The 115343-nt window shown below is 42.6% G+C and carries 102 protein-coding genes, 1 other RNA gene, 1 riboswitch and 2 other annotated features (2 of these 106 running past the window's edge); of the genes, 86 read left to right on the top strand and 17 right to left on the bottom strand.

Annotation, left to right across the window (positions count from 1 at the left end):
• The 14 genes from T487_RS0102765 to T487_RS0102695 all read left to right on the top strand — a co-directional run.
• Window positions 1-127, top strand: partial view of a hypothetical protein gene (locus T487_RS0102765; RefSeq protein ID WP_031573749.1) — the 3' portion only. 848 nt of this gene lie to the left of the window's left edge; the window shows 127 of its 975 coding nt (coding positions 849-975); the start codon falls outside the window, past its left edge; its stop codon occupies window positions 125-127.
• Between the two features lie 863 nt (window positions 128-990).
• Window positions 991-1812: a Cof-type HAD-IIB family hydrolase gene (locus tag T487_RS0102755; RefSeq protein ID WP_031573744.1), complete on the top strand. Its 822-nt coding sequence runs from the start codon at window positions 991-993 to the stop codon at window positions 1810-1812.
• Between the two features lie 13 nt (window positions 1813-1825).
• Window positions 1826-3721: a DUF2207 domain-containing protein gene (locus T487_RS0102750; protein ID WP_031573742.1), complete on the top strand. Its 1896-nt coding sequence runs from the start codon at window positions 1826-1828 to the stop codon at window positions 3719-3721.
• Window positions 3722-3766: 45 nt separating this feature from the next.
• The gene (locus T487_RS0102745; RefSeq protein WP_031573740.1) at window positions 3767-4330 is read left to right on the top strand and encodes a LemA family protein; all 564 of its coding nucleotides are present in this window, start codon (window positions 3767-3769) and stop codon (window positions 4328-4330) included.
• Window positions 4331-4616: 286 nt separating this feature from the next.
• On the top strand, window positions 4617-6056 hold the full coding sequence (gene nagE / locus T487_RS0102740) for an N-acetylglucosamine-specific PTS transporter subunit IIBC (protein ID WP_031573737.1): 1440 nt from the start codon (window positions 4617-4619) through the stop codon (window positions 6054-6056).
• A gap of 289 nt (window positions 6057-6345) precedes the next feature.
• Window positions 6346-7041, top strand: a complete 696-nt coding sequence (locus T487_RS0102735) for a FadR/GntR family transcriptional regulator (protein ID WP_031573734.1) — start codon at window positions 6346-6348, stop codon at window positions 7039-7041.
• A complete protein-coding gene (locus tag T487_RS0102730; protein ID WP_031573732.1) occupies window positions 7038-8417 on the top strand; it encodes an acyclic terpene utilization AtuA family protein in 1380 nt (459 codons plus the stop codon). Before T487_RS0102735 ends, T487_RS0102730 begins: the two co-directional genes overlap by 4 nt.
• Window positions 8401-8742 (top strand): DUF4387 domain-containing protein, encoded by a 342-nt coding sequence (locus T487_RS0102725; RefSeq protein ID WP_031573729.1) that lies wholly within the window; start codon window positions 8401-8403, stop codon window positions 8740-8742. The genes T487_RS0102730 and T487_RS0102725 overlap by 17 nt, the downstream gene beginning before the upstream one ends.
• Window positions 8723-9640: an ABC transporter permease subunit gene (locus tag T487_RS0102720; protein WP_031573726.1), complete on the top strand. Its 918-nt coding sequence runs from the start codon at window positions 8723-8725 to the stop codon at window positions 9638-9640. The genes T487_RS0102725 and T487_RS0102720 overlap by 20 nt, the downstream gene beginning before the upstream one ends.
• 1 nt (window position 9641) lies before the next feature.
• Window positions 9642-10532, top strand: a complete 891-nt coding sequence (locus T487_RS0102715) for a carbohydrate ABC transporter permease (protein ID WP_031573725.1) — start codon at window positions 9642-9644, stop codon at window positions 10530-10532.
• 23 nt (window positions 10533-10555) lie between these two features.
• A complete protein-coding gene (locus T487_RS0102710) occupies window positions 10556-12058 on the top strand; it encodes an extracellular solute-binding protein (RefSeq protein ID WP_031573723.1) in 1503 nt (500 codons plus the stop codon).
• Between the two features lie 62 nt (window positions 12059-12120).
• Window positions 12121-14220 (top strand): ADP-ribosylglycohydrolase family protein, encoded by a 2100-nt coding sequence (locus T487_RS0102705; RefSeq protein WP_031573722.1) that lies wholly within the window; start codon window positions 12121-12123, stop codon window positions 14218-14220.
• Window positions 14220-14993: an alpha/beta hydrolase gene (locus T487_RS0102700; protein ID WP_031573720.1), complete on the top strand. Its 774-nt coding sequence runs from the start codon at window positions 14220-14222 to the stop codon at window positions 14991-14993. The genes T487_RS0102705 and T487_RS0102700 overlap by 1 nt, the downstream gene beginning before the upstream one ends.
• Complete coding sequence (locus T487_RS0102695; protein WP_031573718.1) at window positions 14990-15976, top strand: ADP-ribosylglycohydrolase family protein; 987 nt, start codon at window positions 14990-14992, stop codon at window positions 15974-15976. The genes T487_RS0102700 and T487_RS0102695 overlap by 4 nt, the downstream gene beginning before the upstream one ends.
• A gap of 208 nt (window positions 15977-16184) precedes the next feature.
• Here T487_RS0102695 and T487_RS0102690 read toward each other — a convergent pair whose 3' ends face one another.
• Together T487_RS0102690 and T487_RS0102685 are read right to left on the bottom strand one after the other, a co-directional pair.
• Complete coding sequence (locus T487_RS0102690; RefSeq protein WP_031573716.1) at window positions 16185-16865, bottom strand: PucR family transcriptional regulator; 681 nt, start codon at window positions 16863-16865, stop codon at window positions 16185-16187.
• 17 nt (window positions 16866-16882) lie between these two features.
• A complete protein-coding gene (locus T487_RS0102685) occupies window positions 16883-17992 on the bottom strand; it encodes an ABC transporter ATP-binding protein (protein ID WP_031573713.1) in 1110 nt (369 codons plus the stop codon).
• Window positions 17993-18166: 174 nt separating this feature from the next.
• Between T487_RS0102685 and T487_RS0102680 the strand changes: the two genes are divergently transcribed.
• Both T487_RS0102680 and nagE (T487_RS0102675) read left to right on the top strand, forming a co-directional pair.
• Window positions 18167-19000 (top strand): PRD domain-containing protein, encoded by an 834-nt coding sequence (locus T487_RS0102680; RefSeq protein ID WP_031573711.1) that lies wholly within the window; start codon window positions 18167-18169, stop codon window positions 18998-19000.
• The gene (gene nagE / locus T487_RS0102675; protein WP_341349272.1) at window positions 18997-20460 is read left to right on the top strand and encodes an N-acetylglucosamine-specific PTS transporter subunit IIBC; all 1464 of its coding nucleotides are present in this window, start codon (window positions 18997-18999) and stop codon (window positions 20458-20460) included. Before T487_RS0102680 ends, nagE (T487_RS0102675) begins: the two co-directional genes overlap by 4 nt.
• A gap of 65 nt (window positions 20461-20525) precedes the next feature.
• Here the strand turns inward: nagE (T487_RS0102675) and T487_RS0102670 are convergent, their stop codons facing one another.
• The 3 genes from T487_RS0102670 to T487_RS0102660 form a co-directional block, all read right to left on the bottom strand.
• Complete coding sequence (locus tag T487_RS0102670) at window positions 20526-20921, bottom strand: GNAT family N-acetyltransferase (RefSeq protein WP_031573705.1); 396 nt, start codon at window positions 20919-20921, stop codon at window positions 20526-20528.
• 17 nt (window positions 20922-20938) lie between these two features.
• Complete coding sequence (gene trpS / locus T487_RS0102665; protein ID WP_031573702.1) at window positions 20939-21952, bottom strand: tryptophan--tRNA ligase; 1014 nt, start codon at window positions 21950-21952, stop codon at window positions 20939-20941.
• Window positions 21953-22094: 142 nt separating this feature from the next.
• On the bottom strand, window positions 22095-22256 hold the full coding sequence (locus T487_RS0102660; protein WP_031573700.1) for a zinc-ribbon domain-containing protein: 162 nt from the start codon (window positions 22254-22256) through the stop codon (window positions 22095-22097).
• A 353-nt stretch (window positions 22257-22609) separates the two neighbouring features.
• Between T487_RS0102660 and T487_RS0102655 the strand changes: the two genes are divergently transcribed.
• The 16 genes from T487_RS0102655 to T487_RS0102580 all read left to right on the top strand — a co-directional run bounded on the left by T487_RS0102655 (window position 22610) and on the right by T487_RS0102580 (window position 37340).
• Window positions 22610-23026 carry a hypothetical protein gene (locus T487_RS0102655; protein ID WP_031573697.1) on the top strand — a complete coding sequence of 139 codons (417 nt, stop codon included), beginning with the start codon at window positions 22610-22612 and terminating at the stop codon, window positions 23024-23026.
• A gap of 250 nt (window positions 23027-23276) precedes the next feature.
• Window positions 23277-23720 carry an NAD(P)-dependent oxidoreductase gene (locus T487_RS0102650; RefSeq protein ID WP_051651449.1) on the top strand — a complete coding sequence of 148 codons (444 nt, stop codon included), beginning with the start codon at window positions 23277-23279 and terminating at the stop codon, window positions 23718-23720.
• Between the two features lie 344 nt (window positions 23721-24064).
• Window positions 24065-25285 carry a tyrosine--tRNA ligase gene (tyrS, locus tag T487_RS0102645; RefSeq protein WP_031573693.1) on the top strand — a complete coding sequence of 407 codons (1221 nt, stop codon included), beginning with the start codon at window positions 24065-24067 and terminating at the stop codon, window positions 25283-25285.
• Window positions 25285-25974, top strand: a complete 690-nt coding sequence (locus T487_RS0102640) for a metallophosphoesterase (protein ID WP_031573690.1) — start codon at window positions 25285-25287, stop codon at window positions 25972-25974. Before tyrS ends, T487_RS0102640 begins: the two co-directional genes overlap by 1 nt.
• 58 nt (window positions 25975-26032) lie before the next feature.
• On the top strand, window positions 26033-28030 hold the full coding sequence (gene tkt, locus T487_RS0102635; RefSeq protein ID WP_031573688.1) for a transketolase: 1998 nt from the start codon (window positions 26033-26035) through the stop codon (window positions 28028-28030).
• A 106-nt stretch (window positions 28031-28136) separates the two neighbouring features.
• On the top strand, window positions 28137-28910 hold the full coding sequence (locus tag T487_RS0102630) for an SDR family NAD(P)-dependent oxidoreductase (protein ID WP_031573685.1): 774 nt from the start codon (window positions 28137-28139) through the stop codon (window positions 28908-28910).
• Window positions 28911-28996: 86 nt separating this feature from the next.
• Window positions 28997-29785 (top strand): GTP pyrophosphokinase, encoded by a 789-nt coding sequence (locus T487_RS0102625; RefSeq protein ID WP_031573682.1) that lies wholly within the window; start codon window positions 28997-28999, stop codon window positions 29783-29785.
• Window positions 29786-30259: 474 nt separating this feature from the next.
• Window positions 30260-30811 carry an RNA polymerase sigma factor gene (locus T487_RS0102620; protein WP_031573679.1) on the top strand — a complete coding sequence of 184 codons (552 nt, stop codon included), beginning with the start codon at window positions 30260-30262 and terminating at the stop codon, window positions 30809-30811.
• The gene (locus T487_RS0102615; RefSeq protein WP_036909038.1) at window positions 30801-31529 is read left to right on the top strand and encodes a DUF4367 domain-containing protein; all 729 of its coding nucleotides are present in this window, start codon (window positions 30801-30803) and stop codon (window positions 31527-31529) included. Before T487_RS0102620 ends, T487_RS0102615 begins: the two co-directional genes overlap by 11 nt.
• Window positions 31530-31627: 98 nt before the next feature.
• Window positions 31628-32062 carry a hypothetical protein gene (locus T487_RS0102610; RefSeq protein WP_031573674.1) on the top strand — a complete coding sequence of 145 codons (435 nt, stop codon included), beginning with the start codon at window positions 31628-31630 and terminating at the stop codon, window positions 32060-32062.
• Between the two features lie 32 nt (window positions 32063-32094).
• A complete protein-coding gene (locus T487_RS0102605) occupies window positions 32095-32808 on the top strand; it encodes a DUF4367 domain-containing protein (RefSeq protein WP_031573672.1) in 714 nt (237 codons plus the stop codon).
• A 78-nt stretch (window positions 32809-32886) separates the two neighbouring features.
• Complete coding sequence (locus T487_RS0102600; RefSeq protein ID WP_031573668.1) at window positions 32887-33345, top strand: hypothetical protein; 459 nt, start codon at window positions 32887-32889, stop codon at window positions 33343-33345.
• Between the two features lie 115 nt (window positions 33346-33460).
• On the top strand, window positions 33461-33967 hold the full coding sequence (locus T487_RS0102595) for a hypothetical protein (protein ID WP_031573665.1): 507 nt from the start codon (window positions 33461-33463) through the stop codon (window positions 33965-33967).
• A gap of 224 nt (window positions 33968-34191) precedes the next feature.
• Window positions 34192-34905 carry a DUF4116 domain-containing protein gene (locus T487_RS15280; RefSeq protein WP_051651448.1) on the top strand — a complete coding sequence of 238 codons (714 nt, stop codon included), beginning with the start codon at window positions 34192-34194 and terminating at the stop codon, window positions 34903-34905.
• 13 nt (window positions 34906-34918) lie between these two features.
• Complete coding sequence (locus T487_RS0102585) at window positions 34919-35995, top strand: ATP-binding protein (protein ID WP_031573663.1); 1077 nt, start codon at window positions 34919-34921, stop codon at window positions 35993-35995.
• Window positions 35982-37340: a vWA domain-containing protein gene (locus T487_RS0102580; RefSeq protein ID WP_162178210.1), complete on the top strand. Its 1359-nt coding sequence runs from the start codon at window positions 35982-35984 to the stop codon at window positions 37338-37340. The genes T487_RS0102585 and T487_RS0102580 overlap by 14 nt, the downstream gene beginning before the upstream one ends.
• Window positions 37341-37439: 99 nt before the next feature.
• Here the strand turns inward: T487_RS0102580 and T487_RS0102575 are convergent, their stop codons facing one another.
• Complete coding sequence (locus tag T487_RS0102575) at window positions 37440-37781, bottom strand: HesB-like protein (RefSeq protein ID WP_031573658.1); 342 nt, start codon at window positions 37779-37781, stop codon at window positions 37440-37442.
• Window positions 37782-37807: 26 nt separating this feature from the next.
• Window positions 37808-38137, bottom strand: a complete 330-nt coding sequence (locus T487_RS0102570; RefSeq protein WP_242848001.1) for a HesB-like protein — start codon at window positions 38135-38137, stop codon at window positions 37808-37810.
• A gap of 512 nt (window positions 38138-38649) precedes the next feature.
• Between T487_RS0102570 and T487_RS0102560 the strand changes: the two genes are divergently transcribed.
• From T487_RS0102560 to T487_RS0102550, 3 genes are all read left to right on the top strand, one after another.
• A complete protein-coding gene (locus tag T487_RS0102560; protein WP_031573653.1) occupies window positions 38650-39084 on the top strand; it encodes a hypothetical protein in 435 nt (144 codons plus the stop codon).
• A gap of 128 nt (window positions 39085-39212) precedes the next feature.
• A complete protein-coding gene (locus tag T487_RS0102555; protein WP_031573650.1) occupies window positions 39213-39734 on the top strand; it encodes a type 1 glutamine amidotransferase domain-containing protein in 522 nt (173 codons plus the stop codon).
• Window positions 39735-40024: 290 nt separating this feature from the next.
• Window positions 40025-42292, top strand: coding sequence for a putative bifunctional diguanylate cyclase/phosphodiesterase (locus T487_RS0102550; protein WP_031573647.1), 2268 nt, complete (start codon window positions 40025-40027; stop codon window positions 42290-42292).
• Window positions 42293-42374: 82 nt separating this feature from the next.
• Here T487_RS0102550 and leuS read toward each other — a convergent pair whose 3' ends face one another.
• Together leuS and T487_RS0102540 are read right to left on the bottom strand one after the other, a co-directional pair.
• Entirely contained in the window at window positions 42375-44810 is a 2436-nt protein-coding gene (leuS, locus tag T487_RS0102545; protein ID WP_031573644.1) for a leucine--tRNA ligase, read from the bottom strand.
• A 40-nt stretch (window positions 44811-44850) separates the two neighbouring features.
• Window positions 44851-45045, bottom strand: a binding site (T-box leader).
• Between the two features lie 155 nt (window positions 45046-45200).
• Complete coding sequence (locus tag T487_RS0102540) at window positions 45201-45761, bottom strand: class IV adenylate cyclase (protein WP_031573641.1); 561 nt, start codon at window positions 45759-45761, stop codon at window positions 45201-45203.
• A gap of 358 nt (window positions 45762-46119) precedes the next feature.
• Here T487_RS0102540 and T487_RS0102530 point away from each other — a divergent pair, with 358 nt between their 5' ends.
• Window positions 46120-46314 carry a hypothetical protein gene (locus T487_RS0102530; protein ID WP_031573638.1) on the top strand — a complete coding sequence of 65 codons (195 nt, stop codon included), beginning with the start codon at window positions 46120-46122 and terminating at the stop codon, window positions 46312-46314.
• A gap of 371 nt (window positions 46315-46685) precedes the next feature.
• Here the strand turns inward: T487_RS0102530 and fba are convergent, their stop codons facing one another.
• Window positions 46686-47612: a class II fructose-1,6-bisphosphate aldolase gene (gene fba, locus T487_RS0102525; protein WP_031573635.1), complete on the bottom strand. Its 927-nt coding sequence runs from the start codon at window positions 47610-47612 to the stop codon at window positions 46686-46688.
• Between the two features lie 292 nt (window positions 47613-47904).
• Between fba and T487_RS0102520 the strand changes: the two genes are divergently transcribed.
• From T487_RS0102520 to sdaAA, 3 genes are read left to right on the top strand one after another with little or no spacing between them, the layout of a single operon-like run.
• Window positions 47905-49515 carry a nucleoside kinase gene (locus T487_RS0102520; protein WP_074542581.1) on the top strand — a complete coding sequence of 537 codons (1611 nt, stop codon included), beginning with the start codon at window positions 47905-47907 and terminating at the stop codon, window positions 49513-49515.
• 47 nt (window positions 49516-49562) lie between these two features.
• Window positions 49563-50279, top strand: a complete 717-nt coding sequence (gene sdaAB, locus T487_RS0102515) for an L-serine ammonia-lyase, iron-sulfur-dependent subunit beta (RefSeq protein WP_242848000.1) — start codon at window positions 49563-49565, stop codon at window positions 50277-50279.
• A 20-nt stretch (window positions 50280-50299) separates the two neighbouring features.
• Window positions 50300-51247 carry an L-serine ammonia-lyase, iron-sulfur-dependent, subunit alpha gene (gene sdaAA, locus T487_RS0102510; protein WP_074542580.1) on the top strand — a complete coding sequence of 316 codons (948 nt, stop codon included), beginning with the start codon at window positions 50300-50302 and terminating at the stop codon, window positions 51245-51247.
• Between the two features lie 186 nt (window positions 51248-51433).
• On the opposite strand, the gene T487_RS0102505 is transcribed toward sdaAA, so the two are convergent.
• The 3 genes from T487_RS0102505 to pssA all read right to left on the bottom strand — a co-directional run bounded on the left by T487_RS0102505 (window position 51434) and on the right by pssA (window position 54846).
• Window positions 51434-53881: a DsrE/DsrF/DrsH-like family protein gene (locus T487_RS0102505; RefSeq protein WP_031573626.1), complete on the bottom strand. Its 2448-nt coding sequence runs from the start codon at window positions 53879-53881 to the stop codon at window positions 51434-51436.
• A complete protein-coding gene (locus tag T487_RS0102500) occupies window positions 53882-54172 on the bottom strand; it encodes an ArsR/SmtB family transcription factor (RefSeq protein WP_031573624.1) in 291 nt (96 codons plus the stop codon).
• Between the two features lie 161 nt (window positions 54173-54333).
• Window positions 54334-54846 carry a CDP-diacylglycerol--serine O-phosphatidyltransferase gene (pssA, locus tag T487_RS0102495; protein ID WP_031573621.1) on the bottom strand — a complete coding sequence of 171 codons (513 nt, stop codon included), beginning with the start codon at window positions 54844-54846 and terminating at the stop codon, window positions 54334-54336.
• A gap of 341 nt (window positions 54847-55187) precedes the next feature.
• On the opposite strand from pssA, the gene T487_RS0102485 reads away from it, so the two are divergent.
• From T487_RS0102485 to T487_RS0102450, 8 genes are all read left to right on the top strand, one after another.
• Window positions 55188-56081, top strand: a complete 894-nt coding sequence (locus T487_RS0102485; RefSeq protein WP_031573616.1) for a YegS/Rv2252/BmrU family lipid kinase — start codon at window positions 55188-55190, stop codon at window positions 56079-56081.
• Window positions 56082-56246: 165 nt separating this feature from the next.
• On the top strand, window positions 56247-57161 hold the full coding sequence (gene cysK / locus T487_RS0102480; protein WP_031573612.1) for a cysteine synthase A: 915 nt from the start codon (window positions 56247-56249) through the stop codon (window positions 57159-57161).
• 21 nt (window positions 57162-57182) lie between these two features.
• Entirely contained in the window at window positions 57183-57740 is a 558-nt protein-coding gene (epsC, locus tag T487_RS0102475) for a serine O-acetyltransferase EpsC (protein WP_051651446.1), read from the top strand.
• A 102-nt stretch (window positions 57741-57842) separates the two neighbouring features.
• Complete coding sequence (gene queG / locus T487_RS0102470; RefSeq protein ID WP_031573607.1) at window positions 57843-58844, top strand: tRNA epoxyqueuosine(34) reductase QueG; 1002 nt, start codon at window positions 57843-57845, stop codon at window positions 58842-58844.
• A gap of 41 nt (window positions 58845-58885) precedes the next feature.
• Window positions 58886-59578, top strand: coding sequence for a lysophospholipid acyltransferase family protein (locus T487_RS0102465; RefSeq protein WP_242848015.1), 693 nt, complete (start codon window positions 58886-58888; stop codon window positions 59576-59578).
• Window positions 59579-59590: 12 nt separating this feature from the next.
• A complete protein-coding gene (nth, locus tag T487_RS0102460; RefSeq protein WP_031573603.1) occupies window positions 59591-60244 on the top strand; it encodes an endonuclease III in 654 nt (217 codons plus the stop codon).
• Between the two features lie 27 nt (window positions 60245-60271).
• Window positions 60272-62620, top strand: coding sequence for a sensor histidine kinase (locus T487_RS15705; protein ID WP_051651444.1), 2349 nt, complete (start codon window positions 60272-60274; stop codon window positions 62618-62620).
• 125 nt (window positions 62621-62745) lie between these two features.
• Entirely contained in the window at window positions 62746-63654 is a 909-nt protein-coding gene (locus T487_RS0102450; RefSeq protein ID WP_031573597.1) for a D-alanine--D-alanine ligase, read from the top strand.
• Window positions 63655-63701: 47 nt separating this feature from the next.
• Here the strand turns inward: T487_RS0102450 and T487_RS0102445 are convergent, their stop codons facing one another.
• A complete protein-coding gene (locus T487_RS0102445; protein WP_031573595.1) occupies window positions 63702-64727 on the bottom strand; it encodes a M42 family metallopeptidase in 1026 nt (341 codons plus the stop codon).
• A gap of 246 nt (window positions 64728-64973) precedes the next feature.
• On the opposite strand from T487_RS0102445, the gene T487_RS0102440 reads away from it, so the two are divergent.
• The 24 genes from T487_RS0102440 to T487_RS0102320 all read left to right on the top strand — a co-directional run bounded on the left by T487_RS0102440 (window position 64974) and on the right by T487_RS0102320 (window position 92514).
• On the top strand, window positions 64974-66485 hold the full coding sequence (locus tag T487_RS0102440; protein ID WP_031573593.1) for a VanW family protein: 1512 nt from the start codon (window positions 64974-64976) through the stop codon (window positions 66483-66485).
• 174 nt (window positions 66486-66659) lie between these two features.
• Complete coding sequence (locus tag T487_RS0102435) at window positions 66660-67592, top strand: AAA family ATPase (protein ID WP_031573590.1); 933 nt, start codon at window positions 66660-66662, stop codon at window positions 67590-67592.
• A gap of 2 nt (window positions 67593-67594) precedes the next feature.
• Window positions 67595-68698: a DUF58 domain-containing protein gene (locus T487_RS0102430; RefSeq protein ID WP_031573587.1), complete on the top strand. Its 1104-nt coding sequence runs from the start codon at window positions 67595-67597 to the stop codon at window positions 68696-68698.
• Window positions 68699-68700: 2 nt separating this feature from the next.
• On the top strand, window positions 68701-70881 hold the full coding sequence (locus T487_RS0102425) for a transglutaminase-like domain-containing protein (RefSeq protein WP_031573585.1): 2181 nt from the start codon (window positions 68701-68703) through the stop codon (window positions 70879-70881).
• 39 nt (window positions 70882-70920) lie between these two features.
• Window positions 70921-71754, top strand: a complete 834-nt coding sequence (locus tag T487_RS0102420; protein ID WP_031573583.1) for a Cof-type HAD-IIB family hydrolase — start codon at window positions 70921-70923, stop codon at window positions 71752-71754.
• Window positions 71755-71758: 4 nt separating this feature from the next.
• Complete coding sequence (locus tag T487_RS0102415; protein WP_031573580.1) at window positions 71759-72223, top strand: tRNA (cytidine(34)-2'-O)-methyltransferase; 465 nt, start codon at window positions 71759-71761, stop codon at window positions 72221-72223.
• 245 nt (window positions 72224-72468) lie between these two features.
• Complete coding sequence (locus T487_RS0102410) at window positions 72469-73623, top strand: BMP family lipoprotein (RefSeq protein WP_031573577.1); 1155 nt, start codon at window positions 72469-72471, stop codon at window positions 73621-73623.
• A gap of 122 nt (window positions 73624-73745) precedes the next feature.
• Window positions 73746-75293 carry an ABC transporter ATP-binding protein gene (locus T487_RS0102405; RefSeq protein ID WP_031573575.1) on the top strand — a complete coding sequence of 516 codons (1548 nt, stop codon included), beginning with the start codon at window positions 73746-73748 and terminating at the stop codon, window positions 75291-75293.
• Entirely contained in the window at window positions 75283-76461 is a 1179-nt protein-coding gene (locus tag T487_RS0102400) for an ABC transporter permease (protein ID WP_031573572.1), read from the top strand. The genes T487_RS0102405 and T487_RS0102400 overlap by 11 nt, the downstream gene beginning before the upstream one ends.
• Complete coding sequence (locus T487_RS0102395; RefSeq protein WP_031573569.1) at window positions 76461-77426, top strand: ABC transporter permease; 966 nt, start codon at window positions 76461-76463, stop codon at window positions 77424-77426. Before T487_RS0102400 ends, T487_RS0102395 begins: the two co-directional genes overlap by 1 nt.
• A 96-nt stretch (window positions 77427-77522) precedes the next feature.
• Window positions 77523-77771, top strand: a binding site (T-box leader).
• A gap of 120 nt (window positions 77772-77891) precedes the next feature.
• A complete protein-coding gene (locus T487_RS0102390; RefSeq protein WP_031573566.1) occupies window positions 77892-78410 on the top strand; it encodes a tryptophan transporter in 519 nt (172 codons plus the stop codon).
• 114 nt (window positions 78411-78524) lie between these two features.
• Window positions 78525-79361, top strand: coding sequence for a DegV family protein (locus tag T487_RS0102385; protein ID WP_031573563.1), 837 nt, complete (start codon window positions 78525-78527; stop codon window positions 79359-79361).
• 175 nt (window positions 79362-79536) lie between these two features.
• Entirely contained in the window at window positions 79537-80463 is a 927-nt protein-coding gene (gene trxB / locus T487_RS0102380; protein WP_031573561.1) for a thioredoxin-disulfide reductase, read from the top strand.
• Between the two features lie 343 nt (window positions 80464-80806).
• Window positions 80807-81733 (top strand): aspartate carbamoyltransferase, encoded by a 927-nt coding sequence (gene pyrB / locus T487_RS0102370; protein WP_031573558.1) that lies wholly within the window; start codon window positions 80807-80809, stop codon window positions 81731-81733.
• On the top strand, window positions 81730-82152 hold the full coding sequence (locus T487_RS0102365; protein ID WP_031573555.1) for an aspartate carbamoyltransferase regulatory subunit: 423 nt from the start codon (window positions 81730-81732) through the stop codon (window positions 82150-82152). The genes pyrB and T487_RS0102365 overlap by 4 nt, the downstream gene beginning before the upstream one ends.
• 10 nt (window positions 82153-82162) lie before the next feature.
• A complete protein-coding gene (locus tag T487_RS0102360; protein ID WP_051651443.1) occupies window positions 82163-83314 on the top strand; it encodes a dihydroorotase in 1152 nt (383 codons plus the stop codon).
• Window positions 83301-84155: an orotidine-5'-phosphate decarboxylase gene (gene pyrF, locus T487_RS0102355; protein WP_031573548.1), complete on the top strand. Its 855-nt coding sequence runs from the start codon at window positions 83301-83303 to the stop codon at window positions 84153-84155. Before T487_RS0102360 ends, pyrF begins: the two co-directional genes overlap by 14 nt.
• A complete protein-coding gene (locus tag T487_RS0102350; RefSeq protein WP_031573547.1) occupies window positions 84146-84856 on the top strand; it encodes a dihydroorotate dehydrogenase electron transfer subunit in 711 nt (236 codons plus the stop codon). Before pyrF ends, T487_RS0102350 begins: the two co-directional genes overlap by 10 nt.
• Complete coding sequence (locus T487_RS0102345; RefSeq protein ID WP_031573545.1) at window positions 84849-85751, top strand: dihydroorotate dehydrogenase; 903 nt, start codon at window positions 84849-84851, stop codon at window positions 85749-85751. The genes T487_RS0102350 and T487_RS0102345 overlap by 8 nt, the downstream gene beginning before the upstream one ends.
• 23 nt (window positions 85752-85774) lie before the next feature.
• Window positions 85775-86347, top strand: coding sequence for an orotate phosphoribosyltransferase (gene pyrE, locus T487_RS0102340; protein WP_031573542.1), 573 nt, complete (start codon window positions 85775-85777; stop codon window positions 86345-86347).
• Window positions 86348-86355: 8 nt separating this feature from the next.
• The gene (locus T487_RS0102335; RefSeq protein ID WP_031573540.1) at window positions 86356-87411 is read left to right on the top strand and encodes a carbamoyl phosphate synthase small subunit; all 1056 of its coding nucleotides are present in this window, start codon (window positions 86356-86358) and stop codon (window positions 87409-87411) included.
• 1 nt (window position 87412) lies between these two features.
• On the top strand, window positions 87413-90613 hold the full coding sequence (carB, locus tag T487_RS0102330; protein ID WP_031573538.1) for a carbamoyl-phosphate synthase large subunit: 3201 nt from the start codon (window positions 87413-87415) through the stop codon (window positions 90611-90613).
• Window positions 90614-90813: 200 nt separating this feature from the next.
• Window positions 90814-91464, top strand: a complete 651-nt coding sequence (locus T487_RS0102325; RefSeq protein WP_051651442.1) for an NAD(P)-dependent oxidoreductase — start codon at window positions 90814-90816, stop codon at window positions 91462-91464.
• A gap of 162 nt (window positions 91465-91626) precedes the next feature.
• A complete protein-coding gene (locus tag T487_RS0102320) occupies window positions 91627-92514 on the top strand; it encodes a hypothetical protein (protein ID WP_031573531.1) in 888 nt (295 codons plus the stop codon).
• A 61-nt stretch (window positions 92515-92575) separates the two neighbouring features.
• Here the strand turns inward: T487_RS0102320 and zwf are convergent, their stop codons facing one another.
• Complete coding sequence (gene zwf, locus T487_RS0102315; RefSeq protein WP_051651441.1) at window positions 92576-94051, bottom strand: glucose-6-phosphate dehydrogenase; 1476 nt, start codon at window positions 94049-94051, stop codon at window positions 92576-92578.
• Between the two features lie 362 nt (window positions 94052-94413).
• On the opposite strand from zwf, the gene T487_RS0102310 reads away from it, so the two are divergent.
• The 10 genes from T487_RS0102310 (at window position 94414) to rnr (ending at window position 107344) form a co-directional block, all read left to right on the top strand.
• Window positions 94414-95454, top strand: a complete 1041-nt coding sequence (locus T487_RS0102310) for a sugar-binding transcriptional regulator (RefSeq protein WP_031573529.1) — start codon at window positions 94414-94416, stop codon at window positions 95452-95454.
• A gap of 33 nt (window positions 95455-95487) precedes the next feature.
• Window positions 95488-96507, top strand: a complete 1020-nt coding sequence (gap, locus tag T487_RS0102305; RefSeq protein ID WP_031573528.1) for a type I glyceraldehyde-3-phosphate dehydrogenase — start codon at window positions 95488-95490, stop codon at window positions 96505-96507.
• Window positions 96508-96592: 85 nt separating this feature from the next.
• Window positions 96593-97786, top strand: coding sequence for a phosphoglycerate kinase (locus T487_RS0102300; RefSeq protein WP_031573526.1), 1194 nt, complete (start codon window positions 96593-96595; stop codon window positions 97784-97786).
• A 13-nt stretch (window positions 97787-97799) separates the two neighbouring features.
• Window positions 97800-98546 carry a triose-phosphate isomerase gene (tpiA, locus tag T487_RS0102295; protein ID WP_031573524.1) on the top strand — a complete coding sequence of 249 codons (747 nt, stop codon included), beginning with the start codon at window positions 97800-97802 and terminating at the stop codon, window positions 98544-98546.
• Window positions 98547-98633: 87 nt separating this feature from the next.
• Window positions 98634-100166 carry a 2,3-bisphosphoglycerate-independent phosphoglycerate mutase gene (gpmI, locus tag T487_RS0102290; RefSeq protein ID WP_031573522.1) on the top strand — a complete coding sequence of 511 codons (1533 nt, stop codon included), beginning with the start codon at window positions 98634-98636 and terminating at the stop codon, window positions 100164-100166.
• 40 nt (window positions 100167-100206) lie between these two features.
• Window positions 100207-101502, top strand: a complete 1296-nt coding sequence (gene eno / locus T487_RS0102285) for a phosphopyruvate hydratase (protein WP_031573520.1) — start codon at window positions 100207-100209, stop codon at window positions 101500-101502.
• Window positions 101503-101688: 186 nt separating this feature from the next.
• Complete coding sequence (secG, locus tag T487_RS0102275; protein WP_031573518.1) at window positions 101689-101919, top strand: preprotein translocase subunit SecG; 231 nt, start codon at window positions 101689-101691, stop codon at window positions 101917-101919.
• A gap of 49 nt (window positions 101920-101968) precedes the next feature.
• On the top strand, window positions 101969-102946 hold the full coding sequence (locus T487_RS0102270; RefSeq protein ID WP_051651440.1) for an alpha/beta hydrolase: 978 nt from the start codon (window positions 101969-101971) through the stop codon (window positions 102944-102946).
• Between the two features lie 50 nt (window positions 102947-102996).
• On the top strand, window positions 102997-105018 hold the full coding sequence (locus tag T487_RS0102265) for a sodium-translocating pyrophosphatase (protein ID WP_031573514.1): 2022 nt from the start codon (window positions 102997-102999) through the stop codon (window positions 105016-105018).
• Window positions 105019-105226: 208 nt separating this feature from the next.
• Window positions 105227-107344, top strand: a complete 2118-nt coding sequence (gene rnr / locus T487_RS0102260; protein WP_031573512.1) for a ribonuclease R — start codon at window positions 105227-105229, stop codon at window positions 107342-107344.
• A 37-nt stretch (window positions 107345-107381) separates the two neighbouring features.
• On the opposite strand, the gene T487_RS0102255 is transcribed toward rnr, so the two are convergent.
• Window positions 107382-108026, bottom strand: coding sequence for a GDSL-type esterase/lipase family protein (locus tag T487_RS0102255; protein ID WP_031573508.1), 645 nt, complete (start codon window positions 108024-108026; stop codon window positions 107382-107384).
• 278 nt (window positions 108027-108304) lie between these two features.
• Window positions 108305-108655, bottom strand: a transfer-messenger RNA (tmRNA) gene (ssrA, locus tag T487_RS16150).
• 206 nt (window positions 108656-108861) lie between these two features.
• Between ssrA and T487_RS0102250 the strand changes: the two genes are divergently transcribed.
• From T487_RS0102250 to rsxC, 5 genes are all read left to right on the top strand, one after another.
• Entirely contained in the window at window positions 108862-109095 is a 234-nt protein-coding gene (locus T487_RS0102250; RefSeq protein WP_031573505.1) for a hypothetical protein, read from the top strand.
• Between the two features lie 380 nt (window positions 109096-109475).
• The gene (locus T487_RS0102245) at window positions 109476-110780 is read left to right on the top strand and encodes a DEAD/DEAH box helicase (protein ID WP_031573502.1); all 1305 of its coding nucleotides are present in this window, start codon (window positions 109476-109478) and stop codon (window positions 110778-110780) included.
• Between the two features lie 190 nt (window positions 110781-110970).
• A riboswitch (adenosylcobalamin-variant (AdoCbl-variant) riboswitch) is annotated at window positions 110971-111039 on the top strand.
• A gap of 248 nt (window positions 111040-111287) precedes the next feature.
• Window positions 111288-113567: an anaerobic ribonucleoside triphosphate reductase gene (locus T487_RS0102235; RefSeq protein WP_051651439.1), complete on the top strand. Its 2280-nt coding sequence runs from the start codon at window positions 111288-111290 to the stop codon at window positions 113565-113567.
• Complete coding sequence (locus tag T487_RS0102230) at window positions 113560-114108, top strand: 4Fe-4S single cluster domain-containing protein (protein WP_051651438.1); 549 nt, start codon at window positions 113560-113562, stop codon at window positions 114106-114108. Before T487_RS0102235 ends, T487_RS0102230 begins: the two co-directional genes overlap by 8 nt.
• A gap of 179 nt (window positions 114109-114287) precedes the next feature.
• Window positions 114288-115343, top strand: the 5' portion of a protein-coding gene (gene rsxC, locus T487_RS0102225) for an electron transport complex subunit RsxC (RefSeq protein WP_036909037.1). The gene runs 282 nt beyond the window's last position; the window shows 1056 of its 1338 coding nt (coding positions 1-1056); the start codon lies at window positions 114288-114290; its stop codon lies beyond the right edge, outside the window.

The raw sequence follows: 115343 nt of genomic DNA, 5'->3' as shown, positions 1-115343 counted from the left end.
AATTTTTGAGAGAAAACTGCTCGAATATGTGACTGTTGAAATTGACTCGGAAGAATACCAGGAGAGTGAGGATTTTTCATATGAAGAGGAATATGAATATACAGAAAAAATCCAAACCGAGATTTAGTCTTAAACTAAAAGAAACATTTGAAACATGTATAGATTTTTATAAGCTAAAACCATTATATAGAATTTTGATTTACATAGGAATTCCTATAATGATAGCTTTAATTGGAATATTGACCGATTGGTTGTTTCCTTTAAGGGTGGAAATCTCATTATTTAGCTTTATGAATGATTATCTAAATATTTCCTTGACCATAGTGACGTTATTTGTAACTTTCAGTATGGGTTATTTGAGCTTTATAGTAGGAGGGAATAATGAAAGTTTAAATGATTTAAAGAATACAATCAGTGCTAAGTATTCATTCAATGGACGCCAAATCAATCTATACAAGATAATATATATAGATATAAGTTACGCTATTTTCACGGAGATAATCATGATAGGGATATTACTAATGATGAAATTCATGGTATTGGTTTTGCCCAATATATACATAAAGATTCTGTTATATCTGACTATTTTTTTGTTTGGTCACATAATATTATTACTTTTTAGAAACGTAAAAAATATCTATTATGTTTTCTTTTCAACAAAATAATAATGAAATCAGAAAAGCCGGTAACCCCGGCTTCAGACTGTCGACAAAGCGACCATTTTCCGTACGGAAAGGGTCGCTTTGTCGACAGTCTGAGCTCACCTTACGGTGAGCTTTTAATTTTGTCTAAGATTTTGTCAAAACTTTTCTTCAAACTATCACAAATAAGTAATTTCAAGAGGTAGGTAGAACCGTTGAAATTACTATAAAGTTCAAAACCCTACAAAAATGGATTGACTTAAAATATTAATGGAAATTTAATGATAAGTATAACGTATTTATATATATTGTGGGGTATAATGAATACAATTAGCAGTGGAGGGACAGAATGATCAGATTAATAGCCATAGACATGGACGGAACCTTGCTTTCCAAAGAGCATACCGTCAGTGAAATCAACCAGAAGGCCATAGCACTGGCCAAAGAAAAGGGAATCAAAGTAGTACTTTGCAGCGGAAGAACCATTGAGAATCTTCTCCGTTTCACCAAAGAGCTCAATCTTCATGGAGAAGAGGACTATGTGGTGGGCTATAATGGAGCAGGAGCAGTGAAATCTGCCAGCGGAGACTTTATTTATGAAAACTGTCTAACAGGAAAAGAGACCAAAGCCATCACAAAAATCTGTGATGAGCTTGGAGCCAACTATACGGTGCACACGTTCAGGAGAGCATTTACACCCAGAGACAATGTGCATTCCAGAAGAGAAACAGATCTTAATGGAGTAGAGCTCTTCATCGAGAATCCGGAAGGACTTTCAGATGAAGAAGTGGTGACAAAGGTTCTGGTTCTCGATGATCCAGAGATTCTGGACGGATATGCGCCAAGACTTTATGAAGCGTTGGGCGAAGAGTTCCATGTGGTGCAGACCATGCCCATTTATCTGGAGATCATGCGAAAGCATGTGAACAAATATGTAGGCATCATGGCGGTAGCCAAGGAGCTGGGCATCCAAAGGGAAGAGATCCTGGCCATTGGAGATGCCATGAATGATTATGAAATCATAAAAGAAGCAGGCATCGGTGTTGCCATGGGCAATGCGGAGGATAAGGTGAAAGAAGCTGCTGATTTTGTGACAAAAGATCATGAGGAGCATGGGGTAGCTTATGCACTCAATCATTTTCTACAGCTGGGGATGAACGATTTTAAGTAAAGGTGGTGAAGCCATGAAAAAATTAAGAGTACTGTCTCTGTTTCTTCTGATGATGCTGGTTGTTCTTATTCCATGGAAAGATGCATCCGCTTCCAGCAGGTATTACGAAGTGTCCAGATTCAACCTGACAGTGGATATACAGGAAAATGGAGATGCCAGGGTGCTGGAAGAAATCACATACAATTTTGATGGAGAGTTCAATGGAGTCTTTCGAAACATCGACTATTCAAGGACCGATGGACTGTCTGATCTTACGGTAGGCGTTTTAGAAAGTGGAAGTGTCCGAAGTTTTACAGAAGCATATTCTGGAGACGCCAATACCTATGAGATGGAGGACACAGGAAGTTTCAGGAATCTTAAAATATATGAGAAGTCCAGAAATGAAGAAAAGACCGTTGTTATCGGGTACACCCTGCAGAATGTGGCAGAGAAATACAATGACATTTCGATCTTCAATCGTAAAATTATAGATTCAGGATGGGATATTCCCCTGAATAATATCACCATTACCATCACCATTCCGGAAGGGGCGCAAAAGGAAGACCTGAGAGTTTTTGCTCATGGGCCTTTGACAGGTTCCAGTGAAATTGTCGATGGCAGGACCTTCTACTTTACGGTGCCATCCGTAAACGGCAGATTTGTGGAAACACTGGCCATCTTCCCAAGAGACCTGATTCCAGCTTCTACCAATACCTTTGACAGAAATGAGCTGGAGAATATTCTGGAAAATGAGCAGCGCCTTGCAGATGAAGCGAACAAAGAAAGAGAAGATGCCATCAAAGAACTGGAAAGAGAAGCAAAACAAAGAGAAAGAGAAAAAGCGTCCAGACCTATTTTTGGGGCAGGAATTCTGGCTGGTCTTGGTTCCATTTTCTTCATGTTCAGAAAGTATGGCAAAGAGCTGAAACCCACTTTTGAAGGGGATTACTATAGAGAACTGCCAGAGGACTACTCTCCAGCAGTGATGACTTACCTTCTCACAAAGGGGCAGTCCAAAGATGTGGATATCATGGCTACGATTCTGGATCTTGCCAGAAAGAAAGTCATAAAGCTTCGTCCTGTGGCCATTGAGAAAGGAAAGATCTTCAAGAAAGAAGAAGAATCCTTTGAAATGACCTGGATGGACAAAACAAAGCTGGATACGCTTTTGCCTCATGAAAAATTCCTGGCCACCTGGTTTATTGATGAGATCGGGAATGGAAATGGACTGGTTCTGGAAGATCTGGAGAAGATTCTGAAGAGCAATAAAGCAGCGCTCCAGTTCCAGAAGGACTACACCTACTTCAAACATAAGGTCAAAGAGGTGGGAGAAAAACAGAAATTCTTCCAAGGCAACGAACTGCCCGGATCGAAGATATTTGTCATCATTGGACTTGCGTTGATCCTTTCAGGTATCGCTGGATTGTTCACACTAGGAAGCATCATTGCCATTGGTTTGGCCGCGATAGGAATGTTTCTGCTGTTTGGACTTCTGGGCATGCGATTTGTCAGAAAGTATTCACAGAAGGGCATGGATCATAAAGCCATGTGGCTGGCATTCAAGCAGTTTCTCCAGCATTTTTCCAATATGAAGGAGGCTGAAATTCCATCTCTTGTTATTTGGGAACACTATCTGGTGTATGCCACATCCCTTGGGGTAGCAGATGAAGTCATTGATCAGCTTCCCAAGGTCTTCTCGGAGCAGGAGCTTACAAATCCGGACCTTACCTATATGGGAGGATACAGAAGCTTCAGTAATTTCTATATCATGAATCAAGCATTCTCCAATACCATGACCCGTGTGAATTCTGCAGTGAGTACAGCTCAGATTGCTGCATCCCAGAAGTCATCGGGATCCGGCTTTGGCGGAGGATTCTCCGGCGGAAGCTCAGGTGGAGGCGGAGGCGGTGGAGGCGGTGGCGCCTTCTAACAGTTGCTTTAACAAATAAAACTGTAAAAAGAAAGGAAGATGTATATGAAAACAGGAACCATTATTCTACTTGTAGTCATTGGTCTTATTGTACTTCTGGCACTCTATGGCGTCTCTGTATATAACAGTCTTGTTGTCCTGAAGAACCGCGTGAAGAATGCATGGGCACAGATCGAAGTTCAGCTCAAGAATAGAGCAGACCTCATTCCAAACCTTGTGGAGACCGTTAAGGGCTACGCTTCCCATGAAAAGGAAGTATTTGAGAATGTCACCAAAGCAAGAAGCCAGGTGCTCAATGCCAAAGGTGTGGAAGCCACAGCGAAAGCGGATGCTGAGCTGTCTTCCGCAATATCAAGACTTCTTGTTACCGTAGAAGCCTATCCTCAGCTGAAGGCAGATCAGAACTTCCTCTCCCTTCAGAGCGAACTGAAAGATGCGGAAGAGAAAATCCGTTATGCACGACAGTTCTATAATGACACCACCATGAAGTACAACACTGCCATCCAGGTATTCCCAAAGAATATCTTTGCCGGCATGTTCAACTTCAGAGAAGAGCCTCTCTTCGAAGCTTCAGAAGCAGACAGAGCAGTGCCTACAGTGAAGTTCTAAGTGAAAAGGTCTTCCAGAAGAACACTCTTTTGGAGGACCTTTCTTTCGCTTGTTTACTTTTTGTTTACGATTTCTCTTTGATAAGTTGTTGACAGATTTTTTTTTATCGGCTAAGATGAAATCAAATACATGGATTGTTACTGGTAAGCAGGCAAGACCGAGATACATGCAACGTTGTTGCTTTGTTTCTTCGGTCTTTTTTATTTATGCTGTGGCCACAGAGCCTGAGGACCAATACACGCTATGCATTGAACTTATTTTATATATTTTAAGGAGGAAAAACATTATGATGAAGTATCTACAGAAACTTGGTAGATCGCTCATGCTCCCTGTTGCAGTACTTCCTGTGGCATCCATTCTTATGGGTATCGGGTACTGGATTGACCCTACAGGCTGGGGTGGCGGAAGCCCAATCGCCGCATTCCTCATCAGTGCCGGTGGCGCAATTATTGATAATATGTCCATTCTTTTCGCGGTGGGTGTTGCTCTTGGTATGTCCAAGGATAAAGACGGTTCTGCAGCTCTTGCAGGTCTTGTAGCCTTCCTTGTTGTCACAAAGCTGCTTTCTACAGGAACCGTTGCTCAGCTGACACAGGTGGATGCAGAAGCAGTAAATGCAGCTTTTGGTAAAATCAGCAATCAGTTCATCGGTATCATCTCCGGTCTTGTGGCTGCAAGCATGTACAACAGATTCTCCCATGTACAGCTGACTCCAGCACTTTCCTTCTTCAGTGGAAAGAGACTGGTGCCAATCATGACATCCTTTGCCATGATTCTTGTATCTGCAGTGCTATTCTTCATATGGCCAGTAGTTTATTCAGGCCTTGTAGCATTCGGTACCTCTATTTCTGAACTTGGTGCAGTAGGCGCTGGTATCTATGGATTCTTCAACAGACTTCTGATCCCAACAGGACTTCACCATGCACTGAACTCTGTATTCTGGTTTGATGCCATTGACATCAACGACATCGGAAACTTCTGGGCAAGCACCGGTACTCCTGGAATCACAGGCAGATATCAGGCTGGTTTCTTCCCAGTGATGATGTTCGGTCTTCCAGCTGCTGCTCTTGCTATGTACCATACTGCAAAAGATAAGAAGAAAAAGGTTGCAGGTGGACTTCTTCTGGCAGCTGCAGTATCTTCCTTCTTCACAGGAGTTACAGAACCACTGGAGTTCGCCTTCGTATTCCTTGCTCCTGGACTTTACCTGGTTCACGCAGTTCTGACCGGTATCTCCGTATTCATTGCAGCTCAGTTCCAATGGATCGCTGGATTCGGATTCAGCGCAGGCTTTGTAGACTTCTTCTTGAGTCTAAAAATGCCACTGGCTGTAAATATCTGGATGCTGATTCCGCTTGGTCTTGTTATGGGTGCCATCTATTACTTCCTGTTCAGATTCCTCATCGTTAAGCTGGATCTTAAAACACCTGGAAGAGAAGATGATGAAGTCGTAGAAGGAGAAGGTAAGGTTCTTTCTAAAGACACCAACTTCAAAGTTCTCGCTGCTGAGATCCTGGAAGGACTTGGCGGAAAAGAGAACATCGCTTCCCTGGACTACTGCATCACAAGACTGAGACTTGAAGTGAAAGACAATCTTCTTGTGAATGAAGCAAAGATCAAGAAAGCTGGTGTGGCTGGTGTAGTAAGACCATCCAAGACCAACGTTCAGGTTGTCATCGGACCACAGGTTCAGTTTGTGGCAGATGAGTTCAAGAAACTGATTTAAGTTCATTACTACGTATAAAGACGGCTGCTGTAAAAGGCAGCCGTTTTATATATCATGAATAATGTACTGAAATGAAATAGCGTGTAAAACAAGCTGAGGCATACAATGAGTATGAAGTTTTAAATTTAAAAGGATAAATTCAATAAAAGATAAAATAATAAATATATTTGCTAATTTTGATTGATATCGATTTCAGTTTGTGTTATTTTAAAATTGTGATGAAAGTCATTTATATTTTTTGTCTCTAATTGTTTAACAATTAAACAATACAACAAATGAGGGGATTATCATGAAATTCAAGAAAATTCAAAGTGAGAATAAGTCAGACAAAGTTGTGAGTGTCATTATGAACCTGATTGAGTCCGGTCAGCTTCAGCCTGGTGATAAACTTCCGCCAGAAAATGAGTTTGCCGAGAATCTGGGAGTGAGTAGAGGGATTTTAAGAGAAGCACTGACTATTCTTCAGTATCAAGGATTTATCAGCAGAAAACCCAAGGACGGAACTTATGTAAGAAAAATATCCAAAGAGCAGGTGACTGCAGAGTCTATGATTGAGTCATTAAAAAACGCAACCTATTTGGACCTTATTGAGCTTAGAGAAGCCTTAGAGCAAAAGTCAGTAGAACTGGCAATAATGAGAGCAGATGATGAGGAAATTCTTGATATTAAGCGAACCTTAGAGAAGACCAATCCTTTAGATGAAAACTACAGTGTAACAGATTATAATTTTCATTTGAAGATTGCGGAGATGTCGAAGAATAATCTGCTGATCAATTTCATTGATAATTATTACGAGCTTATCCATGAAATGGGAGAAAAGAGCAATACTAATGTTACTAGAAGAGAAGAGATCATTGAAGAACATAAGAATCTTATTAATGCTATCTATAAGAGGGATATCGAACTGGCGAAGAAGAGTCTGAATTACCACCTGAGTCAGGTGAAGGACAATGTTGTAGGAAAGAAGAATCAGGAGGATCTATGAAAGACAAACTGAAAATATTGGCACCATGTGGAATACTGGGATACGGATTTCCAATTGATTCATTTAATAACGGCTTGAAGGACTTTCCTGATGCGATCATCGTGGATGCAGGTTCCACAGATGCAGGTCCCCATAAGCTCGGCGCGGGAGTGGCAATTGTAAGCAAGACTGCATATAAAAAGGATCTGGTTCGGCTGATTGAGGGTTCTCTTTCCCTAAAAATTCCATTGATTATTGGTTCAGCGGGAGGATCAGGAGCAAGAACGCATACAGAATGGACCATTGAGATTATCAATGAAATACTCGCAGAGAATGAGTATAGCGCAAAAATCTCAGTGATATGGGCGGATATCCCGAATGAAGTGGTAAGTAGAGCGATACATAACAATGATGTTACACCGTTGGGAACCAATGTGCCTCAGCTCACCCATGAACTGGTTGAGGACACACTGAGCATTGTAGCTCAGATGGGCATTGAGCCTATTCTGGAAGCGCTGGAGGGTAATCCTGATATTCTCATCTGCGGAAGAGCCTACGATCCGGCTCCGTTCGCTGCTTTTGGAATTGCGCATGGTTTTGATGAGGCGCTGTCCTACCATCTGGGGAAAATTCTGGAGTGCGGTGCGCTGTGCGCTGTGCCTGGCACAACCAAAGACTGTATTATGGGGGTGCTGGAAAAGGATAGCTGCCATGTATATCCAACAAACAGAGATCGCAGATGCACGATAACGTCAGTGGCTGCACATACATTTTATGAAAAAGATCATCCATATCTGTTACAGGGGCCTGGAATCGTATTAAATCTGGAAAAGTGTGATTTTCTACAAATTGATGAAAGGACTGTAAAAATACAGAATAGCAGAATTGAAAAGACAGAGTCATATTTCATTAAGCTAGAAGGAGCACGAAGAGTTGCCTATAGAACTTTTGTGGTAGCAGGGATCAGAGATCCTCTCCTTTTACAAAATCTAGAAAAGATTGAAGATGAAGTGAGGGAGTCTGTCAAAGAATACTATATTGAAATCTCAGAAAATGATTATAATATTGCGTTTATCAACTATGGTCTTGATGGCGTGATGGGGAAATTAGAGCCTGATCGTACAGTGCCAAAGGAAGTTGGGCTGCTCATGGAAGTGACAGCAAAAACACAAGAACTCGCATCAGCCATATGCAGTTCTCTTAGATCATCTTTCATGCATTATGGTTATTCTGGAAGAAAATCCACATCAGGCAACCTGGCGTTCCCCTTCTCACCAAGTGATGTTGACTTTGGACCTGTCTTCGAGTTCAGTATTTACCATCTGATGAAAGTGGAAAATGGGCAGTCGATGTTTCCCATCATGCAATATGAGGTAATAAATGGAAAGATTAATTGATTTAGCAGCCGTTTTAAGAAGTAAAAATAGTGGTCCCTTCTCTATAACTTTAGACATTCTTTTTGATACCAGCGAGAAGTTCTGGAGAGTTAGAAACAGTGGAGTTATCAGTAGAGAAACCATTGAAAACCTTTATAATCTGAATTCTGAAGATATAACTGAACTTGTCTTTTATGAGAAAGGGCTGGGAATTAAGATTACATTTAACCGCAGCATCTCCTCCGGGACAGTCGGAGACAGGGATGTTTATGGAGCGCAGCAGCATGCTCCTCTGTTCAATATCTTCGTTCCTAAGGAGGATTTGAATGAGCGAGAAAAAAATTAAGATTAAGAAGATACTTAGAAAGATTAAAGAAGACAAGGTCTTGTATCTTTTATTCCTTCCTACACTCCTTTTCTTCATAATTTTTAGGGTTTGGCCAATGATTAATATGAGATTAGCTGTATTTGATTACAAGGCCTTTGGTGACTGGAAATTTGTTGGATGGAAGTATTTTGAAATCATATTTAAGTCACCGCAACTCAAACAGATTTTGGAGAATACTCTTATTATTAGTTTTATGAAATACATACTGCTTTTTCCGTTTGTTGTCCTTTTTGCAATTCTTCTATCAGAACTTGCCTCGAAAAAGTTCAGGAAATATGTTCAGGTTATTTCATTCTTGCCACATTTTTTATCATGGGTGGTTATTGCGGGAATATGGATTTCAGTTCTTTCACCTTCGAAAGGTGCGGTAAATCAGATACTCAACGTATTCAATCTTCCATCCATGAGCTTCATGACCGATAAAAATGCAATCCGATGGGTTCTTTTGATTTCTGAAGCATGGAGAAGCATTGGTTGGGATTCGATCATCTACTATGCTGCAATCATTTCGATAGATCCGAGTATTTTTGAAGCCGCGAAAATTGACGGAGCAAACCGGTTTAAAATCATCAAACATATAATATTACCAGCTCTCGTCATTCCTATGGTGACGATGTTTATTCTGAATCTTGGATTTTTTCTAAACGCAGGATTCGATCAAGTGTTCAATTTCACTAACGATGCTGTAAACAGTAAAATAGACATCCTGGATACCTATATCTATCGAATTGGACTCATTAACGGTCAGTACTCACTTGGAACAGCAGTAGGCGTTATTAAAGGGGTAGTTGGCGTATTTCTTGTTCTAGTTACACACTTTGTTTCAAAGAAAATAACAGGTAAAGGAGTGTGGTAGAGTGAAGAGTTTCAAAAAGAAATATAATTTTTATCAGATTGCGCTTATGATATTTTTCTTTATCATTACGCTAACGATGATCGTACCTCTCCTGAATATACTAGCAGTATCGCTATCCGATCCCACTGTATCACCTACTATGGGGGGGCTTGAGATTTTTCCGAAGAAAATCAACTTGATTAATTATCGGGTCGTGTTGAGTCATCCGGTTCTATTTTCCTCATTATTCAGCTCAGTATTCATTACTGTTGTAGGAACTCTACTGAATGTTATGTTGACTGTTACCGCAGCTTATGTACTGACTAGACCTAATCTGGTGTTTAAGAAAGTTCTTATGGTGTTTCTTATTATCATGATGCTGTTTGATCCAGGACTTGTACCAGAATATCTGGTGATTCAGAAACTTGGTCTAATGGGCAGTAGATGGTCAGTGATTTTAGTTAATGCTGTGAATGTATATTATCTAATCATACTGATGAGATTTTTTAACGATGTGCCAATGGAAATCATTGAAGCTGCCAAGATAGACGGCTGTGGTCATATTAAACTGCTCACAAAGATTATGCTTCCCCTTACAAAAGCGGGAGTAGCAACCATCACCATGTTTTATGCAGTCATCCGATGGAATGAATACTTTAAAGCATCCATATATATTGGGGCTGCGAATAAAACGACGCTACAGGTTATACTTAGGCAATTTATCGTAAATGACGATCTTACATCCCTGATTGGCGCGCAGAATCTGCTGAATTACAATGAACTGGCAAAGCTGGATTATACTGCGTTAAAATATGCAACTATTGTTATTGCTATCATTCCGATTTTAGTCCTCTATCCGTTGGTTCTGAAGTATTACGCTTCAGACGTAATGGCTGGTGGGGTTAAACAATAAAACTAAACTATTAGGAGGATTGTATGAAAAAGTTTCTATCCATTTTGTTAATGTCGCTTATGGTTTTATCTGTATTTGTGGGTTGCGGTGATAAGAGTACCCAAGAAACACCAAATGAAACTCCTTCTGAAACCCCAGGAGAAACATCTGAGACCGGTATTGGTACAAAAGAAAGTCCAGTGGAAGTATCAATTATTCTGAAAGATGCAAGTCCAAATGATGAAGCAATTCAATCCATTGTTAAAGCCATTGAAGAAGGGATGGCAGAAGAAGAGAACTATGTGAAAATCACTTTCCTTGAACCCCCTACAGGAACTTATGGAGAAGCTGTTCCTTTAGCATTCAGAACAGGGCAGATCTCGCCTGACATCATTTATTTTCAGGGAGGCGATCTTCCAGTCAGTAATGATGGTCTGCTTGAAGATCTGACAGAGTATGTGCAGAACTCTGCATATGTGAAGAACCTAATGGAAGAACATACAAAAGTAAAGCTTGAAAACTATCCATATCTACTGTGGCTTGCACCTGCAAGAGTCCCTGCCCCAGTAATGAGAAAGGATTTCGCCGATCAGCTGGATTCCTTTGATGCAGTGATGCAAGATCCTACGGTAGAAAACTATGAGAAGATGCTGACAGAAATCGTAGAGAAGGGTGTAGCAAAATATGCAATCACTTCTGATGGAGATCTATCAAGAATGAACACCGTATTCAATCAGGCCTTTGGAGTTACAGGCACCATTGTGAAAGAAGATGGAAAATGGGTCTTCTCCAAAGCTTCAGAGTTTGAGAAGAACAAGCTTGAATTTTTCGCAAGACTTTATAAGAACGGACTCATTGATCCAGAGTACATCACGAAGCAGTGGGATACAATGGAGAAATCATTCTATGAAGGTGAAGCAGCATTCATAGCTGGTACTGCAGGAGCAGTAATCAATATCTATAACAATAAAATGACACAGACTCATGGTGAAGGTGCAGAACTTGTGGTGTTGCCACCAGCTAAAGGAGTTTCACAGGGATATACTGCAATTGATGTATCGAAGGAATCCAGAGGATTCGCAATCAATGCTCAGTCCAAGGTCAAGGATGCTGCATTCGCAGTACTGGATTTCATGGCAAGCCCTAAGGGGAATATGCTGGATAAACTGGGAATTGAAGGAACACATTACAATGTAGAAGGGGAGAAGATTGTATTTACTGAGAAGTTCCCTGAATGGTATCCAAGATTCTGGGAAACACTTAATAAGTTTGAACCTACTCCTGAGCTTGCTGAGCCTATGATGTCCGCGCCAGGGCTTAAGTCTCTGGAGATGGCAAAAGAATACTATGTTGAAGATGTGAATGTTTTGATCCCTGATCATTTGATTTCACAGTGGGATGCGATGAATACACTTTATAAAGAGTATTCATCCGATATTATTAGGGGAGTAAGACCTGTTAGTGATTTTGATGAATTTGTTGAAAAATGGAACCAGTCCGGTGGAACTGAATTTGAGTCCTATTTAGTGGAGCAGTTGGGAAATTAATTACTTAGAACTAATAAAGCGGCATAGGGATATGCCGCTTTATTTAAAGGAGAGAAACATTGATGCAAAGAGATTATTTGGAGAAAGTATATGCAGGTTTTCTGGGAATGAATGTCGGAATCCGTTTAGGTGCGCCAGTTGAACCAACAATTTGGACCTATGAACGGATTCAAAGAACATATGGAGACATTACAGACTATGTGAAGGAATTTAAAAACTTCGCAGCAGATGATGATGCCAATGGTCCAGTCTATTTTTTAAGAGCTCTAGATGATGAAGATCTCTCTGAAGGACTTCGACCAAAGCATGTAGGTAATGCATGGCTGAACTACGCAAGAGAAGGAATCGGTATGTTTTGGTGGGGAGGCTATGGAGTTAGTACGGAGCATACAGCGTATCTCAATCTGCTCCGCGGCATTGAAGCGCCAATGTCGGGCTCAAAGATGCAAAACGGGAAAGTAGTGGCTGATCAGATTGGAGGGCAAATCTTTATTGATACCTGGGGGCTTATATCTCCAAATGATCCGAAACAAGCAGCTGACTTTGCGGAAGCCGCAGCTAGAGTATCTCATGATGATGAGGGGGTTTACGGAGCAAGGTTTATGGCAGCCTGCATTGCAGCTGCATTTTCTGAAAGTAATCCTATGAAAATCATTGAAATTGGATTAAGAGAGATTCCTGAAGACTCCAAATATTATGAGGTGACCAAGAATGTGATTTTCTACTACCAGAACTATCCAGAAGATTGGAGAAGCTGCATGAAATATCTTCATGAGGAATGGGGCTATGACAAGTATCCAGGGGTTTGTCATATCATACCGAATGCAGGAGTCTGCATTCTTTCACTGCTATATGGAGAAGGTGATTTCAATAGAACAGTAGAGATTGCCACAATGTGCGGTTGGGATACAGACTGTAATGCTGGAAATGTTGGTACAATTATGGGTGTTGCTGTGGGAATAGAGGGAATCAAGAAAAATTACCTGAAACCAATCAATGATTTTATTGCACTATCAGGGATTTCAGGATACCTGAATATATTGGACGTGCCCAGTTACGCTAAGAAGGTAGCAACCTTAGCCTATCAGATGACGGGGGAGTCAGCGCCAGAAGAACTTCTTATGAACTTTAGTGAGAAGGAACTTATTTTTGATTTTGAGTTACCAGGATCCACCCATAATTTCAGAGTTTCAGATCCGTTTTATTGTAGTGTATACAATACAGAAGAGCAGGCTTTTAGCGGAAAGAGATCACTTGGAGTCCTTTTTGATCGGATGGTTCGAGGCAAAAAGAGCAAGGTTTTCATTAAACCTTATTACAGAAGAGAAGATTTCAGTGATGAACGTTATATGCCTGTGTTCAGTCCGAAAGCTTATCCAGGTCAACATGTCAGCCTGATGCTGAACTTGGACAGATGGAATGGCGAAAGCATGTATATATCCACCTATATCAGAAATACAAGAACAAAAGAAGAGGTCATTCTTGAAAGCAGAGTAGTAGCTGAGAAAGGGTGGAAGGAATGGTCATTTGTTATCCCAGACTTAGGAGGAGATATGATTGACGAAATAGGTCTTATTGTCGAAGGCAATTCGCCAGACAAATACAAGGATCTCGGAGTACTTTATATTGATGACTTCAAAGTGGAAGGCAAAGCAAAATATTCCATCGATATCTCTCGCCAGAAAAAAGAGTTCTCTTCCATCACACCATTCTCCCATAACCATGGTGCCTGGGAGATTGAAGGTGAGTATATGTCCTGTATGTGTCTTGATCATGCGGAAGCCATGACAGGAAATTATTTTATGGAAGACTACAAGGTATGTGGAATCGTAATTCCAGTACATGGAGAGAGCCATCTCATCAGCGCACGTGTTCAAGGTGCTATGAAGGGATATTATGCAGGCTTCACTTCAGAAAACAAAGTAAGCATTTTGAAAAATGAATTTGGTTTACAGAATCTCATTTCTGTGGACTATGCATGGGAACTTGGTAAAGAGTATAAGTTTTCATTTGATGTTCAAGGGTATTTACTGAAATTCTACATTAATGGAGAAAAAATTGCAGAAGTATCAGATGACAGTTATGCTTATGGAATGACAGGGTATGCAAAGTACGGCCTTGGAAGAAGTCTGTTCGGCAATCTGTCTGTAGAGGAATCCTGATGCCGAAGATTACACTGGAGTTTGAATCAAATACTCTTGGTTTGCCTCAGACCATACATGTTCATATTCCGAAGAAAAGGTTGACATACCTCAAAGAATCATCTCGCAACGAGAAAGTCTTATTTCTTTTACACGGTAAGTCTGGAAGCGGTGATACTTTTTATGATTATACTGATGTAGTAGAACTGTCAAATAAAAGCAATGTTGTTTTAATCATGCCAAGTATGCAAAATAGCTATTATACGAATATGGCATATGGGGAGGCATATTTTGACTATTTGACAAATGAGCTCCCTAAGATTTTAAAAGCCTTGATATCGTTAGATTTGTCAGAAACGGAGAATTATGTCTTAGGATATTCTATGGGCGGGTATGGTGCGATAAAATGGGGACTCACGGAGCCTGAATTGTTCTCAGGCATAGCCTCTTTGTCTGGAAGTTTACGTACTCTTCAAGATACTCAGGAAAAAATAATGAAGGAACAGCGTAAAGATCTGCTTCTCGCATTCGGACATCATGTTTTGGATCGTCCCGAGGATGACATCTATAATCTAGCGGAAGAAGCTCAGAGAAGAAGCGTGGCTCTACCGGGAATCTATATATACTGTGGCAGGAATGATGGACTAATAACTGTGAACCGGAAATTTCATGATTTTCTAAGCATGAATCAAATAGAACATAATTATATTGAGGATGAAGGAGTTCATGACTTTACTGACTGGAATATACAAATCAGAAACTATATTGAATGGATAATAAGGAGTAGAAAATGAAAAGTAAATCAGAATTAATCGAAAACAAAGAATTATTGCTGGATAAGGCATATGGCACTCTTTCTGGATTAGCTGTGGGAGATTCATTTGGAGATGCAGCAAGAAGCCCTGAGAATCAGTTTGCATATGGAATCACCACAGACTTCAAAGAAGGTGCATCATGGAGCACAGATGATACAGAATTTGGATTACTGACTGCAAAAATTCTTATTGATACAAAAGGGAATCCTACTTCTGGTGATGTAGTAGACGCTTGGCTTAAACATGTAGCAGGTCAAGATGAATTTCCTCGTGGTGGTGCAAGTGAAATTGAAGGAGTCCGAAATGTAAAAAGGGGAATCCTTCCTCCATACTCAGGCATGTACAATGCGTACTCTCACAGTGATGGCAGTGCAATGCGAATTGCGCCCATCGGTATTATTTGTGCGGGAGAACCAGAAAAAGCAATCGCTTTAGCTGAGGTAGATGCCTCCATCAGCCATTACAGAGAAGGAATCTGGGGGGCACAAGCTGTAGCTGCTGCTGTTTCAGTAGCCATGGTGGATGGAACTATAGATGAGATTATTGAAGCGGCTAAAGCTGCTGTTCCGGAAGACTCCTGGATGAGATATACCATTGAAAAAGTGCTGTCACTGATTAAGGAGAATGGAAACAACCCTCTGATGGCTTGGATGCCAATACATGATGCGTTATGGACCAGCTACAAAGCGGCGGCTCCTGAAGCTGTAGCGAGCGCTCTAGCAGTAGTAAAGCTGTTCGGAGATGATTTCAAAATGGGAGTAATCGCGGCGGGTAACTTTGGACGGGATGCGGATACTATTGGAGCGATTGTTGGTGGTATCTTAGGTGCAAAATATGGAGCGACAGCAATTCCTGAAAAATGGTTGGAAAAGACAAGATATCCTTCAGGAACCTGTCTGGCATTTACAAAGGGATTAGATATTAAAGAAATGAGCGACCAGCTTGCGTCTTTGATTAAGTAAAGTATACTGAATCATAAGGTCAAAACAGCTACTTTTATGAGTGGCTGTTTTGATTTTTCTGAACTGTTGTCATGATAAGATAGATAATTAATGTAAAAGATAAAAGAAAAGTGGTTGTTATAGTAATAATACAAATGAAAAAGGAAAAGCATCAGATTTCCTGGAGGGGAAAAATCCGATGCTTTTCTGTATGATTCAATATATAAGATTATACGAAGTAGGATAGGGTCAGAAGCTGCAGAGCTTCCTGAAAGTTCCGGATATCCAGACCTGTGATCTGATGGATTTTCTGAATCCGATAGGTCAGGGTGTTCCGGTGGATAAAGAGCACTTTTGAAGTCCTGCTCATGGAAAGACTTTCTTCGATGAAGGTCTTCACCGTAAGGCGAAGCTCATAGGAGAGTTTTTCATAGGAAGATCTTTTCGTTTCCAGAAACTTAGAAAGCTCCTCTTTCGAAATCTGTTCCAGAATTCTTACGAGAAAGAGATCCTCCACTGCATAAAGGGAACCTTTAAGATCCGACTGGACAATGCTTCTGGAAGTGTCCTGCAGTTCTGAGATTCTCTCTAAGAGGGAGCCGGTACATGGATTTCGATAGTAGAGCACTGTATGGTTTTTATAGAAATTCTCTGTTAGAGCAGTGGAAAGTCCACTGGCAATTTTAAAAGCATCTTTAACCGGCGCCATAACGATCACATGATTTTCCATCAGTAGGAGATAATGATCTGAGCCCAAATAAGCCGTAAGAAACTCATAAAGTTCTGTGAGGTTTTCTGTGGATGAAAGGATGGGGCAGAAGGAAGTTTTTGGCACTTCCTTCTGCAGGTCCTCTATTTTGTTATTGAGCTTCATTTTCTCCGAAGTGGAGGAAAGAGAGTATGTGGTCATGGCAGCGCTCCCCATTGTTAGAATATGGTTTCTTCCGTTTCTTTATCAAACACGTGAATCTTTTCCCCGTTGAAGGCAAGCTTCACTACCTGGTTTGGCTTCACACTGCTGTTTCCGTTGACACGGATGGTGATGTTATCCAGTTTGTTGGTCAGGTATACATAGGACTCTGCGCCCATGATTTCAGTAACTTCAGCCTTGGCATCAAAGGACGGAGTGCCCCATTTTTCAATCTGTTCCTGTTCGTAGCTGATGTTTTCAGGACGAACACCGATGACTACTTCTTTGCCTTCCATCTTTCTTTCAGTGAGCTTCTTGGCCTGATCTTTGGAGACAGGGATTCTTACAGTATCATAAGCAAGAAGTGTCTCTCCACCTTCAGAAACTACTGTGGCTGGAAGGAAGTTGATCTGTGGGGAACCAATGAAACCTGCAACAAACATATTGGCAGGATTGTCATAGATGTTTTGAGGTGTGTCCACCTGCTGAATGAGTCCATCTTTCATGACAACGATTCTGGTACCCATGGTCATAGCCTCCGTCTGGTCATGGGTTACATAGATAAAAGTAGTCTGCAGCTTCTGATGAAGCTTGGAAATTTCTGTTCTCATCTGGACTCTGAGCTTCGCATCAAGGTTTGAAAGCGGCTCATCCATGAGGAAGACATTCGGATCTCTTACAATGGCACGTCCCAGGGCCACTCTTTGTCTCTGTCCGCCAGAAAGAGCTTTGGGCTTTCTTGCAAGAAGATGCTCAATATCAAGAATCTTTGCGGCTTCTCTTACTTTTTCGTCTATATCTTTTTTGGACATTTTTCTCAGTTTCAGTCCGAAGGCCATATTGTCATAAACACTCATATGAGGATAGAGCGCATAGTTCTGGAACACCATGGCGATGTCTCTGTCCTTGGGGTCCACATCATTGATGACGCGTTCACCGATCATAATGGTACCATCTGAGATTTCTTCAAGTCCTGCAATCATTCGAAGTGTAGTGGACTTACCGCAGCCTGAAGGACCGACAAAGATGATGAACTCCTTATCTTCTATTGTAAGGTTAAAATCCTTAACTGCAACCACATCTCCGGGATATTTCTTCCAAACATTTTTTAATTCTAAACTAGCCAATTGCTTCAGCTCCTTTCAACATACTCTTATCTTACGTGTTTCATGGAAAGGATTCCATTGACAAAATGCACAAACTTTTTGCACCATTTGAATTTTTGAGCAGTGCCTTTCCACTAGGAAAAAACTGGAAGAACTACTATAATAGAGAGTATAGTGTTCCATGGGAGGTTGTAGATGAGGATAATCAAGATATTCAATAACAATATCGTTGCAACCCGGTCTGAGAACGGAGAGGAAATGATCCTCACAGGTGCAGGTATCGGATTCCAGAAAAAACTGGGGGATCTGGTTTCAAAAGACCGCATCGAGAAGGTGTATGAGGTCCGGGAGGATGGGAAAGATAGACTCTATAGGCTTTTTGGGGATACGCCCATGGAGCTTATTGACGCTGCCCAGAAGATCCGGGACAGGGCCAAAGATGTCCTGGGGATTCAGATGACAATGCAGGCTTTGATAGGGATGATTGATCACATCACCTACGCAGTGGAACGAAAAAAAAGCGGGCTGGAGATACCGAATCTTATGCTGCATGAAATCAAGAGTCTGTATCCTGAAGAGTTTCAGGTAGGCCTTGAAGGGCTCCAGTTCATAAAGGATGCCACTGGGGTTCTTCTATCAGAACATGAAGCTGGTTATGTGACCATGCATATGGTGAATGCTTCACTCGGAGAGAACAAGGAAAGCATATCCAAGATATTTCTCTTCACCAGCGGTGTTGTGGACATCATTGAAGATATTTTTGATATTGATTTTGACGAGGATGAGATCTCGCTGGCAAGGCTCAACTCTCATCTGAAATTTCTAGCAAAAAGAATTCTATTAAAGCAACCCAGTACAGAGGATCAGGTGGAAGAATTCTACGAGATGTTCATGAAAAAAGATAAGCGTTATAAGGCTGTAGAAAAGAAAATCAAGACGTTTGTCTACAAGAACTTTCATCATGAGGTGACCTTGCAGGAGATGGTCTACCTCATGGTGCATATCAATAAGGCCATCAGCTCAAGATGATGCATTTTCATGCACTAAGAAAAAGAATGCTACTGCTTTTCCAAAGACTTGGGAAGGCGCTGATGCTCCCGGTATCCGTTCTTCCTGCGGCGGCCATTTTGATTGGTATCGGGTACTGGATGGATCCACTGGGGTTCGGAGATGGTTTTCTATTCTCTAGAATCCTGGTCCAGGTAGGACTTATTATTTTAGACCATGTGCCCATTCTCTTTGCAGTGGGTGTCTCTCTTGGCATGGCTAAGGAGAGAGATGGATCGGCGGCACTTTCTGGACTTCTAGGATATCTTGTGCTTACAAGAGTGCTCTCTACAGAGTCTGTGGCACAGTATCAGCAGATTCCTGTTTTGGAAGTCAGCGAGGCCTTCTCAAGGATCGGCAATCAGTTTACGGGAATCCTTTCAGGGCTTGTTGGCGCATATATGTTCAATCGTTTCAGCACGCTGCAGCTCCCTTCTGGTCTGAACTTCTTTGGTGGAAAGCGTTTTGTGCCTATCATAAGCGCTCTGTCCATGGTTTTTGTAAGTCTGCCTCTGTATTACATCTGGCCCCTTCTATATGAAGGGCTTATTGTATTTGGCACAAGAATCAGTGCCTTAGGTCCTTTGGGGGCGGGAATCTATGGATTCCTCAACAGACTGCTCATTCCACTGGGACTCCATCATCCCTTAAATTCTGTCTTCTGGTTTGATGTCATCGGCATCAACGATATTGGAAACTTCTGGCAGGGAATTGGCGAATATGGAAAGACAGGGCAGTACCTGGCAGGTTTTTTCCCCATCATGATGTTTGGACTTCCCGGCGCAGCCCTTGCCATGGGAAAATCTGCCATGAAAGGGCAGAAACGTAAAACCCGCTCCTTCATGGGCACTGCGGCAGTAGCCTCTTTTCTTACCGGAATCACAGAACCGTTGGAGTTTTCGTTCATGTTTGTTGCTCCACCTCTTTATGTGCTTCATGCTTTTCTTACAGGGGTATCTCTTTATCTTACCGCCCAGTTTCAGTGGATTGCCGGATTCAGTTTCAGTGCAGGTCTGACGGATTTTCTTCTCAGTTTAAGGATGCCTATGTCAAAGAATATGGGAATGCTTCTGATTCTTGGGATCCTCATGTTTTTTCTCTACTACTTTTCTTTTTCTTTTGCCATAGAGAGGTTTCAGCTATTAACGCCAGGACGGGAACCGAAGAAAATGAAAAAAGAAGAGGAAAGCACTCTTTATTCCAGAAACTATAAGAAGCTGGCCAAGACCATATTAAAGGCCAGTGGAGGGCAGGAGAACATTCTTCAGGTGGATGCATGCATTACTAGGCTTCGCCTGGATGTTATGGATGAGAAAAAAGTCAGCGACAAGCGCCTTCGAAGCATGGGGGCCATGGCAGTTCTGAAGCAGGAGGGCCATGTGCAGGTGATTATTGGTCCCGAAGTGCATTTTATTCTAGAGGAGCTGAAACAGCTGCTGTAGATCTGTAATAAGGAATGGAAAAGGCATCAGAGCCAATAAAACTCTGATGCCTTATTTGATTTGATTCATTTTCCGCTTTGCTTTTCATAGTTCCTGTGCATCATCCCTAAAGTTTTCTTCATACCCATGCTTTCATAAAATGGACGAAGATCCTCATCACAGGAGAGATCAATCATATAGAACTCTGAGAGCTCACGGAGAGTTCTTTTCATAAGTTCTTTTCCGATTCCTTGGTTTCTGTATGTAGGAAGCACTTCTAGCAGGGGAATATAGCAGCTGAGCACACCATCGCTGATGACATTCACAAATCCGACAATGGCAGTTCCATCCAAGGCTACCAGAGAAAGGTAGCTTTTTTCAAGAAGTTCTCTATGTTTTTCTTTACTCGGCGGATTGGGCCATCCTTCAAAAAATCCATCCGGAAGATCATAAGTATTTGCGTACTTCTCATAAGTGATCATTATGAGCTCCTCATCTTCTACAGGCGTACTGGGGGAAGGAGACCTACTTTCTTCTGCATCTTTCTTAAAGTCTTTATGGCATGGTAGTTCGCTTTCATAGCCCCTTCACCATAAATCTTCTCCAGCTTCTCTTTCTCGGATAGAAGTTCATTGGCTTTCTCCTGTACAGGTTTCAGTTCTTCAATGATGGTATCGGCCACATACTCTTTGAACTCTTTATATCCCTTTCCTTCGAAAAGTTTCACCACTTCATCCGGCTTGATTCCTTTTATCGCAGAGACGATGTTGATCAGATTTTTAACGCCAGGCTGATCATCGGTGTAATTGACAACGCCTACAGAGTCTGTGACAGCTCTTGCAATCTTTCTTCTGATGACTTCAGGTTTGTCCAAGACAAGAATATAGGAGTTTTCGTTGTCATCTGATTTGGACATCTTCTTTTCCGGATCCTGAAGATCCATGATCTTCGCAGCGCTTTCTGAGATTTTTGCTTCGGGCAGTACGAAAGTATCGCTGTAATTAGAATTGAATCTCTGAGCGATATCTCTAGCAAGCTCCACATGCTGCTTCTGGTCGATGCCTACGGGCACAAAATCCGTATTGTAAATCAGAATATCTGCAGCCATGAGTACTGGATAGTTAAAAAGTCCTGCAGAGATGGATGTGTTTTCTTTCAGTTTTGCTGTTTTGTCTTTGTACTGGGTCATTCGGGACAGTTCCCCCATATTTGCCGTACAGGTCAAGAGCCAGGATGCCTCGGAATGTGCTGGAACATGAGACTGCACAAAGAGGGTGCTTTTTTCGTAATCCAGGCCGGAGGCAATATAGATGGCCAGAATCTCCAGAACTCTTTTACGAAGGAGTTTTGGCTCCTGCTTTACTGTGATGGCATGAAGGTCTGCGATGCAGTAATAACACTCATAGTCGTCCTGAAATCTGATCCAGTTCTTTATAGCACCTAGATAATTTCCAAGGGTGATCTCCCCAGAAGGCTTGATTGCACTGAATACAATTTTCTTTTTCTCTTCCATATGTCGTCCTCCAAAACTTCTCAGTTATATTTACCAAGAGGTGATGCTCATTCTATGAAGAGCGTTCTTGGCATTCTTTTATCTATTATATCTTTTTTGCACAAAAAAAGGTAGTTACATTGTAACTACCTTTCCTTGAAGACTATCTTCTGGAGTTCATCTTTTCGTTCTTTCTTGCTCTTCTGCAGTCAGGACATCTAACTGGTTCGTTTTCGAATCCCTTTTCCTTGTAGAATTCCTGCTCACCAACGGTGAATGTGAATTCGTTTCCGCAGTCTCTGCAAATGATTTTCTTGTCTTCCATGTTTTTTCCTCCTTAGCAACAGTATTTCTTGGAACTTCTGAGGCTAAGGCCTGGAATACTAAGAAAAGTACTGTGTCTAAATATTATTACCTTACGGCAACTTTATTATATCAGATAATTCCCACAATGTGAACGGGATAAAGTGAAAAAAATGCCGAATGATAAAATATCATTACCATATTTTAGGCGGTATTCGATTTCTTCTCATAACATTGATGGCAGAAGGGAGAAAATAGGGCAAAACCATCAATGGAATGGGAGTTTTCTGTTTGACTAAATTTTCGGATAATTATATAATGGAGTCATAGTTAAAGGTTTTCAAGTAAACCTAATATTCAAAGGGAGTGATTGACATGATACAGGTAATTTATGGCAAGAGAGGATCCGGAAAAAGCAAAAAGATGGTGTCTCTTGCCAATGAACAAGCCAAAACAGCCAAAGGCAATGTTGTTTTTGTAGATGACGATTCCCGTGCCATCCATGAACTGGACAGGGACATCCGTTTCATCAACGCCGACGAATACGCACTCACAGATTACAGGTCAATCTATGGATTCCTCTGTGGAATCATCGCCACCAATTATGATGTCACCACGATTTTTGTGGATGGACTGCTGAATGGTATGGACAAAAAAAGTGAAAGCTCTGATAAGATCTTTGAAAAACTCCAGGAATTCTCCGAAGCGCATGAAATTGATCTTTATATTGCAATGCATGATGAAGGGGAACTGGCAGTTTCTGAACTTGAAAAATATAAGGTGTTAAGTTAGCCTTTTTTGAAAGCTCCAATTTTGTTGGAGCTTTTTGTGCATTCTTCATAACTGTGTTGTCAGGGGGGAGTCTTTTTGGACTTCCTCCTTGTTTTTTCCAGCTGTGCAGGAGGACCAAGTAGTGCGTCTGTTACTCCAAGCAGAAAGTTTAAAGACTTTTTTGCACAATACGATAAGCCATGAGATATACTTATATACAGAAAGAAGATAGTGAGAAACTCAGTCACAAATAGGAATCAGGGAGGGTAAAATGAATATATTTTTATTAGGCGCCACAGGACAAACTGGATCCATATTTATGAAAATGGCTAAAGAGACGGTCATTACAAAAATGACTGAAATCATCATCAAAAGTATGAATGAAAACCACATCAGTCGAATTGTCACGATATCTACAGCAGGCATACATGATGAGTTCTCGTTTGTCATGAACTTCATTGTAAAGTCCTTCCTCAAGCATGCAATCCATGACCATAGATTAGCAGCAGATGCGATTATTTCCAGTGGATTAGAATATACGATTGCAAGACCGCTGGCGCTGACAAAAGGACCATTGACTGAGGTGTACAGGAAGACGCCCAAAGGAGTTCCCCGTGGGGGAAAAGAAATCTCCAGGCAAGATCTTGCCCATTTTCTGTTAAGTGTCATCGAAAATGACGAGTTCAAGAATGAAACGGTAGGATTAGCTTACTAGGAAAGCGATTTTATGCAATCGTGGTACAGTTCTGATTGAAGAGAAATACTGTATACATCCCAAAGATCCGGAGAGAGTATGTGAATCTGCCTATGGCTATGTCCTGGAGCATATAGTGGAAGTTATCTTGTGCGATTCATACAAGCAAATTATTCCAGAAACTGTTCATAGCTTCTCAAGGCAATGTTTGCTGGACTTTTTGGTAAACACTTCGGGTGTTCTTTGGGACTATGGTATCGAAACGGTGCTCATTTTCTCCTGAGTCCACTAATTATGGGAACCTTGAAAATTGAGCAAATAGGCACTATACTAAAGTGTAGTATAAATCGTCAGGAGTTGTAAAAATGAGTGTATTTGATGAATTGCAAAGAAGAGGATATATCAAGCAGCTGACCCATGAGGATGAAATCAAGAAAGCCCTCGAGGAAGAAAAAGTCACCTTCTATATTGGCTTTGACCCTACAGCAGACAGTCTTCATGTAGGACACTTCATTGCGATGATGTTTATGGCCCATATGCAAAGAGCTGGACATAAGCCCATTGCTCTGGTAGGTGGTGGAACTGCCATGATTGGGGATCCATCCGGTAAAACAGATATGAGATCCATGCTGTCCAGAGAAGATATTGAGAAGAATATTGTGGGCATCAAGAAGCAGATGGAGAAATTCATTGATTTCACTGATGACAAAGCTCTGCTTCTAAACAACGCAGACTGGCTCATGAATCTTAATTATGTGGAGTTCCTAAGAGACATCGGCGTTCATTTCTCCGTAAACAACATGCTTCGTGCCGAAAGCATCAAGCAGAGACTGGAAAAGGGACTGTCTTTTCTGGAGTTCAACTATATGCTGATGCAAGGATATGATTTCCTGTATCTTAATCAGAACCATGGCTGCACCATGCAGCTGGGGGGAGACGACCAGTGGTCCAACATGCTGGCAGGTATTGATCTTGTGAGAAGAAAAGAAAGAAAAACCGCCTATGCCATGACCTGTACTCTTCTGACAAACTCTGAAGGCCAGAAGATGGGTAAAACCGTAAATGGTGCATTATGGCTGAATCCGGAGAAAACACCAGTCTATGATTTCTATCAGTACTGGAGAAATGTGGATGACCGGGATGTGGTGAAGTGCCTGAAGCTTCTCACCTTTGTGGACATCAATGAGATCGAGCGTATCGAAGCTTTCGAAGGACAGGACATCAATGAAGCCAAGAAGCTTCTTGCCTACGAAGTGACCAAGCTCGTTCATGGAGAAGAGGAAGCAGACAAGGCAAAGAGCGCTGCAGAAGCTCTTTTTGGTGGTGGAACAGACCTTACCAATGTGCCTACCATTAAAATTACCAAATCAGATCTTGAGAAAACCCTTCTGGAAAATCTCCTTGCAGGTGGAGTATTCCCATCCAAAGCAGAAGGAAGACGGAACATGGAACAAGGTGGCGTGTCCATCGATGAAGAGAAGATCACAGATCTTCAGCATAAACTGAAGGAAGAGGATTTCAAGGAAGATTATGTCCTGGTCAAGAAGGGCAAAAAGAAAATCTACAGAGTCCTCCTGGTAGGCTAATGGCCCTATATGCCATCTCCGACCTGCACCTTTCCTTAAGTGGAGACAAGCCAATGGATGTCTTTTCAGAGGAATGGAAAAATCATGATATGAGAATCCGGGAAAACTGGCTGAAGAAAGTCAAAGAAGAGGATACAGTCCTTCTTGCAGGAGATCTCTCCTGGTCCATGAAACTTCAGGGTGGTAAAGAAGAACTGGATTTTGTGGCAGGTCTTCCTGGCAGAAAGATCATCATCAAGGGAAATCATGACTACTGGTGGGGCAGCATCACGAAGCTCAACAGTATGTATGACAATATGGATTTCATCCAGAACAACTTCTTTTCCTATGAAGACTATGCCATCTGTGGTACACGCGGATGGGTGATTCCAGGGAGCAGTCTGTTCAAAGAAGAAGATGAGAAAATATTCAGAAGAGAGGTCCTGCGCCTGAAAATGTCTCTGGACGCCGCAAAGAAAAAGGGGTTCCAGAAGTTCATCGTTATGATTCATTATCCGCCAGTGAATGAAACTTTTAAAGATTCTGAGTTCACCGATATTTTTGAGGAGTACGGCGTGGAAAAAGTCATCTATGGACATCTTCATGGAAAATCTCTTCAGAGGGTCATGACAGGAGAAAGAAAAGGGGTAGAATATATCCTCACATCCTGTGACTACATCGGCTTTGATCCGGTGCTTATTAAAACGTAACACAAGAACATGGTGCGTTGAAAAATAGAAACGCACCAATAAATATTTGGAGGTTGACATGTACAACAATAATGATGCCTTAACCATCAATGCCATCCGTGCGCTGTCTATTGACGCCATCGAGAAAGCAAACTCCGGACATCCGGGACTTCCCCTGGGAGCAGCTCCATTTGCTTATGTCCTTTGGGCAAAGAACATGATGCATAACCCTAAAAATCCTACCTGGTTCAACAGAGACCGTTTTGTGCTCTCTGCAGGCCACGGATCCGCTCTCCTGTATTCCATGCTGCATATGGCTGGATACGGACTTTCCATGGAAGAACTGAAGAATTTCAGACAATGGGGATCCAAGACACCAGGACATCCTGAGTATGGTCACACTGTAGGCGTAGAAGCCACCACAGGACCACTGGGTCAGGGAATCGGTATGGCTGTAGGTATGGCCATGGCAGAAAGCCATCTGGCAGCAAAGTACAACAGAGACGGCTATGATGTCGTAAATCACTACACCTACGCTCTTTGCGGAGATGGAGATCTGATGGAAGGGGTTTCTCATGAAGCTTCTTCTCTGGCAGCGCACCTGAAGCTCGGCAGACTGATTCTTCTTTATGATTCCAATGACATCTCTTTGGATGGAGATCTTCACAAGTCATTCTCAGAAAGTGTCAAAGAACGATATGAAGCATACGGATGGCATTATCTGAGAGTAGACGATGCCAACAATCTCGAGGCTGTGGATGAAGCCATCAAGGAAGCAAAGAAGGTAGAAGACAAGCCTACCATCATTGAAATCAAATCCATCATTGGTATGGGAGCACCAAATCAGGGAACTTCTAAGGTTCATGGCGCACCACTTGGAAAAGAAGGAGTCAAGATCACTAAGGAATTCTTCCAGTACAATCATGAGGAGTTCACTGTACCACAGGAAGCCTACGACACTTTCCAGGGACACATCGAAGAGTATGGCGTAGCTGGAAACAAGGTTTGGGATGAACTGTTTGAAGGATATAAGAATGCTTATCCAGAACTTGCAAAAGAACTGGAGGATGCCATTTCCGGAAAGCTTCCAGAGGACTTTACAACAGATCTTCCATCCTATGCCGCAGGCAAGGGTGTAGCTACAAGAAATGCTTCTGGTGAAGCCATCAACTACTTTGCAAAGAAGCTTCCAAGCCTCTTTGGCGGATCAGCGGATCTTGCTGGATCCAACAAAACAACCATCAATGGAGCAGGAGATTTCTCTGCAGAAAACAGAAGCGGAAGAAACATCTGGTTTGGTGTCAGAGAGTTTGCCATGGGAACCATGATGAACGGTATGCATCTTCATGGAGGACTTCGCGTCTTTGGTGGAACCTTCTTCGTGTTCTCAGATTATGTGAGACCTGCAGTAAGACTTTCTGCGCTGATGGGACTGCCTGTCGTCTATGTGTTTACTCACGACAGTGTTGCTGTTGGAGAAGACGGACCTACCCACGAGCCTATCGAGCATCTGCCATCTTTCAGAGCTATGCCGAACCTTACCGTACTAAGACCTGCAGATGGAAATGAAACCTATGCAGCCTGGAAAGTAGCGCTGGAATCAGAAAGTACACCAACAATCCTGGCACTGTCCAGACAGAACCTCACCACCATGCCACTTCCTATGGAAGAAGTGGTGGAAGGTGTGAAGAGAGGTGCGTATATCGCTTCTCCATCTGAGAAGGAAGTCAGCGACGTACTTCTGATCGCTACAGGATCTGAAGTGCCCCTGGCTTACGAAGCCCAGCAGGAGCTGAAGAAAGAAGGCATTGATGCTGCTGTAGTTTCTATGCCGTCTTGGGATCTCTTTGAGAAGCAGGACAAGGCTTATAAGGAAAAAGTCCTGAATCCTTCTGTGAAGAAGAGACTGGCCATGGAACTATCCAATCCATTAGGATGGGAAAGATATGTGGGAGATGAAGGAAAGATACTTGGTATTGACACCTTTGGTGCTTCCGCACCTGGAGAACTGGTCATGGAGAAGTTTGGATTCAATGTGCCAAATGTGGTATCCATGGTAAAAGACCTCCTGAAATAAGAAAAATTACTACTGCCTGGAAGATTATTTTCCAGGCAGTATTTTTGTGTAATTTGTAAGGTTTGAGAAGTATAATAAAGAAAAATACCTGAGGAGGAGAGTTACTATGGAAGGATATGCATTAATCACAGGGGCCACATCGGGGATTGGGCTGGAGCTTGCACTGAACTTTGCAAGAGACGGCATCCATCTGGTGCTGGTGGCAAGGACCAAGGAAAAGCTGGAGGAAATCAAGACGCGCATCGAAAGTGAGTATGGCGTGAAAGTTTTGATACTATCGAAAGATCTCACGCATGAGGCTGCTCCGCTGGAAATATATGAAGAGCTGGAAATAGAAGGAATACAGGTGGATTATCTGGTGAACAACGCAGGTTTTGGCACCTTTGGACGACTGAAAGATACAGATCTTGAGACGGAGAAGGATCTGGTGAAACTCAATGTGCTTTCTCTTTTGGAGATGAACAAACGCTTTGTGCCTGCCATGGCAGAAAGAGGATTTGGCTATGTGATGAATGTGGCATCTCTTGCAGCCTTTATGCCGGGCCCGGTCATGGCCAATTACTATGCATCCAAGGCCTATGTGCTCAGTCTTTCCGAAGCCATGCACGAAGAGTTGAAGCCCTATGGCATAAAAGTCAGCGCGCTGTGCCCCGGACCTGTAAAGACAGGCTTTCAGGAAAGAGCACAGATGAAGAAGACCGATGCGGCCATGGCATTTCTTATGGAAGCCAAAAAGGTGGCGGACGTGGGTTATCTTGGCATGTGGAGAGGGAAAGCTGTGGTGGTGCCTGGCACCTTTGAGAAAGCAGTCCCAGTTCTCGTAAAGCTGTTGCCAAGGTCTCTCATCCGTAAAGCGTCCTTTCTTTCACAAAAAGAGTAATTCTTTGCCGTTAATTTGCTATAATGGAAAGAGATACTGAGAAAACCCAGTGTATGGATTTTGGAGATATGTGAGAGGTGTGTTTCATGGCCAGTAAAGATTGGAAAACATTTTTGATTCCCTATGAACAGGCAGTGGAGGAGCTCAAAGTGAAGCTTCGGGCCATTCGTACAGAATACCGCAGAAAAAATGATTATTCTCCCATTGAGTTTATTACGGGCCGTGTGAAGGAGGTTTCCTCCATGCTGGAGAAAGCCAACAAGTTCGGGATTCCCCATGACCGTCTTGCAGAGGAGCTGGAAGACATCGCAGGAATCCGTATCATGGTGCAGTTTGTGGATGACATTGAAACAGTGGTGCAGCTGCTTCGTGGTAGAAGCGATATGCGGATTCTTTATGAGAAGGACTATATCACCAATGTGAAGCCCAGTGGATACCGAAGTTATCATATGATCATCGAGTATCCCGTCAATATGGCATCCGGAGTGGTAAATGTCATCGGAGAAATCCAGATCAGAACCCTTGCGATGAACTTCTGGGCGGTGACAGAACATAGTCTGAACTACAAGTATAAGCAAAGCATTCCGGAACATATCAAAATCAAACTGAAAGCGGCAGCAGAATCCGCCTATCAGCTGGATGAGACCATGCTGGACATCAAAGACGAAATCAAGGATGCCCAGAAGCTCTTTGAAGTGAAGTCCGCTTTAGTATCCAGAATTATGAATGATATTCTCTTTCTCATGTCCATGGGGAAGATTCAGGAAGCATCCAGATTCCAGAGTCAGCTGAATAAGCTCATAGAGTATGGAGATGTGTCAGACCTCAATCAGCTCCATCAAATGGTGAAGAAAGAAATCAACCGGTTTAAATAAGAAGTATGAAAAGTGCAGGAAATCTTAGCCTGCACTTTTTTGTTACAGATGCACCAGAAAAGTAAAATATGAAACTGGTGATTTTTCAGTGTGTTTTTTAAAAATCAGTAATAATCTGGATTTGAACAGATTTCTTGAAAATAAGTGTAACAAAAGGGCCCCTATTTTTGTTTATATAGTAAAGGGGTGGCTTTGATGTATGACAAATTTGAAGTGCTGGGATTGTTTTTAGGGAGTGTAGCAGGCTTTTTATAAGAAGAATGAAAATCCAAGTGAATAGTCTAAGAAAGGACTTCTATTGGTGTATGTAATAAGTTTCAATAGAGTGAGTACAAAAATCCAAGATGAAGCAGATGGAAAATTATAGATTCATTGATGTAAACAGAACATTGGCATATAATGAGAAGGTGATATTTCTATATTCTCTTATGAACTTCTGACTAACACGAGAAGCGGCAATGAGGTGTTTATATTTTGCTATTTTTATCTGTCATCGAAAATCAAGCGGTACGCAATCGGTTGGAAAGTATCTATATACGGTATGCCAAAGAACTGATCTTTATTTCACATGGAATTCTTCAGGATTATCATGAGGCGGAAGATATTGTGCAGACGGCTATGATTAAAGTATCGGACTATATCGACGAAACAACAGATGCTGAATCTAAAAGCATCAGAGGTCTTCTTGTGATCATCGTCAGAAGGCTTTCTTATGATGTGTATAATCAGAGAAAACGGAGAAATGAAAGCAATGTGGATGATTTTAGGGATACCCTTGGTGATGTGCATACGGCAAGTCCAGAACTGAACATCCTGAAAATGGAAGACAGAAGGTATGTGGCAGATCTCATGGCGAAAATCAATGAAAGCTACATGGACATTCTGACGCTGAAATATATCTATGAATACTCAGATAAAGAGATTGGAGAGCTTCTCAATATGACAGAGGGAAATGTTAGGACAAAGCTCTCTCGTGCAAGAAAAGCCTGTCAGAAAATCATTGGAGGTGATGACAGTGAAGAGTAAAAAGAATCAAGGACATAAAGCGCTGGACACTCTACAGGATGCTACTTATAAAGCCATAGCGGAAGCGCATCTTATGAACATCACAGAAGACTTGGACAGAAAGAAAGATCAGATTGAAGCCATCGAAATCAGTCAGGCCATGAAGGACTGGGCTGTGAAGCTTGAGACCAGTTCTAAAAGAAAAAAGAAAAGGAACAGATTCACTTCCAGTAAAGCAGCCATCTTTCTCCTGGTCCTTTTGGGAGGATTTGCCATCACCACCTTGTCAGTGGAAGCACAGAGATATAAACTCTTTGAGTATGTGGTGGAAATGAAAGAGACGGCTATGAGAGTCTACAGGACCGATGAGATGACTCAGTTCCAAGATCCTCTATTTGAGTTTGACAACTATGATTATCCAACGCTTCTGCCCAAAGGCTACACGCTGAAGGAGTACTCTAAAGACTACGATATCGTGAATATGATTTTTACAAAGGGCGAGGAAAGAATCATTTTCTATCAGTTTGACACCGCAGGGGACTTCACCTTCAATACAGAAGGCGCTGTGGTGAAAGAGGTGATGGTGGGAGAGTACTCTGGTTTTCTGATCACCAACGGCAAGAAGAACCAACTCTATTGGCAGAATGATGAGAAAGAATATACAGTCAGAGGCACCATTACTCAGAAAGAGATTATGAGATTTGCAGAGAGCTTGAAAAGAACAGAGAAACGAAACTGACAAATGATCAATATTTATAAAATAATTTAAAAAATAATTTAAAAAAAGTGTAACGAAACACCCCCCTTCACCGTTTATATAGTGAAGGGGGTGTTTTCATGAAGAGAATCTTCAGGTGGATGGTGGTTTTAACAATCATTCTTTGGAGCGTACAAAGCAAAAGTCTACCTGCTGTAGGAACTGAGACACACATGGTCTTAGATGAGAATGTCATCGGTGTTCAGTATCTCTATATTGAAACATACCGGGATCATTTTGAAATTTCAAGCACGGGTGCAGCATCCTGCACGACCATTGCCTCAGGAGACAATGTGGATGCTCTTCATGTCTACGGTTCACTTCAGAAGGAGATCAGTGGACAATGGATCTCCATAGGGAGCTGGAGCAAGAAAGTGAATGGTACAGAAGCAAAGATTACAAATACAGTGACGGTTGGACCAGGGAAGTATCGCTATAAATCATCAGTGTATCTATATAGAAATGGCATGCTGGTTGAGCAGGATGATAAAGCAAGCAATCCGATCAGCTACTAAGGTTGTACAAATAAAATGGGGAGAGGATGAGGATGAAATCTTTTGAAAAGAGAGAGCCTGAAGAAATCTTCAGACTGCTTGGAGAAGCTCATCTTTTTAATCTCCTGGAAGCTTTGGACCAGTCTCAGGACCGGATTCTAAAGATGGAATATCCCACTGATTTCCATCTTTGGTTTGATCAGAAGAAGAGGAGCTGCAAGAAGAAGCAAAGAATGAGACCCTATATGTTTGGAACAAGAAAAGCAGCCATGTTCTTTGTACTTGTATTAGGCGCCATGTCTATGATGACTTTGAGTGTAGATGGAGTAAGGACTAAGGTCTATGAATTTGTCACAGAGGTTCAGGAAAGATATACAAGATTTCAGAGAGTGGACATCAGTGGAGGCAAGAGAGAGGACTTAAAAGTTCCCTCAGGATATTACTTTCCAAAGGAACTGCCGGAAGGTTACGTATTTCAGAAGTTTACGGAGTACACAGATATGGCGCTCTTCAAATACACCAATGGAGAAGAAGAGATCTCAATGCTCCAAGCAAGTACTGTAGGGGATTACAATCTTGATACGGAGAATGCCATAGTGAAGGAAGTGGACATTGGAGAAAACAAAGGGTTTCTTGTTCTAAAAGGGAGAAGAAGCATGCTTCTATGGCACAACAATGAAATGGAATTTTTGATCAGAGGCTTTATCAGTGAAGAAGAGATCATGAAGATGGCAGAGAGTCTGGTTTTCCGAAAAAAAGAGGAGTAAGCGGATGTCTGAAAAGGAGTCACCCTGATGTGTCCAAAAAGGATGCAAAGGAAAAGGATCTAAGGAAGGGAGTAAGAGATGAGAAAAGTAAAACTGAGCGTACTAATTCTGTCACCAGTACTGATCGGATTTATATTTAATATGCTGGTGCAATACATACCATCTCTTGGCTATCCAGCGCCCTTGATTCTGATGGCTTTTTGGTTTTATGCAGGAGGAGTTTTTGCACAGGAGAATCTGGATGAAGTCAAAAGCATCGTTGGTGCGAATCTCCTTGGCGTACTTTCACTTGCACTGTTCTGCTCACAGCATATGCCCTTTGGAATGGGCAGAAAGCTCGCCATGAGGTTTATGTACTCACCACTTATTAGTGCACCGTTCAGTTTTTTCACGGGAAGAGTCGGGTTTTTATTTGAAGCTACTTCTCATCAGGTGACCTCGGTGACATCAATGGTGATGCAAGGAGCCGCACTGCTTGTCATGATCCTCATCTTTGTTGGAGGATTTTATTACCAAAAACATAAGATACAAAGATAAATGAGAGAAATAAACCGAAAAAATAATAGATTAAAAATTATATAATTAAGTATTGACTTTTAAATAATATAAATATACAATGTATTTATGATTAACATATATAAGGAGGCAATAAATGAGTAAGCAGGTAAAAATCGGATTCTATTTGATGATTTTTGCTGCGGTAGCTTTATGGATACTGAACCAGTTGCCTTTCTGGAAAAATGTCAACATAGAAGTCCCTGCAGAGGTTTACAGACAGGGCATTAAGATAGAAGAGACCCATGTGAAAATGGAAGGAAGGAAAAGCTGTTATTTGTTTCAGAAAGAGGACAGATTTGAGGGAAAATTAGAAATCCCTGCTTTAGATCTGAGCATGGAAAGTGAAACACGAATCTACTCTTCTGTTTTTCATGAAAAAATATATACAGTTCAAAGTACCAATTTCAGGCCGGAAATGAAAACCGAATGGTTCTTTGTTCTGGCTGATGAAAAGAGACAAGAGTTCTGTTTTATTGGACAGGATGGGACCTTTGTATCTTCTTCTAAGGAGATTTATGATGCTTTTTCACCGCATGTGTATTTTTGTGGTGAAGGGATAGGTTTTGTTAATCTCGAGAATATTAAGTTTTCAACCTACTAATCACGCATAGAGGGGAAAAGAGCTGAGAGGCTCTTTTTTTCATGTTGTCACTGAGAAAAAAAACTTGTGGCTCCAGTGGACTGTCATAAAACAATGAGTTCATTAGGGGGATTTATTAGATTATGCCACACGTTCTGAGATAGAATGACACTTCTTCTTTGATTTCACAAAATTTAATAGTATAATGGTCGGTAGAGAAAAAATAAAGAAATGATGTGAGTTAAATGGAACTGGATAAAGATTTAGAACTAGTTAAAAGAAATGGAAATGAAATCAGACACATGGTGAATCCTTCCTTTGATGTGATGATGGAGGCTGTAAGAAAAACTCCTTCAGCCATACAGCATATCAAAAATCCTCCTGTAGCTGTTATGGTCACAGCCGTACTTGGCGGATGGAATAGTCTGCGGTTTATAAAGGATGCGCCTTATGAAGTGCAGCTTGCTGCGGTGAGGAATAAAGGATGGGCCATCCAGTACGTGAAGGATCAGAATCTTGAGCTTCAGCTGGAAGCTGTAAAAAGGGACTTTGATGCCATACAGTACATAAAAGAGCCATCCTGCGAAGTACAGGTAGAAGCGGTGAAGAGCTTTTGGAGCGCCATCAAATATGTGAAAAAGCCGTGTCTGGATGCTAAGGTTCTCGCCGTAGGAAAAAGTGAGCAAGCCATCACCTATGTCAGTGACTATACTGAGGAAGAGCTTCGTCTTTACTTGTCTGCCAATGTGAAAATCGTGAAGTATATTTATGATTCACTGGACGTTTCGATGCTTTATGAGGTTCTTGAGGAGAAGTTCATGTCAGAGGATGTGTCTGAGTCTTACATCAGAGACTTCATGGAGCTTCAGATCCTTGATATCAATAAGGTCAACTTCATCAGAGATCACGGATCCCGAGTGACAAAGCAGAAACTCATGGACTATGTACTGAGCAGATAGGAGAGTAGTATTAATGAATTATAAAGAAACATTAGAAGCTGTGGAACTGGCTCTGCTGAGCAAGTCCGTTCCTCTGATCATCGGAGAAAGCGGAATCGGAAAGACTTCTCTTCTCAAGGATTTCTCCAAGAAGCATGACTTGTATCTTGTGAATATCGATGCCAATCTCTTGAAAGAAGGGGAAATAGGCGGACTGCCCATGGTGGTGGCAGGGAAGACTTACTATGCAACCCATCATAAACTCATGGAGATCGACACCTGGCTGCAGAACAATCCAGGTAAAGTGATGCTATTTATAGATGAGATCAACCGCTGTGACCATAGTGTCCAGCAGGAGCTTATGAATCTCATCCTGAACCGTGAGATCAACGGATATAAACTCTCAGACAGGGTGCTTGTAGCTGCGGCCATGAACCCTACAAACAAAATGGACGACTACCGGGACACCGACTATCAGGTGGTGGATATGGACCCTGCCCAGGAAGACCGCTTCATCTGGTTCCATATGGACTCAGACCCGAAAGAGTGGATCCGATGGGGAATGGAAGATGGAGAAATACACGAGCAAGTGCTGCAGTTTATTTCCAATTTCCGGGAATATCTCAGCTACAGCAGTGAAGAAGAATATATCAAGGCGACACCGAGAAGCTGGGAAAGAGTTTCCAATGCGTTGAAGGTGTTTGAAAAAAGAAATTACGACAATAAGACTTTATACCATCTGGTGAAGGGAAATGTGGGCACTAAGCTTGCTCAGGAGTTCATGACTTTCCTGGAAGACAACAAGAACCCTCTCATTTCCACAGAGGATCTCTATGAGATGGACGTGTTGTCCCAGTTTGTCCGGGATGAGATTGGTCAGGCAAGTCACTCCAGACTGTATATTCTGTCCAAGAACATGATTCTGAAGCTCCGGGATCATATGACCCCAAAACATGCAGACAGATTCTCTGAAGTGCTGAATCTGATGCCCAAGGATCTTCGCATCTCTGTGATGAAAGAGCTGAAGAGCGATTATCCGGATGTGTACCCTATCCTCCTAAACTCAGATTTATTTATTGAAGGGTTCTTTGATTGCTATGGTAGATCTTAATTTCAACAAAGAGTTCCAAGAGAAAGATGAGCTCATGGAAAAGAAAAGAGTGCTTCTTTTGGACTTGAAAGCCTATATGGAAGAGGGCACTTTAAGAAAGGGCTTCAGCAAAGACTTTTTTTCTTATCTCAATGAACTGTCCTTTCGGATGCTTAATGGCGGAGAAGATTACTATGCCCTTTTCATGGGGGATACCTATAGAGAAATAGATTTCAATCTTCCGTTTCCTACAGCCAGTGTGCTGAGGGGGAGTAAAATACAGTTCCTTTTCAATCCGCAGATTTTTCTGCAGCTGGAGGAGCGGGAAGCAGTGGCCATGATCAAACATGAGATTCTTCATATACTTCTCAAGCATCACGGCAGAGAGAAAGCACTGAAGAATAAGTTCAGAAAACTCGCCATCAACCTGGCCATGGACATTTCCGTGAATCAGTACATCAATCATCTGCCGGCGTTTGTGGAACGCATCAATTCTGTGAATATGAGATTTGACCTGAATCTGAAGACCAATGAAACATTGGAGTATTATACTGAGGAGATTCATCAAGCCATCATGGAGCATCCCAAAGAAGCGAAAGAACTTCTTGAAAAAGACCAGGTGAACTATGAGGAAGTCCATGACCGATGGGTAGAATCAGAGGATGAGGACAGCGATGAAGTAAAAGACAAGCTGAAATCAACGCTGCTTTTAGCCAGCAGAAATGGTGTCCCGGATGAGATTTTAAGGATTGTCAAAGATCAGCTGAAAGGTGAAGTGCCTTGGACGCAGGTTATCCGAAAAGCCATCAGGACCTTGCCTAAAGGAAAGAAGAAAACAGTCACAAGGGTCAACCGGAGACAGCCAGAACGGATGGACCTTCGTGGAGAACTCCGAAACCATGTGCCGGATATCACCGTGGCCATTGATATTTCTGGAAGTATTGATGACAAGTCCATGACAGACTTTTTAAAAGAAATCCTGGCACTCTCCAGAGCATACAGTGAGACCATCAGAATCATCGAATGTGACAATGAAGTGAGAAGAGACTACATCATAAGAAATCTGAAAGATATGAAGCCTCTACTGAAAAGAAGAGGAGGCACGAAGTTCTCGCCGGTATTTTCCTATCTGAAAGAAGAGAATCTAAGAAATACACTTCTTATTTATTTCACCGATGGATTAGGAGAATCAAAGCTTGAACTGAGACCCTACCACCATAAAACCATTTGGGTGGTCAAAGGAGACAAACTGTCTCTAAAGGAGCCTTATGGTGAAGTGGTGAAAATTAAAAGCCATAAAGAAGAAGGTGATGCGGTCTATGGACTCCAGGTGATGCGTGCGCTTCTTCACGACTGGGCAAGATAAATCATCATCAGAATAAAATAAAAGCGAATGAAGCAATTTAAAAGAGCCCCATGAAGGATACATTCCTTCATGGGGCTCTTCAGTATAAATCAACTGATGTTAGCCGCAGCTGCTGCAGGTTCCGCAGTCAGATTCCACGACCTTATTGGGTCTTAGGACCATACCCTGTCCCAGGTTTTCTTCTGTGGAGAGAATCTGGAAACCTTCAAATTCATCATAAAGATTAGACTCGATATAGAAGGTCAGATCTTTAACGACAGTCTCCATATCTCCGTCTTTCTTATCATCCACCATAAGTCCAAATCTAGGACCACTGCAGGCATAACCTGCCAAGGTGATACGGATATTGTTTTTTTCCACCTGATTGCTTCTCAGGAATTGGATAAACTCTTCATAAGCAGCATCGCTCATCACAAGAAGTTCCTTTTTTAGAGTTTCCATTCTAAAATCTCCCCTTTTTGATTCAATTATACAGCACAACCTGTTGCGCAGGTGGAGCAGCCGATGTTTTCATCAATTTTCTTTGGTCTTAGTGACATTCCGCCACCATAGTTCTCTTCATCAGAAAGAATCACGAATCCCTGATATTCATCATAAAGATCCTTAGCCACGATGAAAGTAATATCCTTGATGACTTCTACCACATCACTGTCAGTAGCTTCGTCCACCATGAGTCCAAATCTTGGACCGCTGCATCCGAAACCAGCCAGTGCCAGTCTTACAACCTTAGGCTCAATGTCATTGGCTTCCAGCAGGTCATTGAATTCCTGATATCCAGCATCAGAAATTTCTATCATGTTTGTCATTGTGTTAATCAATTAAAACAACTCCCTTTTAATTCTTATAAGTTTACTCTGATTTACCACTCCATTATATAACAATCTGATGGATTCTTCAAATCAATTTGGTCTGAGGCAAATCCGAGGAAAGCACTGAAGAATAAGGATTCCTCAGAACATGAACTTATTTTACCAAAAAAGTATTAAAATGTCCTGAAGTATTTCTTTTTCTTGGTTCTGCAGAAAGACCCCAATAGAATTTTTTCTTCTGAGTGTTCCTCTTCTTAATATCAGGTACAATGAAAGAAGAAGAAGTATCAATGAAAAACCTCCGAGTCGGGGAAACTCAGAGGCTTTCATTCAGTATACATATTCGTATAAAAGGGGGAAATATGAAATACTATTACGGTCTTTCGTATTTCGAAATATGTTGTGTGTGTGTTATGTACTTATAGTAACATAGGTTGTGCAAAATTGAAAGTGATTCTCAATTAATTGTTGAAAACATTTTGTGAATAAGGAGGACTGCAATGGGAAATGAAAAATTCTATGAGAAGGATGCATTGCTGAAGGTCCTGTTTATGCCCATTCGGGATAAGTTGTCAATTTATATTGGTGCTTCTATGGTAGAAGTCAAAGAAAAAGAAGGTTTTCTTTTCGTGATATTTCTTACGCCTGGTGGAAAAATTGAGCTCAAGTGTGCAGCAAAAAGAATGGCGGTGACTCTATGGGAGGTGGAGCTTCAGGACCAGGAGATTCAGGAGATTCTGCTTCGGATTGCTTTTTTCTTAAGAAGAAATGAGATCCAAGTCCTGACCATACGAAAAAGTGCTGAAACAAAGAAGTTATCAGAGTATCTTGAAAAAAATTGCAAGACACTGCTCTTAGCTTCTTATGGAAAAGAAATCTGGTATGAGCTGAGAGTGATGGAGTATATCTGTAAAGCCCAGCATCAGAACATATGATGTGAATAGAAGAAAATGCACTGCACTATGAAAGGTGTAAAAACTTCATTAATTCTTTTGAAAGTTTACGGCGGGAGCATAGATTTACGGTACAATGTAAGCAATGATAAGTACTAGGAGGAAAAACCATGAAAATTTTATCGTTTGTTGCTGATATCTTTGAAGATTTGGAACTGTGGTATCCTTTAATCCGTCTCAAAGAAGAAGGATGGGAAGTGGATGTGGTAGCCCTTGACAAGAAAAAAGTCTACACAGGGAAATATGGACTAAAGGCAGAGGCCAATAAATCCTATGATGAAGTGAAATCGGAGGACTACGATGGTCTTCTCATTCCAGGCGGATACGCTCCTGATATTTTGAGAGTTGAGGATGACTGTATCAGGCTGACGAAAGAGTTCAATGAGCAGGGGAAACCCATTGGTATGATCTGTCATGCGGGTTGGGTACCTGTGACTGCAGATATTCTTAGAGGAAAAACAGGAACGAGCACGAAGAAAATTAAAGCCGATCTGGAAGGCGCAGGAATGACTTGGGTGGACAAAGAAGTGGTAGTATCCGAAAATATCATTTCCTCCAGATCCCCTAAGGATCTTCATGTGTACACCACTGCATTCATTGATGAAGTGAAGAAGTACAAAGAAGGAAAATAGTATAGCATAACATCAAATAAACAGGATCTGATTTCGACAGGAGTCAGATCCTGTTTTTTGATGGGGCTATTATTGCATGAATCATGGGAAATTTCACGAAGTGAGATTTTTCTATATTGACGATATATAATAGAAAATGGTACATTGAGGTAGTGGCTTGTGGAGAGTTTAAAGGTTGCTATAACCGATGACATCATGATTAATTCTGCATGAAATCAGCACGATGAAATACAATATACCGATAGACTGATATGACCGGCTGAAATAAACAAAAGTTATTGTGAGTAAATATGAAAAAAGACAGACTGACTAGAAAAGATCTCAGCTTTTTCATCATTCCGTTCCTGATTCTTACCTTAGGGGTAGGTACGTTAACCTATTACACAGCTCGGGAGCGGGTTTCGGATGTATATCATATGATGGAGAAATCATCCCTTAATATTGCAAGCAGTTACACAGCAGCGCTTCTGAATTATCAGGATGCCTACGAGATTGCAGTGAATCTTCTAGAAGATAAAATTCTTGTAGCCAGTAGAGCGGTGCTTCTAATTGACAACAATGACAGTACGACTGAATCTTTAAAGAAGCTGGCATCAGAGCTTCAGGTGGATCAGATCAATCTATATAACAAGGATGGGGAGATCCTCTCCAGCAACATTGAAGACTATGTGGGATGGAAAACCTATGAGGGACATCCAGCATTTTATTTCAAGAACAGTATGTTGGAATCTTTTATGGAAGAGTCCAGACCGGATACGGTCAGCGGAGAATATTACAAATTTGGATATGTCCGCAAAGATGACAGTACTTTTGTTCAGATAGGTGTTTTGGATGAGAATCTGAATCAGTTCACTCAACAGTTTGAACTGCAAAATCTCATTGAAGATATCGTGGAGAAACAAGAAGTGGATCATGCACTGTTTATCAGCAACAAATATAAGGTTCTTGCATCCAGTATCTCAGATACCAGAGGTAATGAGATCAAGGATGAAACGGTACGTAGATATATAGACGAACGGAAGCTGGTAGTCGATCATGGCGTCTATGAAGGAGAAGAGATTATTCATGTATCTGCTCCTGTTTTTAGTGAAGACGACTATTTAGGAACACTCCTTTTCATTTGGCCAAGAAATCTTGTGGATGAAGAAGTCCGAAGCATCATTATGGAAGGGGTTGTAGAGTTTCTGATTCTGATGTGCGTTGGTGGTGCAATTCTTTATTATGCATACCGAAAAGACAAGTCCAATATTAAGATTGCTTATTATGACGAGCTCACAGGACTTCCCAATGGAACCTACCTGGAAGAATATCTGGAAGACCTGGTGGTGACACCCACTAAAGGAAGAAGAGCGGTGCTGCTTGTAAACTGTTCTAATTTCAAGACACTCAATATGACCTTTGGTTATAAATATGGGGACCGGATTCTGCAGCAGGTATCTGAAAAAATTAAAACTGTGCTGCGTGAGGATAAAATGTTCTTCCGATTTAATGCAGACCGTTTTGTCATCGTGGTGGAAGAGTTTAAATCAAGAAATGAGCTTCTCTCCCTGGCGAACAAACTCCTTGCTGTATTCAGGCAACCACTGGATGGAGGCTCAAAAGATGAGTATCTGGAGGTACAGGTAGCAGTGCTTGAACTAACTGGGATGCATATCTCTTCAGATAAAGTGCTAAAGGATGTTTCCTTAGCCTTATCACATTTAAAACACTACGATAACCGCCAGATCATTCTATACAGTGATACCATGCAGGATGACATTCTCCGGAAAGAAGCCGTTGAAGAAACACTGCGCCAGGTGATTACAGGCACCGACACTACATCTTTTACCCTCCATTTTCAACCGCTGTGGAACGTGAAACTTCATGAAACCATGGGATTTGAAGCATTAGCAAGACTGCATGTGGAGGGGATAGGAGCAGTATCACCCATGGAGTTTATTGATCTTGCGGAGAAAAATCTCCTGATTTATGACCTGGGAAAAATTATCCTTGCGAAGGCTTGTGATTTTGTCAATCTGTTGAAAGAAGAAGGATACGATGATCAGCTCATCGCCATAAATATCTCTCTCATTCAGCTTCTAAGAGAAGATTTCACCAAAGATGTTCACAGGATTCTGCTGAAGAAAGGGGTCTCAGGTAAAAACCTGGAGTTTGAAATCACGGAGTCCGTTCTGGTGGACAATTTTGAACTCATAAACGAGAAGCTTGCAGAAATGAAGCGCTTAGGGGTTTCTGTGGCACTGGATGACTTCGGCACTGGTTTTTCCTCCTTTGCGCGGCTGCGGTCTCTGAATATAGATACGGTGAAAGTAGACCGGTATTTTATCAACAGAATCACAGAATCTGCAGAAGAAGAGATCATCACAGCAGATGTGATCAGTATGGCCCATAAGATCAAACTTACAGTCATCGCAGAAGGTGTGGAGCTTCAGGAGCAGAAAGAGTATCTGGAGAAACACCACTGTGATGTGCTTCAAGGGTACTATATTTCCAAGCCTCTGACAGAAGAAGATGCCATCCAATTTTTACTGGAGAATCCGAATGAAAAAGTGATATAAAAAAACAGATGCTGCAGATTTTTTGTTCTGCAGCATCTGTTTTTACATGGTATTTTTACATGGGTAATATTTCTTTCAGAGTCTATTTTACAACGATATTGACCAGTCTTCCCTTGATGACAATGACTTTAACGACGGCCTTTCCATCGGTTTCCTTCTGAATGGCCGAAGTTGCCAAAGACAGAGCTTTGATTTCTTCGTCGTTGGCATCTGATGGGATCATGATACGTTCTTTGATTTTACCATTGATCTGGATCGCGATTTCCACTTCATCCTTCACCAGAGCTTTTTCATCAAAAACTGGCCAGGACTCGTCAAAGACAGAACCTTCATTTCCAAACATTTCCCAGATTTCTTCAGAGAAATGTGGAGCAAATGGAGCCAGAATTCTAATAAAGTCTAAGGTGACTTTCTTTAAAACCTCATGGTTATGCTTTTCCATGGGGATGTATTTGGTGAGGGCATTGGTCAGCTCCATCATACGGGCAATGGCAGTGTTGAACTGCATCTTCTCAGAGTCTTCTGTTACGCCTTTGATGGCATTGGCGTTCCAGTAGAGAAGATCTTTATCCTCAGATCTCAGGTCTTCTGTGCTGCTGGAGCTGTGGAGAATATCTCTGATGTTGTGGAAGTTTCTTTCTACTCTGTCTACAAATCTGGATACAGAGCGGATGCCTTCATCCGACCAGGCTCCGCCTTCTGCGTAAGAGAATCCGAACATCAGATACATTCGGAACACATCAGATCCGTACTGGGTGATGTATTCATCTGGAGAAATGGTGTTGCCTTTGGATTTACTCATTTTCTGTCCATCTGGACCAAGAATGAGCCCTTGATGGGTCAGAGATTTGAAAGGCTCATCAAAGGACAGGTAGCCCATATCTCTCAGCGCTTTTGTGATGAATCTGGCATAAAGCAGGTGCATCACAGCATGTTCTGGTCCACCGACATACTTGTCTACAGGCAGCATGGTGTCGATTTTCTTCTTGTCAAAAGGAGCATCGGCATTTTTGTTGTCTACATAGCGCAAATAATACCAGGAGGAGCAGACAAAGGTATCCAAAGTATCCGCTTCTCGTGTAGCTGGTCCACCGCATTTTGGACAAGTGGTATGGAGGAATGCCTCACTTTTTGCCAGAGGACTCTTTCCGTCTGGTGCAAACTCCACATCATAAGGAAGTTCTACCGGCAGGTCTTTCTCTTCTACAACCACTTCACCGCAATGCTCACAATAAACCACTGGGATAGGTGCTCCCCAATATCGTTGTCTTGATACGAGCCAGTCTCTCAGTCTGTAGTTTACCTTCAGTTCTCCCTGACCACGGTCCTGAAGCCATTTGGTCACCTTTTCTTTGGCCTCATCGCCTTGAAGACCGTCAAATTCTCCCGAGTTCACCATTGGTCCGATTTCTGTGAAAGGAAGAGATTCTCCACCTTCGATGACGCGCTCGATGGGAAGATCGTATTTCTTTGCGAACTCATAATCTCTTTCATCATGGGCAGGTACCGCCATGACGATTCCTGTGCCATAGGTGTTCAGCACATAGTCACCTACCCAGATGGGGATGACTCTTCCGTTCACCGGATTGATGGCATAGGATCCGGTGAAGACGCCGGTCTTTTCTCTGGAAAGAGACTGTCTGTCGATCTCATTTTGCATCTTGGCTTGCTCTATATAGGCTTCTACTTCAGCCTGATGTTCAGGTGTGGTCAGATCTTTCACCATGTCATTTTCAGGTGCGAATACCACATAGGAAACACCAAAGAGTGTGTCCACACGGGTTGTGAAGACAGAAAAATCAAGATCTTTATCCTGAACTTTAAAATTCACCTGGGAGCCATAGGAACGTCCGATCCAGTGCTTCTGCATGGATTTTGTTTTTTCAGGCCAATCCAGTTTGTCCAGATCTTCCAGAAGCTCATCAGCATATTTTGTGATTTTGAAGAACCACTGGGTCAGATCTTTCTTTATCACCAATGTCTGACATCTCTCGCAAGCACCATCCACCACCTGTTCATTGGCTAGGACCGTGTTGCAGCTGGGACACCAGTTTACAGGTGCTTTCTTTCTGTAGGCCAGACCATTCTTATAGAGCTCTGTGAACAGCCATTGGGTCCACTTATAATAGTCAGGGGCACAGGTAACCACCTCATGGTCCCAGTTGAACATGGCGCCCATTTCCTTCAGCTGTTTTTCCATGGTTTCGATGTTCTTCAGCGTGGAATCCATAGGATGAATTCCTGTCTTGATAGCAAAGTTTTCTGCAGGAAGACCAAAAGCGTCAAATCCCATAGGCTGGAACACATTGTATCCCTGCATTTTTTTCATTCTTGCCCAGGAATCTGTAGGACCATAGTTGAACCAATGCCCTGCATGCAGCTTGCTTCCTGATGGGTAGGAAAACATCTCCAGTACGTAAAGTTTCTCTTTTTCTGGGTTTTCCACAAACCTAAAGACTCCAGAGTCTTCCCATTTTTTCTGCCATTTCAGATCTGTGTGTTTGCCGTAATTTGCCATTTGTATCCTCCTCCAAAATAAAAAAACTCCGTCTCTTCCGATAAGAGACGAAGTAAACATCCGTGGTACCACTCTAATTAAGCCTAAGCTTCACTTTCAGGAACTATAACGCGTCCAACCGGGGCCATTGCCCATGCTCCAAAGACGAGTTCACATACTGGCCATATCCCTTTTCACCGGACAGGGACTCTCTAAGATGGTTACGATGCTACTACTTCCTTTTCATTACATATATAACGAGATTATAAAGAATCAGCGGTGAATTGTCAACGTCAAATAGAATCAGGAGGGCAGTCTTCTACTATCCCTTCTCTCATATCTTCCCAGGTGTGTGCTATACACCCACCATACAGAGTGAGTGAAATCTTGAGGAGACTCTATCGTAACAGCCTAAAGTCCCTCGGGTGAGTTTGGTGTGATTCCTCTTGCTTTTAGGATTTCATGGATACTGAGAGCGGAGGTGTCCTCCATGGTGTAGCCGAGAAGCGTGACCACTTCCTCCAGTTCCTCTTCAGATGTGCTCTCCACTTCCAGGTAAGGAAAAGGCACATAGGTCTTCTCATTGACATCTATTTCAACCAGAGTATTTTTATACTGATAGCTTTCTCTGGATTTTTTTACGTTTTCCAGAAGCTCCAGTCCTAGGGCATTGAAAATACCAAGTCCAACCTCTTTGCTTTCGATGAGGGTTTCATGTTCGTCCATCTTCTTATAGACGTCTCTTGAAATGAGTTTTTTTGTGGTCATGAAGACTTTCTCTTCACCGGTTTCCTGATCCTTCACAAAGCGGATTCTTGCATATCCATTCTGGTTCAAAAGTCTTCTGTCCGGGAAGTCATGAATATAGTTTTCCTGCAGCTCATTCTTCACAAGAACAGCACCAGCACCTTTCATGATGCGGCGAATCCTCTCAATGTTGATGTCCAATATTTTTACTTCCAGTTCCATAATTGTCTCCTTTGCGTATATTTTTGAAAACATTACATATGTTTGGTCCCAATGGTTTTCTTATGCATGACGATGCATTTGCTGAAGGCTTTCATATTTCAAAAATGGAAAAAAGCCGTAAAATGGTATCCTTTACCATAGCAAATCCAAAGTATTGAAACAGTTTCATAAACCATTGTCATAAACTTATGTAAACAACCTTGACTGTTTACATAAGTAAGTCTAAAATGCAGTTGTAACAAGGAAATAACCTTGTTGAAGCTATTATACATTTATTCCTTTAAGAGGTACAGTATGTACCAGGTTTTAAGAGAATCTCCCACGGGCCTTAGAGAAAATGTCATTAAGTGAGGTGTAGAATATGAACGCATATGAAGCTACAAAAAGGATTTATGCCATCAGTGATGAACTGAGCATACTATCTAAAGAACTTGGTGCTGCAGTTAAGGAAACCAACAGGAATCTGATTGAACAGAAGATCAATATTCTAGAAAATGAGTTTTTTAATATAAAGCACAAGCTCGAAAAAATCCAGCTGACTGCAGGAAGTTTATAGGACTTCAAAAGAGGGAACAAAAAGATTGAATCCTCTAACAAAAGAGAATCCATAGACATATGGCATGAACAAATGCCACAGAATCTGTGGAAACAGACAAAAGATAAAGCCTTCTTTCTAAGTCAGAAGGTGAAGAAACAGAAGATGTCCCTGTACGAACGGTTGTAAGGTACCTGGGAAGAGAAAAAAAAGAGCTGCAGTTCATCGAGAGATTGGTGAACTGCAGCTCTTTTTTATTCGTCTTGAGTGAACGGAAGACATATTTTAGTGGCCTGTTTTATGGGTTATATAGGGAAAAAGGTGGAACCCTAGAAAAAAACAGGACTCCTTTTTAGGGGAGTCCTGCCTCTTATACTGAAACGGGTTGGTGATTAGTTCATGGAGTTTGCTGAACCAAGAACTTCATCAATTTTCTTTTCAACAAGAGCTTGAATCTCTTTTCTTGCAGCACCAAGATATCCTCTTGGGTCAAAACCATCTGGCTTATCAGCAAACGCCTTACGGATGGATGCGGTCATGGCAAGACGGATGTCTGTGTCCATATTGATCTTGCAAACTGCCATAGCAGATGCTTTTCTCAGCATGTCTACTGGAATACCCTGTGCGCCCTTGATGTTTCCACCGAACTCATTGCACATAGCAACGTGTTCCTGGCTGACAGCGGATGCACCGTGAAGAACTATTGGGAATCCTGGAAGTCTCTTCTGGATTTCTTCCAGAATATGGAACTTCAGATCAGGCTTTCCAGCAAACTTGAATGCACCATGGGAAGTACCGATGGCGATGGCAAGTGAATCTACACCAGTTCTTTCCACAAATTCAACAGCCTGGTCAGGATCGGTATACACGTGCTCTTCTGCATGAACATCATCTTCCACACCAGCGAGGATCCCGAGTTCCGCTTCAACAACAACGCCCTTGGAGTGTGCGTACTCTACAACTTCCTTCGTGATTTTTACGTTTTCTTCGAAATCCAGATGGGATCCGTCGATCATCACAGAAGTGAATCCAGCATCGATGGCTTCCTTCACTGTGGCAAGATCTGGGCCGTGGTCCAGATGAAGTGCGATATCAAGACCGGTTTCAGCTACTGCAGCATCTACCATGGCTTTCAGATATCTTGGTCCGGCATATTTCATTGCACCCTTGGAAACCTGAAGAATTACTGCAGAGTTCTTCACTTTGCAGGCATCAACGATTCCCTGAATGATCTCCATATTGTTGATGTTGAATGCGCCAATCGCATACTTGCCCTCATAGGCTTTCTTGAACATTTCTGTTGTTGTGACTAATGCCATTAATACAACCACCTTTCAGTTTATCTTTTGGATACTGTGTTTAGGGACTCTTTCATCTCATTGAGGTAAAATCATTCTAAACTCTCCTTCTATTATATAGCATTTTTACGTATGAAACCATATCATAAAACAGATTCAAGGAATGGTAACAATTGAATTTCAAGTGAAATGGTTTACGGTGCTGCAGCTGCATAGGAAGATTATGATGCCATTTTCAGTGTTTTCACCTATAATGAAGAGGATAGAGCGTGAATGTGTCAAATGACCTCACAAGGCATAAAGGAGGAAGCTTATGGAGAAGAATAAAGGCTATACCTATAATGAACTGAAAAGTTTGAGAAAGGGCACCCAGCAGCCAATTCTTGCAAGGACCAACGGAGAGTATTTTGAGCTGACTGAGGAACTGAAAGGAAGAAACAATCTGTACCCCGTGTTCCGTGAAGATTACGTGGGCCATAAAACCTATGAAAGAACCCTTTCCTTTATTCTGGTTGCTGCCTTTTATAGGTTGTGGCCCAATAAAGAACTTATTATTGACCATTCCATCAGCAGAGGTCTTTATTGCTGGGTACGGGATGAGATTCTAACAGAAGAAATGCTGCACCGTCTGGAAAAAGAAATGAGAACCATCATTGAAGAGAATCACCCCATAAAAAAAGAGTGTTTTCTGCTGGAAGATGCACTGAAGTTCTTTGAAGAGAATGGAGAAACAGCTAAATATATGCTGCTTGCTCATGCGAAGTTCCATGAGGTGAAGTTGTATCATCTTTTGGACCGCTATGCTTATTTTTATGGCAAGATGGCGCCATCTACAGGGTATACACCCTTATTTTCATTGGTTTGCTATAAAGACGGTTTTGTTATGAGCTATCCTACGGTGAGGGAGCCTGAACTGGTCCGGCCTTTTACGCCACAGGACAAACTCTTTGAAATCTTTAAGGAAACTGCCACATGGGACAGGCTCCTTGGTATCCATTATGTGGGGAATCTGAATGAAAAGATCCGGAACGGAGAAGCTAGAACTCTAGTGAATATCACAGAAGCTCTCCATGAAAAGAAAATTGCCTATATCGCGGATGACATTAAGGAAAGAAATGGTGTAAAAATCGTGCTCATCGCAGGGCCAAGCTCTTCGGGTAAAACTTCTTTTGCGAACCGCCTGGCCATTCAGCTTCGGGTAAATGGCCTTTTGCCCATTCCTGTCAGCATGGATGATTATTTTGTGCCCCGCCGTCTTACACCAAAGAAGGCAGATGGATCCTACGACTTTGAATCTTTAGAGGCCATAGAACTGGATCTTTTTGAGTCAGATATGATCAAGATACTCCAAGGAGAAGAAGTCATCTTACCGAAGTTTGATTTCAAAACAGGCACTAGAGGTGTTTCAACCACTAAGGTGAAACTTCCGGAGAATGGTGTACTCCTCATTGAGGGCATCCATGGACTGAACCCAAGGCTTCTTGCAGGTATAGATAATGCATTGAAATTTAAAGTCTACATCAGCGCCCTGACGGTTCTCAATCTGGACAACCACAGCCGGATTGCGACAACGGATGTGAGAAAGTTGAGACGTATGGCAAGAGATTTTCTTTCCAGAGGATATAGTCCTGAGGAAACACTACTCATATTCCCTTCGGTTTCTGCAGGCGAAAAAGAGAACATCTTCCCTTATCAGGAGGAAGCGGATGCCATGTTCAACTCCACACTCTTTTATGAACTTTCAGTGCTGAAAAAGCATACGCTGAAAGAGCTGGAGAAGATTCCGAAAGAGAGCAGCACGTATGAGGAGGCCAAGCGGCTTATTACCATCTTGAGGCTTTTTGAGGATATCGACGACCAGATGGTGCCTACCAATTCTTTGCTGAGAGAGTTCATTGGTGGAAGCCAGTTTTACGATTATTAACAGAAGACAAAATTAAAAGGCAGGTGAAATCTGTTTGCTGAATCATTATGGCAGACAGTGAAGATATGAAGAAAAAATATGGTGTTTTTGATATCATAGGACCCATTATGATAGGCCCCTCCAGTTCGCATACAGCAGGGGCGGCAAAGCTGGCGAAGATTGCCCGGGGGATTGCGGGAGAAGAGCCTGTGGAAGTGCATTTTTATCTCCATGGCTCATTTTCCAAAACCTATAAAGGACATGGAACCGACAGAGCTCTCGTTGCTGGTGTCCTGGGGATGGACCCCGCAGATGATAATCTCAGGGATTCCCTGAAAATGGCGAAAGCAAAAGGTATGGAGATTTCCTTTAACGAGAAGGATCTGGGGGATGTGCACCCGAACTCTGTACGGGTTGATATGGTACTGAAAAACGGGAAAACAGTATCTGTTACAGGCTCCTCCATTGGGGGTGGTGCTGTGGAAATCACCAATATTGACGGGGAGGAGATTCAGTTTTCAGGAAACTATCCCACCCTTCTCATCACACAGAAAGATGTGCCCGGGGTTGTGGCGAATGTGTCAAAGCTGCTTTATGACTGCGGCGTGAATATTGCATATATGTCTTTGTTCAGAGATCAGAAAGGACGGGAAGCCATGATGATTTTTGAGCTGGACCAGAACGTTGATCCCTCGGTTCTTGAGAAGCTCACAGAGGTGGAATCTGTGGAACATGTTCGTTTTGTTCCGCTGACGAGCAATGTGATCAATTACCCTGTAGTCTAAAGAGGAGAGAAGTAAGAGTTATGAATATAAAGAACGGAAAAGAGATGCTGAGAAGATGCAGCGAGGAGAATCTCAGCATTGGAGAGTTCACCTTGAAGCAGGAAATGGAGGAGAGCGGCTTAAGTTATGAAGAGGTTTATGGCCGTATGGTGGAAAATCTGCGTGTCATGGAGTTCTCCACCACAAAAGGAGTGGGAGAGAAAGTCATTTCTGTCTCTGGACTCATTGGCGGAGATGCGTACCGCATGGGAAAGTATCTGGACAAAGGTCAGAGTGTTTCGGGACGAGTTATGGTGAAAGCCATGAGTTATGCGCTTTCCTGTTCTGAAGTCAATGCGTCCATGGGGAAAATCGTTGCTTGTCCCACAGCAGGTGCTTGTGGGATTCTTCCAGCAGTCATCATGACCATGAAAGAAGAACATAAAGTAGAAGAAAAAGACTTGATTATGGGGCTCTTCGCTTCCGCAGGAGTGGGAGCCATCATTGCCCAGAATGCCACCATCTCAGGAGCTGAAGGCGGATGTCAGGCAGAGTGCGGCTCTGCGGCGGCCATGGCTGCAGCGGCAGTGGTGGAAATGATGGGGGGAACACCCGAAATGTGTCTCAATGCCGGTGCCATTGTTTTCAAAAATACTTTAGGTCTGGTTTGCGATCCCATTGCGGGCCTCGTAGAAGTGCCTTGTGCTAAAAGAAACGCTGCTGGAGCAGTAAGTGCCATTACAGCGGCGGATATGACGCTTGCGGGTGTAGTCTCCAGAATTCCATTTGATGATACTGTGGCAGCCATGTACTCCATTGGAAAAGCTATGCCGGAGGCTCTAAGAGAAACAGGAATCGGTGGACTTGCGGGAACGAAGACTGGAAAGAAACTGAAAAAAGAAATCTTTGGCTCCAAGAATGGAAAGGCGAAGAACAAGATGAATGATGATACCTTTGATTCGGACAAGGAAGAGAAGGAAGAAGAATAAAGATCGTCGTTCTCAAAGAACAAGCATGGGGCGATAAAGAGATTGGGGCTTCTGATGTCCCTGAAGAATATTCTTCATCAGATTGGACTCTGTTAAGGTGGGATTCTCATTGAAAGGATCCAAAGCATTTTTGAATAGTGTAAAAATAAGAAAAGGTTCAGCGATTTGCTGAACCTTTTTTGTGAGTTAAATAAAGAGTGTTGCATTGGATTCGTCGGATTCGGCGAGCATATATCCTACTCCACCGAATTTTACCCCATCCAGAAGCTCTTCTTCCTTGATGCCGAGAAGGTCCATGCTCATCTGACAGGCGACGATCTCCACACCGCTGTCCATGGCGGCTTTGATGAGTTCTTCCAGGGACTGCACATTTTTCTTCTCCATGATGGAACGGATCATTTTTGGGCCGATTCCACCCATGTTCATTTTGGAAAGTCCCAGCTTTTTGGATCCCTTAGGCATCATAAAACCGAACATTTTTTCGATGAAGTTCTTTTCTACAGGGGCATGTGCGGATTTTCTAAGAATGTTGATCCCCCAGAAAGTAAAGAACAGGGTGACCTTCTTGTTCATTGATGCTGCGCCGTTGGCAATGATGAAAGAAGCGATGGCTTTGTCCAGGTCTCCGGAGAAGACCACCATGGTCATGTTCTCGGTATTTCCGTTTTTTGTGCTGCTGCAGGAAACCGTCAAGTTGTCTTCTTTTGCAGAAAGTCCTTTCCGGATAGAAGCCTTGATGAGCCCTTTGTCCTTCTTCACATCCAGAAGTTCATTGCCGGTTCTTCTGGTCCAGGCTTTAATGTCTTCATAAAAGCCCATATCTGAAGCTGTGATGTTGATGGTGTCTCCGGGATTCACCTGGTCCACGGTGCTTTTCACTCTCATAAGTGGTCCTGGACAGCAAAGTCCAGTAGCATCCAGTTCTACAGTTTCAGAAGATACTGAAGAGACGGCCGGTTCATCAGAAAGGGTATGTTCTCTATCTTTTTCTGCTGGCTGCATGGCTTTGTAGAGTTTGAAGCCTCCAGTGATGTTCTTCACTTTAAATCCGTTCTGCTGAAGAATTCTTGCACCGATATACCCTCTAAGGCCCACCTGGCAGTAGAGATAAAGCGTCTTGTCCTTTGGCAGCTCGCCCATACGCTGCCTTAAACTGTTGAGAGGAATATGGATCCGGCCTTCCAGAGAACCGTTTTCCACTTCTACCTGATCTCTAACATCCACAAGCAGCATAGTGCTTGGATCAAAGCTTTTCTCATAGTCCTCCAGTGTCACGTGGTCCACCAGACCATCCAAGGTGTTCTCCGCTACAAATCCAGCCATATTAACAGGGGATTTCCCGCTGGAGTAGGGTGGAGCATAGGCAAGCTCCAGTTCTTTCAGGTCATCCACGGTGCCGCCAAACTTAATGACAGTGGCAATGACATCGATGAATTTATCGACACCTTCGTACCCTAAAGCTTGAGCGCCGAGCACTTTTCTGTTCTCATCAAAAACGAGCTTGATGGTCAGCTGCGTCGCACCTGGATAGTAACCCGCATGATTATTCGGATGGATGAAGATGGACTTAGGCTGAAGGCCTTTCATTTTGGCCACACGTTCATTCATACCGGTGGAAGAAGCGGTAAGATCAAATATCTTAAGAATAGAAGTGCCTATGGCGCCTTTATAGACCACATTTCGCCCTGCGATGTTGTCGGCGATGATTCTACCCTGCCGGTTGGCAGGTCCAGCCAGAGGAATGGCGGTTTTTCCACCCAGCATATAATCTGTGATTTCCGCAGCATCTCCAGCAGCGAAGATAAAAGGATAATTGGTACGAAGATACTCATCCGTAAGAATGTGCCCTCTTGCACCTAAAGCGATACCGGAGTCTTTAAGAAATGCCGTGTCTGGTGCAACACCTATGGCTGACACAACAAAATCACCTTTCAGTATTTTGCCGGAGGAAAGCTCCACATGGATATGTCCGTCTATTTCTTCAAAAGCACAGACTGCATCATTGATGTAGAGGGAAATACCATGTTCTTCCAGTTCATGTTCTGCTTGGATGGACATTTCAGAGTCAAAGGGGGCAAGGATATGAGGAGCTGCTTCCACTAAAGAAACTTTCATTCCGCGCTCGTGGAGATTCTCGGCGGTTTCAATACCGATGAACCCTCCACCGATGACAATGGCGTCTCCCTTGAGATTCTTTTCCGCTTTTTCTTTGATCTTGTCCATGTCACTGATGTCTCTCAGGGAGAAAATCAGGGAGGAGTCGATTCCATGAATGGGTGGCTTCACCGGCTTTGCCCCCGGTGCAATCACCAGATAGTCGAAGGATTCATCATAGAATCCTTTATCCTTACTGTGGACTGTGACGAGTTTTCGTTCTGCGTCCACTTTCACTACCTCAGACAATATTCTGACATCCAGATTAAATCGGTCCTTCATGGCCTGTGGGGTCTGAAGAATCAGCTGGTCTCTTTCTTTGATGACTTCTCCGATATGATAAGGAAGTCCGCAGTTTGCAAAGGAAATATAAGGTCCTTTTTCAAAGACGACAATTTCCATGGATTCATCCAGTCTCCTCAGCCTTGCCGCAGCAGATGCCCCGACGGCGACTCCACCAATGATCAGTGTTTTACTCATTTATTTATCCTCCTGAAGTTCAATACTTTCGATGATCTGTCTTGCTTTGTCATGCACCAGTTTATAAGTGATTTCCAGTCCTTTCCGTTCCCCTTCGATGATCCCAGCGCTTTTCAGCTTCTGAATATGCTGGGAAATGGTGGACTGGGGAAGATTCAGGCAGTCTGTCATGTGGGTCACATTACATCCTCCTGTAGTCAGGATTCCTTTCAGAATACAAAGACGCACTGGATGACCCAATATTTTTAAGAGTTCAGCTGCATTTGTGAATTTAGCAATGTTATTCTCCATCTAAATCTCCTCTCTTTATCGTTACATCCATATATTACGTTATTACGATATTATTGTCAATAAATTATCAATTGTTATTTTATGTCAATAAGTTGCAAAATGCGAGAATGAATGCACAACGAAGAAAAACCTGCCAGTTTTATACCTGACAGGTTTTGTGATTAACGTTTTTGAAGTTTTATGGTGCTAACCATAAGATAGGCTAGTGAGAACATCAGGAAGATCACCAGGAATCTTAAATTGAGACTGTTTCTAAGAAGCAGAAGAAACAGTGTCAGTACACATCCCGCAATGGTGATGGGCAGTCCCATGAATACTCCGTCAAAATGCTGGGAGTTGTATCTTGCCAGTCGGTAAGAACCTGCCACTGGAAAAATAAGCACTGGAAGCATGCCTAGAAGGGTGAGTTCTTCCAGTCCAAACATGAAGTAGGCCTGTATGGCTGGCGCAACACCAAAGGAAACGAGATCTGAAAGAGAGTCCAGTTCTTTTCCCAAGGGACTTTCTGCATGCAGCAGTCTGGCTATTCTTCCGTCATAGCGGTCTACGAGTCCGGCACCTAGAATAAAGAGCCCAGAATTCAGATAATCTCCTTTCACCGTAGCAATGATGGAGAGAATTCCCAGGGAGAGATTAAGGAATGTTAAAATATTTGGGATAAATCCTCTTTGCATAAATAAGTACGGATAATTCCGAAATTATCCTTCTCCTTTCGTTAAAAATTTCATGAATATATCTATTATAAACGATGAGGGGAGATTCACAAAATCTTTTTTCAAAAGAAGAAGCGATTCATTGTAAGCAGAAGCAATGAAGGGAAAATCAGGCACCACATCTTCTTTGAAAAAGGAAGAATGGTAAGAATCCTCAATTTCTGCTACTGTATAGAAAAGCCTCACAGATTTCTAGTTTCAAGATTTAGGATAAAGAGATAGAATCAAAGGCAGTTCATACTCACATAAGAATCAAATCTGCGATATAATGAATCTAAGAAGAATGATTTCGGAGGAATCCCATGAAAAAAGTGAAATTTATCTACAATCCTTATGCTGGAGACAACTATATCATGGATAAACTGGACGAAGTGATTGATGTGCATCAGAAACATGGATATCGGGTCGTACCAGAAAGATTGGATGAGGAACATAACATGGCCGCAGCCATGGAGGATATCCATGAGGGCTACAGTCAGATTCTCATTGCAGGGGGAGACGGCACTGTGGATATTCTGATCAATTATATGATGGAAAGGGATATAAAGCTCCCCATTGGGATACTGCCCATGGGCACTGCCAATGATTATGCCAAGTACATCGGTATCCCTAAGGATATATCAAAAGCACTGGAAAAAATGTTCAGACTGCCATCCATGAAGATGGACGTGGGTAAAATCAACGAGAAATATTTTATCAATGTAGCCAGTACAGGTCTTTTAACGGATGTATCCCAGAAAACACACAGTGAGCTGAAAAATGCCATTGGGAAACTGGCTTACTATATTAAAGGTTTGGAACAGATTCCTACGTTCAGAAAAATCCCTGTAAAGTTCACATCGGAAGAAAAGACCTATGATGGAGACATGTATGCACTCCTTGTTTTTAATGGCCGTACTGCAGGAAACTTGGATTTTGCTTATAAATCAAAAGCCAATGATGGTCTTTTGGATGTAATCCTCATAAAAGCCAGTTTTAAGGAGATTGTTCCTCTTCTGGCGAAGATGCTTCGGGGGGATCATCTGGAAGATCCGGTGGGACTTCTCTATTTCCAGACGAAAGAGCTGTTTATTGAGACAACGGATGAACTCATTGTCAGTGATATCGATGGAGAGCGTGGTCCGGATTTCCCGCTTCATATTCAATGCATCCAGGGAGGAATTGAAGTTCTGGGTGTGGATCCCAATCATATATAAGGAACAGGACGTTATAAGAGGGGCTCAAAAGGCGCCTCTTGTTTTTCCGATACAGATGTTTTCTGCTCCAGTACATATGTTATTGACAAAAGATTGTGCTTGATGTAATATTTACAACAGAATTCCTAGTAATCGACTAGGATATAAAAGTGAGGTTGAAAATACATGATTTATCAAAATGCGATTGAACTTGTTGGCGGAACACCGCTCCTGAAAGTAAATGGATTTGATGCGGAAAACCGTGCAGAAGTATATGTGAAACTGGAAAAAATGAATCCCGCCGGAAGTACAAAAGATAGAGCTGCTCTTGGAATGCTGGAGGAAGCTGAAAAGAAAGGTCTTCTGAAAGAAGGTTCTGTGATCATTGAGCCAACCAGCGGCAATACAGGAATTGCTCTTGCCATGCTTGGAAAGGCGAAGGGATACAGAGTGATCATTGTGATGCCGGAATCCATGAGCCAGGAAAGACGAGCCCTTATTAAGGCATATGGCGCGGAACTTGTGTTGACAGAAGCAGCCACAGGAATGAAAGGTGCCATCAAGAAAGCTGGAGAGATCAAAGAAGAAGTTGGTGCTCTTGGGTTCATACCACAGCAGTTTATGAATGAGGCAAATCCAAATAAGCATTATCAGACCACTGCAAAAGAGATTTTTGAAGATCTTCCAGATGTGGATGCTTTTGTTGTAGGAGTGGGCACAGGTGGAACCATCAGCGGATTTGGACAGTATGCAAAAGATCATGGGAAGAACGTGAAGGTTGTGGCAGTGGAGCCAACGACTTCAGCAGTCCTTTCTGGTGAAAATCCTGGTCCTCATAAGATTCAGGGGATTGGTGCTGGGTTTGTTCCAGACAACTATCATGGAGAATTTGTAGATGAAATCCTGAAAGTGTCCACGGAAGATGCCTTCAGCACAGCAAAGACCTTCGGGCAGGAAGAAGGCGTTCTCATTGGAATCTCATCAGGAGCAAACCTTTATGGCGCCATTGAAGTGGCTAAAAAACTAGGTAAAGGCAAAAAGGTTGTGACGGTGGCTCCAGATGGAGGAGAAAAGTATATTTCCATGGGGCTTTTTGACTAACAGTCAGAGTTGAGGTGTAAAATGTTCAGAGGGCTGCATGAAGATGTGAAAAATGTATTAAAAAATGATAAAGCGGCAAAATCCTATCTGGAGGTCCTCCTCCTGTACCCGACAATACACGCCCTCTTTTATTACCGGATGGCTCATTTCTGTTATCGAAAGAAACTGTTTTTTCTGGCAAGACTGATCAGTCAGACCGCACGATTCACCACCGGGATAGAAATCCATCCTGGAGCGAAAATCGGCCGAAGGCTTTTCATAGACCATGGTATGGGGGTGGTCATCGGAGAGACTACCACCATTGGAGACGACTGTATCATTTATCATGGGGTGACCCTTGGGGCAACGGATTGTGATGCACCCAAAAGGCATCCTGACGTGGGAGACCGAGTACTGATCGGAGCAGGTGCAAAGATACTTGGACCAATCAGCATCGGAAGTGGTGCAAAGGTAGGCGCCAATTCTGTAGTGCTGAAAAGTGTGCCCGCAGGAGCAACCGCTGTAGGAATTCCTGCCAGAATCCTGATCCAAAAGAATGAGGAATCTGAAGTGCGGTTTCTTCACTATAACTATATCTAGAAGATGGAGGCTTTTCCGGAGACGGAGAAGCTTCTTTTTTCGGTTTTTTTCTGAAGATACTTCGACTATAATAAGAATAAAGAAGGATGAGGAGGAAGTGGCATGTCAGAAGGCATAATTCAGAAGAAGATCATGGAAAAGCTTGAAGATCTGGGACTGACTCAGTATGGGTTTATGAAAGCTCAGGCACTTTCCCAAGACAGCTTGGCTTATTTCAAAGAGAGAGAAGAAAGGAATTTCACAACGTCCTTTGAAGAAAATGATCTTTTGAGAAAAGTGAATCTCCGGTCGGAAATGGAAAATGCGCAGACCATTATATCGGTAGCATTTCCATATTTTTATGACGCCTATATCCATAAAGAGGGATATTTTTCCCTGTACACCTTAGGTCAGGACTATCATATTGTTGTGAAAGACTATTTGGAGAAAGTGGCAGATGTGATCCGAAGCCACGGATACGAGGCAAAAGTGTTTGCGGACAACAATTCTCTGCCGGAGAGATATATCGCCTATGCTTCTTATGTAGGCGAAATTGGAAAGAATCATATGCTCATCACAAAAGAGTATGGAAGCTATGTTTTTCTTGGGGAAATTCTTACAAATCTCGTCCTGGACACCCGGGAACGGGATTATCATGAGATTCCTCTGCATTCCATCTGCGGAGAGTGCACCAACTGCATCAAAGCTTGTCCCACTCAGATTTTAGGAAGCGAGTATTATGACACAAAAAGATGCATGTCCTATATTACCCAAAGCAAAGAAGTGCCTGATGAGGACCTTCTTCTCTTTAAAGGAAGGCTGTTTGGATGTGATACCTGCCAAAGATCCTGCCCACTCAACAGAAAGGTGAAAACCAGTCCCATTGAGGCCTTCAGACCTCGGGAGTATATGAAGTATCCCAATCTCCGGGAACTCCTGGAGCTCAGCAATCAGGAGTTTCTGAAGTACAAAGAGACATCCTCCGGGTGGCGTGGGAAAAAGCTTCTGCAGAGAAACGCCATGGTGGAGCTTGTGAGAAAGGGCAATACGCTTGATTTGGAAAGGCTTCCCACGGAGTATCTGCGGGAGTACTACCATAGACTCGAAAGGCTTTTCAACATATAATAGGAATCAGTAAACTAAAAGGGGTAATAATTTTGAGAAAAATGATATTGAAAGCTTTGGCTTCATCACCTGAAAGTGTTCAGAAATTTGTGGCTAAAAGAGGATTAAAGTATATCTTCACAAAGATTGCTACGGTGAAGCTTCATAATAGAGAGAATCTGCCAGGAAAAGAGGAGCCGATTTTGTTTGTATGCAATCATCTGAGCAATATAGACGGCCCAGCCATACAGTCAGTGCTGCCGGAGTATGATCTCACCTTTGTAGCAGGACAGAAATTATCCAGCGACCTGTTTACAGGTCTTTTCAAGAAGGTGTTTAAGAGCATCAACATCAAGCCCAACTCACCGGATAAGGCAGCAATGAAAGAGATCATCAATCTTTTACGTGGTGGTCAGAATGTGATGATTTTTCCAGAAGGCACCAGATCCAGAGCCGGTTCTATGATTGAAGGAAAGAAAGGAGTCCTTCTCATTGCGAGAATGACCGGGGCGAAGATTGTGCCTCTTGGCATGACCGGATCAGATAAAGTTCTGCCCATCAATCAGGATGGGAATATGACTGGAGAAAAACTGCATAAGGGAACCATAGATATAAGAGTGGGGAAGAGTTTTAAAGTCCCAGAAAAAACACCGGAGCAGTCTAAGGAAGAGTACGATCAATTTGCTTTGAACTATATCATGACCCGAATTGCAGAGCTTCTTCCCACAGAATATCAGGGAATATACCGCTTATAGAAAGGATGTACAATGAACAAAAAGAATAAGGAAGTGCTGGAGATTTTATACCGCACTCATCCGGATGCAGAATGTGAACTCCATCATGAAACACCGCTTCAGCTTCTGATTGCAACCATTCTGTCGGCTCAGGCAACGGATAAAAAAGTAAACGAAGTTACGGATAAGATGTTTCAGAAATATAAAACACTGGAGGACTTCCTTCAGATGACCATGGAGGAGCTGGAAAGCTATATTAAAGTCATAGGGCTTTACAGATCCAAGGGAAGCAATCTCATGAAGCTTTTTCCGATTCTAAAGGAAAAGCATGGCGGCGAAGTGCCAAGAACCATGGAAGAGCTGATTTTACTCCCAGGCGTTGGAAGGAAAACTGCAAATGTTGTTTTATCCAATGCTTATGGAGTCCCTGCCATTGCAGTGGATACCCATGTGTTCCGTGTGGCGAACCGCATCGGCATCGTAAACGAAGAAACTGTAGAAAAAACAGAGGAATCACTGATGAAGAAGCTGGACAAAAATCTTTGGATCGATGCGCATCACCTGCTCATCTTCCACGGAAGAAGAATATGCTCCGCCAGATCGCCTCAGTGTGGAGCTTGTCCTCTCAATCATCTTTGCACGTATTACAAAAAGAATAAAAAAACACTGATACCAAAAGAGAAGTAGTCGTATTTTCGGAAGGATGTGAGCCTGTTGAAATCAAAACAAACCATCGGAACCCTTATTGCTGCCAATGGGCTGATTCTTCTGACGCTTTTTATACTGTTTGGACTGTCCTATCTTTTTGCAGCCATGGCACAGAGCTCAGGAAATGAGAATCTCCTGGAAAGCAATGGGGTATCCACTGTGGTAATGGCAGGCTTATCCGCACTGATGCTGTTTTTTTATGCATCGTACACCAAGAAAGAATATTTCACGGTGCTGGCTTTCGCATTGTTTTTTGGTTCTATCATTGAATACAACAACAGGTTCTTCCTCATTGATGGAAACATAAGCTCAATTTTTCTTGGATTTTACCTCATTATGCTGATCACACTGATATTTATGATGTCCGCGGCATTTTCCTATAATGAAGTAATCAGGGCCAATATGAAAGTTATGGTATGGTCCATTTTGGCCATACTGCTGGTCTTTACCATACTCAACTACTATGTGTTTAAAGAAGCTGTGGTTTTCCGAGATTCCAGTCTGATGGTTTTTGAGCTTATCATGCTTGCAACGGTTCCGGTTCTGGGGGGATGGTATTACCATACTTTTTTCACGAAAAAGAATGTCATGAATTTATCTGTCTACTATACCAGCCTGCTTTATTTTGCAGCTGTTTTCACAGAGAGTACAGCAGTGGAGCTTTCAGATTCCAGGCTTCTTTTTGTCGCAGACAGATTCATGCTTTTCACCTACAGCACATTTCTCGTCTTTGTGCCTGTGGCTTTCTACAGGATCATTAAAGAGAAAGATGCCTTGATCTTAAAAACAAATGAGCTGAAACAGAATCTGTTTATGTTTTTCAAGTCAGCTGAATACAATGAGAATATCACAGTATTTGTGAACTCAAAATATGAAATTCTGTATGCCAATGCAAAATACAAACAGTTCTTCAATCATTACAGAAAATATCTGGATTCATACTTATCAGGATATATCCGAGAAAAGTACGAAGTCATCAAATACAATATGAACTATTCTGCTTCCATGAAACTGGAGATGGAAGGGAAACAGTATATTTTGGATGTGGATGTGGTTTATCTTGAACAGGATACAGAAGAGATTTTCTGTATCACAGCGAAAGATATCACGGTCATCAGAGCAATGCAGGAATCTCTGGAACGGTCTGAGTACAAATATCGGAGTTTCTTCAATTTGATTCCTGATTTTATTTTTCTTTACGATATCGGCAAAAACAGGGTTATTGAAGCAAATGATATGGTGTACAATGACTTCAAAAATATCCCGAACAACCGGTTTGTCAGGAATCCCATGGAAGAGAGATTTATGGGGCTTTCTTATAGAGAACTAAGCGATATCGGCAATAAAATACAGTATGGAGAAATTCTGAAGCTTGATATCCTCAAGGTGAAAGACCAGAAGGGACAGGATGTTTACGTTGAACCGAATTTCCGTCTCATCAGTGTGGAAAAAGATAAGTGGCAGATGCTGGTTTTCTTAAGAAATGTCACAAACTCCGTGAAGCTTCATGAGCTTAGGATAGAAAATGAGGCAAATATCCGGAAGCTCTATATTGCTGCTGAAAATGAGAAAATGTTCAATGAGTTCTTTGCCAACATGTCCCATGAACTGCGTACGCCCATCAATGTCATACTCTCTGCGTTGGATATGATGGAGATTTCTGGGTTTGATGGGGAAAAAGTAGAAAAATATGCTGGGCTCATAAGACACAACTCCTATAGGCTTCAGCGTATTGTCTCGAATATTCTGGACATCACCAAAGTGGACTCCGGATTTTATAAACTGAATATGCACAATTATGACATTGTCAGTTTTACAGAAGATACCGTCATGTCTATTCTTCATTATGCAGAGAACAAAGGGCTGAAAATTATTTTTGATACGGAAGTGGAAGAACATATTGTGCAGTTTGACCTTCCGTCCATGGAACGGGTACTGCTCAATTTATTAAGCAATGCCATTAAGTTCACCAAAGATGGAGGAACAATTTTTGTGAATCTCACCATGGATGAAGAGGCTGGGAAGATCTTTATTGATGTGAAAGACACAGGTATTGGTATTGCTCCTGAAAATGTGGACACAATTTTTGACAGGTTTATTCAGGTGAATAAATCTACCACAAGAGATAATGAGGGCACGGGAATTGGACTGTCCATTGTAAAGAAACTCATGAACCTCATGGGAGGGGATTGTGTGGTGGAAAGCCAGCTTCATGTTGGAACCACATTCCGTCTTATTTTGTCTGATGTAAGAGTTCCAGGAGAGGCGGATTCCGGCAGCATTATTGATTTCTATGAGAAAACAACCAATCGGGTGGATATTGAATTTTCAGATCTTCAGACTTCAGACAGGTAGCTTGAAAAAGCTGCCTTTTTATTTTTGTAAGCGATTAACCAGTAGACTATGGTCTTGAAAGTAAAAATGATTGGTGCAATAATGGAATTTAGAGTTTCAATGTAAAAGAAAATGGAGTGTAGATAATGAAGATTGGTGTAATCATGGGTGGTATTTCCAGTGAAAGAGAAGTTTCTCTGTCTTCCGGCAGAGAAATACTGAATCATATCAATTTCAATGGGTATGAGGGTGTAGAGATCATTCTGGATACCAAAACAGACATATTCGAGAAAGTAAAAGGAATTGATTTTGCTCTGCTGGCTCTTCATGGCAAATATGGAGAAGATGGAACGGTTCAGAGTATTTTGGATTCTCTGGAGATTCCATATTCTGGATGTGGTATGCTCTCCAGTGCCCTCTGTATGGATAAGGACCTGACAAAGACTGTGCTTAGAAATCATGGGGTAAGAACAGCAGAGTGGTTTGTTGTGAAAAATGCTTCGGACGTAACTGAAGAAATGGTGGAAGTATTGGGGTATCCGGTTGTGGTGAAACCCAATCGAGGAGGATCCTCTGTAGCCACATTCATTTGTACATCCTATGATGAAGTGGTTGAAGGAGTCAAAGAAGGTCTGAAGGTGGATTCTGAGGTTATGGTGGAAGAGTTTATCAAAGGAGATGAAATCACAGTACCGATCCTAGATGGTGATGCTTTACCGACTCTCATCATCAAGCCTGTGAAGGGAGGCTTTTTTGATTATCAGTCCAAATATGAGGATGGTGGAGCCGAGGAAGTTATCATTGAGTATGAAGAACCGCTTCAGTCTGAAATCAATGAGCTGGCTCTTAAGACCTTCTCTGCATTGAAATGTGATGTCTATGCCCGAGTGGATTTTATCGTCAGGGATGGTGTGCCGTATCTTCTGGAAATCAACACACTTCCAGGTATGACAAGAACCTCTTTGTTCCCCAAGAGTGCAAAGGGAATAGGACTCAGTTATCAGGGCCTCTTGGACCGCATCATACAGTCTTCATTAAAGCTTCGCGCGAAATAGATATATGAAAAAGCCTCTCCTTCTGGAGAGGCTTTTTCATATAATGCTTATCTCTTTGCCAATTCAATAATAAGGTCATAGGTCGCTTTTAAAGACTCCATATGGGTTCTTTCGTACCCATGGGATGCGAAGACTCCAGGGCCGATGAGCCCTGTACGAATATCGTAACCGGAGCCCAACGCTGCGGAAGCATCAGAACCATAGAATGGGTAAATATCAGTGGCATAGGGAATCTGATTCTCTCTGCAGATCCTCTCCATGGTCCTTCTCAGTTCATAGTCATAAGGACCTGAACTGTCCTTTGCACAGATGTTCACTTTGTATTCGGAGCTGTTCTGGTTGTTTCCAGGAGCACCCATATCCACGGCGATGAATTCTGTAAGATGCTCTGGTAAAGCAGCTTTGGCTCCGTGTCCGACCTCTTCATAATTAGAGATGAAAAAGTGGAGGGTCTTTTCTAGTGGAACGGACTTTAATGCTGAGATGGCTTCCAGAAGAACAGCCACGCTGGCTTTGTCATCCAGATAACGGGATTTGATAAAGCCTTTTTCTGTAAACTGAAGTTTTGGATCAATAAAGACAAAATCACCTACCTCAATACCAAGAGCGCTTACATCGGAAGCATTAAAGACTTTTTCGTCCAGGACAATCTCCATGGTTTCCTGCTTTCTTTCCAGAGACCTTGCATCCTGACCATCAATATGGACAGAAGGCTTGATGGTTTGAATCGTTCCCGAATAGGTCTTGCCGCTGGATGTCATCACTGTGCAATTTTCTGACTCCAGTGTGTTGTACATGTATCCACCGATGAGCGTGAATTCCAATGTCCCCTTGCTTTTCAATGATTTCACCATGGCCCCCAGTGTGTCCACATGAGCAGAAAAAAGCCTGCCTTCTTCTGATTTTCCAGGCAATGTAACCAGGACAGCGCCCTTTGTTGTTGTCTTGAATGGCACGTCCATAGAGTTCAAGGTGCTTTCAATGTACTTCATGACATCCAGATGATAACCTGTCGGGCTGTGAATCTCAATCAATGATTGTAATCTTTCTCTTATAGTAGTTTCAAAAGCCATAATATAACCTCCTAGCTTAGATACCTCTATCCTATCGTAAATGCTGTTTTCTGTATAGAACACTCTAGAGTATAATCTGTACTGCTGTTGAAAGAACTGTCAGCAGCACATGACTTGTTAATAAAATTAACAAACAAATGTAATTCTTTTGTGAAGTATTTTTTGGATTCTGTGGTAAAATAAAACTACTTAGAATTGAAAGACAATCGAAATCGCATGAAGGAGGAAGGGATTACCCAACAGTATATGAAGAAAAAATTAATCATAGCAATCATACTAGTACTTACATTATCAGGGGCTGGAACCGTAGCTTACAGAAGCTATGCCCTAGAGAAGGAATGGGAGAAACAGGAGGCGATTCATGTATCCGCAGTGGAAACAGCGCGGAAGATGGAAGAGGCCCAGAATAAAAAGGTCATTGCAGAGTGGCAGGAGAAGGTTTATCCTGGTGTTTCTGTTATGGGCGAAGACCTTTCAGGGATGACACTTCCAGAGGTGAAGAATCTTCTGGAGACTAAAATTCTGGAGGCAGTAAAAACAAATGCCCTTACAGTGGTTGTAAAAGACAGAGAGTTTACACTGAACCTAGGAGACCTAGATCCAGTTCTGGATGCTCAGTCTTTGGCGGAAAATATTGTATCCATAGGAAAGAATTTAGACGAAGCGGAAAAGCTGCAGAGAATCTATACAAAAACTCTCGAAGAGGTGGAAGTTCAGTATACATACTCTGAAGAAAAACTCATAGCTTATGTGAAGTCCATAGCTTCTGAGATTAATGTCAATGCAAAGAATGCAACCATCAAGAAAAGTGGAGATGGATTCACAGTGACTGAACACCAGACCGGTATGGTTTTGGAAGAAGAGAAACTTGTTGCCAGTCTGAAAGAAGTATTACCTAAACTCGAGCCAGGAGCTAAGCTGGAAGCATCCTTAGTGATTGATGAACCGAAAGTTACATCAGATGCTCTCAAAATGATTGATGGAAGACTGTCCACATTTACAACCAATTATTCCACATCAGCGGCTGGAAGAAAACATAATGTTGGATTCGCGGCCTCTCTAATTAACGGCACAGTGTTGATGCCAGGAGAAACCTTCAGCTATAATGCTGAGATTGGTCCGGTAACACTTAGAGCTGGGTTTAAAAATGCTGGTGTTATTATTGGAGACAAGATTGAAGATGGTGTCGGTGGAGGGCTTTGTCAGGTATCAAGTACCCTTTATCAGGCAGCTCTTCACAGCAATATGGGTATTGAACAGAGACGAAATCACTCCATGGCGGTTGCCTATCTGAAGCCAGGTATGGACGCTGTAGTGTATGGTCCTTATCTTGATCTGAAGTTCAAGAATAATTATCCAAACCCTGTGTATATCCAGGCTTATGGAGACAACAATAATCTGAGTGTTTCTATTTATGGACATCAGGCAGACTTAGGCGGATACAGCTATAAAGTATTCAGTGAAACGACATCCGTACTGCAGCCTACCATCAAGAAGGTGGAGGACAATACACTGTTTGTTGGAGAAGAAGTTGTGGAAAAGAAGCCTGTAACAGGGTATACCTCCAAAACCTACAGACAGACCATCAAGGATGGTAAAGTCGTAAAGACGGAAGTGATTTCTCAAGACAGCTACAAAAAAGTGGATGGAGTCATTCGTGTTGGAACTAAAGCAAAACCAGCAGCTCCAGAAGCACCAGCTCCAGAAGCACCAGCTCCAGAAGCGCCAACAGACCCAGCAACTGCACCAAACGGTTAAAGATTAGAATTATAAATAGAAGACTTTCCTCATTTTCTGGGGAAAGTCTTTTTTCATTTGTGATTGTAACCATAAATTTATAATTTACACACAGCTCCTATGTTAAAATGATTAAGACAGCTAAAAATTGAGAGAACTTTCTTGAATTTTTCAGGAACAAAGGAGCAGAGCTAAATGGAACATGTGAAAAAGATTGAACAGAATGTGGAAAAAGTAATCATTGGGAAAAATAATGTCGTAAAAAATATCCTGAAGGGGATTTTGGCAGGTGGGCATATTCTTATTGAAGATATTCCGGGTATCGGAAAGACCACCCTTGTGAAAGCTCTGGCCAAGAGTTTGAATCTCAGCTATTCTAGGATCCAGTTCACCCCGGACCTTCTGCCTTCTGATATATTGGGGGTATCCATCTACAATCAGAAGGAAATGAGTTTTGAATTCCGTAAGGGACCTGTCTTTGCAAATATTGTCCTGGCAGATGAAATCAACAGGACCTCTCCTAAAACTCAGGCGGCGCTTTTGGAAGTCATGGAAGAAACTCAGGTTTCTGAAGGGAATAAGAGCTATCTCTTGGAAAGGCCATTTTTTGTCATGGCCACACAGAATCCGATCGAATATGAAGGAACCTTCAATTTGCCAGAAGCTCAGCTGGACAGATTTATGATCCGTATCAAAATGGGCTATCCATCGATCCAGGACGAAATGCATATCCTTCGCAATACAAGGGAGGAGATTCCCATTGAGAATATTGGGCCTGTGGCTTCGATAGAAGAGGTGATGATGCTTCAGAGAAAAACCAGAGAAGTGAAAGTTGCAGAAGGCATCTATAAATACATCGTGGATATTGTCAAAGAAACCAGAGAGAGTAAGTTTTTTGCACTTGGCGCAAGTCCCCGAGCTTCCATTGCGCTCATGAGGATCAGTCAGGCATCAGCCTTGATGCAAGGAAGAAATTATGTGATTCCAGAGGATGTGAAAGAGAATGCGGGAATGGTCCTGGCGCACAGGCTGATTCTTTCATCTTATGCAAGAGGACAGGGAAGCAGTTCTTATGAGGCTGTGCAACTCATTGTCGCATCTGTGGAGCCGCCAAGAATGGATGCATAGCCATGAAGATGGATTTTAGGTTTATCATTGGTCTTCTGATTTCTATTGTGCTTTATTATGCCATAGGCGGGATTGTATTCACCTCTCTGTATTACATCATGATCAGTATGTTCATTTTAGCTGTAGTCTATATTACAGTGTTCTCAGGAAAAGTATCCGGTAAACTGACCTATATGAAGGATCGATATGAAGTGTTTGAGACAGGAAAGCTGAATCTTCAGATTTTCAATGATTCAAGGTTTTTTCTACCCTACGTCACAGCCATCAACCAATATACGGAGATAGAGACCCGCAGTGTCAGTGCAAAGAATAGAGCACAGATTATGTTTCATTTCTATTTCCCGAAAAGAGGAACTTATGAATTTCAAAATCTGAGACTGGAAATTCGGGATTTTTTCAACATATTTACAATCAGAAAAAATCTGAAAAATGAAAGTGTGAGGGTGTATCCTAAATCCAGAGTACTTCCGGAAACTCTTTTTGAACTTGGTGTGGGCAGTGAAGGAATCAAACAGTCCAGATCAAATCTGGAAGATCCTCATATGATACGAGAAATGAGAAGATATAATGTTGGAGACAGTCTGAAACGGATCAACTGGAAGGTTTCTGCAAAATATGGAGAACTGTATGTCCGTAGAGGAGAGCAGAATAAAGGAATTGATTATCTGCTTGTCATTGATATGTGCGAAGAGATCTACAGGATGGATCAGGATGGGGCAAAAGAAGAAGCTCTGGTAGCGGATGCTCTTGCGGTGTCAGCCCTTCTTCTAAAGGAAGGGAAGGAGCATAAAGTCGTGATCAATGGATTGGAAAGGAAAGAATTTGATTTGAGAAGAATGAGCCAGCATGAAGCCCTAGTGGAGTATATGGTAGATCATGATTCCAACGGGAAAAAACCAATGCAGGACTTTATGAACGAAAAAACAGATTTATTTCAAAGTGCCTCTTCCATCATTCTTTTCACAGGCAACAGAAATCCTCTTCTGACTAAGGTGGTACTGAAACTTAAAGACAAATACAATGCCATTACCTGGTTTGCGGTAGAGGATGACCTGAAAAAAGATGCGGACTATGAAGGAATCACACTGAAATATATAGGGGAATAAGTATGAGCCGATTAAAAAATAAAGTCATTCCATTGATGATCATTTTTTTCAATATGATCATTATGGGTATGGTCATGGAAAGTGCATATTTTATTGAAGGATTCAAGCACACTGAGATTATGGTGTTTGCTTTACTGCCTGTTCTAATGGTTCTGGGTTTTTTAGGGACGCTGAAAGGTGAGAACAATTATTACCGGATCGGTTTCTTTTTACTCGGTGCAGTTTCAGCATACTTTCTTTATCAGGCTGTGAAAACCATAGATCTGTTTCAGATTCCTTCAGATATCGCTGTCATCAACGCTACCATTATGGATGGCTTGAGTATTCAGTTCACAGACTTTCTTAATGTGCTGAAAGTCATGATGCTCACTGGTGCGGTGATACTGAGCATTACTCTGTACATTTTTCCCTATAATATGGTGATTCTGGATATGGGGCTGCTCCTATTTCTGTGGATCGTAGATTATTATGGAAATACATACGAATATGCTAGATTTTTTGTTCCGGTGTGGGCATTCAGTCTTCTTTTCTACAGAACAACACTTGTGGATCAGGAAGCTAAAGTGCTTAAGGTGAACCGGAATAGAAGGCTCGTCGAAGCAGTGGTACTCACCCTTATTATTACAATAGGATCAGCATTTATTGATATTGAGACGAAGGGTGTTTATTCTGACAGATTGTTCAATTATTTCAACGGTCAGGTGGTACCCCAGGGAAGCATTACTGGTGCAAGCATCAGAGATCCCTTTGGCATAGCGATGACAGGGTATAATGACTCAGAAACACTTCTTGGAGGAAACATCTCGATCAATGAAGAAGAGGTGATGAGAGCCTTTGGAGAGGAACCCATCTATTTACGAGGTACTGTGAGGACGGAGTACTTAGGAGACCGCTGGGCTAGAGATGTGATTGAATATGAGCCCAATGGAAGCCTTTCCTCAGAAAAGGCAGCATATTATGAGCGTTTGACGGTCAATGAAGATCTCAGAAGAATTGAGATCAGACCTATTGCGGAAATGACATCAAACCTCTTCAGCAGTATTTACACAAAGGAAGTGTCATTCTCCAATAACTTGGCGCTGCTCTTCTATAATGATGAAAGAAGCACCTACACGAGCAATAAAACAGTCATAAATAATTATGATATTACCTACTTCAGAGAAAATCTTATTGAGGACCATATCAGAAGGTTGCCCAAAAATGTCCGAGCATCAGATTTCTATATGGAGTATGGCCCTTATCTTCAGATTTACCAGACACTGACCCCAAGAACAGTGGATCTTGTAAACAGTCTTGTGGATGATTCTATGCGTAACTATGAAAAAGCGGAAGTGCTGACAAATTATCTCAGGGAAAATTACAGCTATACCCTAACACCGGGAAATCTCCCAGAAAATACAGACTTTGTGGATTACTTTCTATTTGAGGTAGAAGAAGGATACTGTGTTTATTTTGGCACTGCATTGACTGTGATGCTTCGAATAGCAGGTGTACCCACCAGATACGTGGAAGGGTTCAAAATGTCGGAAGAGGCTATTGATGGAGAGTATATTATACGAAACAGTGATGCCCATGCCTGGACAGAGGTGCTCATTGACGAAGAGAATGATATCTGGCAGATTTTCGATGCAACAGGTACTCCACGGGAACTGATTTATGGAGAAGAGCCAGAAGACGAAGAGAACCAAGAAGGTGAAGAAGGTGTAGAGACACCATCAGAGACTCCAGAAACAGAAGTGCCGGCACAAGAAGGAGGTACGGATGTTCCGGGACAAAGTCCGGAAGAACAGAAGATAGAACAGACCAGAAGAAATGTGATACTCCTCATTCTTGGACTCCTGTTATTGGCTGTGGTATCAAGAGCAGCTTATAAAAAGGCAAGGCTTCAGAGAATGATGAGCAGCGGATCTCTAAAACCATATTTCAGAGAAATGCTGAAACTATTCTCATTCATCTATTACAGAAAAGAATCTGGAGAGACTTATTTAGAAATGGCAGCAAGAATCAAAGATGAGGAGATCCGAACTCAGATGGAGACACTGGTTACAGAAGTATACAAAGAAGAGTTCAGCGGAGAACCGGGTGAGTTTACTCAAAGAGTGGAGTTTTATGAAGATGTATACGGTATCGTGAAAGATTATCGGGGGCCAATCTTCGCTTTCATGAAAAAGCATTTTCTGTAATATGATATGATAGTAGAAACGAGGCCAGGAGGATATTGAATGTATAAAATGATTTGTATTGATATTGATGGAACACTGATCCGCGACGATCTGACTGTTTCAGAACGGGTAAAAGATGCGGTGAGAAAAGCGAAAGAGAAGGGGATTGTGGTAGCGCTCAGCACTGGCAGAATGCATCAGAGCGCATTGCAGTATTCGGATGAGCTGGGTCTTACAGACCCCATCGTATCTTCTAATGGAGCTTACGTCAGTGATCGTGACAGAGACGTAATCTATTATGAAGAGAACTTGGCTCTTGAAGATATACTAAGTATAGATGAAACATTAAAGAAATTTGACACCAAAATCAACTGGTACAACCATGGAACCATGTATGTGGCGGAGTACAGAGATTATGTCGGCCGCTATGAGAGGCTGAGCAAAACCCTTCCTGAGAATCGGAGAATTCATATTCGCTACATAACGGAGGAGTTTACAATAAAAGATATTTTGTCCGAAACGGGAAATACCATTCAGAAAGGAATTGTGTTCCCTGCCATGGAGAAGATTGCTTCCATCAAAGAAGAAATGATGAAAAACAAGAGAGTGAAAGTAGTAAGCTCTGGTGCGGATAATGTGGAGTTCACCTCCTATAAGGCGGATAAAGGACTTGGGGTGCTGGCTTTAGCCAAGGAACTGGGCATTCATGCAGAAGAGATTATTGCAGTGGGAGATTCAGAAAATGATCTGCCGATGCTGAAAGTTGTTGGAATGCCCGTGGCTATGGGAAATGCTATGGAGAGTCTTTTCCCACATGTAAAATATATCACGGATAGTAATATGAATGATGGTGTCGCTTCCTTAATTGAGAAATTTATACTGAACGAGGGGTAGTTAAGTGATCAATATCGTTTTATTCAGACCTGAAATACCACAAAATACTGGTAATATTGGGAGAACTTGTGTACTTACAGGTGCAAAGCTCCATCTGATCGGCCCAATGGGCTTCCACATTGATGATAAAACTGTAGCGAAGGCAGGGCTGGACTACTGGAAGGAGCTTGATGTGACGCTTTACAGCAGCTATGAGGAACTGAGAGAAAAGTATCCAGATGCTACCTTTTATTTTTCCAGCACCAAAGGTAAGAAGTTTCACTCGGAAGTGAAGTTCCAGGACAATGACTTCATTGTTTTCGGAAGAGAATCCAGTGGATTGCCAGAATATATCATGTCTGAGAATCAGGGGCAGCTGTTCAGAGTGCCTATGGTAGAGACTACGACAAGGAGTCTGAATCTGTCGAATACTGTAGCTATTGTTGCTTATGAAGCGTTGAGACAATTGGGATATCCTGAGATGATATAAATATATAAAAAATACATATGAGGATGAAAAGGACTGGTTTTCAATGGATTTCTACATCAGTCCTTTTATTTTTTTGTAAACGATACAGGTTTATTTACAGTTTATTCATATTTAAAGTGCAGTTTTCAAAAAAAACACGTACATTACAGCATTTCAGAGACGATAATAGTTGTGGTTTTTTTGTAAAAAAGATATAATAAGACCAACGACAATAAAGTCGAACGAATTATTTGGAGGGTTTTTTAATGAAAAAAATGCTTGCAATTGTTATGTCAATCTTGATGGTTGGTATGATTATGGTTGGTTGCGGAACCAAGTCTGAAGGCGAAGGCGAAGGCTCAGGTTTCGAAATTGCTCTGATCACCGACAAGGGAAATATTGACGACAAGTCATTCAACCAGGGTTCATGGGAAGGTGTAGTTGAGTTTGCAGAAGCCAACAAGATCACTCATAAGTACTACAAGCCAGAAGAAGCTTCTGATGCTGGATACCTTGCAGCCATCGATCTTGCTGTAACTGGTGGAGCAAAAGTAATCGTAACTCCTGGATTCCTTTTTGAAGTGCCAATCTATGAAGCACAGACAAAGTACCCAGAAGTGAAGTTCATCCTTCTTGATGGAGCACCTCATACAGCTGACTACGCTACTTTCAAAACTGAAAAGAACGTTGCATCTGTAATGTACTCCGAAGAACAGTCCGGTTTCCTTGCTGGATATGCTGCTGTAATGGACGGCATGACAAAGCTTGGATACATGGGTGGTATGGCTGTACCAGCTGTACAGGCTTTCGGTTATGGATACCTTCAGGGAGCTGAAGCAGCAGCAGCAGAGCTTGGACTCGCTGATGGTGCAATCGAAGCAATCTATCACTACACAGGAAACTTTGAAGAAAATGATACCAACAAGGCTACAGCTAAGACCATGTACCAGGAAGGCATCGAAGTTATTTTCGCTGCTGGTGGAGCAGTTGGTAAGTCCGTAATGTCTGCAGCATCTGAATCCGATGCTAAGGTAATCGGTGTTGACGTTGACCAGAGATATGACAGTGAAACTGTTATCACCTCTGCTACCAAGGGACTTGCTGCATCTGTAGTTGCTGTACTTGATGCAATCTACAAGTCAAACAGCTGGGATACCTATGGTGGAACAACCACATACTTCAACGCTGCCAATGACGGTGTTGGTCTTCCAACCATCGTTATCGGAGATGACAAGGCTGATGCATTCGACAGATTCGAGTCCTTTGACAAGGCTGCATATGATAAGGTATTTGCAACACTTGCTGATGGATCTGTAGTGCCAGTTAGAAACATTGAAGTTGCAGCTGAAACAGGATACGCTACTGCTGAAGAGCTTGTTGCAGGTCTTGGACTGGCTAAGGTTAAGGTTTCTGTAAGATAGTAAGGTAAAGCATTCATGTCATAGTGGCCTTTGCCTTATGCAAGTATGAGTTATCAATGGGGGAAGGCGTGAGTTTTCCCCCATTTTCCAACTAAAAAATAAAGTGATAATGAGAGGTTAAAGTGGAAAATTATATTATTGAAATGAAAAATATAACAAAAGAATTCCCCGGTATTATCGCGAACGACAATATAACCCTCAACTTGAAAAGAGGTGAGGTTCATGCACTGCTTGGTGAGAATGGTGCAGGAAAATCTACGCTGATGAGCGTCCTCTTTGGATTGTATCAGGCAGAAAAAGGCGAAATTCTGAAAGATGGGAAGGTCGTCAAGATCAATAACCCAAATGATGCCAATGCACTGGGGATTGGCATGGTACATCAGCACTTCAAGCTTGTAGAGATTTTTACTGTGCTCGAGAATATCATTCTGGGTGTTGAGCCCAATAAAATGGGCTTCCTTCAAAAGGCTGAGGCGCGCAAAAAAGTTGTCGATTTAAGCGAAAAATATGGTCTTAAAGTAAATCCAGATGCAGTGATTGAAAAAATATCTGTAGGTATGCAGCAGAGAGTGGAAATTCTTAAGATGCTCTACAGAGAAAATGAGATCCTCATCTTTGACGAGCCAACGGCTGTTCTTACACCACAGGAAATAGAAGAACTTCTGCAGATTATGAGAGGCTTTGCTGAGGAAGGAAAATCCATTCTGTTTATCACACATAAACTGAATGAAATCAAGGCAGTAGCAGATCGTTGTACTGTTCTGCGTAAAGGCAAGTATATTGGTACCGTCGATGTAAAGGATACCACAAAGGAAGAGCTTTCCAAGATGATGGTGGGACGCGACATCAGCTTTAGTGTTGAAAAGACACAAGCAGAACCTAAAGATGTTGTGCTGTCTGTACGTAATGTCACTGTACCCAGCAAGACCCATAAGAATAATGCAGTGAAGAATGTTTCTTTCGATGTAAGAGCGGGTGAAATTGTATGTTTAGCAGGAATTGACGGAAATGGTCAGACTGAGTTTGTGTCTGCCCTCACCGGACTAGAAAAAATGTCTGGTGGAACCATTTCACTTCTTGGAAAGGATCTTACAAAATCATCCATCAGAGATCGTTCTGCTGCAGGAATCAGTCATATTCCTGAAGACAGACATAAACACGGACTGGTTTTGGATTACAGTCTGGAGGAGAATCTGATCCTTCAAAGATACTGGCAGCCAGAGTTCCAGAAAAATGGATTCCTTAAGTTTGATGCCATGAGAAAGTATGCTGAAACCTTAATCAGCCGATTTGACGTCCGTAGTGGACAGGGACCAGTAACTCCGGTTAGAAGTATGTCTGGCGGAAATCAGCAGAAGGCCATCATTGCGAGAGAAATCGATAAGAAGCATGAACTTCTAGTGGCAGTGCAGCCAACAAGAGGACTTGATGTTGGTGCGATAGAATATATACACAAGCAGCTTGTGGAAACAAGAGACAAAGGAAAAGGCGTACTTCTGGTTTCCCTGGAACTGGATGAAGTTATGGATGTCAGCGATCGTATACTCGTGATGTATGAAGGCGAGATTGTCGGTGAACTGGATCCTAAGAATACCACCGTGGAAGAACTGGGACTCTATATGTCTGGTGCGAAACGGGATGCTGTAAAGGAGACTAGTTATGCAGGATAAAAAGAATGCTAAAAGTTTTGGCGAAAAACTGAAAGATATAACGCACAGTAAAGGATTCTCCTCTTTTACAGCGGCACTTCTGGCCATTGTTCTGGGACTTGTATTTGGGTTCATCGTTATGCTTGTGGCAGATGCCAACAATGCGTTCAAAGGGTTTGAAAGCGTTGTGAGCGGTGGATTCCAGAGAATTGGAGATGTGTTCTATTTTGCGACTCCAATCCTGATGACCGGGCTTGCAGTTGGCTTTGCCTTTAAGATGGGACTTTTCAATATTGGTGCATCAGGCCAGTATACCATGGGGATGTTCTTTGCTCTATATGTTGGATTCATGTGGGATCTACCACAGGGAATTCACTGGGTAGTGGCGATCCTTGCAGGTCTCGTAGGTGGTATGCTTTGGGGATTCATTCCTGGAATCTTCAAAGCACTTCTGAATGTGAATGAAGTTATTACCTCCATTATGTTCAACTATATTGGTATGTACCTGGTGGATATGCTGATTCAAGGGAATGGAACTATGTATGTATCTTCCACAACAAGAACCAATTATCTGCCAAAGCATGTACAGATTCCAACACTAGGTGTGCAAGGGTCCAATGTGAATTTTGGTATTATTTTTGCGGTGATCATCGGTGTGATTCTTTATATCGTACTTCAGAAGACTACCTTCGGATATGAACTGAAGGCTACAGGATTCAATAAAACCGCAGCTGATTACGCAGGTATGAAGGGAAAGAGAAATATCATACTGACCATGGTCATTGCTGGTGGTCTGGCTGGACTTGGTGGCGCTTTTGCGATTCTAGCTCCATCAGCAATTGCCGGCAGCAGTATGACGTATGAACCTATCAATATCATCGCTGCTAATGGATTTAATGGTATCGCGGTAGCACTTCTTGGAAGTGCCCATCCTATTGGTATCATATTCTCTTCTGTGTTTATTTCTCATATCCAGAGAGGTGGTACACTGGCGAGCCTTCATGGCTACAAACCTGAAATCATCGATGTGGTTATTGCTGTCATTATTTATTTCTCTGCATTTGCCATGATTATGAACTCAGGCTTTGCAAAGTTCTTGAAGAACCTAAGAGAAAGAAGACACAAAGTCTCTGAAGCAAAGAGTATTGGGGATAAAGATGCGTCCAGCAATACAAAGGAGGCAAAATAATGGAAACTTTATATTATCTCATACAAAATATGCTTCCAGTAGCAATTCCCCTTCTTCTTGTAGCGCTGGGCGGAATGTTCAGTGAGAGAAGTGGTGTGATTAATATCGGTCTTGAAGGTATCATGCTCTTTGGTGCTTACTTCGGTGCTCTTTATGTTTATAGCGTTCAAGGTACAGGCATGGGACCTCAGACCATACTCCTCACTGGGATGCTGGTTGCGGGGGTTGCGGGCTTTATTTACTCGCTGCTGCTCTCCTTTGCGGCTGTAACCATGAAGGCCAATCAGACCATTACCGGTACGTCATTGAATATGCTGATTCCAGCGATGGTACTCTTATTCTCTAAGATGTTCTTCAACTCAGATGGGGTTACGACAAACGTGAGATTTTTTGTAAGAAGTGTACCAGTACTGGGTGATATCCCAGTAATCGGGCCACTATTCTTCCAGAATACTTATATTACGGTCTATATCGGCCTGGTCTTCCTGCTCATCTCAACCATAATATTCTACAAAACCAGATTTGGTCTAAGACTGAGAGCCTGTGGAGAACATCCACAAGCTGCAGACTCTGTAGGAATCAATGTGTATTTCATGAGGTATGCTGGAGTGAGCATCTCTGGTATCCTTGGCGGTATCGGCGGATTCTTCTACTCCATCGGTGTATTGGATGGGAATATCAATGGACATACAGGCGTAGCAGGATTCGGATTCCTTGCTTTGGCTGTTATGATTTTTGGTCAGTGGAAACCACTTCGGATCTTTGGAGCAGCACTGTTCTTTGCATTCTTAAGAACTCTTGCGTACTCTGTTTCACTGATTCCACTCCTGAACAACCTTGGTATCAATCAGACCTACTATAAGATGCTTCCATACGTTGCAACAATGGTAGTTCTAGCCTTCACATCCAAGAAGTCCAGAGCGCCTAAAGCAGAGGGTATCCCTTACGATAAATCTCAGAGATAAGCATCAAAAACCTCAGTTGTGTTTTCAGCCTCCTGGACGAATGTTCAGGAGGTTTTACTTGCATATTTTTACTGCGAGGTATATAATCATAAAAAATGAAACTCCGTGAGAAAGAGAAGTACGTCAGTGAGGATTCTTAAAGAGAGTGGGAGATAGGTGGAACTTCCATAGAATTTCGTGACCGAATGGACTTTCTAGAGGCAGAGCGAACCTATAGAATCTATAGCAGTAGTATCTGACGGGTGCCCGCCGTTACAAGGGATAGGATATGATAGTATCCGAAAATGAGATGCGTATTTTCAATATGCAAAATCAGGTGGCAACGCGAGTGACTTCGCCCTGTGTGGGTGGAGTTTTTTTGTTGCCATTTTATATTGAAAGGAGGAATCAGCATGTGGTGAAGGACCGTGATAATCAGTCATGAAAGAGAAGGCTTCAATATGAATCTGAAAGGAATGTTTGATAATGAATGTAAAAAAAATGACGTATGCTGCACTGCTGATTGCTCTTGGCTATATTCTTCACCAGCTGGTACCAGGAGTACCATTTCTTGGTGGAATGAAGATGGACTTTCTGCTTGTGATGATGTTTCTCTCACTGCTTCTGATGGACACCTATAAGGAAGCTCTGGCAGTATCTTTAGTTTGTGGGATCATAACAGCCATGACCACAACATTCCCAGGAGGGCAGATCGCAAATCTTGTGGACAAAGTGATAACAGGAACGCTGCTTTTTTCCGCACATAAGAACTTTTCACACTTGATGAAACCAAAGAATGAAATACTCCTAGGGACCTTGTTCGGAACCCTGATCAGTGGGCTGATCTTCTTGTCGGTGGGGCTTTATGTCAGCGGAGCACCCATTTCATTCAGCGCACTGTATGTAGGCATTGTCCTTCCAACATCAGTTCTCAACACAGGGGCAGCGCTGCTTCTTCACAAAACTATGTCCATGTCCGGTGCAAGGAAAACCATCAGTTCTTAAAATTTTCTTAGTTTTTTTCATTTTATTTTGAGCTTCAAAGTATAAAATGTATACTTTCAGTACAGAAATTATTTTGAAAGAGAAATAAAAAGAAATGAAATTGGAGTGGAACAAATGGAGAAAATTAAACTGATCACGGATAGTACAAGTGATCTAACCCCAGAACTTATTGAAAAGTATGATGTTCATGTATTGCCTCTGACTGTGCATATCGGGAACCAGAGTTTTAAAGATGGTGAGTCTATTTCTTTGGAAGAAATGTATCAAGGGGTACTCAATGGAGGACCTTTTCCTACAACGAGCCAGGTGAATCCACAAGAATTTCATGATGTGTATAAAAAGTATCTGGACGAAGGGTATAAGATCATTTCAGTACATATTTCTTCTCATCTGTCAGGGACACTTCAGTCGGCTGTGATTGCAAAGGATATGCTGGAGACGGAAGATGTGACCATCATTGATACGGAAGGCGTATCAGGTGTGATTTTCTTATCCTTGGTTGAAGCTGGGGAAATGATCTTAAAGGGAAAAAGCTACCAAGAAGTTGTGGATGTGATAGGAAAAACTGCAAAAGAAGTGAAGCTTCTTGCTACCTTTGATACGTTGGAGTTCTTGGCCAAAGGTGGAAGAATCCCTAAGTCTGTAGGAGCCATTGGCGGATTTCTTGGAATCAAGCCTCTGATATCATTGAAAGATGGAAAACTTGAAATGATGGATAAGGTAAGAGGGAACAAAAAAGCGTTAAGTGCACTGAAATCCTTCATCGATAGCACACCGGTAAGAGAAGGTTCCAAAGTTGTGGTCATCAACTCCTTGGATAGTGAAACCAACAGAGCTGTCATTAAACATCTGGAAGAAAAAGGCATTGGGTATTACGAGGTACAGGTTGGCTGTGTTCTAGGTGTTCATGCTGGACCAAAACTGGTAGGCGTTTTCTGCCTACGTGCATAGAGCTATTGAGAGTGTCCCTGGGGCACTCTCTTGTTTTTTGTAAAAGTACATTAAATTTAATTGGGTACAATCTATTTACAAAACACCCTGTTAGGGTATAATATAAAAATAGAGTATGGCACGAAAACCACATCTATATTATGATAGAACGAGAGAATTCATGGGGAGGATCATTATGACACATATTTACGATACCATCATTTTGGGGGGAGGCCCTGCAGGTCTTTCTGCGGCTTTGTATGCAGGCAGAGGGAAACTGGACACTTTACTCATTGAGAAGGCAACATATGGTGGACAGGTAGCAACCACATTTGAAGTGGACAATTATCCTGGAACAGATATTGGGATCACAGGTCCGGAACTTTCTGAAAAGATGAGAAAGCAGGCAGCAGCTTTCGGAACGAATTTTATCAAAGAAGATATTATTGAGGTGCAGCTAGATGATAAAATCAAGGTGATCAAGACCGCTAAAGGGGAGTATCAGGCCAAAACGGTCATCATTGCGACAGGAGCAGAACCTAAGATGGTTGGATTCAAAGGAGAGAAAGAGCTGAGAGGCAGAGGGGTATCTTACTGCGCTACCTGTGATGCGGATTTCTACACGGATTTCCCAATTGCAGTCATTGGTGGTGGAGATTCTGCACTTCAGGAAGCACTCTATCTGACAAAATTTGCATCAAAGGTGACCATTATACACCGAAGACAAGGGTTTAGAGCTGCACAGTATTTAGTGGATAAAGCCAAGGCAAATGAGAAAATTGAGTTCATTTTGGATTCTGTTGTGGAAGAAGCGGCAGAAGAAAAAGGGCTTCTCACTGGCCTTAAGATAAAGAATGTGCTGACAGGAGAACAATCAGATCTTCAAGTGGAAGGTGTATTTGTTTTTGTAGGGTATAAGCCCATATCAGATCTTTTCCAAGGAAAAATCAAGATGAATGAGTTTGGTGAAATCATCACGGATGTTTATATGAGAACTGATGTGCCAGGTGTGTTTGCAGCAGGAGACATCAGAGAAACCACCATAAGGCAGGTAGTTACAGCAGCAGCAGATGGTGCAGTGGCAGCCATTTCTTGTGAGAAATACCTTGGTGAAGCTGAATAAGAGAGCTGTTGGGGGACGTTTATGAAAATAGACGTCTCCTTTTTTACTGTTCTTTTTCCGCACATCTATTTTTTCTACAGGAGAATCCTTGACAAGATGGACCCATCTCCAGTAGAATGGGGGAAATGAAAAAACTACTTTTAAACTGATACGAGAGATCAGGAAGGTATGAATTATTGAAGGAGACCGTTGTATTTTGTTTACATGACAAAATACGGCAGCATGTCACCTCTCATTTTTAGCAGGAGTGAACGTTCTTGCTGAGTGTATTCGTATGTAGATGCCTTCCCAATTGTCGGGAAGGCTTTTTTCATGGAATTTTCTATAAAAGGAAGTGGACAAAATGAACAAGGTAAGGCATCTATTGGACTCACAGGATTTTAATATGGAAGAGCTTGAAAGGCTCTTTGGGCTGGCAGAGAAGATTCAGCAGCATCCAGAAAAGTATCTGGATGTGTGCAAAGGTAATCTTTTAGCCAGTCTTTTTTACGAGCCTTCCACCAGAACCAGATTCAGTTTTGAAGCTGCGATGCTCAGACTCGGGGGAGAAGTTATCGGGTTTGATGACCCAAATGGATCCTCTGTGGCAAAGGGAGAGAGTCTGGGAGATACATTAAAGACGGTGGAGTGTTACGCGGATGTGGCAGTGATGAGACATCCAAAAGAAGGTGCGGCAAAACTTGCTTCCCAGTATCTTTCAGACATGCCGCTGATTAACGCTGGGGATGGTGGACACCAGCATCCCACCCAGACACTGACTGACCTTATGACCATCAGAAGTTACAAAAAGAGGCTGGATCACATGGTTGTGGCTGTGTGTGGCGATCTGCTCTTTGGCAGGACCATACATTCTTTAGTGAAAGCTTTAAGCAGATACCCGGAAATCAAATTTCTATTTGTTTCCCCTAAGGAGCTGAGAATGCCAGAATACATCAAAGACTCTTTATCCATGGATACCTACGTGGAAATGGAAAGTCTGGAGGACGCTTTAGCTGAGGCGGATGTGCTTTATATGTCAAGAGTTCAGAAAGAGCGGTTCTTCAGTGCGGAAGAATATGAACGTCTGAAAGACTTCTATGTGCTGTCCAAAGACAAACTTCAGAAAGCAAAAAAAGAGCTCATTGTCATGCATCCTCTTCCAAGAGTCATGGAGATTGCAAAGGACGTGGATCCAGATCCGAGAGCAGTGTACTTTCAGCAGGCCAAACTTGGCATGTATGTGAGAATGGCTTTAATAATGACCTTACTGGAGAAGGAGGAGATTTTATGATCAATGTATCTGACATCAAAAAAGGTATCGTACTTGACCATATCAGGAGTGGATCTGGATTCCGGATCTATCGGGAGCTGGGGCTCATGGACATCGAACAGGTCGTAGTGCTGCTTCAGAATGTGCCTAGTGACAAGATGGGAAAGAAGGACCTGATCAAAATAGAGACAGATTTATGTATTGATCTGACCGTTCTAGGGCTTTTGGATCCCAATATCACAGTGAATTATATTGAAGACGGGATGCGGGTGAAAAAAATCAAGCTGATGCTTCCAGAGAAAGTCACTGGAATTATGAAATGCAAGAATCCGAGATGCATTACGCATCAGGAGGAGATTCCTTATCCGGATTTCTTTCTCAGCAGTGTGGAGAAGAAAATGTACCGATGCAGCTACTGCGATACGTATACCAGCTTATAAGGAGATAGAGATGATAATAACCAATGTGACCATGATTGATGCTCATAAAGAAGTAAAAGGCAGTCTAGTGATTGAGGATGGACTTATTAAAGATGTGCTGCTGGAACAAGTTCCATCAGGAGAACACGTAATAGACGGGAAAGGATTTGCGCTTCTGCCTGCTTTTGTAGATCTTCATACCCACCTGAGAGAACCTGGATTTCCAGAGAAGGAAGATATGGAGTCAGGTATGCGTGCAGCGCTGAAAGGCGGGTTCATACACCTTACGGCCATGGCCAATACGAAACCAGTCACCGATTCAAAAGAAAAAGTCACGAGGAATCTTGAGAAATCAAAGCAGCTGGATCTGTGTGATCTGACTCAGGTTGCTGCAGTGACAATGGAGTTTCAAAATACAGAGAAAGCATTGGTTGATTTTCAGTCTTTGAGATCCGTAACTACGATGTTCTCAAATGACGGGAAGAACCTAGACTCAATGGAAGCCATGGAAAAAGCTCTGGAGTACTCCAAAGAACTGGATTTCACGGTGTCCTGCCACTGTGAGCCAGAGGCAGAGTATACAAGAAAATACTTGGAGCTGAACCGCAGGATTGGTGGAAATCTCCACATCTGCCATGTGTCAGAAAAAGAGACTGTGGATCTGATCCGTCAGGCAAGAAAACAGGGAATTAAAGTCACCTGCGAAGTTACACCCCACCACCTTTTTGCGCACAGCATTCCCTATAAAGTTCATCCGCCGTTTGCCAGAGAAGAGGACGTAGCAGCGCTCATTGAAGGGATCAAAGAAGGAACTATAGATCATTTAGCCACAGATCACGCACCGCATACTGCAAAGGACAAACTGGAAGGTATGCCGGGCATATCCAACATTGAATATGCGTTTTCTATGTATCATACTGTCTTCCAGGAAAATGATCTTTCAGTATCCAAGCTGGTGGAACTCTTAAGTGAGAATCCAGCAAAAAAACTGGGGCTTCCCATGGGATCCTTTGAAAAAGGAAAAGAGGCCAATTTCGTTCTTGTGGACCTTCATAAAATCATAGAGATCAATCCGGATGAAATGATCTCCCGGGGTAAAAACACACCTTTTGCTGGAAGAAGAGTATTAGGTCAGGTGAAATTGACCATGAAGAGAGGAGAAATTTATTATGATCATCGATAGACTTCAAAAAGAGGCCCTGGAAAAAAGCCCCATCTGCGTTGGACTGGACACCTCTTTGAGTTATCTGCCAAGAGAGCTGAAAGAGAAGGACTGGTCCATATCTGAGAAAATTTTTCACTTCAATAAGCAGATCATCGACCATACGGAGGATCTGGCTGCCTGTTTCAAACTTCAGATCGCTTACTATGAAGCAATGGGACTTCAGGGGCTGGAGGCTTATAAAGAGACATTGGCATATCTGAAAAAGAAGAACATTTTATCCATCGGAGACATTAAAAGAGGAGACATTCTCGCAACACAGTCAGAGTATGCCAAAGCTCATCTGACAGGGGAGTTTGAAGCGGACATCGTCACAGTGAATGCCTATATGGGGGAAGATGCGGTATCTCCGTTCTATCCATATATGACGGAGAGGGAGAAAGGAGTTTTTGTACTTCTCCATACCTCCAATGAGAGTGCAGGGGATCTTCAGGAACTCATTTCAGGAGGGAAAGAGCTGTATCTTCATATGGGCGATCTTCTGGAGAAATGGGGCAGACCCTACTTGGGAGCTTCAGGTTTCAGCGCTGTGGGCGCTGTGGCAGGGCTGACCTATCCGAAGGAGTTTGAAAAACTTTCAGAGCTTTATCCGAATATGTTCTTTCTGATTCCAGGGTATGGCGCTCAGGGAGGAAGAGGAGAGGATTTAAGACCTGTATTCCAAAAAAGAATCAATGGTGTTGTGAACTCTTCCAGAGGACTCATAGCTGCTCATGTTGGAAAAACAGAAGGAATGGATTTTGCCTCCTTCGCTCGTGAAGCAGCACTTATCATGAAGGAGGACCTTGTAGGATGGCAGTGATTCTTGAAAACAGATCTCTTGGAGAAGAGATGTATCTTCTTCGTGCACAGTATGAGGGAAAAGCAGAGCCTGGTCAGTTTTTCATGCTAAGGAGCGCAGGGAGCTTTCCACTGCTGTCGAGACCTCTCAGCATCTTTGATGTTCAAGATGACAGCATCACATTTCTTTATAAAGTCATAGGAGAAGGAACCAAAGAGTTTTCAAGGCTCTCTCAGGGAATGGAGCTTGAACTCTACGGTCCTTTCGGGAAAGGATTTGATCTGATCCCAGAAGGCCGGAATATTGCTCTGGTTGGGGGTGGCATGGGAACGGCACCTCTCTTCTATACAGCAAAACGCATAAGAGAACTGAGCCCGGATAAAGAGATTACACTATATCTCGGATTCCAGAAGGAAAGTGCTGTGGTGGATGTTTTCAAAGAACTGAATCTTCCCCTCATCTTCAATTTCGGCGGCTATGTTTCGGAGGAAGTGGACTATGAAAAGCATGATGTGATTTATACCTGTGGTCCAGAGGTGATGATGAGAAGAGTTTCCCATAACGGAAAAGAGTTTGGAAAACCTGTCTATGTATCTTTGGAAAAACATATGGCCTGTGGAGTAGGAGCATGTCTTGGCTGCACCTGCAAGACAAAAGAAGGAAACAAAAGAGTGTGTAAAGAGGGTCCGGTATTTCCCGGTGAGGAGGTTTTTTATGAATAGGCTGGAGACAGAGTTTTTAGGGTTTACCATGAAAAATCCGATCATAGCAGCATCAGGCACATTCGGATATGGTGAGGAGTTTCGTTCCTTTTATGATCCAAGCCTCCTGGGGGGGATATCGAGTAAAGGACTCACGCTTTATCCAAAAGAAGGAAACTCCGGAATCCGGATCTGGGAAACACCTTCCGGAATTCTGAACAGTATTGGACTTGAAAATCCATCTGTAGGGAGATTCCTTGAGGAAGAATACAAGAGAATGAGAGCCATTGACTCTCTGCTTGTGGTGAATCTGGGCGGAAACACACTGGAAGAGTATGTGGAAGGTGCGAGACTTCTCGATGAAGCGGAGATTGATGTGCTGGAGCTGAACATCTCCTGTCCCAATGTAAAAGAAGGTGGAATGGCTTTTGGCGTGGATCCTAAGAGCGCAGAAAAAATAACAAAGGCGGTGAGAAAAGCCACAAAGCATAAACTCATGGTAAAGCTCTCTCCCAATGTGACTCATATCGGGGATATGGCCAAGGCTTGCGAAGAGGCTGGAGCCGATGCCATCTCCCTGATCAATACGTTGCAGGGAATGGCCATTGATGTGGATAGAAAGAAAGTGGTGTTTGATCAGACTTATGCAGGCCTTTCAGGTCCTGCGGTAAGACCCATTGCATTAAGGATGGTGCATCAGGCGGTAAAGGCTGTAAATATTCCTGTGGTGGGAATGGGAGGCATTGCATCCTATAAAGACGCGCTCTCTTTTCTCATGGCTGGTGCTGCTGCAGTGATGATCGGAACGGTACAGTTTGTAAATCCGTATTTGGGAAAAGAAATGGTGGAAGATTTAGAAAGATACTGTGAAAAAGAAAACCTGATGAACATTGGAGAAATCAGAGGCATTGTGTAAAGGGAATGTGGGAGGAATGGAAAATGGAAGAGAAAATCAAAGAAATACTGGAAGAAACCGGGGCGGTGCTCAGTGGACATTTTCTGCTGTCATCCGGAAAACACAGCGGAGGGTATGTGCAATGTGCGAAGGTGCTGAGGTTTCCTGATAAAGCGGAAGTGGTCCTGAAGCCTGTAGCAGAGAAACTGAAAGAGATGCAGATAGACAAAATTGTGGGACCAGCCATGGGAGGGATACTGGTTGCTTATGAACTAGGAAGACAGCTGGGGATTGAAGCGATATTTACTGAAAGAACGGATGGAGTCATGAGTCTTCGCAGAGGATTCGAACTGAATCAGGGCGATAAGGTGGTCATCTCTGAAGATGTGCTCACCACGGGAAAATCCACACTGGAGACCCGGAAGGTTCTGGAGGCCTATGGTGCAGAAGTGGTTGCAGTGGCATCCATCATTGACCGAAGAGGGGAAAGCATGCTGGAGGATCTGCCTGTGATCAGTGCTGTGTCCTATCAGTTCAGTACCTATGATAAAGAGGATTGTCCTCTATGCAGAAGTGGGATGGAAGTTGTGAAACCCGGAAGCAGAACCATATTTTAGGAGGAATCATGAAAATTTTTCTACATTTAGAAAACGGGATGGTTTTTGAAGGTCAGTCTTTTGGTGAAGTAAAAGAAACCATAGGAGAGGTGGTTTTTCATACAGGGATGACTGGATACGAGGAGCTGCTCTCAGACCCTTCCTACCATGGACAGATGGTTGTGCTCACGCAGCCCCTGGTGGGAAATTACGGAATCACCCTGGAAGATCTTCAGTCCGATGGACCCAAGCTTAAAGCGCTTATTGTCCGGGAAGCTATAAAAGAGCCGTCGGGTTTCCGGTGTGAGATTCCGCTTCCAGATTTTCTCTCGCATCACAGGGTTCCTGGAATGGAGTCTGTGGATACCAGAGCCCTGACAAGAGTTCTTCGGGAACATGGCACCATGAAAGGGCTTTTATCTGAAAGGAGACAGACTGCAACGGAGATTCGAAAGAAGCTCCAAAGTTTTGACCATGTGAAGCCAGCCCTTGCGGTCACCACCAAAGAGCGGTATACCCTTGGAAGCGGGAGACATCATTTGGCTGTGATGGATTTTGGCATCAAAAGGGGGATTCTGGAGGAGATTGTGAAAAGAGACTGGACAGTCACAGTTTTTCCTGCAGATACCAAAGCGGAAGTCATACTTTCGGAGCATCCGGATAAAGTTCTCCTGTCCAATGGCCCAGGAGACCCGGAGTCCTACCAGGAGATTCTTCAGGAAGTCAAAAAGCTCATGGGGAAAGTGCCGCTGCTAGGCATATGCCTTGGACACCAGCTGCTGGCCCTTGCTCTTGGTGGAAAAACGGAAAAGCTTCTATATGGTCATCGTGGAGCCAATCATCCGGTGCAAGACCTGGAAACCGGGAAGGTCTTCATCACCAGTCAGAATCATGGGTATGTGGTGACCGTGCTTCCAGAAGGGGTATCCATTACCCATAGAAGCCTTCAAGATGGCACTGTAGAAGGGATTTGTGAGGAAAAGCTGCAGGTGCGAAGTGTGCAGTTTCATCCGGAGGCATCTCCGGGTCCTTCCGATGCAGGCGTGATTTTTGACAAGATGCTGGAGATGGAAAAGGAGAAATAGTATGCCAAAGAAAGAATATCTGAAAAAAGTGCTTGTCCTTGGTTCTGGTCCCATAGTCATCGGACAGGGAGCAGAATTTGACTATTCGGGTGCCCAAGCTTGTCAAAGCCTTCGGGAAGAAGGAGTGGAGGTTGTGCTTGTAAACTCCAATCCTGCAACGATCATGACAGACAAGGAAACGGCGGATATCGTCTATGTGGAACCTCTAACGGTGGAGGTTGTTACGAGAATCATTGAAAAGGAGAAACCTCAAGGGCTCCTTCCCGGTATGGGTGGACAGACTGGACTGAATCTGGCACTGGAGCTTTATGACCTTGGTGTACTGGAAGCCCACGGAGTAGAGGTTCTTGGAACATCCATCGAGTCCATAAGAAAAGGAGAAGACCGGGATATTTTCAGAAACCTCATGGAAGAGATTGGAGAGCCGGTTGTAGAGAGTCTCATTGCTTCCGATCTTTCGGAGGTGAAAGAAGCGGCGAAAATGCTGAAGTTTCCGATCGTGGTAAGACCAGCCTATACATTGGGGGGTACAGGAGGAGGCATAGCGGAAAATGAGGAGGAGCTTCTTCTAACCGCGGAAAAAGGTCTTATGCTGAGCCGTGTGCATCAGGTGCTTCTGGAGAAGTCCGTGAAAGGATGGAAAGAGATTGAGTTTGAAGTCATGCGAGACAGTAACGGTACCGCCATTGCAGTCTGCAGCATGGAAAATGTGGATCCTGTGGGGATTCATACAGGAGACTCCATCGTTGTAGCGCCAGCTCAGACGCTCACAGACAAAGAACTTCAAATGCTCCGAAGTTCAGCACTTCATATTGTGGATGCCGTTGGGATTGAAGGAGGGTGCAATGTGCAGTTCGCTCTGGATCCCCAAAGCTTTCAGTATGCAGTGATTGAGATCAATCCAAGAGTGAGCAGATCATCCGCACTTGCATCCAAGGCTACAGGATATCCCATTGCAAAGGTTGCAGCCAAGATTGCACTGGGGTACCATCTTCATGAAATCCCCAATGCTGTGACTGAAAAAACCACAGCAGCCTTTGAGCCTTCTCTTGACTATGTGGTGGTGAAGATCCCCAAATGGCCTTTTGACAAGTTCTATACTGCAGACCGAAAGCTGGGCACGAAGATGATGGCTACTGGAGAAATCATGTCCATCGGCAACAGTTTTGAAAGTGCCCTGCTGAAAGGTCTGAGGTCCCTGGAAATCAGGAAATACGCACTCCGCCATGAAGAAGCAAGAAATATGAGCTTTCTCACATTAAAGGAAAAAGTGATGTATCCCAATGATGAACGTATTTTCTACCTGGCAGAGCTGTTAAGAAGAGGGATGCATATACTGAAGCTCTCTCAGGAAACTGGAATTGACCGGTATTTTCTCCATAAAATCCAAGGGATTGTAAAATTAGAGGAGCAGCTGGAATCCATGAAGAAGGAGGACATCACAGAGGATATCCTGAGGAATCTCAAGCAGAAAGGGTTTTCTGACAAAGGGATTGGGGATCTCATCAAAACCTCACCCAATGAGATTTATGAAATGAGAATGATGTGGGGCATTCATCCGGCTTATAAAATGGTGGATACCTGTGCTGGAGAGTTTGATGCAAGGACGCCTTATTACTACTCCACATATGATCAGGTGACAGAATCGCAGCCATCGGGAAGAAAGAAAATCATGGTCATTGGTTCTGGACCCATCCGAATCGGTCAGGGCATTGAATTTGACTATTCCAGTGTCCATGCCATAAAAGCGTTAAAGAACCTCAACTATGAAACAATTCTTGTGAACAGCAATCCTGAAACGGTCAGTACGGACTTCAATATTTCAGACAAACTCTATTTCGAACCGCTGACAGAAGAAGAAGTCTATAATATCATCTCACTGGAACAGCCTGAAGGTGTGATTCTGCAGTTTGGTGGACAGACCGCGGTGAAACTGTCAAAATTCCTTTTGGAAAAAGATGTGCCCATCTTAGGCACGGCACCTGAAGCCATTGATGCTGCGGAGGATAGAGAGAAGTTTGAGGCGATACTGGAACAGTATGCCATTAAACGGCCTATAGGAAAAGGAGTCTGGAATGTGGAGCAAGGGGACGCATTTGCACATGAAGCAGGATATCCTGTTCTTGTCCGGCCCTCCTATGTCCTGGGAGGACAGGGGATGGAAATCTGTCATGGGGAAGAGGAACTGAACTACTATCTGAAGAATGCCTTTATGAAAGACCAGAAGACACCAGTGCTCATCGATCAGTATATTGATGGTATGGAACTGGAGGTGGATGCTATTTGTGATGGAGAAGACATCCTGGTGCCAGGAATCATGGAACATCTGGAGCATGCAGGGGTCCATTCAGGAGACAGTGTCAGCATCTATCCACCAGTAAGTGTGTCTTTGGAGATGAAAGAAAAGGTTCTTCAGGTGGTAAGAACTTTATCCAAGGCATTGAATATCGTAGGGATGATGAATCTGCAGTTCATTGTAAAAGGGGAGGAGCTTTACATCATCGAAGTGAATCCAAGAGCCAGCAGGACTGTGCCATATATGACAAAAGTCACTGGCCTTCCAGTCATAGCCATTGCAACAGAAGTGATGCTCGGACGAAAACTGAAAGAGATGCCTTATGGCGTGGATCTTTATCCTGAAACAGAAAATTTCACGGTGAAAGTACCAGTGTTTTCCACTGAGAAATTACCCCAAGTGGAAGCTTCCCTGGGGCCGGAGATGCGTTCCACTGGAGAAGTGCTCGGGGCTGGCCATACCTTGGAGGAAGCTCTGTACAAAGGATTTCTAGGGGCTGGCATCAAGTTGAGGACTGAACGAAAAAACATTGCAGTCACCCTTGGAGACGCAGACAAGGAAAAATTTGAGCCCCTGGCCAGAATGATGAAGACTCTAGGATTCTGTTTTTACGCCACAGAGGGTACAAGAAGAAAACTTTATGAGTGGGGGATTGAATCAGAGCTTGTTCATAAACTGAACGAAGAAAAACCGTCCATCCTTGATCTCATCGAGCAGCAGAAACTAGATATGATTCTCAATACTCCTACCAAAGGCAATGATGTGAAACGAGATGGTTTTAGAATCAGAAGAGCAGCCATAGAATCAAAGGTGGAACTGATGACAAGTTTAGATAAGATGTCTGCGTATCTTCGTATACTGTCCATGGATATTGAAGGAACGTCCATAAGCCTCTATAAGTTATAACAAAAGAGAAAGAGAGAAGGGAAAACCGTGAGAAAAGGTGGCCCTTCTCTCTTAATTTTTGACTCATATCAAAGAAACTGGATGAGAAATCTGACATAATGAGTCTGCTGGATTTGCTAAGACGATAAAAATGTCTTACAATATAATTGTGTAAAATTTAAAATACACTGCAGTTTATGCAGGTTAAGTTGGAGGAAAATATGGAAAAGATAGCAATACTAGGTGCCACAGGACAAATAGGGTCCAGAATTCTTATGGAACTCATCGAAAGAAGCTATGTCATCACAGCGATTTCAAGAAATGCTTTTGATCTGCCCGGAAGCACACTGATCATCGGATGTGAGGGTGACATTATGAATGAGAAAGTGATTTCAGGCCATGTGATGGCACTGGAGAATGAGGTGCTCATCAGCGCCATCAGTCCAGACCCCAACGATCTGGAGAGTTTTCTCACAGCTACGGAGAATCTGATCAAAGTGGCAGAAAAGGCAGCGGTGAAGAAGCTGATCACAGTAGGAGGCGCAGGAAGTCTTCTTTTACCCGACGGCAGAATGCTTATGGAAAAAGAAGGGTTTCCTGATTTTGTGAAGCCCATTTCTGATATTCACAAAAGAGCGTTGGACATTTATAAAAACCTCGAAGGAAAGAAGTTTGACTGGATTAATGTAAGTCCAGCGGAAACCATTGAAGCGGACGAGAAAACAGGAAAGTACAGAATCGGTGAGGATGATCACCTTCTCATGGATGAACAAGGGAGATCCTTCATCAGCATGGAGGATTTCGCCTCTGCAGTTGTAGATCTCATTGAGGATGACACCTATAAAAATCAAAGAATTACAGTTTCTTACTAAAAATTAAGCATATTATAAGAAACTGGTAGAATTACTGACAAAAATCAGCTAAAATAATGGGAGAAACAGATGATTATCTATGATAATCTGGAGTTATTGCTGAAATGATGGACAGAGTGAGACTGTGCGCTTTGGGCAGCGTACAGTACAAGGGGGCAAAGCATGCGATATAAGCATATTCTGACTGGTATGTCGGTTTTTCTAGGGATTTCAATTCTGATTAATGTGGTGCTGCTTCAGGTGGTGTGGAGCGCGAATAAACAAGTGAACATCAATACCAATCGGATCAAATATCTGGAGGACAACATCGACACTCTGGTGGAAGACGCCATGAAGGTTGGTGGTCATGTAGAATCTATATTAGAGGATGTCAACTGGACAATATCTGATTTGGTGGATGAAGAGGAAAAAACTGCGCTTCTTCATATAGAGTTCAAACTTAGAACCATGGATCCAAGTGCCAGTGTCTATGCTTCCATTGAGTCAGGAGACCGGGAAGCTGTGCTTATGGAGGCTCACCTCCTCAATGACACCACATATTCTGTGGACCGTGAAGTCAATGTTCTGGAACCCATCCGTATTGATCTCATGGTGGAGAAGTATGGAGAGAAGAGGATTGAGAATCTTGTCAATGAACCTGAACTTTATAAGACCTACATTGCAGATACCTCATTCAATCTATTGGATTTCAACTCTTCCTATAATAGTGAAAGAGAAGAACTGAATTTGTCCTTCAGCACAGAGCTGATGAGTTCTGCGAAAAAAGACTGGGAGCTTGTACGCTCAGAGTATATCCTTGAAAAAAATGGAGTCATCATGGAGCGGGGAGACTTATCCAAATCGACCACGGAAATCCCTGATGCAATTGTTTATGAAGGAAGCGTGGGAAGTCTTTCTGTGAAAGCAACAAAGCTGGATCAGATACGTCTTGCGGTGGTTATGAAAGATAAACTTGGGTTTACGTATCGTTATGACTTTGCTGAGTTCTCCCACAAGGATGGAGAACCTGTGGTTACGACGATATCTATGCCTGAACTTACACTGCACTAGATAAAAACTGAAAAAAGTGAACAAAATAAAACAGCTGCTTGGTGCAGCTGTTTTGTTTTGTCTAATATTCCCGATTCCGGTACCACCATTTCTTCGCACCAGTATGTATGAACGTATCCAGAGACTCAGGGCCGTTGGACTCCATTTCATAGGATTCCAGATATGAGGTGCGATCCTCGCCTAAAGTGCTGAATATGGCATCTACATACTTCCAGGTGAGCTGAAGCTCATCCCATCTTGTGAATAGAGTAGAGTCTCCATGTAGAGCATCTAAAATGAGTTTTTCATAAGAATCAGGAGAGTTGAACAGATAGAGACAGCTTTGGCAGTAATCCATTTCCACCATGGCCATCTGATCCACCACACCAGGTTTCTTTACATTAAGATGAAGGGTGATGCCTTCATCAGGCTGGATTTTGATTTCCAGAATATTTGGCTCACTGTCTTTTTCTTCACCATAAAGACTGCTTTTCTTAAACTCTATGGTGATCTGAGCGGTTTTGTTCTTTAAAGCTTTTCCAGTGAGTAGATAGAAAGGCACACCTTTCCACCGCTCATTGTCAATGTAGACCTTGGTGGCCACCAGTGTTTCTGTTTGAGAGGACGCTGAGACCTTATCTTCTTTTTTGTATCCAGAATACTGGCCAAGAATCAGCTGCTCGTTTAGAGTATCAGGCTGGAAAGGCACCAGTTTTTCAAAGACTTTGACCTTCTCGTTGCGCACATCATCCGCATCCAGTGATTTTGGGGGCTCCATTGCAGTGACTGCCAAAAGCTGCAGCAAATGGTTCTGAACCATATCCCTCAGTGCACCTGTATGGTCATAGTATCCTCCTCGAGTGCCCACGCCTTCTTTTTCGAGTACGGTAATTTGAACATTGTTTATGTGGTGCCTGTTCCAGATGGATTCGAAGATAGCGTTCTGGAACCTCAGCATATGAGTGTTCTGGATCATTTCTTTTGCCACATAATGATCGATTCGATAAATGTCTTTTTCTTCGAACACTTCTGAAATGGAAGCGTTGAGTTTTTCAGCACTGGAAAGATCCTGACCGAAAGGTTTTTCGATGACAAGCCTCTGCCATGCTGAGTCCATTTCTCTGATACCGCTGTTCTCCAGCTGGTGCACGATTTCGCTGAAGTAATCGGGAGAAACTGCAAGATAGAAAAGATAGCTGTTCTCTTTGTTTTCGCCCTTATTGGACTGCTCAAGGAGGCTTTTCAACTCTTTGTAGTCTTCCGCATCTTCAAACTTCAATTTGAAATAGGATACCTTTTTAGAGAACTCCTCATAACTTTCTTCCTCAAAGTTCCTCGAGGAAAACTTCCTGGTGGATTCTAAAATCTCACTGCGGTATTCTACTGAGGATTTGTCTCTTCGCCCGATGGAAATGACTTTAAAATCCTCAGGGAGAAACCCGTTGATCTCGAGCTGATACAGTGCTGGTATCAGCTTTCTGTGAGTCAGGTCCCCTGTTCCCCCAAAGATCAGCATCGTTGTTTTTGTATGTTCTGTGTTGTTTTCATGATTCATCATATATTGACCTCCTGATATTCAGATGAAGAGGCTTCACAGTCTCCAATTGTGTAAAATTTAATTGGTCTTATTATATCACAGAGTTGCCTGCTAGTAGAACTACTAAGTGCAGTATAACTTCCGTGGAACAAATATGTATTCCAGTCCGTGATGCATTCAGGTTTGGGAAATCCTGATGAAAAGGCACTAAATCCTTGCGTTTCAAGTCCATTCATAATATGCGCGGAGAGTTAATGATTTGTTTACAGTATTCTTCTCTTTTTTTACATAAATCTATTTTAAAATAAGAGTGTATGGAGTATAATGTACCTGTGGGACAAAAATGGATATGGTGGGACAAAAAAGTACAGGGGTGAATTCAGGTGAATAGTTACTTAAAAATTCAGCAGAAGATTATTCCTGAAGCCACTGCTTTGCTCGAAAGACGCTACAACATTTTAAGGACCATTTTCAATCATCAGCCCATTGGAAGACGAACCTTGTCCCAAAAGCTGGAACTGGGAGAACGAACCGTACGTGGAGATCTGGATTTCTTAAAGTCCATGGACTTCATTGATGTGTCGTTGCCTGGGGTCAGTTTAACAGAGAAAGGCATTGATATGCTGAACAATCTGAGGGCTTTGGTTTCTGAAATCAAAGGTTTGGATGATATGGAGACTGTGCTGAAGAGAGACCTGGGCTATCAGAAAATCATCGTGGTTCCCGGAGACTCTGATAAGGATCCAAATGTGAAAAGAGAGCTGGGAAATGTCGCAGCTCTATACTTATCCAGTGTCATTAGAAGCAAAGATGTCATTGCACTCACAGGCGGAAGCACCATCAAAGAAATGGTGACCAGCTTCCCCAAAATGGATTTCAGAGATAATCTCATCGTTCCTGCACGAGGAAGCCTAGGAAAAATACTGGATATTCAGTCGAATAATGTAGTAGCTGCGTTAGCTGAGAAAGTGAATGCAGGATACAAGCTTCTGAATGTGCCAGATAATTTGAGCAGTGAGTCACTGGAAGTACTCTTAAAAGAGCGTGAGATCAAAGAAGTGGTGGATCTCATACGGAAAGCGCAAATTGTTGTTCTTGGCATTGGCAGAGCGGACAAGATGGCAAAACGCAGAGGTCTGTCAGAGGATGAAATCTCTGAACTCATGGTGGATGGTGCTGTAGGTGAAGCCTTTGGTGCTTATTTCGGAAAAAGTGGTAGGGTCATCAGGAAGATCAATTCTGTAGGTGTATCTTTGGATGATTTCGGCAAGGTAAGGCATCTTATTGCAGTAACTGGGGGCTCATCAAAGGCGGAAGCCATTGAAGCAGTCCGATTGAAAAATGACAATGCAGTCCTCATTACAGATGAGGGTGCTGCAAGAAAAATCGTATCGATATTAAAATCTCAATATAATGAGTTTTAAATAAATAAACATATTTTAGGAGGAGAGTTAAAAATGGCAGAAGTTTTAGTAGGTGTTAATGGTTTTGGTAGAATTGGTAGACTTGCGTTCAGAGCAGCTCTAGAGAATCCAGAAGTAAGAGTGGTAGGAATCAATGATCCTTTCATCGATTTAGACTACATGGTATACATGATCAAGTATGATTCCGTACACGGACAGTTCACAGGAACTGTTGAAGTGGACGAAGCAAACCACAGCCTCATCGTCAATGGAGAAACTGTAAAGATTTTCTCTGAAATGGAAGCTGGAAACATCGACTGGAAGAGTGTAGGAGCTGAGTATATTCTTGAATGTACCGGAATCAACACCACCATCGACAAGGCATCCGCTCACATGAAGGGTGGCGCTAAGAAGGTTGTTATTTCCGCACCTTCAGCTGACGCTCCAATGTTCGTCATGGGCGTTAACAACAAGAGCTACACAAAGGATATGACAGTAATCTCCAATGCTTCTTGTACAACAAACTGCCTGGCTCCTCTAGCTAAGGTGATCAACGACAAGTTTGGTATTGTTGAAGGTCTTATGACTACTGTTCACTCCACAACAGCTACACAGAAGACTGTTGACGGACCTTCCAAGAAGGACTGGAGAGGTGGAAGAGCTGCGGCTGCTAACATCATTCCATCATCCACTGGTGCTGCTAAGGCAGTAGGAAAGGTTATCCCAGAACTGAACGGCAAGCTGACAGGTATGTCCTTCAGAGTTCCTACCATCAACGTTTCAGTAGTAGATCTTACCTGCAGACTGGAAAAGCCAGCAACATATGCAGAAATCAAGGCTGCTGTGAAGGAAGCTTCTGAGAATGAACTGAAGGGTATCCTTGGATACACCGAAGATGCTGTGGTTTCCACAGACTTCATCCATGACCCAAGAACCAGCATTTTCGATGCAGACGCAGGAATCTCCCTGAACGACAACTTTGTAAAGCTTGTATCCTGGTATGACAACGAATGGGGTTATTCCAACAAGCTGGTAGACCTGGTTGCTTATGCAGCAAAGGTAGACGCTGAGTAACATTTAAAACAGAAAGGTCTGGTCGAATAGTCTTGGCTATGGGGCCAGACCTTTTCAAGGTGTAATAAAATTCGAGGTGAAAAGAATGAGTTATAACAAAAAGACCATTGAAGACATAAAGGTATCCGGCAAGAAAGTACTGGTCCGATGCGACTTCAACGTACCGCTGAAAGACGGAACCATCACCGATGAAAATAGACTCTTAGGCGCACTACCAACCATCAAGTATCTCATGGACAATGGTGGAAGAGTCATTCTCTGTTCCCATCTTGGAAAACCAAAGGGACCAGATGCCAAGTTCACACTTGCTCCAGTTGCGAAGAGACTATCTGAACTTCTTGAGAAGGAAGTGGTTTTTGCAGCAGATGATGAAGTGGTAGGTGCGAATGCACGTAAAGCAGTTTCAGAAATGAAGGACGGAGACGTGGTTCTTCTGGAAAACACCAGATTCAGAGCAGAGGAAAGTAAGAATGGAGAAGCTTTCTCCAAAGATCTTGCCGAGCTTTGTGATGTGTATGTGAATGATGCTTTCGGTACTGCACATAGAGCACATTCTTCCACTGAAGGTGTAACACAGTTTGTAGACACGGCCGTTGCCGGATATCTCATCAACAAGGAGCTGAAGTTCCTGGGAGAAGCGGTAAACAAGCCAGTAAGACCATTCGTTGCCATTCTTGGTGGAGCGAAAGTTTCAGATAAGATCAATGTCATCAATGCGCTTCTGGATAAAGTGGATACCCTCATCATTGGCGGCGGTATGAGCTACACATTCCTGAAGGCTATGGGATATACCGTAGGCACTTCTCTTCTGGAAGAAGATAAAGTGGATTATGCAAAGGATATGATGGACAAAGCCAAGGAAAAAGGCGTTGAGCTTCTTCTTCCAGTGGATAATGTGGTTGCGGATAAGTTCAGTGCAGATGCAGAACCTGTAACAACAGAAGACCAGAATATTCCTGAAGGATATATGGGACTTGATATTGGACCTAAGTCTGCGAAGCTTTACGCAGATGCGGTAAAGGGCGCGAAAACCGTTATCTGGAACGGACCAATGGGCGTTTTCGAGTTTGAGAATTTCGCCAAGGGAACCATCGCAGTAGCGGAAGCTATGGCAGAAGCGGATGCGACCACAGTCATCGGTGGAGGAGACTCTGCTGCAGCTGTCAATATTCTTGGATTTGGTGACAAGATGAGCCATATCTCTACTGGAGGCGGCGCATCACTTGAGTTCCTGGAAGGCAAGGTTCTTCCTGGTATTGCAGCTCTGAACGATAAATAGAGGAGGCGACATAATGCGTAAGCCAATTATTGCTGGTAACTGGAAAATGCACTACACTGTGGAAGAAGCGGTGAAAGTTGCAAAAGAACTGAAAGAACTGGTTAAGGATGCAGAAGCAGATGTTGTCATCTGTGCTCCTTACATTCAGCTTCCTGCACTTGTGGAAGAACTGAAAGGCACTAATGTTAAAGTTGGTGCACAGAATATGCATTTCGAAGAGAAAGGAGCTTTCACCGGTGAAATCGCACCTGCGATGCTGACAGCTCTCGGAGTGGAATATGTCATCATCGGACACTCTGAAAGAAGACAGTACTTCAATGAAACAGACGAAACTGTGAACATGAAACTGAAAACAGCTTACAGACATGGTCTGAAGCCAATTCTCTGTGTGGGAGAATCTCTGGAAGAAAGAGAAAATGGAACCACTAAAGATGTGATTGAAAATCAGATCAACAAAGCTTTTTTTGAAGTGAGTCCTGAAGATGCGAAGGATACAGTGATTGCTTATGAGCCAATCTGGGCCATCGGTACTGGAAAGACTGCCACAAGTGAGCAGGCCAATGAGACCATTGGACAGATTAGAGAAATGGTGGGCACTCTTTACGGAGCTGGAATTGCAGCTGCGGTTCGTATTCAATATGGCGGTTCTGTAAAGCCAAGCACCATCAAAGAGCAGATGGGCATGTCTGATATCGATGGCGCACTAGTTGGTGGAGCCAGCCTGTTAGCAGACGATTTTTCAAAGATTGTAAAATTCTAAGTCTACGATTGTGAAGAAGCAAAGCTTCCAAGCGCAGGGAAGAATGAACTCTTCCCTGCGATCTAAAGACAAACTGGAGGAATATTCATGAAGAAACCTGTAATGCTGATGATCCTGGACGGATTCGGCTTAACAGACAATACCCTGGGAAATGCAGTGAAAGCTGCAAATCTTCCTAATTTTGACTACTACTGGGAAAACTATCCACATACTACCATAGAGGCTTCAGGTCTTGCGGTGGGTCTTCCTGAAGGACAGATGGGAAACTCAGAAGTAGGCCATATGAATATCGGTGCCGGAAGAATCATCTTCCAGGAACTGACAAAAATCACCCACGAAATCAAGACAGGAAATTTTTTCAACAATGAGAACCTGAATCTCGCTGTTGACAATGCGATAAAAAATGGTGGAGATCTTCACCTTCTAGGGCTCTTGTCCAATGGAGGAGTTCACTCCCACATTGATCACATCAAAGCACTGGTGAAGCTTGCAAAAGATAAAGGGTTAACCCGTGTTTATGTTCATGGATTCATGGACGGCAGAGACGTATCTCCAACCTCCGGTATCGAGTTTGTCAAAGAGCTGGAAGCGTATTTTACAGAGGTTGGTGTTGGTAAGATAGCGACCGTCAGCGGACGTTACTACGCTATGGACAGAGACAACAGATGGGAAAGAGTTGAAAAAGCCTATAATGCTCTTGTGTATGGCAAGGGAGAATACAAGGAATCCGCTGAAGCTTGCATGGCAGATACTTATGCAGGTGGCGTGACAGACGAATTCGTACTGCCTACTGTGATTGGAACAGAAGGAAACCCAACAGCCACCATCAAGAATGGTGATTCTGTCATTTTCTACAATTTCAGACCAGACCGTGGAAGAGAAATGACAAGAGCGCTGAATGATACAGTGTTCACAGGTTTTGAAAGAGAAAAACTGGACCTTACTTATGTGACACTGACCCAGTATGACAACACACTGGAAAATGTACATGTGGCATATCTGCCAACGAATTTCGACAACACTTTAGGGAAGTATGTGGCAGATAAAGGCATCAAGCAGCTCAGAATTGCTGAGACTGAAAAGTACGCTCATGTAACTTTCTTCTTCAATGGTGGCGTGGAAATTCCGAATGTAGGAGAAGAGCGTGTGCTTGTGGCTTCACCAAAGGTTGCCACATATGATCTGAAACCAGAAATGAGTGCAGAAGGCATCACTGAGAAAGTTTGCGAGGCAATGGATAATGAAGATTACGGTCTTGTGATTCTAAACTATGCGAATCCAGACATGGTAGGTCATACCGGTGTCATGGAAGCGGTGGTGAATGCTCTGGAAAATATCGACACATTCATGAAAAGAGTCATCGACAAGGTTCTTGAGAAGAATGGAACGGTGTTTGTCACAGCAGACCATGGTAATGCAGAGCAGCTCATCGATTATGTTACTGGAGGGCCAATGACTGCCCATACAACAAATCCAGTACCTCTTATTTATGTGACCAACAATCCAGAGAAGAAACTCATGGAAGGTGGCAAGCTTGCTGATTTAGCGCCTACCATGCTGGAAGAGATGGGTCTTGAGATTCCTGCAGAAATGACAGGGCAATCTCTACTTACCAAGTAACCAACAAAAAATATATTCGATTCCAAGGAGGAATTCATTCATGAAAAACTACGTAGAAATTATTGATGTTGTCGCAAGACAGATTCTGGACTCCAGAGCATTCCCAACAGTTGAAGTGGAAGTATATCTGGAAGATGGTACTGTAGGACGCGCAGCTGTTCCATCAGGAGCTTCCACTGGTATGTTCGAGGCTGTTGAGCTGAGAGATGGAGACAAGGCTGTGTTTGGTGGAAAGGGTGTTCTGAAGGCAGTAGAAAATGTTAATGACACAATCGCTGCTGAAATCATTGGACTCAACGTATTTGATCAGGTAATGATCGACAAGCTGATGATTGAGCTGGACGGAACAAAGAACAAGGGAAACCTTGGAGCAAATGCAATCTTAGGAGTATCCCTTGCAGTAGCTAAGGCAGCAGCAGGATCCCTTGGTCTTCCACTATACCAGTATATCGGTGGTGTGAACGCTAAGACACTTCCAGCGCCAATGATGAACATCATCAACGGTGGATCCCATGCAGACAACAACGTGGATCTTCAGGAATTCATGATTATGCCTTTAGGAGCTGAAAGCTTCTCCCAGGCTATTCAGATGTGCTCACAGACATACCATGTTCTGAAGGGTATTCTGAAGAACAAGGGACTTGCTACAGGTGTTGGTGATGAAGGTGGATTCGCTCCAAACCTGAACTCCAATGAAGAAGCCATTCAGGTTATCATTGAAGCCATTGAAAAAGCAGGATTCACACCAGGCAAGGATATGTTCATTGCTCTGGACCCAGCTTCTTCCGAATTCTTCGAAGATGGTATGTACAACCTGAAGGGTGAAGGCAGAAAGCTTACACCAGCTGAAATGGTAGACTACTATGCTGAACTGGTTGAAAAGTACCCAATCATCTCCATCGAAGATGGAATGGCTGAAGAAGACTGGGAAGGCTGGAAGCTGATCACAGAAAAGCTTGGCGGCAAGATTCAGCTTGTTGGTGACGATCTGTTCGTTACTAATGTAGAAAGACTGAAGATGGGTATCGAAAGAGGCGTTGCAAACTCCATTCTGATCAAGCTGAACCAGATTGGTTCCCTGACAGAAACACTGGATGCAATTGAAATGGCAAACAGAGCTGGATACACTGCAGTCATCTCCCATAGATCCGGAGAAACTGAAGATGCTACCATCGCTGACCTGGCTGTTGCTCTGAATGCAGGCCAGATCAAGACAGGTGCTCCTGCCAGAAGTGAAAGAGTTGCGAAGTACAACCAGCTTCTTAGAATCGAAGAAGAACTGGATGAAGTAGCTCAGTACAGAGGTCTGAACGGATTCTTCAACCTGAAGAAGTAGTATTGTAATCTAAATAGTCTGAGGTGCTTTCTTTTGAAAGCACCTCTGTTATTTTCTGGAAAATCTATGAGGTAGAAGACTTTTATGGTATTATAGGAGAGAGAAATCACATGGAATGTTATCCTCTTATTGTGGCTGAAGAAGAAGTATGCTAGAATAAGATGTTAGCGAATCAGGAGGGATTGTATGGAAACTGTTTTGATTATTGTGGAATTTATTCTGGCCATTATTATGATTGCGCTGGTCTTAATGCAGCAGAGCAAGTCTGACGGACTGAAGGGTCTTACAGGTGGAAGCTCACAGGACTCATTCTTCAGCAAAAACCGTGGAAGAACCGGGGAAGCTTTCCTGAAGAAGCTTACTGTGATTACTGCGATCTTGTTTGCAATTAATACCATAGCAATGAATATGATTTAGTGATGAATGCTGCCTTCGGGCAGCATTTTTGCGTTGGGGGAGGCAAGGTATGAACATAACGAAATCAATTTTATCCGCTTTTGCGTTGAGTCTTCTGATTTTAACTGCTTGTGGAAAGGAAGAGAAAGAGGATGCGAAAAGTTTGTTTCCAGAGGAACCATTTGCACTACAGGTTCAGGAAGGGACATTGCATGGCGTAGTGATGTATCCAACAGACAGGATTATAGAAGCTGTAGTGATACTTGTCCCAGGATCAGGACCTACTGATCGCAATGGGAACAACCCGCAGACTCAAGGAAATAATCATCTAAAGCTTCTTGCAGAAGCTCTTGCAGAAAACGGATATGCGACGCTGCGGTATGACAAACGAGGCATTGGAGAAAGCCGGGATCTTGTGAAGAAAGAAAGCGACCTAACTTTCGATCTTGCTATTGAGGATGTTGTGAGGATTTCAAAAGGACTGAAGTCCCTTGGATTTTCCAGACTCATTCTATTGGGACATAGTGAAGGTGCGTTAATCGCAGAAGCGGCTATGACAAAGGAGCCTCTTTATGATGCGCTGATTCTTGTATCTGGGTCCGCGCTACCTGCAGATGAGCTCATATTAAATCAGCTGAAATCTTCCGATCAGAATCTAGCGGACCTTGCAGAACCTATAGTTGCTTCTCTAAAAAATGGAGTAGAGGTTCCTAAGGTTCCTGTCTCTTTGTTTTCACTATTCAGACCATCGGTACAGCCTTATCTCATTTCCTGGTTTGCATATGATCCTGAAAGTCTCATGAAGAAAATTGATAAGCCAGTACTGATTCTGCATGGAAATCGAGATTTGCAGGTGCCAGTGACAGATGCTTCTGTTCTATTTCATGCTTCATCTCAAGGAACGTTGAAGATAATCGAGGGAATGAACCATATTCTGAAAGAGTCACCAGAAGACCGCGAAGGGAATCTTGCCACCTACAGTATGGAAAATTTGCCTCTTCATGAGGATTTTCTAAATAAACTTATTGAATTTTTAGAAAATTTATAATACCATTGGGACATGAGAAGTCATAGATCATAATAATATGGGGGTATGTTATGGAAACGGTTTTTCTTGTGACAGGGGTTGTTGGGGTATTTTCGATTTTCTGGGCTTTTTTGCTGACGATGCACATCAGAAAACAGGACAGCGGATCTGAACGAATGAAAGAGATTTCTGAGTACATTCATAGGGGAGCTTTGGCTTTTCTAAAGAGTGAATACAAATATCTCAGTTTATTCATCACTGCTGTTTTTTTTATTCTGATTTTTGCAGTGGATCTCCGTTCTGCTTTCGCTTTCGTTGTGGGTGCGGTCTTTTCAATCTTAGCCGGGTTTTTTGGTATGGTGGTTGCAACGAAAGCCAATGTGCGAACGGCAGAAGCAGCACGCCATAGCCAGAATAAAGCTCTTCGTATCGCGTTTTCTGGTGGAGCAGTCATGGGACTGTGCGTTGTGGGATTAGGGGTTATTGGTATCGGGTTTTTATTGATAATTTTTTCGGAGGATGCTGTTCCTCTTACAGGATTTGCCTTGGGTGCGTCTTCTATTGCATTATTTGCCAGAGTGGGCGGAGGAATCTTTACCAAAGCTGCCGATGTTGGTGCGGATCTTGTGGGAAAGGTAGAAGCACATATTCCAGAGGATGACCCCCGGAATCCTGCTGTCATAGCAGATAATGTCGGAGACAATGTGGGGGATGTAGCTGGTATGGGAGCTGATCTTTTTGAATCCTATGTGGGCTCCATCATTTCCTCAGTAACCCTTGGCTACTTAGTGCTTGAACAGTATGGAGCTGTTTTTCCACTGGTCCTCTCATCCATAGGCATCCTAGCTTCAATTATTGGTATCGTCATAGCGACAAAGGCGAGCGGAGAGAATCCGCAAAAAGCACTAAATACTGGAACCTATACGGCCGGCCTTATTGTTATGGTGGGCACCTTTATTTTAAGTAAAGTAGTGCTGGATTCCTATAATGCATTTTTTGCAGTAACGGCTGGTCTCCTCATCGGAATCTTAATCGGTAGAATCACGGAAGTCTACACCTCGGCAGACTTCAGGAGCGTGAAAACTATAGCGCTGGATTCAGTAACAGGATCTGCGACCAATATCATTTCAGGACTTGGTGTTGGGATGTTCTCTACCATGGTACCTACAATTCTAATTGTGTTCGGCATTCTGATATCTTACTTCGTTATGGGTGGCCATGAGGATCCAACCATGGGGCTTTATGGAATATCTCTAGCGGCAGTGGGCATGCTGTCTACAACAGGGATTACCGTTGCAGTGGATGCTTATGGCCCCATAGCGGACAATGCTGGGGGAATTGCACAGATGGCGGACCTTCCACCTGAAGTGCGTGAAATCACCGATAAACTGGATTCAGTAGGCAACACTACTGCAGCCATGGGAAAAGGATTTGCCATTGGCTCAGCAGCACTAACCGCACTTTCTCTTTTTGCTTCCTACGCAGAAAGTGTAGAGTTATCCAGCATCAATCTTCTGAATCCATTGACTCTAATAGGACTCCTTATCGGTGGAATGCTTCCGTTTCTTTTTGCTGCACTTACTATGAACTCTGTTGGAAAAGCAGCCAATGAAATGGTCATGGAAGTAAGAAGGCAGTTCAAAGAAATCGATGGCATCATGGACGGCTCAGGAAAGCCGGATTATGACAGATGTGTAGCTATTTCCACAAAAGCTGCGCTTCGGGAGATGATTCTTCCTGGTGTGCTGGCTGTGGTCATCCCTGTGGGGGTGGGGCTTTTTCTTGGAGCCGAGACCCTTGGAGGACTTATTGCTGGAGCTGTTGTCACTGGAGTTCTTCTTGCTATTATGATGTCCAACGCCGGTGGTGCTTGGGACAATGCAAAGAAGTATATTGAGTCTGGAGAACATGGTGGAAAGGGAAGTGAAGCCCATACGGCAGGGATCGTTGGTGACACAGTGGGAGACCCCTTCAAGGACACATCCGGTCCTTCCATGAATATACTCATCAAGCTGATGTCTATCGTAGCACTTGTGTTTGCCCCCGTCATTGTGGAGTATGGTGGGATATTGCTGAAGCTGATTGTTTCATAGAAGCTGAGATCCATGCCGGGTATATCCCGGCTTTTTTCGGGATGATCGCTGTTTTTTTGATCATTTGTGGAATAAATATGTAAATACTTCGTAAAATAATGAAGTGTTATAAAGGATTCCAAAAAAATATCGAACATCGTTCACACTTTTTCTGTATACTAAAGATAAATAGATTAAAACAAAGGAATCAATAGATTGGAGGGCATATATGTTAGTGGAAAAAATTCTGGCCATGGTCAGTGACCATCAGTACCGTCCTATGACGATAGATGAGATGGCACAAGTATTAGGTGTAGAGAAACAGGACAAAAAACTGCTTAGAAATACCGTGGAGGGACTTCTGAAAGAAGGCGCTCTTCTGAAGATCAAAAAAGAGAAGATTGTTCTGCCTGAACGCTATGGAGTTTATGTGGGCAGAATTGATGTAAATAAGAGAGGCTTCGGATTTGTCTTCCGCGGAGAAGGGAAAGGGGACATTTTCGTTCCTGAGAATGCGCTGAAAACGGCAATGAACGGAGATAAGGTTCAGGTGAAGCTGATTCGTGAGAATGCTGGAACAAAGCGTGCAGAAGGTGAGATTCTAGAAGTTCTGGAAAGAAAAAACAGCAAGATCATTGGTGTCTATGAACAGACGAAAGCCTTCGGATTTGTCAGCCCAGAGGATCAGAAACTGCAGCATGATGTTTTCATCTCAAAAAGCAACCGTAATTTTGCGGAGACTGGGGATGTGGTTGTGGTTGAAATCACCAAGTGGCCTGAGAAAGGCAGAAATCCTGAAGGAATTATCGTTGAGATCTTAGGAAAAAAGGGAGACAAAGGAGTAGACATCCTGACGGTGGTGAAGAAATTCAACCTTCCTGAAGCATTTCCACCAAAAGTGCTCACCTATACAGATTCACTTTCAGAAGTTGCGGACGAAAAAGAATTTTCCAAAAGACGGGATCTGCGTGGTGAAAAGATCATGACCATCGATGGAGCAGATGCGAAAGACTTGGATGATGCGATATCTGTGGTAAAGCTTGAAAATGGAATGTACAAGCTTAGTGTTCATATAGCGGATGTATCACACTATGTCCAGGAAAACACACCGCTGGATAAAGAAGCATTCAAAAGAGCAACTTCTGTTTATCTGCTGGATCTTGTGATACCCATGCTTCCTGAGAAGTTATCCAATGGTCTCTGCTCGCTGAACCCCTTTGAAGCAAAACTGGCACTCAGCTGTGATATGATCATTGATGCTCAGGGGAAAGTGGTAGAACATGAAATTTATGAGTCTGTCATAGAATCAAAGCTCCGGGCAACTTACGAAGATGTCACAAAAGTACTGCAGGGTGAGATGAATGAATCCCTTGCTAAGTATCAGGAGTTCGTTCCTATGATTGAAGACATGAGAGATTTGCAGAAAATCCTTGAAAAGAAAAGGGAAAAGCGTGGTGCCATAGAGTTTGATTTTCCTGAAAGCAAAATCACACTGGATAAGCTAGGAAAACCAGTGGATGTTTCTCTTTATCCTCGTGAAATATCCAATAAAGTCATTGAAGAGTTTATGCTTGTATGCAATGAGACGGTCTCAGAGCATATGTTCTGGACTCACATGCCTTTCATTTACAGAGTGCATGAAGAGCCGGATGAGGAAAAACTCAAAGCCTTTACAGAGTTTTCCTATAACCTTGGGTATCCAGTGAAGCTGTATGCAGGCATTCAGCCGAAGTCTTTACAGGAAGTGCTGAAGAAGGTTGAAGGGAAGAAGGAAGAACCAGTACTAGCAAAGCTTCTTCTTAGAAGTATGATGCAGGCAAGGTATGCGCCAGAGAATATTGGACATTTTGGTTTAGCGGCCACTTATTATTCTCATTTCACATCGCCCATCAGAAGGTATCCAGATCTGATGATTCATCGGATTATCAAAGAGTTCCTGCATGGAAAGATCGATGAAAAACGTGTCAGAAGTTTGATTCCACTTGTTTCTGAGGCATCAAAACAAGCATCTGAGATGGAAAGAGTTGCGGTGGATGCAGAACGAGAACTGGATGCGCTGAAGAAAGCAGAATTTATGCAGCAGCATATTGGAGAGGTGTTTGAGGGTATCATTTCTTCTGTTACCAACTTTGGGCTCTTTGTGGAGCTTCCAAGCACCATTGAAGGATTGGTCCATATAACCAGCCTCTATGATGATTATTATGTGTATGACGAAAGATATATGACTCTGATAGGAGAAAGGGCTGGCAAAAAATATGCCCTTGGTGAAAAAATTCGAGTGCTCGTTGCCAATGTGAATCTTGATTCCCGTGAAATATTCTTTGAGATTGATGAAGAAGAAAAATAGGATAAAAAAAGGACCCGCATCATTACGGGTCCTCTTTTTAGTTGTCTGTGGTAATGACAGTATCATAATTGATGATATAGTCTGCTGGGTTTTTATGAACCAGGATGTAGTTGTATTTATATAAAAACTTATCTGCAAGTTTTTTATGGGCCATTTCTGTGAAATGAACCCCATCCAGATAATACAGTTCAGGTTCCAGGTCCACATCTGAGAGAATAAACGCTTTATTAAAGTCAATGGTATCGATTCTCTCATCAATACAATAGTCTTCGATGAGCCTTCTGTATCTTTTCAGTGTAGTAGAAGCACTTTCGAAGGACTCCCTGGAGTCAGGATGATGCTTCACTGCTGTTTCCACATGAATAAATGGGGGAAGAATAATAATCGGTACAATGCCCGAGTTGATGCATTCTTTTATGATCTGCAGCATATTATTGTAGATGGTATTGGCTGTTCTTCCGGCCAACGCATCATTCGTTCCTGCAAGGATGAACATGGTGTCCGGAGTATGGGAAATAACATCCTCATGTAATCGGAGGAGTATATCAGAAGTAGTATCGCCTTCATTACCTTTATTTATCAGTGACTGAGTGGATTCTTGCTGAACAAGGTCGAGCCAACTTTTCCCGTTAGCAACACCAAATCCTGTGACCAAGCTGTCTCCGATGATATAGAGTGTCATGTTATCACCACCTGTTTGGGTATTTTACTGATACTGATATTTTACACCATAACATGCAAAAGTTAAATATTTATTAACATTTTATTTTGTTAATTCTTGGTGTTTTTGGATTTCATTGACAGAGAAGGGATAGATGTTTCCGGCGAAATGTTTTTATTAAGAAAGTATTTATAGATACCTTGGAACAGAGTTCTCTGTGGAGTTTCTGATTAATAGCAAAAAAAGAAAGCCTACCTTGCCGGTAGGCTTTTCTGATTGCTTCCTATTATGGATAGCACTGGTGGAGATGAGGGGTGTCGAACCCCTGTCCGAAAGTCGAAGAACAGGACTTTCTACGAGTGTAGCTTTGTAATTAAAATTTCCTCCGGCTTAGTTTACAAGCAGACTTGGCCGTTGGTAGCTTCATTTATTCCGTTCCTGAGGCAAAGCTTACTCAGGCTCGTTTTTCCGCTAATCGGCGCTCTATCCCAGGCAGCGGACATCCCAGGTAGAACGTAGCAGACTAAGCTGCTAGTGCAAAATTATCTTCTGCGTTTATCTTTTCGCCATAGTTTTTTAAAGCAGGCCCACAGCTTCCTTCTACTCGCTTATCAAGCTCTCCATACCCCCGTCGAAGCCAATACATCCCCATGAAGGTATATACTACATTATACGGTGCATTTCTTAAAAATCAATAAAAATATGGAGAATCAGAGAAGATGGGTTCTTTCCACTGTTTTATGTACTGTGTTTCACCAGTTTTATTGAATATATCAGAATAGATATCAAAAATATTTAAATTCAAAATAAAAGGTTTGTGTTATATTATTAGATATATGAATAAAGGAGTGCTTTTATGAGAGAGAAAAAGATGCTGGTTATGAACATTGTTTTTTGTGTTGTTGTCTTCGGGTTGATCTTGTGGCCTCAAGCATCCTATCGGCAGGAAGCTCTGGAGAGTGGTCTGAGCTATCTTGAGTATTACACAATGCATGGCGCGAAAGACAGCTACGCAGCATATATTTCTTTAGGCGCACTGTTCATTAATGGTAGTTATTTTTTTGAGAAGATGAGAACCAAAGATAAATAGAGTGCAGTAAGGAGTTTAGGGTTCTGTCAGAAACCGTGAGATGGTTTCTCGGATGCTCTTGATAAAAATTCTAATGTTCTGAAATGGATTCTAAGAAAGTCTTTTGAGAAACAACCTGAAACAAGGTGGAAACAAGGTTTACTAAAAATTATCAAGCAAATAATGAAAAAGTGTGATATACTTTTATAAGCAACTTTTCAGGTAGAGACCATTTGTATACTTCTTAGCAGTATTATGTTTTGGTCATCAGAAATGAATCGGATTCAATGTACAGGAACGCATTGTGTGTTCCTGTTTTTTCATGATTTTTCTGATTTTGCCAGAATTTATAGGATGCAATAATTATTACAGCACGATATGATGCTGCAAAAGGAGTACTTATGTTATTTACCGATTTAAATTTATCCATACCAATTCAGAAAGCGCTGAAAGAGGCAGAATACAGTTATGCCACACCAATCCAGGAACAGTCTATACCAATACTTTTAGAGGGTAAAGATCTTCTTGGCTGCGCTCAGACAGGTACTGGAAAGACGGCCGCCTTTGCGCTGCCTATTCTGGAAGCTTTGTCCCAAACACAGACCTTCTCAGGAAAAAGAAAAATACGTTCACTGATTCTTGCACCTACGCGTGAGCTGGCTATACAGATCGGTGACAGTTTTAAAACCTACAGCAAATATCTGAAATTGAAGACCACGGTTATTTTTGGTGGTGTATCCCAGAATCCACAGACTGAAGTGCTGGGGAGAGGGATTGATATACTTGTTGCAACGCCAGGAAGACTTTTGGATCTGATCCAGCAGAGGTTCATTTCTTTGAAAGATGTGGAGCATTTTGTACTGGATGAAGCGGATATGATGCTGGATATGGGGATGCTTCACGACGTCCGTAAAATCATCACCTATCTACCTTCCAGCAGGCAGTCACTTTTCTTTTCGGCTACCATGCCAAAAGAAATAGAAGTGCTGGCAAACTCGATTTTATCAAAACCTTCAAAGGTCACCATTACTCCAGTGGCGTCAACGGTAGACACTATAGAACAGAGTGTTTATAAAGTGAATAAGGTGAATAAGATCCATCTGCTGACCAATCTTCTTGAAACTTTAGAGATGGACCGTGTTCTTGTTTTTTCTCGAACGAAGCATGGAGCGGATAAAATTGTGAAAGCTCTTGTCAAGATGGACTATAAAGCACAGGCCATCCATGGAAACAAGTCTCAGACAGCAAGGCAGCTGGCGTTAAAGAATTTTAAAGACAGAGAGACGAAAATTCTTGTGGCGACGGATATCGCTGCCCGAGGAATAGATGTAGAAGAACTTTCCCATGTGATACTCTTTGATCTTCCTGAAGTTCCTGAGACCTATGTCCATAGAATCGGAAGAACTGGAAGAGCAGGACTTGGAGGCATAGCCCTTTCTTTTTGTGATAGTGCAGAGATTAATCTGTTGAGGGATATTGAAAAATTGATCAGCAAGAGGATTCCTGAAGTGAAAGACCATAAGTATCCCCTTGAGATGCTTAATTCTGTGGATGAAACATTTAAGCCTGTGGACCGAAAAGATCAACAGCAGAAACAGAAGCAAAAATCAGGTGCCAACCAGTCTTCACAGAGTTTTTCAAAAAAGAATCAGATAAACAAGACTGGATATAAAAAAAGCCCATCAAAAAATAAAAAAGCAGTATAGTTGAAAACTGCAGCCGACGAAAAGAACAAATAGATATTGGAGCGACCTGCTTTCATAGAGGTTCGCTCCTTTTTTTCTTCTCATGGGAAGTGAAATCGACACAAATATTGAACTTGGAAAGAGCAGTCAGAAAAGTTTCAAGGATTGTGCTTTTAACCCGGATATGGTAGTGTATAAACTAAATATGTGTCTGATGAAAGTGAAGTCTGGTGAGATTCCAGCACTGTCGCGCAACGGTTATAGTCCGATCCTTCATCAGAGGTAAGCACAGCTCGCGTCAAGCAAAATCAGATTTTTTCGGAATTTGAACTTGGCGTTGCCAAGTTTTTTTATTTTGAGGAAGGTGAGGTGATGGAGAAGAAATACTGAGGGGGAGCTATTGTAGAGATGTGAAAACATTTGTTATTCGAATTTTTTCAGAGCAGACCAGATGAAATCAGAAAATACATACGAAGGAATCATGTTATGATACAAAGTGTGTTAAAAATTTAGAAATGGGGAAACAAGATGGTTAATCATAGTACAGCTTTATGGACACCAAGAGAAATCAGAAAAAGAGATGGAAGCACAGTTCCGTTCGATTACTTTAAAATAAGAGAAGCCATAGAAAAGGCAAACCGCGAAGTGCCTGAAGAAGTGCTTACTGCGGATAAGCTGGATCATCTGACAGAACGAGTGGTATCTTCTTTGGATGCCGGAATAATACCTGAAGTGGAAAAAGTTCAGGATCTGGTTGAGCTTATACTGATGCGGGAAGGAGTCTACAGGACTGCAAAGGCATACACTCTTTATAGAAGTGAGAGAGCAAGTTTACGTGAGAGTCGAGACTATCTCATGGAAAGATTCAAAAAACTATCCTATACGGATGCGGCTTCTGATGATGGCAAACGGGAAAATGCCAATGTGGATGGAAATACCGCCATGGGGATGATGCTGAAGTATGGTTCGGAGTCTTCGAAATACTTTATTGACCACTATGTACTGCCCAAAGAAATGGCAAAAGCCCATGAAGAGGGCGATATTCATATTCATGACAAGGATTTCTATCTTCTCACTGAAACCTGCTGTCAGATTGATTTGGATAAACTGTTCAAGGGGGGCTTCTCCACAGGGCATGGAGTTTTAAGGGAACCTCAAAGTATTGAAAGTTATGCTGCTCTTGCTTGCATAGCGCTTCAGGCCAATCAGAATGAAATGCACGGCGGACAGTCTATACCGAATTTTGATAATGCCATGGCAAAAGGGGTAGAAAAATCTTTCCAAAAGATCATGAAAGACCTTAGAGAAGAAAAAGAACTTTTTCTTGGAAGTCTTGAGGATAAAAGTGCTCTTCCAGAGTTTGAAAGCTATGATGAGTTTCACATCTATCTGACTGGAGTGGAGCAATCTGGTGACACATCTTCTTTTGAATGGAAGTTCCTTGATCTTGCCCGAAGAAAGATGGAGCGTTCCACCTACCAAGCTATGCAGTCGCTGATTCACAACCTCAATACCATGAACTCAAGAGCGGGAGCGCAGGTGCCCTTCAGTTCCATCAATTATGGCACTGGAATCACACCGGCAGCAAGACTTGTGACCCGAATGATCCTTCAGGCCACTGAAGATGGGCTTGGAAATGGAGAGACACCAATCTTTCCTGTTCAGATTTTCAAGGTAAAAGAAGGAATCAGCAGTGAAGCCTTGGATCCTAATTATGATCTTTTCCAAAGAGCCATTGAAGTGTCTTCCAAGAGACTCTTCCCCAACTTCAGTTTCCTGGATGCTCCTTTTAATCTGAAGTATTACAAAGAAGGGGACGACAATACCGAAGTATCTTATATGGGGTGCAGAACGAGAGTCATGGGGAATGTTTTTGACCCGGAAAGGGAAGTGACAAAAGGCAGAGGGAATCTGAGTTTTACTTCCATCAACCTTCCCAGAATCGGTATCTTGGCTGGAGGATCACTGGAGAAATTCTATGCACTTCTGGAAGATCGAATGGAACTTTGTTTCAGACAGCTTCGACACCGTTTTGAAATACAGAAAAGAAAAAGAGTGGAGAATTATCCGTTTCTCATGGGAGAAGGTGTCTGGATTGACTCCGAGACTCTTGGAGCGGAAGAAGAAATCGACCGGATTCTTAGACATGGAACTCTTTCAGTTGGGTTTATCGGTCTTGCAGAGACATTGGTTGCTTTACGTGGAGCCCATCATGGAGAAGAGGAGGCATCACAGGACCTTGGACTGGAGATCATCCGTTTCATGAGAAAAAAGTGTGATGAGAGAGCTTCAAAAGAAAAGCTGAACTACACTCTTCTGGCAACACCGGCGGAAGGTCTTTCAGGAAGATTTGTAGGCATTGACCGAAGAAAATTTGGCAGCCTGACTGGAATCACGGACCATGAGTTTTATACAAATTCTTTCCATATTCCAGTGTATTTCCCCATTGGATCCTTAAAGAAGATTTCGTTGGAAGCGCCTTATCATGAGCTTACCAATGCAGGACATATCACCTATGTGGAACTGGATGGGAATGCCAGGTTCAATCCTTCAGCCATGGAAATGATCATCAGACATATGAAGAACCAAGGAGTAGGTTATGGTTCCATCAACCATCCATTGGATCGGGACCCGGTATGCGGGTACCAGGGGGTGATTGGTGACAGCTGTCCTAAATGCCACAGAGAAGAAACACCTGAGGTTCCCTTCGATAGAATCAGAAGAATCACGGGGTATCTCGTTGGTACTTTAGACCGTTTCAACGATGCCAAGCGGTCGGAAGTGAAGGAAAGAGTGAAACATGTCTGATGGACTTTCAAAAAAACACCGAATGGATTCTGCTCCAGATGAGGTGAAAATCAGAATATCCGGCATCATTGAGGAATCTATTGTAGATGGTCCAGGACTTCGCTTTGTAGTTTTTACCCAAGGCTGTGTGCACAACTGCAATGGCTGCCATAATCCTGAAACACACAGTTTAGAAGGTGGATACCTTATGGGGGTTTCTGAGATTGTGAAAGCATACAAGAAAAGCGGTGCTTCCGGCATCACCATATCTGGAGGAGAACCTTTTCTCCAGGGAGAAGTATTGGCTTTTCTTGGAGAGGAGATTCATAAGCTTGGGGGAAATGTAATCACGTATACGGGATACAAACATGAAGAGCTTAAAAAACTCCAGATGGAAAATCTTTCCGTGATGAAGCTTCTTCATGAAACAGATCTTCTTATTGACGGTCCTTTTATACTGGACGCGAGAACATTAGACAAACCCTTTGTTGGCAGCGCCAATCAGAAAATTATCTCACTCAGCAAGAATGGAGACTCCTTGCTGCATCTCATTCATATATGAAATTCATGGATTAGAAAAAGCCTTTCTGCAAAAATCTCTGCAGAAGGGCTTTCTCTTTGCAGAGATTTTTTGAATTATCTGTGAAGTTCCTCATCTCTACTGAGAAATATAATATACTAAGAATAGATGGGTTTTGATGAACATCATGACTCCAGGGAACTTTTGAAAGGAATGATTTCATGAAGTTATTTTTTATGGGAAAGCATGGAGGCAGTCATCCAAATGAGAGGAAAGATTTAACTAAAGGGTTATCCATAGAACAAGCGACGATTCCAAAGGATCTGATCTATCCGCTGTCCATGCATATTGGCGCTCCTGCAGAGCCTGTGGTGTCGGTTGGTGATAAAGTGCATATCGGCACCCTTCTGGCGGAAGCTCCGGGGATGATTTCAGCCAATGTGCATGCCTCCGTATCCGGAACAGTCATGGCCATCGAGAAAAGACCGACTTTAAATGGTCTGTCAGAATGTATCGTAGTGGAGAATGATGGACTTGATACCCTGAATCCAGACATTAAGACAGAAGAAGAGCAGGTGTCAGAGTTTGAAATTCTGTTGGAAAGAATTCGGGAAGCCGGTATTGTTGGTATGGGAGGAGCTGCATTTCCAACTGCAGTGAAGCTGAATCCACCCAAAGGCAGTGTCATTGACACACTGATCATCAACGGTGCTGAATGTGAGCCGTATTCTACTTCAGACCACCGGGTGATGCTCGAGTATACGGAAGAAATCTTGAAAGGAATTGAGACTGTATCGAAACTTTTTCCGAAACTTCAGCATGTGTATATGGCCATAGAGGATAACAAAAAAGATGCAATATCCGCAGTTGAAAATGCAGGTGCTTATCTTTCCAATCTTCGTGTAGTACCTATGAAGACTATGTATCCCAGAGGATCCGAAAAGAATCTGATTAAACTTCTTACAGGTAGAGAGGTAAGACCTGGGGGGCTTCCCGCTGAAGTCCGATGCGTTGTGATGAATGTTTCATCTGTAAGAGCATCGTATCGGGCGGCAGCTTTCAAAGAGCCTCTCTATGAAAGAGTGGTTTCTGTCTCGGGCACTCCCGTGAAACATCCTAAAAATCTTCTGGTAAGAATCGGAACCCCAGTGGAGAGCCTTTTAAAGGATTGTGGAGGCTTTATAGAGTCCCCTGAGAAGCTGTTAAGTGGAGGACCTATGATGGGAAGAGCGCTTTCAGATATTCAAATCCCTGTGGTAAAAGCCATGACTGCCATA

The sequence above is a fragment of the Proteiniclasticum ruminis DSM 24773 genome (assembly GCF_000701905.1).
GTDB classification, from domain to species: domain Bacteria; phylum Bacillota; class Clostridia; order Clostridiales; family Clostridiaceae; genus Proteiniclasticum; species Proteiniclasticum ruminis.
Note: the sequence above shows the minus strand (reverse complement) of the source record. Positions and strands in the feature narration are given on the sequence as shown.

What these genes read in the sequence shown, in the direction of transcription:
- T487_RS0102640 (WP_031573690.1), top strand. Translation starts at nt 25,285, where the DNA reads ATGGCCCTATATGCCATCTCCGACCTGCACCTTTCCTTAAGTGGAGAC.
- tpiA (WP_031573524.1), top strand. Translation starts at nt 97,800, where the DNA reads ATGCGTAAGCCAATTATTGCTGGTAACTGGAAAATGCACTACACTGTG.
- trpS (WP_031573702.1), bottom strand. Translation starts at nt 21,952, where the DNA reads ATGGAAGAGAAAAAGAAAATTGTATTCAGTGCAATCAAGCCTTCTGGG.
- T487_RS0102735 (WP_031573734.1), top strand. Translation starts at nt 6,346, where the DNA reads ATGAAATTCAAGAAAATTCAAAGTGAGAATAAGTCAGACAAAGTTGTG.
- T487_RS0102425 (WP_031573585.1), top strand. Translation starts at nt 68,701, where the DNA reads ATGAGCCGATTAAAAAATAAAGTCATTCCATTGATGATCATTTTTTTC.
- T487_RS0102720 (WP_031573726.1), top strand. Translation starts at nt 8,723, where the DNA reads ATGAGCGAGAAAAAAATTAAGATTAAGAAGATACTTAGAAAGATTAAA.
- T487_RS0102435 (WP_031573590.1), top strand. Translation starts at nt 66,660, where the DNA reads ATGGAACATGTGAAAAAGATTGAACAGAATGTGGAAAAAGTAATCATT.
- T487_RS0102745 (WP_031573740.1), top strand. Translation starts at nt 3,767, where the DNA reads ATGAAAACAGGAACCATTATTCTACTTGTAGTCATTGGTCTTATTGTA.
- T487_RS0102700 (WP_031573720.1), top strand. Translation starts at nt 14,220, where the DNA reads ATGCCGAAGATTACACTGGAGTTTGAATCAAATACTCTTGGTTTGCCT.
- T487_RS0102320 (WP_031573531.1), top strand. Translation starts at nt 91,627, where the DNA reads ATGCGATATAAGCATATTCTGACTGGTATGTCGGTTTTTCTAGGGATT.
- T487_RS0102705 (WP_031573722.1), top strand. Translation starts at nt 12,121, where the DNA reads ATGCAAAGAGATTATTTGGAGAAAGTATATGCAGGTTTTCTGGGAATG.
- T487_RS0102445 (WP_031573595.1), bottom strand. Translation starts at nt 64,727, where the DNA reads ATGGCTTTTGAAACTACTATAAGAGAAAGATTACAATCATTGATTGAG.
- T487_RS0102350 (WP_031573547.1), top strand. Translation starts at nt 84,146, where the DNA reads ATGGCAGTGATTCTTGAAAACAGATCTCTTGGAGAAGAGATGTATCTT.
- T487_RS0102345 (WP_031573545.1), top strand. Translation starts at nt 84,849, where the DNA reads ATGAATAGGCTGGAGACAGAGTTTTTAGGGTTTACCATGAAAAATCCG.
- T487_RS0102400 (WP_031573572.1), top strand. Translation starts at nt 75,283, where the DNA reads ATGCAGGATAAAAAGAATGCTAAAAGTTTTGGCGAAAAACTGAAAGAT.
- T487_RS0102430 (WP_031573587.1), top strand. Translation starts at nt 67,595, where the DNA reads ATGAAGATGGATTTTAGGTTTATCATTGGTCTTCTGATTTCTATTGTG.
- T487_RS0102670 (WP_031573705.1), bottom strand. Translation starts at nt 20,921, where the DNA reads ATGATCACTTATGAGAAGTACGCAAATACTTATGATCTTCCGGATGGA.
- pyrB (WP_031573558.1), top strand. Translation starts at nt 80,807, where the DNA reads ATGAACAAGGTAAGGCATCTATTGGACTCACAGGATTTTAATATGGAA.
- T487_RS15280 (WP_051651448.1), top strand. Translation starts at nt 34,192, where the DNA reads ATGGAACTGGATAAAGATTTAGAACTAGTTAAAAGAAATGGAAATGAA.
- queG (WP_031573607.1), top strand. Translation starts at nt 57,843, where the DNA reads ATGTCAGAAGGCATAATTCAGAAGAAGATCATGGAAAAGCTTGAAGAT.
- T487_RS0102625 (WP_031573682.1), top strand. Translation starts at nt 28,997, where the DNA reads ATGGCCAGTAAAGATTGGAAAACATTTTTGATTCCCTATGAACAGGCA.
- T487_RS0102650 (WP_051651449.1), top strand. Translation starts at nt 23,277, where the DNA reads ATGAATATATTTTTATTAGGCGCCACAGGACAAACTGGATCCATATTT.
- T487_RS0102410 (WP_031573577.1), top strand. Translation starts at nt 72,469, where the DNA reads ATGAAAAAAATGCTTGCAATTGTTATGTCAATCTTGATGGTTGGTATG.
- T487_RS0102605 (WP_031573672.1), top strand. Translation starts at nt 32,095, where the DNA reads ATGAAATCTTTTGAAAAGAGAGAGCCTGAAGAAATCTTCAGACTGCTT.
- T487_RS0102550 (WP_031573647.1), top strand. Translation starts at nt 40,025, where the DNA reads ATGAAAAAAGACAGACTGACTAGAAAAGATCTCAGCTTTTTCATCATT.
- T487_RS0102725 (WP_031573729.1), top strand. Translation starts at nt 8,401, where the DNA reads ATGGAAAGATTAATTGATTTAGCAGCCGTTTTAAGAAGTAAAAATAGT.
- T487_RS0102530 (WP_031573638.1), top strand. Translation starts at nt 46,120, where the DNA reads ATGAACGCATATGAAGCTACAAAAAGGATTTATGCCATCAGTGATGAA.
- sdaAA (WP_074542580.1), top strand. Translation starts at nt 50,300, where the DNA reads ATGAATATAAAGAACGGAAAAGAGATGCTGAGAAGATGCAGCGAGGAG.
- T487_RS0102450 (WP_031573597.1), top strand. Translation starts at nt 62,746, where the DNA reads ATGAAGATTGGTGTAATCATGGGTGGTATTTCCAGTGAAAGAGAAGTT.
- T487_RS0102755 (WP_031573744.1), top strand. Translation starts at nt 991, where the DNA reads ATGATCAGATTAATAGCCATAGACATGGACGGAACCTTGCTTTCCAAA.
- rnr (WP_031573512.1), top strand. Translation starts at nt 105,227, where the DNA reads ATGTTAGTGGAAAAAATTCTGGCCATGGTCAGTGACCATCAGTACCGT.
- sdaAB (WP_242848000.1), top strand. Translation starts at nt 49,563, where the DNA reads ATGGCAGACAGTGAAGATATGAAGAAAAAATATGGTGTTTTTGATATC.
- gpmI (WP_031573522.1), top strand. Translation starts at nt 98,634, where the DNA reads ATGAAGAAACCTGTAATGCTGATGATCCTGGACGGATTCGGCTTAACA.
- T487_RS0102420 (WP_031573583.1), top strand. Translation starts at nt 70,921, where the DNA reads ATGTATAAAATGATTTGTATTGATATTGATGGAACACTGATCCGCGAC.
- cysK (WP_031573612.1), top strand. Translation starts at nt 56,247, where the DNA reads ATGATTTATCAAAATGCGATTGAACTTGTTGGCGGAACACCGCTCCTG.
- trxB (WP_031573561.1), top strand. Translation starts at nt 79,537, where the DNA reads ATGACACATATTTACGATACCATCATTTTGGGGGGAGGCCCTGCAGGT.
- T487_RS0102360 (WP_051651443.1), top strand. Translation starts at nt 82,163, where the DNA reads ATGATAATAACCAATGTGACCATGATTGATGCTCATAAAGAAGTAAAA.
- T487_RS0102690 (WP_031573716.1), bottom strand. Translation starts at nt 16,865, where the DNA reads ATGACCACATACTCTCTTTCCTCCACTTCGGAGAAAATGAAGCTCAAT.
- T487_RS0102250 (WP_031573505.1), top strand. Translation starts at nt 108,862, where the DNA reads ATGAGAGAGAAAAAGATGCTGGTTATGAACATTGTTTTTTGTGTTGTT.
- zwf (WP_051651441.1), bottom strand. Translation starts at nt 94,051, where the DNA reads ATGATGAATCATGAAAACAACACAGAACATACAAAAACAACGATGCTG.
- T487_RS0102600 (WP_031573668.1), top strand. Translation starts at nt 32,887, where the DNA reads ATGAGAAAAGTAAAACTGAGCGTACTAATTCTGTCACCAGTACTGATC.
- T487_RS0102585 (WP_031573663.1), top strand. Translation starts at nt 34,919, where the DNA reads ATGAATTATAAAGAAACATTAGAAGCTGTGGAACTGGCTCTGCTGAGC.
- pyrF (WP_031573548.1), top strand. Translation starts at nt 83,301, where the DNA reads ATGATCATCGATAGACTTCAAAAAGAGGCCCTGGAAAAAAGCCCCATC.
- tkt (WP_031573688.1), top strand. Translation starts at nt 26,033, where the DNA reads ATGTACAACAATAATGATGCCTTAACCATCAATGCCATCCGTGCGCTG.
- T487_RS0102710 (WP_031573723.1), top strand. Translation starts at nt 10,556, where the DNA reads ATGAAAAAGTTTCTATCCATTTTGTTAATGTCGCTTATGGTTTTATCT.
- T487_RS0102570 (WP_242848001.1), bottom strand. Translation starts at nt 38,137, where the DNA reads ATGATAGAAATTTCTGATGCTGGATATCAGGAATTCAATGACCTGCTG.
- T487_RS0102575 (WP_031573658.1), bottom strand. Translation starts at nt 37,781, where the DNA reads ATGGAAACTCTAAAAAAGGAACTTCTTGTGATGAGCGATGCTGCTTAT.
- T487_RS0102270 (WP_051651440.1), top strand. Translation starts at nt 101,969, where the DNA reads ATGAACATAACGAAATCAATTTTATCCGCTTTTGCGTTGAGTCTTCTG.
- T487_RS0102265 (WP_031573514.1), top strand. Translation starts at nt 102,997, where the DNA reads ATGGAAACGGTTTTTCTTGTGACAGGGGTTGTTGGGGTATTTTCGATT.
- nth (WP_031573603.1), top strand. Translation starts at nt 59,591, where the DNA reads ATGAACAAAAAGAATAAGGAAGTGCTGGAGATTTTATACCGCACTCAT.
- T487_RS0102465 (WP_242848015.1), top strand. Translation starts at nt 58,886, where the DNA reads ATGATATTGAAAGCTTTGGCTTCATCACCTGAAAGTGTTCAGAAATTT.
- T487_RS0102680 (WP_031573711.1), top strand. Translation starts at nt 18,167, where the DNA reads ATGAGGATAATCAAGATATTCAATAACAATATCGTTGCAACCCGGTCT.
- T487_RS0102505 (WP_031573626.1), bottom strand. Translation starts at nt 53,881, where the DNA reads ATGAGTAAAACACTGATCATTGGTGGAGTCGCCGTCGGGGCATCTGCT.
- leuS (WP_031573644.1), bottom strand. Translation starts at nt 44,810, where the DNA reads ATGGCAAATTACGGCAAACACACAGATCTGAAATGGCAGAAAAAATGG.
- T487_RS0102730 (WP_031573732.1), top strand. Translation starts at nt 7,038, where the DNA reads ATGAAAGACAAACTGAAAATATTGGCACCATGTGGAATACTGGGATAC.
- pyrE (WP_031573542.1), top strand. Translation starts at nt 85,775, where the DNA reads ATGGAAGAGAAAATCAAAGAAATACTGGAAGAAACCGGGGCGGTGCTC.
- T487_RS0102595 (WP_031573665.1), top strand. Translation starts at nt 33,461, where the DNA reads ATGAGTAAGCAGGTAAAAATCGGATTCTATTTGATGATTTTTGCTGCG.
- T487_RS0102230 (WP_051651438.1), top strand. Translation starts at nt 113,560, where the DNA reads ATGTCTGATGGACTTTCAAAAAAACACCGAATGGATTCTGCTCCAGAT.
- T487_RS0102395 (WP_031573569.1), top strand. Translation starts at nt 76,461, where the DNA reads ATGGAAACTTTATATTATCTCATACAAAATATGCTTCCAGTAGCAATT.
- T487_RS0102245 (WP_031573502.1), top strand. Translation starts at nt 109,476, where the DNA reads ATGTTATTTACCGATTTAAATTTATCCATACCAATTCAGAAAGCGCTG.
- T487_RS0102385 (WP_031573563.1), top strand. Translation starts at nt 78,525, where the DNA reads ATGGAGAAAATTAAACTGATCACGGATAGTACAAGTGATCTAACCCCA.
- T487_RS0102580 (WP_162178210.1), top strand. Translation starts at nt 35,982, where the DNA reads ATGGTAGATCTTAATTTCAACAAAGAGTTCCAAGAGAAAGATGAGCTC.
- T487_RS0102660 (WP_031573700.1), bottom strand. Translation starts at nt 22,256, where the DNA reads ATGGAAGACAAGAAAATCATTTGCAGAGACTGCGGAAACGAATTCACA.
- tyrS (WP_031573693.1), top strand. Translation starts at nt 24,065, where the DNA reads ATGAGTGTATTTGATGAATTGCAAAGAAGAGGATATATCAAGCAGCTG.
- eno (WP_031573520.1), top strand. Translation starts at nt 100,207, where the DNA reads ATGAAAAACTACGTAGAAATTATTGATGTTGTCGCAAGACAGATTCTG.
- T487_RS0102630 (WP_031573685.1), top strand. Translation starts at nt 28,137, where the DNA reads ATGGAAGGATATGCATTAATCACAGGGGCCACATCGGGGATTGGGCTG.
- epsC (WP_051651446.1), top strand. Translation starts at nt 57,183, where the DNA reads ATGTTCAGAGGGCTGCATGAAGATGTGAAAAATGTATTAAAAAATGAT.
- T487_RS0102610 (WP_031573674.1), top strand. Translation starts at nt 31,628, where the DNA reads ATGAAGAGAATCTTCAGGTGGATGGTGGTTTTAACAATCATTCTTTGG.
- T487_RS0102325 (WP_051651442.1), top strand. Translation starts at nt 90,814, where the DNA reads ATGGAAAAGATAGCAATACTAGGTGCCACAGGACAAATAGGGTCCAGA.
- nagE (WP_031573737.1), top strand. Translation starts at nt 4,617, where the DNA reads ATGATGAAGTATCTACAGAAACTTGGTAGATCGCTCATGCTCCCTGTT.
- T487_RS0102365 (WP_031573555.1), top strand. Translation starts at nt 81,730, where the DNA reads ATGATCAATGTATCTGACATCAAAAAAGGTATCGTACTTGACCATATC.
- fba (WP_031573635.1), bottom strand. Translation starts at nt 47,612, where the DNA reads ATGGCATTAGTCACAACAACAGAAATGTTCAAGAAAGCCTATGAGGGC.
- T487_RS0102695 (WP_031573718.1), top strand. Translation starts at nt 14,990, where the DNA reads ATGAAAAGTAAATCAGAATTAATCGAAAACAAAGAATTATTGCTGGAT.
- T487_RS0102440 (WP_031573593.1), top strand. Translation starts at nt 64,974, where the DNA reads ATGAAGAAAAAATTAATCATAGCAATCATACTAGTACTTACATTATCA.
- T487_RS0102555 (WP_031573650.1), top strand. Translation starts at nt 39,213, where the DNA reads ATGAAAATTTTATCGTTTGTTGCTGATATCTTTGAAGATTTGGAACTG.
- carB (WP_031573538.1), top strand. Translation starts at nt 87,413, where the DNA reads ATGCCAAAGAAAGAATATCTGAAAAAAGTGCTTGTCCTTGGTTCTGGT.
- secG (WP_031573518.1), top strand. Translation starts at nt 101,689, where the DNA reads ATGGAAACTGTTTTGATTATTGTGGAATTTATTCTGGCCATTATTATG.
- T487_RS0102655 (WP_031573697.1), top strand. Translation starts at nt 22,610, where the DNA reads ATGATACAGGTAATTTATGGCAAGAGAGGATCCGGAAAAAGCAAAAAG.
- T487_RS0102520 (WP_074542581.1), top strand. Translation starts at nt 47,905, where the DNA reads ATGGAGAAGAATAAAGGCTATACCTATAATGAACTGAAAAGTTTGAGA.
- gap (WP_031573528.1), top strand. Translation starts at nt 95,488, where the DNA reads ATGGCAGAAGTTTTAGTAGGTGTTAATGGTTTTGGTAGAATTGGTAGA.
- nagE (WP_341349272.1), top strand. Translation starts at nt 18,997, where the DNA reads ATGATGCATTTTCATGCACTAAGAAAAAGAATGCTACTGCTTTTCCAA.
- T487_RS0102255 (WP_031573508.1), bottom strand. Translation starts at nt 108,026, where the DNA reads ATGACACTCTATATCATCGGAGACAGCTTGGTCACAGGATTTGGTGTT.
- T487_RS0102390 (WP_031573566.1), top strand. Translation starts at nt 77,892, where the DNA reads ATGAATGTAAAAAAAATGACGTATGCTGCACTGCTGATTGCTCTTGGC.
- T487_RS0102500 (WP_031573624.1), bottom strand. Translation starts at nt 54,172, where the DNA reads ATGGAGAATAACATTGCTAAATTCACAAATGCAGCTGAACTCTTAAAA.
- T487_RS0102235 (WP_051651439.1), top strand. Translation starts at nt 111,288, where the DNA reads ATGGTTAATCATAGTACAGCTTTATGGACACCAAGAGAAATCAGAAAA.
- pssA (WP_031573621.1), bottom strand. Translation starts at nt 54,846, where the DNA reads ATGCAAAGAGGATTTATCCCAAATATTTTAACATTCCTTAATCTCTCC.
- T487_RS0102485 (WP_031573616.1), top strand. Translation starts at nt 55,188, where the DNA reads ATGAAAAAAGTGAAATTTATCTACAATCCTTATGCTGGAGACAACTAT.
- T487_RS0102750 (WP_031573742.1), top strand. Translation starts at nt 1,826, where the DNA reads ATGAAAAAATTAAGAGTACTGTCTCTGTTTCTTCTGATGATGCTGGTT.
- T487_RS0102335 (WP_031573540.1), top strand. Translation starts at nt 86,356, where the DNA reads ATGAAAATTTTTCTACATTTAGAAAACGGGATGGTTTTTGAAGGTCAG.
- T487_RS0102300 (WP_031573526.1), top strand. Translation starts at nt 96,593, where the DNA reads ATGAGTTATAACAAAAAGACCATTGAAGACATAAAGGTATCCGGCAAG.
- T487_RS0102560 (WP_031573653.1), top strand. Translation starts at nt 38,650, where the DNA reads ATGGGAAATGAAAAATTCTATGAGAAGGATGCATTGCTGAAGGTCCTG.